Below are 111128 nucleotides of genomic sequence, written 5' to 3' on the forward strand. Positions count from 1 at the left end.
GAACAGCGCGTGGAGGAAACGCTGCACCGCCTGCACCTGGACAAGGACGCCATTGTCGGTTCGCTCTCGGGCGGCACCAAGAAGCGTGTGGCGCTGGCCCAGGCACTGGTGGCCAAGCCTGATGTGCTGCTACTCGACGAGCCAACCAATCACCTGGACCTCGATTCGATCGCCTGGCTGGAGGAACTGCTGGTCAATTTCAATGGCAGCATCATCACCATCACCCATGACCGGGCCTTTCTGGATCAGGTGGCGAACGTCATCGTTGAACTCGATCGCGGCAAGTTGCGCAGCTACCCAGGCAATTTTGCCCAGTACCTGATCCAGAAGGAAGACCAGATGGCGCAGGAAGCCGTCATCTTCGCCAAGGCGGACAAGCTGCTGGCGCAAGAGGAAGTGTGGATTCGCAAAGGCGTCGAGGCACGCCGCACGCGCAGTACCGCCCGCATCGTGCGGCTTGACGCGCTGCGTGAAAACCGCTCAGCGCGACGCGAAGCGGTCGGCCGCGTCAACCTGGACGTTTCCAGCGGCGACAAAAGTGGCAAGATCGTGGCCGAACTTACCGATGTGTCAAAAAGCTTTGGCCATCCGGGCGCTGAAAAGATCATCGTCAACAAATTCAGCGGCACGCTGCTGCGCGGCGACAAGGTCGGCCTGCTCGGTCCGAACGGCGCGGGCAAGACCACGCTGCTCAAGCTTATCCTGGGGGAACTGCTGCCCGATGTGACCACCCCGCCCGGCAAGATCCGCCAGGGTGCGAATCTGCAGGTGGCCTACTTTGACCAGATGCGCGACGCACTGGACCTGGACGCCACGCTCGAAGACTTCATCAGCCCAGGGAGCGAATGGGTCGAGATCAACGGCCAGAAAAAGCACGTCAAGAGCTATTTGACCGACTTTTTGTTCAGCCCCGAGCGCGCCCGCTCCCCCGTTCGCAGTTTGAGCGGCGGCGAACGCAACCGGCTGCTGCTGGCGCGCCTATTTGCGCGGCCTGCCAACGTGCTGGTGCTCGACGAGCCGACCAACGACCTGGACATCGACACCTTGGAACTGCTCGAAGACCTGCTGCAAAACTACGAAGGCACGGTTTTCCTGGTCAGCCATGACCGCCGTTTCCTGGACAATGTCGTGACCAGCACCATCGCCTACGAAGGCACGCGCGAGAACCCCGGCTTCTGGCGCGAATATGAAGGCGGCGTGACCGACTGGATCACCCAATCGAAGCGCGCGGCGCAAATCACCGGCAGCAATAAAACTACAACCGCCGCTTCCAGTGCCAAAAACAAGGACAAAAACAGTGCCGAGCCTAATAAGGACGAGCGCGAGCAGCTATCAAAAAAGAAACTGAGCTACAAGGAGCAGCGTGAACTCGACGGCTTGCCGGCGCTGATCCAGCAACTCGAATCGCAGCAAAAGGCGATTGGGCAGGAACTCTACGACGGCACGCTTTACACCAGCAATGCCAAGCGGGCGGCCGAACTCACGGCGCGCAACAGCAAAATCGAGGAAGAACTCATGGACGCCCTGCAACGCTGGGAAGCGCTGTCGTCCTGAGCACTTTTTAACGTGGCTTCCCGCCTTTTGCTCTTTGTGCAGGCGGTGGTGCCACACCGCTGCGGCATACCCTGATCTCAGGCTCGCCACCTACAAAAAGTAGAGGCCAAAACGCGCCTTGCGGAGGGCTTGAAAAGCGCGGCCTTACGCTAGAGTAGCCAGCATCATGCAAACTACAGTCGCGGTTGGCCCCAGCCTTTTTTCCCTCTTGCAGGCACGCCGGCCTGGCGGCATTCCTCAATGGCTGGGCCTGGTATTTTTCAGCGTCTGGATGGCCGGATGCGCTGCGCTGCCAAGCCAGGTGGACCGCCCGGTGTCAACGGCGCTGGCCAACCCAATGCAAACCCGGCTAGGCCAGCTGGTGCAGGCACGCGCCGCCCAAGCCGGCACGCGCAACGACTCCGGCTTCGCGCTCGTCGGTAATGCCGAACTGGCCTTTACCAGCCGCATGACGTTGATCAAGGCGGCGCAAAAAACGCTGGACATCCAGTACTACGCGATCTTTGCCGATGAAACGACTGAGCACATGTTCAAGGCCCTGCGCGAAGCGGCCGGTCGTGGCGTTCGCATCCGCATCCTGCTCGACGACTTCAACACCTCGGGCAAGAACGCGCAGGTGCTAAAGCTGGCGTTTGAAAAGAATATTGAACTGCGGCTGTTCAATCCCCTGCCCGGCGGACGCGGGTCCATGGTGCTGCGCATCGTGAGCAACCTCAAGGACGTGGCGCGCATGCAGCGGCGCATGCACAACAAGATTTTTGTTGCCGACAATGCAGTCGCCATCACTGGCGGGCGCAACCTGGGCGAGACCTATTTCGGCCAGAGCGAAGGCACCAACTTCGTTGACATCGATGTGCTGGCAGCGGGCCGCATCGCGCGCGACCTGTCGCGCAGCTTTGACCAGTACTGGAACAACCTGCTGGCCTATCCGGTGCAGTCGCTGATGAGCGAGGAGGAAATCGACGCGCTCAAGCCAAACCCAGCAACAGCCAGCCCGGACGCAACCTCCAGCACCCAGCAGCCGGCGGGTGACGCAGCCGTGGTAACGCTGGCCAAAACCCTTTTCGCAGAGGCCGATGCCCCCAACGCCCTGCCCGACTCGACCGACCTGAGCCTGTTGACCTGGACCTGGGCGCCGTCGGTGATGCTGGTTGACCAGCCCTCGAAGATTGCCGCCAATGCCGATGAAGTGGCAGAAGCGCAGGAAACGGCGGTCGATGGCCTGCTGCAGCTCATGTCGCAGGCCAAAACCGACCTGCTCATCGTCTCGCCCTACTTTGTGCCGGGTGAACGCATGATGGCGCAGTTTGCCGACATCCGGCAACGCGGCGTGCGCGTTCGGGTGCTGACCAACTCGCTGGCCTCCAACGACGCGCCCGCCGCGCATGTCGGCTACGCCCGCTACCGTGAAGCGCTGCTGGCCATGGGCGTTGAGCTTTATGAAATGCGTGCCGAGCAGCAAGGCAACGTCATGAGCTTCGGATCGGGTGTGGGCTCGAAGGGGAATTCCATCGGCAGCTCGCGCGCCAGCCTGCATGCCAAGGTGGTGGTGATGGACGGCCGCCTGCTGGTGGTGGGTTCGATGAACCTGGACCTGCGCTCGAAACTGCAAAACAGCGAGGTCGCCATCGTCATTCGCAACCGCACGCTGTCGCAGGAGACCACGCGCATGATCGAGCCGGCGCTGGCCGGCGGTGCTTACCGCGTGGAACTGGTCGACAGGGAACTGGTGTGGCGCGCGCCGCAGGGCTCGGGGCTGAAGGATTCGACGACCGAGCCCGACGCCAGCCTGACGCTGAAGCTGTTGCTCAAGCTGTTCGGGCCGCTGGCTCCGGATGAGATGCTGTAACACCAGCAAGAAAGAAATTTCAGAAGATCTCACATCTTTTGGCCTGAAGTCCATTGCAGTCGGGCGGAATCAGCTCTCTAATTCATAGCAATTGAATACGGCTTAAGACAGCCCTGACTGGCGACTTGGGATGAAGCATCGAGAAATCTGCCACGGGTTTGTACTGGCCAGACAGACTTATTGATTGATCAGGACCTTGTACGTCACCTCCACCTGTGCACTGGGAGTCAATGAGCCGGTGAAGGTCCACTGCAAATTTCCCGATGCGCCCAAGGCGGGTTGCGTGCTAACGCTGCACGCGGTCAAGCTGGCCGGTAAGACGGCCGGGCAGGTCGCCGAAAGGTACGTGGTGAAGGCCGGGGTGGCGTCGTTGATGGTCAGGGCCGACGAGGACTCGCTGCCATTGTTGAGCGCCGCCAAGGTGTACTGCAAGGTTTCGCCTGGTTTGGCGCTGACGTTCAGCCCGGCGAGACCACCCTGCGTGACGTTGCTGACCCGTTTGCTTAGGGTCATCTCGCTGGGCCTGCCGACGGTGGTGACATCCATGGCGGTGAGTGTGCTGGACAGCGCCGGACTGGCGCCGGTGTAACTGAACGCGGCGCTGAGCGCCGTGGCATTTTCCGCACCGATCGCCGCAGCAGCCGGCACAAATTGCTTGACGATGAGGCAAAGCGTTGCATCGGCCACAACCGTAAGGGACGCCGTGATTTGCACGGCGGCCGTATCGAGCGCACCGGTACAGTTCGTATCCTTGTACAGCACCTGGGTCCAGGGCAATCCGGAGGGCGTCGCCGTATTGGCCAGGGAAAACGTTACCTGTCCGCCGCTACCGGCCTTGAAAGTGTGGGCGTAAAACACGACCGTGCCGGGTTGCGCCATTTGGGTACCGTGGGGTGCCAGGATATTGGGCGGCACCAGGCCAAAATTCACCCCGGTATAGGTTTGGCCAGCCACAGCGGGAGTCGTGTAGGTGACATTGGGCCGACTGTAGGTGCCGCTAGCCGTGCTGGTGGTGCCGGGCAAGCCCCCGGCGGACAAATAGGCGCCGGGCACAACGGGCGCGATGGTGACCGTGCCGCTGGCAGAAGAAGGCAGCCACAGCGTGTAACTTCCATCGCCCGCCGTACTGGAACTGACGCCGCTCATTCCGGTCGCGCTGGCGTTGACGATCACGCTGGCAAGACCCGCTTCACTGCCGTCCTTCACGCCATTATTGGCACTGCCGCCTGAGCCGATGCCGGTGTCGGCGAATACGGTGCCGCTGAGCCTGGAGCCGTTGAAGAGGCCGAAGTTGCGCGCTGAGGGCGGCGCGCCAATGACGCTGAGCTGGATCACACCACTTGCGTTCTGTGTGCCGATCCAGTTTGCAGGAACAGCAGGGGTGATGTCGGCCAGGTTGCTGTTGTCATCCAGGACCAGGCAGTAGTTGCCTTGCGCAATGCCTGCCAAGCTGTAGGCGCCGGTGCTTGCCGCAACGGCTGCTGCCGCCGTGGCAGGACCCGAGCACGCGCTGCCTGACGATGGGGTCAGCTTGACAAAAAGGCCGGTCTCGCCGGTTCCTGTCTCACCGCTGTCCAGGCTGGCGTTGTGGTTGGCGTCGCCGTACACCGTGCCGCTGACCGTGGTGCTCACTGCACTGGTCACGGGCGCTGCACAACCGGCGCTGGGGGTGTTGGCTGCCGTGCAGGTTGCGGGCACAGGTGGATTGGTGCCTCCGGCGTGGTCAACGACGGCGCGATTGGTCACGCTCAGGTTGCTGGTCGGCAGCACGGTAATCTGCAGCGCAGAGGTGCCACCGCTGGCCGCAATGGTGCCGCTGAAGTTGCAGGTTACCAGGGTGCCGTCGGCATTGGCCGCAGTGGTGCAGGTCCAGCCGGTGCCGCTGCTGCTCACATAGGAAAGGTTGGCGGGCAATTGGTCCAGCACGCGTGCAGCGTATGCGGGCGTGCTGGTCGTGGTAGTTACCGTGAGGGTGTAGACGCTGTTGCCGCCCACCGCCAGCGTCGGACTGGGTTGGGATTTGGCGAGGTTCAGTGTGGGGTAGAGCGGGGTGATGGTGACGGAACCGTTGCCACCGGAATTTCCATTGGTCGGCACACTCGCCGTAGAAGTGGAAGCGCCACCCGCACCGCCCGCTGCCCCGGTGACCACAAAACTCGTCACTTGAGACGTGTCGCGACATGAGCTGCCGCCGCCAGCCTGCAGCGTGTTGTTGGAGGTGCTGTTGTCTAGAAGAACCGCTCCCCCGGCGCCCCTAGGACAGCCGCCACCGCCGCCACCGCCGCCGCCGCCGTCGTTTAAATTTGTTGTTCCAGCGGCGCCCGCAGCGCCTGGCAGCGCGCCAATGGGCGTGGCCGGGGCGTTGAGGCCGGCTCTGCCCGCCACATTCCATCCAGCGCCTTGCCCGCCGCCGCCGCCGCCCGCGATCACCAGCGGGACATTGGCGACCGTGGCCACCACACTGGCGGCGCCACCGCCGGCGCCGCCGCCTGAATAGCCACCGGATCCGGGCTGCCCCCCAGCGCCTCCCGCAAATCCTGCGGCACCACCGGCGAGCCCGCCTGCTCCGGCAGCATTGGTGTAGTTGTAGGTTCCCTGCGAGGTGTTCCCGGACCGCCCCCCTTGCCCCACATAAATATTGAGCACAGTGCCGGGCGCAGCGTAATAGGTACCCGTGGCCCGTGCGCCGGCCCCGCCCGTCCCGCCCAGGCCGTTCAGATCGTTTCCGCCGCTACCACCGCCTGCCCCGGCAGCCTGGATTTGCACGCCGCCCGCTCCAACAGGAACGGTGTAGGTTTGTAGCGCGCCGGTGTAGGTCAACGTGGTTTGTGCCTCAACCGCTGGGGAAAGCAGGGCCAGTAAAGGCAAGGACAGCCTGGCCAGTACTGCCGCCATGCCTGACTGGCGGCGAGTGCGCAAGGCACAAAGCCCGAGAAGCCTCTTGAAAGAAATCATGGCGTTCATGGTTTGCTGATCACCGGCCCGGTGGCCGGGGTGCTCGCTGAATATCCCAACAGGCTCTCATCAAACTTGAACCGCAGCCGCAGGTACGCGCCGCGCTGGGTATTGGCTTCACCGGCCAGATCGGCGGCGCTGAAGCCCCTGGCGTTGTAGCCGAACGAAAGCCACAGGTTTTTCCAGACCAGATAGCCGGCTTCGATACCGACAGCGGTTTTTGCGGCGCCGTTGCCCCACATGCGGTAGGCCTGCAGGCCGATATCCAGACGTTCGGTCATGTCCCAGGTGGAACGCCCGCCCACCAGCTGGGTGAAGGAGCGGCTTTCAAGGGTGCCAGCCCGGTCCGTGACCCACCGTGCCGCGTAGCGGCCGGTCATCTGCCAGTGGTGTCTGGGCTGGATGTTCACATGGGTGGAAGCCAGCCAGGACGATTCGTCGCGGTTCAAGCCTGCGCCCAGGGTGCTGTCCAAGTCACGCTTGAACTGAATGCGGCCCAGCGCATTCCACACGTCGGTTTCAACAGGCCGGTAGGAAAGACCGGACTGCGCAGTGACCAGCTTGCGTTCTCCGCCGCTTGCCGCCAGGTTGGTCTGTTTGCTGTACAAGGCGCGGTTGAGCGCCGTCCAGTCGGCATCGAGCTTGTTGGCCAGGGCGGCGGTGAGCAGCCAGCTGCGCGAGGCGGTGGAGGTTTGCCATTGCACCTGGCCGGAACCCTTCCAGTCGGCGGCAGCGGTGTAGTCGCCGCCCAGCGTCACGGCGCTGGAGTCGTCCCTGGCCACGCCTGCCAGGGGCTTGATGCGCTGCACGCTGCCGGTGACACCCAATCCGTTCTCCAGGCGCCAGAGGCGGCGCAAGCCGACCGAAGCTTCGCTGTTGCGCCCATTGAGGCTGTAGCCCATACGGTATTCATTAAAAACTTGCGTGCTGTCCGAAAGCTCGGTGTTGATACCGGCCACCGTGGTGTATTGCGATACCGACGGATTGAGGTTGTAGGGGCCATTCAGGCTGTTGATAAAGTCGTGGCGCAGGTACAGCTTGGTCGTGGGGTTAACCGCATAGTTGCCGCCAAATCCAATCTCGCGCCCACCGCTCCCGTCGATGGCGTATTCTGCCAGGGCGAAGACATCGGCCTGCGGCACATTGGGCACGGGCACCGTCAGCTTGACGCGCGCGCTGGTGAAACCGGTCTGCGCGGATGAGGCGGCAAGCGCGGCAGGGCTTGGCACCACGGCCACCGAAGTGCCGGGCAGCGGCAAGGCCGTCAGCGCCGCATTGGCATTGACGCGGCTGTAACGCAGGCCGGCTTCAACCCTGGAGTTGCCCGGCAGACTGTGCTCCAGCTTGATTTCTGCACCGGTCTGTTCGGCGCCGGTGACGCTGTTCGAGGTTTTCAGGGCCTCCACCACGAGCCGGTTTTTTTCATCCAGCGGAATACCGGCCTTGGCGCCATATTCCGACTGGCCCGCCGATTGCGGGCTGTTGGCGTTATAGAAACCCGCGTCCGTGCGTGCCCCCCAGGCACGGGCCTGCAGTTGCGGGTCATCGTGGCGGATTTCCACGCGCCGGCCGGAGCCGCTGCCCTTGAGGTCGGTACGGCTGCGGGCGATTTCCGCAGTGGCAGTTGTCTTGTCGCCCAGCCGGGCAGTCATGTTGACACCGGCCAGGCTCTGCTGGTTGACCGGGTCGGCGTCGCGAATGACCGTGGCGCCCAGGGCGAGGTTCGGCGCCAGTTGAACCCTGGCATCAACGCCGGCCACCGAGTGTTTCGGTCCGCCAGAATCGACCGAATAGCTCACCCGGATGAAGACCGGATTGAGATCGGAGTCCACGCTGGGCACGGGGCTCTTGAGCAGCAACTGGCCGGAGTAAGGCTCCAATTCATAGTCGCTGAAGGCGGCCAGCGCCACATCCTTGACAATGACCGACGGCTGGTTGCGGTCGCGCGTGAGGATGTCTACCTGCTGGCTGTTGACCACGCCGTTGACATTCAGCCGGAATGGCCCGGACGTGCCATTGGCGCGGAACACTTCGACCAGCTGCGTGGTGGATGTGCGGCTGGCAAAACCTTCGACGGTATAGGCGCCTTCCTGGACGCGCGCCTTGACGCCGTTCAGAGCCCGTGCATATTGGGTCAACTGACGCGCTGGATTGTCGTTTTGGGTGGAGTAGTCGCCCAGCAGCGCATAGCTGGTGCCGTTTTGCACCATGACATAGAGTTTTCCGGTGGACTGGGCATCAAAACCCCGCGCTGACGAATCGCCATACACCGGATAGAACTGGTTGGGCTGGATGTCGCGAAACAGCGCGGTATCCGACGCTTTGTCCGAATCGTAGGCCAGGGTCAGCAATGTGGAGCCCAGCACCTTGCCCTTCAGGAACAGCGCGGCGCGCGCAGCCACGTCGCCCTTGCCATTGTCAAAGCTGCGCGAGGCGCTGCGGATCTGCCGCTCGAACACGTCGCCACTTTGAGTCGGCTGCAGGCCCGAGGGCGACAGGTTGCGCAGGTTGATGGTTCCCTCCATCAGGCCGACAGCCATCATGGGCCGCAGATTGGGCAGGAATTCGATTTGCGCCACGTTGGTGACGGTACCGGCAGCCGCTTTGAATTCGGCTTTGCCGGGCTGCGCTGGCGGCAGCAGCAAAAAGCGCGCTTCGCCGCCTTCGATGAACACCTGGACACCGGGCTGGTGCGGATCAAGATCAGGCGTCTGCCACTGGCCCAGGCTGGACTGCAGGCTGACCTGGGTGCGGACGGTAACAGGCAGGTCTTGCGCATCGCGCAAGCGAAGGGTGACAGACACCGGCGTGGCGCTGTCCGCCACAGGCTGTCGCAGCGCGTCGATCAGGATTTTTGCGAGCACACCGGGCGCCAGCACGGTGATTCGCTCTTGGCCACGCAGATTTCCGAATGGGTCCAAGGCCCGCACATTCAGGGTGTTGCGCCCTGGCTTGAGGTTGATACCGATGTATTCCCAGGCGAGGATGCCGTTTTTTTCCAGGCTGCTCTTCTTGCCGACCTGGCTGGCGGGCACTGGCTGGTCGTTCACAACAAGTTCAAAAGTGCCGCCTAGAGGCCCTTTCACGCGAATCCTGGTCTGGTCACTGGTTAACACCTGGTCATTGCGCAAGTTGATGAAACCCACTTCCGGCCCCAGCGCGGGCAAGAGGTTTTCCAGCGGCTCCATGACCTGGCTGGATTCATCGGGCACTGACGTGGCAGCCGGATTTTGCACGGCGGCGGGCAGTGCCTTGCCTGGTGTGAAAAGCGGCTGGGGCAAGCCCTGCGCATTCGGGGCGTAAGAACCGCCCAAGTCACCGACTGCACCCAGCACACCGGCAGCAGGAACGGTCAATGCCGTGGCGCGGGGCTGGTTCATGCCGGGCAGCTTTTTTTCAGAATTTGCGCTGTCATTGGCCTGCAAGGCACCGGGCAGGCCCAGGGTCCCGCTGGACGGCAAGGTGCGCCCATCGACGGTCGCTGAAGGGTTGGCGGACGAAAGCAGAACCCTCGCAGCCTGCACGATTTCGCTGGGAGCGATCAGCGCCTTGCTGCGCGCCGCGATCTGGTCGCGAATGCCGGTGGTGCATTCGGCGATGGCGAAATCCGCCTTGTGCAATTCACCATTGGTCAGGTCAACAAACCGGCTTGCCGGATCCAGCGCATTGCGGTTGTTCAGCACTTCGAGCGTGGCGCCCGCCGGTAGCGTGGTGCGGTCGATCTTGACCACATGGGTACGCGGGCTCAGGCCGTACAGGCTGTACTTGCCTTCTTCATCGGTGACGGAATAGGTACCGTCTTCCAGGTAGAGGCGCACGCCGGGAATGCCAGGCTCGCCTGCATCCTGGATACCGTTCTGGCGGCAGTCGGCAAACACCTTGCCGATCAGGTAGGCCTTCTCCGAGAACACGCCGCCAATGACCTGAACGCGAGCGCTGGAGCTGTTGGACTGCACGCTGCCGCTGACCGCCTGCGCCGTGTTCACCCCATTGCCGGACTGGCTGCCAGCGCCAACACGCAGGCGGTAGCGCAAGACTGGCTGTGCGCTCACGGCAACATTGCCCAAAGCAAACTGCAAATTCGGGCCAGCTCCGCCCAAAGGATCAGCAAGCGGTGCGCCATTGAGCCGGGCCGAGCCCTTCACATAAGCGAAACCAGCTGGCAGGCTGTCGTTGACCACCGTGCCCGGCAGCGCCACGGCGGTGAGGTTGTTGAACTTGATCGAATAATCGATAAAGTCACCAACTTCCGCCGTGGTCTTGTTGGCCGTTTTCTGAATGAACAACTCACCGGTCGCACCCGGATCAACAGGCACATCGAAATACACCAGTTGTCTAGTTGCAGCATTGACGGTGAAGACATTGCCATATGAGCCTTGCGCATCAATCTGATGTCCTGGCAGCTGAGACAGCGGGGGAAGACTGGACGGAAAGGTGTAACCCACCAGCGTGCTGATCCGCAGTTGGTAGGTGCTGTCGAGGACGATGGGGAAAATGAAATAACCGTCAGCCCCCGTCACCACCTGGCTGGGCGCCGCGGAGAGGTCAACCTGAAATGCCGTGGCCGGACCGCCCGGATTGCCGCCATTGCCCGTACCGGCCACGTCAATCAGCTGGACGGTCACGCCAGCGACGGGTTTGCCGGTGCGGCTGTCATACACCACACCGCTGGGGTCGATCAGCAAGGTGGTGGTCGCCGAAGCCGAGATGCCGCCACAGGAGGTGGTGGTGGCGGTCAGCACATCGTCACGCAGCACCTCCAGGATGCCGTTGCCCGAAGCAACGATCCGCAAAGCCGCATTGGCGGTCGGCACATTGGGCAGGATGCGGAACAAGCCGGTATTGGGTCCGGTTTCCCCGCCGGTATAGGTTTCCGTATCGCCGGTGAGCTGGCTCACCAGCGTGATGGGCACGCTGTTGATCTGGGCTGGATTGGTATTGCAGGCCGCAGCATCCGCCTGCACGAACAGGGGATTTCCAACCGTGTTCTGGAGCGATGGCGTGGTGAAAGTCGATCCGGTAAAAAAGCCGATGCCCACCGGATGCTCGGGCAGTGACAGCAGCACCGTATTGCTGGCCGTGCTCAGCGGGGCAGCCTGCTCAATCCAGTCTGCATAGGCGATGCCCTTGATCGCGCCAGCCGCGTTCGCATTGGTGGTCATGGAAAACTCACCCTGCAAGCTGCCCCCCCGGGGCAGGCTGGCAAGCCCCCATGCCACGGCATCCACGTCTGCAGCGGCGGGCACTGTGCTCACGTAGCTGTTGGCGGGCGCGCCCAACACATGGTAGAGGGTTTGCGCCCCCGAAATTGACGAAGCTTGGGCCGCAGCAAATGTCACATTGGCCGGAACGGGGATGCGCAGCACAAACAGGCTGGCTGGCTGACCGTTCAAGCTGACGCTGACAGGGGCTGCCGTCGCACTGCTGTTATTCGATGCCGTAGTGGTGAAGCTGAACGTGTTTTTTGGCAGCGTGCTTGAAGCGGAGGCCGCCAGCGTCACCTGGACCGCAGCGCCGCTGGTCAGCGTGACCGTATCGGTGTTTTTGGCCGTGGCGCCTTGCAACTGACTGACCGCAGCGATGAGCAGCTGCGCAGTCTGTCCGGGCGCGCTGATGATGGGTGCTTGCGCCGTTAGCAGCAAATTCGCGCGTGCCCCCGGCGCCAGGGAAACAGGGGCGCCAGCAGGAATGACGGGCTCGCCCGCATCGGCCTGGCCGTTGCCATTGAGATCGTGCACCACCTGCACGCTGACAGGAATGAAAGCGCCGCCCGGCGCAACACTGGCGGTGACGCGATAGGCGGTCAAGGCATTGCCGGTGTTCGTCAGCACATGGCTGAGGGTGAACGGCATGCCGCTGGCGACCAGGGCCGTCTGGTCAGTCGTCAGGGTCAGGGCTTCGAGCGCGCTGACGGTGGTATCGACCGTATTGGATTTCAGCGACACCGGCAGTCCGGAAACCAGGTCCACATAAGTGCCCGATCCCGTGTTCCTGATGACAGTGCCAGCAGGCACGGGCGCAGCTTGCCCAACTCCCGCCCACAGCAGCAGAAAAAGCCATAACAGCTTAAATAGCAGGCGTTGAAGCATATGTGGGCTTGTGCGTACCGGTGGAACTGCGGGCAGGCGCTTTTCGCAGGCCGCTGTCAGGGCGGGCTGTGAAAAGCGGAGGAGGGCTTTCGCCCTCCTCCGCCAGAAGTTCAGACCTTGATTACTGGTCGAGCTTCACGCTAAAGGTCAGCACGGCGGTCTGTGCCGACAGGAGCGTGCCGATACTCGCACTGATCGCGCCCGTAGCGGTTGCTACTGGAGTAATCGTTGCGGGAATAGCAGCAGCAGCGCCGATCTTCACAGTGGCAGTCGTGTTGATCGTCGTGAAGGTCGGGGTCAAGTCAGACACGACAACGGAAGTGGCGTCGATAGAACCCACGTTGGTCGCGGTGATTCGGTAAAACACGCATTCGCCGGGCTTGGCCGACAGGGTGCCGGTGCCATAGGCTCCTGGAGTACTACAGTTGGTAGCCAGAGCTTGCTCCTTGACCAGGGTCAGGTTGCCGGCGATCACCGTCGTGCTGTCCACAGCCACTGTCGGTGCAGGCGCCGTGATGGTGTAGCCGCCGCCGGTGGGGCCATTCGTGGTGGTCACCGTGATGGTGGTTGCATTCACGGTTCCTGGAACCGCACCGCTTGGTGCAATCACCTTGTCGAAAATGGTCACGGACTGGCCGGGTGCCAGACCGCCAGGCAGAACAGCACTCAGGCTTCCGATGATCAAGGGATCAGCGCCATCCAGAGCACCATTGCCCGCGTCGAAGTAAAGCGTCGAAGTGAAGCCCGACTGGTTGTTGGCAGTCGCCAGCACGAGGGCACTTACCGTACCGTTGCCTTCAAGCACGTTGCCGTTGTTGGTCAGCGTGTGGCTGTACACATACGAGCCGCCCGGGAAGGTTTGACCTGCGCCGTTCGGTGTGATGGTGATGGAGCGCACGGCATTGACCGTCACGGCATCGCGAATGATATCGACCACACCAGAAGTGGGCGACTGGGCGCGGAAATACAGGTCGCTGGTGCCTGCTGCAGAGCCTGCAGGAACCGTCACCACGGCGCAAACCGTCACAGAACCCGGCACACCAAGTACGGCGGCAGGTACGTTACCCGTGTTGGTGATGCTTGCACCCGTGCTTAAACAGGCATTTCCAACGCTTGCCTTGAAGGTCACCGTCCAGCCTGCAGGCAGGGCCAAAGTAGTGAAATTAAACGCATTGTTGGCCGTCAGGTTGTAGGTGTCAGGCGATGGGCCGGTATTGTTGGTCACGAGCGTGAAGGTCGTTGTCGTGCCTGGATTTGTGCTGTTGGTGGCCTTTGCCGTATCACCAACCAGTCCTGGACCCACACCAGCCACACCGGTGCCGCCAATAGCAGCATTGTTGGTCAAATCGACTGCGGCATTCGCAACGGTCGTGAGCGTGTCCGTGGCATCTGCAAACACGGCAGGATTAAACACCGAGGTTGCAGTCTTGGTGATGTTGAACGGCGCACCCGTGCCGGTGGCATTCGGTGGCAGTGTTGCCTTTAAAACTACTTTGTAAGGTACGCCAACAGCCAGCGGGCCGGTATCGATGATGCCGTCGCCATTGGTGTCAACCAGCGGGGTCAGGCCGTCCGTCTTGAACAATTGGAAGGTGGTGCCGGCGGGGAAGTTGTTGGTAGCGCCCAGCGTGATGTTGAAGGTATCAACACCTGTACCTTTATTGGTCACCAAGTTGTCGAAGGGGACCGTACTGCCAGGATTTGCGGTGGCTATAGCTGTCGGGCCGACCAAGGTCACGGCTGCGGTTTGCAGCACGGTGAACGGAACAGTATTGGAAGTTCCGCTAACCGTCGCAGCGCCGTTGTTATACGAAGTCGTCGCGGTATTGTTCAGCACGCCTGGTGCCACACCCGCATTTACCACCACCTGGAAGCTGATGGTGCCCGACTGGCCTGCCGTCACTTGCGCCAGGGTTGCCACAAAGGTCTGGCCGGTGATGGAAGAAACCAGCGTGTTGGGCGAAGTGCCAACCGAGCCGATTGCGTTGGCGGTGCCAGTCACGCTCCAGCGTGCCGTGCCAGCCTGGAAGGTCATGCCGGCAGGAATCACGTCGGTGATCGCCACGTTGGTGGCCGTGCTGTTACCCGTGTTCGTGTAGGTCAGGGTGTAGGTAGGCAGGGTTCCTGGCAAGCCGTTCGATACGCTGATGCCCTTGGTCAAAGTCACCACCGCATTGGTGGTCACCGTGGTGACGTCGGTATTGAAAGCCGTCACCGCTGGGGTGAATGTGCTCGTTCCCGTCACCGTGATCGTGTTGGTCTGCGTTGCAGTCGCCGTATTTGGCAGGGTGCCAACCGCGATCAGCTTGAGCGAAGCGCCCGCAGCCAAGGGGCCGGTAGACGTGATGGCCGGGCCGGTGGGCGTGCCGCTGCCGTTGTCAGCAAAAAACTGCACGCCGATCATGCTGAAACCGCCAGCATTGCTGTGAGTCAGGTTGAACGTGTCCGTGCCGTTACCCGTGTTGGTCAGGGTATGCGGGTAATAGACCACGCTGCCTGGAGTGGCAGTCTGGGCGCCATTGGCCGTCAGGGTCATGCTGGTCACTTGCGTCACCGTAGTGCTAACGGGATTGGAAGTAATCGTACGCAAAACTCCCGATAAGTCTGAATAGCTCGCCGAGGCCTGGTTGGTGATGGAAGCGCCGGCAGCCGGCGCCGCAGCGTGCGCCGCCATGCCGGTCAGCGCCAGCAACACGGCAACAAACAAACCCGCTAACCAGCGAGCAAAGAAATGGGGTAGCCGCAACATCTGCGGACTGGGAGGGATGGCGTACATGAAAAGGGTTCTCCTGATTCCAAAAAAGGACAAATAAACAACGGACAACAAGGCATTGAAGCGGCTAGTGCCGAGCCGCCCGGCTCAGCGCTGGCGCAGACAACACCGCCGGATCTTCAGGGCTTGGCGCTGGAAACGGCTACCGGCGAATCAATCCGCACGCGCAAACTGACAACCGTGCTGCTGCCAGCGGCCAACGTACCGATTTCCCAGCGCAGGGCGCGGTATTCGGCCAGCGGAACGGATTCCTTGCGCTCGCTGCCGTCAAGCTGCCTGACCATGCGAGTCAGCGGCATGGGAGCAAAACGGGCGCCGTCGGTGGACGCCTGCGCCTGTGCGGGCTGGGCGCTTGTGGCCATCAGGGTGGCTCCGACAGGGACAGGCACGGTGGCCTGAAGCTGGTTGACCGCTGCTGTACCGGCGTTGCGGTAGGTGCCGGTGTATTCGATCACCTCGCCCGGCTTGCTTTGGGTCGCAGGTTTTAAAACCGCCTTGCCCTCCACCATTTCCACGCGCTGGGCGCTGAGTTTGGACGTGACCGCAGGGCTTTGAGCCAGGACGGTCTGACCCAGAACCAGGCTGGCGGCAAAAAAATAAAGATTTAGGAGGGGTCTCATCGCTCAATATCCATTTGTTACATGTCAATCTCTGGCGGTGGCGCCTGAATTCGGCGTTTCAAACATCAGTTGTTACTGTTTTTGTCGCATTCCGAGAGATTAAGTAACTTTATGTTAAAAAAACCAAAATATATCGCACAAAGAACCTTGGAGATACAAAAAAACCACTAAAAAAGTACTACCTTCGTGACAAATCACCCGTTTAATTCTTTTAAACGGACAGTTTTATGTTTCAGTTACTTCTAGCAACAAGTCGTGGCACGGAAATCAACGACGGGCAGACAGGTGGTTGGGGGGTGATATTTTTGGAACCCGTGCGGGCGCGAAACGGCCCAGCGAAGACGCTCGCAAACAAAAAAAACAGCAATTCTCGGGAATCGCAAACCCGTTTATTATTGAACCGCAGCGGATGTCAAGCGATATTATTTTGATAGCAAAGTATCATTACGAATAATGAAGTTTATGCAAAAATATTGATTGCTTTGGATCTACTCAAGGCCCTTAAATAGCCCCCTTGTTCTCCTTGTCATTGCGGATCGGATCCGCAATCCACCGTACCCAGGCACGGCCTGATTTGCAGGCAATCAGGGGCTTCAACGCACGCTTAACGCTGGCAAGATGGATTCCGGGTCGCGCCCGAAATGACAAGGCGCATCTTCATTTCCAGCCAAATGAGTTTAGTAGTTACATCGGTTACGTCTAAAGCGAAAAATCACTCGTTTTGGTTAGCGCACCTTGTCCCGCAAGCGCGCAAACACGGCCCAGAATGCAGCCTCCTGCGTGGTGGCGAAGTTGATGCGCATCAGCGTGCACGGCGCGCGCACGGCGTGAAACAGCGCGCCGTGCGCCAGCAGGTAGCCCTCGTCGAGCATGCGCTGGGCCAGCAGTTCGGTGTCCACGCCGGTGTCGACCCAGCCGAACAGGCCCGCCGGTTCGGCCGCGAAGCTGCAGCCGTGCGCCAGCGCGAGCTTGACGCTGCGCCCGCGCGCCTGGTCGAGCCGGCTGCGGATGCCTTCGGCGTGGCGGCGCAGCTGGCCCTGGTCGATGCACCAGGCCAGCGCTTTTTCAAACAGTGCCGGGGTGGTCAGCGTGGCGAGCAGCTTGGTGTTGAGCAGGCGCTCGACCAGATTCGGCGGCGCGGCCAGGAAGCCGACGCGCCAGCCGGGCGCCAGGATCTTGGAAAAGCCGCTGACGTACAGGGTGCGTTGCAGGCCGTCGAGCGCGCACAGCCGCGTGGCGTGGTCGGGCGCCAGGTGGCTGTAGGTGTCGTCTTCGGCGATGTGGAAGTCGTGCTGGCTGGCCAGCTGCAGCAGGCGGTGCGCGCTGCCCGGCGTGAGGCAGTAGCCGGTCGGGTTGTGGAACACGCTGACGCTGACAAACAGCTTGGGGGCATGCAGCGCGCAGTACTGCGCCATGATGTCCAGGTCAGGGCCGTCAGCGCGTCGCGGCACGGGCAGAATGCGCATGCCCAGCGCATGGAGCCGGGCAAACTCCACCGCCCAGCCGGGTTCTTCCACCATCACGCAGTCGCCGGGGCGCAGCAGCGTGCGGCTGATGATGTCCAGCGCATGGGTGGCGCCCAGGGTGGTGATGATCTGGCCGGGCGCGGCAGGCACATTGAGCGCGCCCAGCCGTTGCGACAGCGAGCGGCGCAGCCCACTGTCGCCCATAGGTTCGCCGTATTGCAGCGAAAAATCCAGCAGCGCACGCGTGCTGGCGACTTTGCGCACCGCCGCCGGCATGAAGCGGGTCTCCAGCCAGTCGGGCGGGAACACGCCCATGCCGGGCTGGGGCTGGGCACTGACCGGGTGGAACATGCCGCGAATCAGCACGGTGGCATCGACCTGCGTATTCGCTATTTTTTTAGTAGCTACTTGCGCATGACTGGCGGGCGCAAAAGCCATTTTTGATGCCGAATCTCGGACGAAGAAGCCGCGGTTCCTGCGCGCCTCGACCAGTCCCTGCGCCTGCAACTGGTCATAAGCGGCCACCACGGTGGACACGCTTACGCCGTGCTGCCCGGCGCACAGCCGCACCGAGGGCAGGCGCGCACCGGGCGCCAGCAGGCGGCTGCGAATACGTTCGGCAAAGCGGGTGCTGAGTTGCTCGGCCAGGGATTGCGACGGGGTTTTCATCAACATGGCATGACCTTGAAGCGCTTTGCACCAGCAGGTGTGCTGCCAAAACGGGCAATACAGTTTGGCTGCTGGCGCGCTTAACTGTACTGGTGGTGTGCTGCTTTGAACTGTAAAGTCATGCCCATGAACTGGCAAGAATTTACCGCGCTACTTGTCCTGGCCACGGCCATGAGCTTCACGCCCGGCCCCAACACCACGCTCTCGACGGCGCTGGCGGCCAACCACGGCTTGCGGCGCGCGCTGCCGTTTGTGTGCGCCGTGCCGGTGGGCTGGGGTGTGCTGCTGGCGGTCTGCACATTGGGCCTGGGGGCATTGGTGGTGGCGCTGCCGCTGCTGAGCTGGACCATCAAGCTCGTCGGCGTGGCCTATCTGCTGTGGCTGGCATCGAAAATAGCGCGCTCGCGCCAGTTGAGCCAGGCCGACGCGGCCCGCCTCAACGTGACCTTCTGGCAGGGCGCGGCGCTGCAGTTTGTCAACATCAAGGCCTGGATGCTGGCGCTGGCGATTGTGAGCGGCTGGATTGCCGGGCGCGACGACCCCGCCATGCGCTTTGCCGTGGTGCTGCCGGTCATGCTGGCCTATGCCTTTGCCAGCAACTTGAGTTATGCGCTGGCGGGTTCGCTGCTACGCGACTGGCTGGCCGGGCCTTTCGGCACCGGCCACCGGCTGCGCTGGTTTAACCGTGTGATGGCGCTGGTGCTGGTGATCACGGCCGTCTGGATGCTCTTTATATGAACCACATGAACAACACCTCGCAAATCAACAAGGGCCTCTGGCTGGGCCTGCTCGGTATTGTGATTTTCTCGCTCACCCTGCCCATGACGCGCCTGGCCGTGGGCACGGACTCTGCGCCGCAAATGTCGAGCCTCTTCATTGCCATGGGCCGGGCCGTGGTGGCCGCCGCGTTGTCGGCGCTGTTTTTGCTCGCCGCGCGCGCCCCCCTGCCGCAGCGTCGGCACTGGTGGCCGCTGGCGATCACGGCGGGCGGCGTGGTGTTCGGTTTTCCGCTGTTCACCTCGATCGCCATGCGCCATGTGGAGGCGGTGCATGCCAGCGTGATCGTCGGCGTGCTGCCGCTGGCCACGGCCGCCGTCGGCGCGCTGCTGCACCGCCAGCGTCCGTCCATGGGTTTCTGGTGGTGCGCCGCCCTGGGCAGTGCGCTGGTGGTGGTGTTTGCCATACTGCGCTCGGGCAGCGGCGCCAGCGGCCTTGCCATCAGCCTGGCCGACCTGCTGTTGCTGGCCGCCATGCTGTGCGCCGCCGTCGGTTATGGCTACGGTGCGCGGCTGTCGCAGCAGATGCGCGCCGAGCATGTGATTTGCTGGGCGCTGGTGATGGCGCTGCCGCTGACCTTGCCGCTGGCGGTCAGCAGCTGGCCGGTGGTGCCGCTCAAGGCTGCGGCCTGGTGGGGCTTTGCCTATGTGGCGGTGTTTTCGATGTGGCTGGGCTTTTTTGCCTGGTACCGGGGCCTGGCACTGGGCGGCACGGTGCGCGTCAGCCAGGTGCAACTGGTGCAGCCGTTTTTGTCCATGCTGGCTGCCGTGCCGCTGCTGGGCGAGCGCCTGGACGCGGTGACGGTGGGCTTTGGCCTGGCCGTGATTGCGACGGTGTTTGTCGGCAAGAAAATGCCCGTGACGTCCCGTCCTTTGGGCAACTTGCCGTGACGGGTCTGCGCGCTGTGGTCCGGCTGGTATCTGACAATGCACAACCAACAGGAGATTGCACCATGAAATGGACCCAGGCGCGACGCGCGCAAAAAATGAATCCCTCGGTGATCCGCGAGATTTTGAAGGTCACCGAAAAGCCCGGCATCATCAGCTTTGCCGGCGGCCTGCCCTCGCCCAGGACCTTTCCGGTCAGCGCCTTCAGTGCCGCCTGCGAAAAGGTGCTGCGCGAAGACGGCCATGCCGCGCTGCAATATTCAGCCAGCGAAGGCTATGCGCGGCTGCGCGAGATGGTGGCCGCGATGCTGCCGTGGAACGTGGACCCGGCGCTGGTCCTGATCACCACCGGCTCGCAGCAGGGGCTGGACCTGATCGCCAAGGTGCTGATTGACGAGGGCAGCCGCGTGCTGGTGGAAACGCCGACCTACCTGGGTGCGCTGCAAGCCTTCACGCCGATGGAGCCCGAGATTGTCAGCGTGGCCTGCAACGACGGTGGCGTGGACCTGGCGGATCTGGCCACCAAGGCGGCCGGCGCGCGCTTCTTTTACGTGCTGCCCAATTTCCAGAACCCGACAGGCCGCACCATGCCCGAGGAGCGCCGCGCCGCCCTGAGCCAGGAGGCCGCGCGCCTGGGCCTGCCGCTGGTCGAGGACAACCCCTACGGCGACCTGTGGTTTGACACGCCGCCGCCGCTGCCGCTGACGGCGCGCAACCCCGAGGGCTGTGTCTACCTGGGCTCGTTCTCCAAGGTGCTGGCGCCCGGGCTGCGGCTGGGCTTCATGGTGGTGCCCGCATCCATCTTCCCCAAGCTGCTGCAGGCCAAGCAGGCCGCCGACCTGCACAGCCCCGGCTTCAACCAGCGCCTGGTGGCCGAGGTGATGAAGGACGGCTTCCTGGACCGCCATGTGCCGACCATTCGCGCCCTGTACAAATCGCAGCTGGGCGCCATGCTGGCCGCCATGGCGCGCGAGATGCCCGAAGGCGTCGAATGGAACACGCCGGCCGGCGGCATGTTCCTGTGGGTGCGCCTGCCCGAAGGCATGAATGCGATTGAACTGCTGCCCAAAGCCGTCGAGCGCAACGTAGCGTTTGTGCCGGGCTGGGCGTTTTATGCCGACCAGCCTGATGCGCGCACGCTGCGGCTGTCATTTGTCACGTCCAGCGTGGCGCAGATCGACATTGGCATTGCCGCGCTGGCTACAGCCATTCGGGAAATGCGCGCGGCGGCCAGCAGCGCCCCGCCGCTTGAAGCACTGCCCCTGATTTGAAACCCGGAACTCTGGCCGTGCGCACGGCAGGAAAGCAACCCATGACACCTCGTCCCTTCCGGCAAGTTGACGTTTTCACGTCCGTTCCCTACCTGGGCAACCCGCTGGCGGTCGTGCTTGATGGCAGTGGACTCGATGACGCGGCGATGCAGCGCTTTGCCCGCTGGACGAACCTGTCAGAAACCACTTTTCTGCTGTCGCCAGCCCATGCATCGGCCGACTACCGGGTGCGCATTTTCACGCCCGGCGGCGAGTTGCCCTTTGCCGGCCATCCGACGCTGGGCAGCTGCCACGCCTGGCTGCAGGCGGGTGGCCAGCCCAAGGACGCGGACCTGATCGTGCAGGAATGCCCGGTGGGCCTGGTCAACATCCGGCGTGAAAGCGGAACGCAGCATCTGGCCTTTGCTGCGCCGCCGCTGCAGCGCACGGCGCCCGGCGCCGAACTGCTGGCGCAGGTGGTCCAGGCACTCGGGCTGCAAGCCGGGCAGGTGCTTGCGGCGCAACTGCTGGACAACGGACCGGTGTGGCTGGGCCTGCTGCTGGGCAGCGTGGAGTCCGTGCTGCAGCTGGCGCCTGACCACTTGGCGCTTGAAAAACTCGGGGTGAAGGTCGGCGTTGCAGGCATTTATCCGCCCGAGGAAGCGCCTTTGCTGATCGCCCGGGCCAACCGTGAAGCGCGCGCGTTCGACCTTGATGACACCGGAAAGCACGGCACCCCGGCCGCGCCTGATCTGGAAGTGCGCGCTTTCGCCGCCGCCATCGGCATTGCCGAAGACCCGGTCACCGGCAGCCTCAATGCCAGCCTGGCGCAATGGCTGATGGCCGAAGGCCGCATGCCACTGCGCTACCTGGCCTCGCAAGGGGCTTGCCTGGGGCGTGCCGGCCAGGTCCATGTCAAGCAGGATGCGCAGGGCCAGGTCTGGGTCGGCGGCGAGTCGGTGACCTGCGTCGAAGGCCTGGTCATGCTCGGCGCCAGCCTGCGCTGACAACGGCGCCCCTGCCGGTCCGGCGGCTGCGCTGGGTAACCAGAAACAGCGCCGGAATTTGCCTTGGCCCTGAGCGCTGCAAGGTGGCGGCCTAATGGCCAGGCTGCCAGCCTAGAATCCCGGAGAGCGTGACGCGCGCAATTTAGCCTTTCTCTTAATCACGGGCAGGACCTTGCAACAACACCTTCCCCGGCCAACGATGGACTCCCAGGATGATCCCGAAAACTTTGACCAGCCCCCCTCTGCCCGGAAATGCGCCGGGCGCCGAGTTGTTGCTGCTGGAAGAAGGTGCGCGGTACGCCTTGCTGCAGCGCTTGATACCGGTTCTTCAGCACCAGATGATGGGCAATTTCCAGTCGATGGACATGATTGCCGTCATGATGGACCGGCGTCTTCAGTCGGCCAGCCCGGACCTGGACAGCATGCGCCAGGACTGCGATCTGCTGGGCAGCGTGTCGCAGTCGGCCATCAAGTCCGTCATCAACCTGCTGACGTGGGTTCGTCCAAATCCGGCGGCCACCCAGGCTTTTGACGCCGGCGTGGAAGAATGCGCCACGCTGCTGCTCAACGAGTTCAAGCTCAAGAGTTTTGTCATTGCCAATGAGGTGTCGCAGATCCCTGCGGAGTTTTCCAGCCGGGGGCTTCGCAGCGTCGTCAGCGCGGCGCTTGTCTGCCTGAGCGACCAGTCGGCGGCGCCGGCCACGCTCACGCTGCGTGCCCAGGTGTTTTCCGACCACATCGACCTGTCGATTGACCTGCACCTTGACGAACAGCAACAGCCAAGACCACTGATTGTGAACGGCTGCCGGCTTTTGAACTGGCGGGACCTGGAACTGCTGGCGGGCGCCGAAGCCGTCGGGCTCGCGCGCAGCGACAGCGGAGCGCGGCTGACCTTCGATCTTCCTTCTCAAAGTCAAGGATTTCCCGCCGACCGCGAAGCCAGACGCTGAACCATTCCTGCGGGCCAACCGCGTGGCGCAGCTCTGGACGAATATTCAACCGATAAAATTCAAATTGAAATTGATAAATTTGATTTAATAAAGTAGAGTCAAGCGGTGGAAAGCACCCAAATTTCGTAAATCGCGGATCTAAGCCGATATTTTTGTAATAAAGTTGCTCCTCCGCGTCTTACTGACAGGTGCCTTGGGCTGTTTCCTGAAAAGCACGTCCTGCCTTGCGTTCAAAGGAAAACAATGGCTTTACGTGTGTTTCTGGTTGAAGACAGCGCTGCCCAATGCGCCTACCTGACGCAAATCCTGACGGCGGAAGCAAAGGTTGTGGTTGTCGGCATAGCCGCCACGGAACCCCAGGCGGTCAGCTGGCTTGACCGCAACCCCGACCAGTGGGACATCGCCCTGGTCGATCTTTTCCTGAGCGAGGGAACCGGTGTCGGCGTGATCAGCCATTGCCAGAACCGGCGGCCCGAGCAGAGCATTCTTGTGATGACCAACCATGCGCGCAACGACCACCTGCTGCACCACTGCGAACGGCTGGGCGTTGATGCCGTTTACCACAAGGCGACCGAACTCGACAGCCTGGTCGATTACTGCAAGTCGATGGCCGCCAGAATGACCCAGATCGCGGCCTAGTGTCGCGTCACGCGACACTAGGCCAGCGCGTCCCCCGGGCGACAAGAGCGCATCGGCCACCTGGTCAAAATTCCTTTCATGGGAACACTTTATTTGGTACGCCACGGCCAGGCTTCGTTTGGCGCCGATGACTACGACGTGCTCAGTCCGCTCGGGCACCGGCAGAGCGTTCGGCTGGGCGAGTACTTCAGGGGCAAGGGATTGCGCTTCGAGGCCGCGCTGACCGGCACGCTGAACCGCCAGGTCCAGACTTTTTCCGGCATCTGCGAAGGCATGGGCGTGGCCTTTGCCAGCAGCTCCCAGGCAGACTCGCCGCTGGATGGCCCGCTGGCGGCGGGCGCCCTGCCGCACCGGCTCTGGCCCGGCCTCAATGAATACGACAGCGCCGCCGTGATTGGCGCGATTCATCCCTATCCGCTGGCCAGGCCCGACACGCCCGAGTTGTACCGGCATCACTTTCGCCTGCTCAAGGACGGCCTGGCGCAATGGATGGCCGGCGTGGTCAGCCCGCGCGGCATGCTGGATTACAACGGCTTTGTCGCCGGCATCACCGGGGCGCTGGAACATGTGCGCACGCACTATCGGGGCGACGTGCTGCTGGTGTCCAGCGGCGGGCCGATTGCGACGGCGGTGGGCCATGTGCTGGGCACCAGCCCGGAGGCCATGATCGAATTGAACCTGGGCATCCGCAACTGCTCGGTCACCGAATTTTCCTTCAGCCCCAGACGTCACCGGCTGCAGACCTTCAACACGCTGCCGCACCTGGATGCGCCCGAATATTCGGGCTGGGTGACCTACGCTTGACCCGGCCGACTGCCGGTTTGCGGTCGCGTTCGATACCAGCCAGTTCAGCTTCCAGCAGAAATTTACTACTATTTCGATAGCTGTACACGCAAGCCCAGCTTGCGCAAATGTCACTTTTCATCACTATTTCTAGCCGTAAAGCCGTTTTTCGTCTTCACCGCGCTGCCGTGCCGCTGACACGCCAGACCGTGTTGCCGACATCGTCGGCCACCAGCAGTGCGCCGCGCTTGTCGATGGCCACGCCGACGGGTCGGCCATGGGCTTTTTCATCGGCGCTTAAAAAGCCGGTCAGCACATCGACCGGCAGGCCAGACGGCTGGCCATTGGCAAACGGCACGAACACCACCTTGTAGCCGCTCAGCGGCTTGCGGTTCCACGAGCCATGCAGGCCGACGAAGGCACCGCTGGCCAGCGCCGGCGTCAAGCCATTGCCTTCGGCAAAAGCCAGGCCCAGCGGCGCCACATGCGAGCCCAGCGCATAGTCGGGCCGGGTGGCCTGGGCAACCAGGTCGGGCCGGGGCGGCTTGACGCGCGCATCGACGTTCTGGCCGTAGTAGCTGTACGGCCAGCCGTAGAAGGCGCCGTCCTTCACCGACGTGAGGTAGTCGGGCACCAGGTCGCTGCCGATCTCGTCGCGTTCGTTCACCACCGTCCACAAGGCGCCCGTTCCCGGCGCCCAGCCCATGCCGTTGGGGTTGCGCAGGCCGGTGGCAAACGGGCGCTTTTCGCCGGTCTGCAGATTGACCTCCCAGATCACAGCACGTCCGGCTTCGGCCTCGATGCCGTTTTCGCCGACATTGCTGTTGGAGCCGACCGTTGCGTAGAGCTTGCTGCCGTCCGGGCTGGCGATGATGTTCTTGGTCCAGTGGTGGTTGATCGGCCCGCCAGGCAAGTCGGTCACCGGCACGGCCGCCGCAGTGATCCGGGTCTGGCCGGTTTCATACGCAAACCGCACGATGGCGTCGGCATTGGCCACATACAGGTTGGCGCCGACCAGGGCCATGCCGAAAGGCGAATGCAGGCCTTCGAGGAACACCGAACGGGTTTCGGCCACGCCGTCGCCGTCTGCATCGCGCAGCAGCGTGATGCGGTCGGCGCTGGGCACGCCGGCGCCAGCCCTTTTCATTACCACGCCCATGGCCCAGCCCCGCAGGCTGAAGCTTTTGTCCTTCGGGGCCGGCTTGTTGCTTTCAGCCACCAGCACGTCGCCGTTCGGGAGAACGTAAACCCAGCGCGGATGGTCCAGGCCCCTGGCCAGCGCCGTCACGGCCAGTCCGGCCATGGCCGTCGGCATGGTGCCGTCGGGCCAGCCCTGCGCGGGTGCGATCTTGACGGTCGGAATCAGGCTCGTTGTCGGCTCGGGCAAGACCGGCGTGGCGCCCATGCCCTGCGCCGGGTCCAGCTTGGCGGTGTCCGCGCAGGCAGCCAGACCGCCCAGCAGGCCCAGAAACAAGGCGCCAGCGAGCCACCGGCGGGTATCAAAACTGCCTGATGGCATGAAAACTCCTTTTAAAAGCAATGGGACGCCGGCCGCATCGCACGGCAAAACCCTTGTCGCTACTTTGTCTGCAGCCTGCGCCAGCGCTTATCGGCGGGCGGCGCGGTCGGTTGTCAGCTATTAACCCTGCCCACAGGTTGACAGCCTCAGCCCGGCAGCGAAGGCAGGTCAGCTATTTTCAGCGTCCGCAGCACAAAGCGTGCGGCAACTATCAAAAAGCCGTGGCGCTCTGCAGCGTATCGGGCGGCAACTGGTCAATTTCAAGCAGCAGTTGCGCCAGGCTGCGCCCCATCGCTGACAGCAGCGCATGGCCTTTTTCGGCCGTGGCCGCCAGCGCATTGCCGACCGCGCCGTGCGGGTTGTAGTCCTGCATCTGCCAGCCCAGCTTGGCGCTGCGGCCGTCGCCCAGGATGCTGAACTTCTCCGCCCGGTCCTGCGAGGTCGAATAAAAATCCTGCGCCTTCGCCATATCGACCTGGCCGGGCTTGAGCGCCAGCATCATCGAAGTTTCGATCTCGCCGGCATGGATGCCAAAGCGGTGCTCGTGCGCGCTGAACCGCGCCGCCACCGAGTGGCCGCGCTCATCAACCAGCGGCAGGTTAAATGAGTTAACGCTGTACACCAGCATGCCAAAGCGGCTGCGCAGGTCGCGCGCCACCACATCGAGCAAACCAACCTGGCCGCCGTGCGAATTGAGCAGCACGAGTTTTTTCACGCCCGTGGCGGCCACCGACTCGGCCAGCTCGGTCCAGAGCCGCAAGATGGTTTCGGCCTTGAGCGTCAGCGTGCCGGCAAAGCGCGTGTGTTCTAGGCTGAAGCCGACGCACTGCGTGGGCAAAAACAGCACCGGCAGGCTGGCGGGCAGGTGCGGCAGCGCGCTGGCAATCACGCCATCGACCAGCGTGGCATCGACATTGAGCGGCAAATGCGGGCCATGCTGCTCGATGGCGGCGACCGGCAGCACCGCGATGCAGCGGGCCAGGTCCAGGCGCGCAAAGTCGGTCGTTTTCAGGTCGGCCCACAGACGGGGGAAGGAAGGAGCGGTGGTCGCGGCAAGTGTCATGCGCGTATTTTCAGCGACTCCAGCCATTCGTGGGTCCGGCCCGGCCGCAAGCATCACGCAGCGCGCCGAACTACTTGACCAGCAGCACCGGCACGGGCGACTGGTGCAGCACCCGCTGGGCCACCGAACCCAGCAGCATGTTGCCCACCGCCCCCATGCCGCGCGTGCCCATCACGATCTGGTCAACCTGCCGGTCCTTGGCGGCCCGAACGATCTCATTGGCAATGACGCCATAGGCCCGGGCGGGCTCGACCACCGTGAGCCCGGCGGCCCGGGCTTGCGCCATGGCCTTGGCTAGAATGGCGTTTTGCTGAATGACCTGCTCGTCCTCGATTTTCTGGATGGTGGCGGCGGTGTAGCTGCCGTAAAAAAGGGGTTCGGGACTGACGCACAGCAAGGTAGCCTCCAGGTCGAGCGACGAGCCGGCCATGCTACCAACCGCCTCGATGGCCCGGTTGGCATGCTCGGAACCGTCCACTGCAATCAGAATCTTCAACATACCGTGCTCCCGTAGTGCGCGAAAACCGCATGAAAATATTAGCGCCGATACGCCGCCGCCCGATTGACAAATCGCAAGCGGCACGGCAACCGGGTCGCGCAAGCGCGCGGGCCGTTGTCAGGCAACGTTCTTGCGGAAGGTTTCAACGCCGCTTTTGAGCTTCTCAAGCGAACTGCTGAAGGACGCTTTCCCCTGATTCCAGGACTCCACCGTGGCGGCTTTCAGCTCGGCCAGGCGCTGCTCCGCCACACCGAGATTGGCTTCGAGTTTTTGCACCTCCTCGCCCAGCTTGGCCTTGGCCTGGGCGCCGGAAGCCTCGGCTTTTTTCCTGAATTCGGCAATCGTCACCTTCAGGTCGTCCAGCTCTTTTTGCGCGGCCTGTGCAAAGGCCGTGCGTTCGCCCTCCGGGGGACTGGCCTGGCCTGACGTTGCGGGGGCTTTTTGAAGTTCCGGCATGGGAGGCTTGATCTTGTCGCAGGCAACCGACGCGACGGCCACGGCAAGGACCAGGCCCACGACTGACAAGGATTTTTTCATGATGGATTCCTTTTTTCGGGATGACGATGTCAAGCTGAAATCTAGCCCCGGCCCGGCCGGAACCCTTGAGAAACATCAACCGCGCGCGAGTCAGCGCCAGGAATTGCGCTTCAGGCCGCTGCCGCAGCCTTCTGGATGGCGTCGCGGTGCGATTGCTGGCTGACATGCCGGCCCTGCCGCTCGGACCGGGGCTTGGCGGCGCCCGCCGGCAGGGCGCTGCGCTCGGCGGCCAGCAGATCGGCCAGGCAATGCGGACGGCCGCGCGCACCGCTGGCGCGGTAATCGGCCAGCAGCGCGGCGCGCACGGCGTCAGCGTCCAGACCACGCGCTTGCGTCAGGTGATCAAACAGCAGGTCCACCAGCTTTTCCAGCGCAAACTCATGCGTTTTGCCGGTCGTTTGCCACAGCCAGTCGCAAAAGGCCAAAAAATGATGGAAGGCCGAACCCGCCACGTCGGGACTGTTTCTGAGCAGCAGACGCAGCGCCGCCGAAAACCGGCCCGAGTTGGCGACCATTTCCCAGTAGCGCGCAAAGCGCCCGATGCGCTGCATCGTGGCGAAGTCGATGGTTGAAGTCTGCAGGATGGTGTACGGCGTCTGCGGGTCGTAGGCCATCGCGAAATCCAGCGTGTGCCGCGTGATCGGCGTGCCGCGCAGGCGCTTCAAGATGCCGAACTGGATTTCATGCGGCGCGAGTTCATGCAGGCGGTCAAAGCCATCGGCAAAGCTTTGCAGCGTCTCGCCCGGCAGGCCAAAAATCAGGTCGGCATGCACATGCGCCTGGCTTTCGTTCACCAGCCAGCGCAGGTTGTCGGCGGTCTTGAGGTTGTCCTGCCTGCGCGAGATACGCTGCTGGACTTGCGGGTTAAAGCTCTGCACGCCGACCTCAAACTGCAGCGAGCCCGCCGGAAACTGCACGATCAGCGCCTTGAGCCGGTCCGGCAAACTGTCGGGAACGACCTCGAAATGCACGAACAGGTCGGGCGCCATCCGGTCGAGAAAGAACTGCAAAATCCGCACCGAAAAATCAACCTTCAAGTTGAAGGTGCGGTCGACGAACTTGAAGTTACGCGCGCCGCGCCGGTAGAGCAGATCCATCTCGGCCATGAAGCGGTCCAGCTCGAACGCCCAGGCGGTCTTGTCGAGCGAACTCAGGCAAAACTCGCACTTGAACGGGCAGCCGCGCGAGGCTTCGACATACAGCAGGCGCCTGGCCAAATCCTCGTCGGTGTATTCGCCGTAGGGCAAGGCCAGCGCATCCAGCGGCGGCTGCTCGCCGGCAATCACCTTCATCAGCGGCTGCGGGCCATCGAGCAGCGCGCGGCACAGCTTGGGAAAGCTCACGTCGCCCCAGCCGGTCACCACATGGTCGGCCAGCCGGCAAATCTCCTGTTCGCCGGTTTCAAAGCTGACCTCCGGCCCGCCGAGCACGACCTTGATGTCGGGCCGCAGGGTTTTCAGCAGGCGCACGACCTGCGTGGTCTCGACCACGTTCCAGATGTAAATGCCCAGCCCGATGATGCGGGGCTCAAGCGCCAGCAGGCTTTCGACGATCTGCACCGGCCGCTGCCCAATGGTGAATTCGCGCAGTTGCGTCACAGCGCGCAGGCCCACGCCGCCGTGCAGGTCCAGGTTCGCCAGCAGGCAGCGCAGGCCGAGCGAGGCGTGGATGTATTTGGCGTTGAGCGTGGCCAGGACGATGGCGGGCGCTGGAGGAGGATGCATGGCGGCATTATCGGACGCTGCATCTGCAAGCGTTTTCGGGCAGGCATGTTTGCGCTGTTCTTGCCGCCCGAGCATCTGGCGCTCGGGCGGCGAAACAAAGCAGGCTTGACGTCAGCTGCGGCGACGGCGTCGAGGCTGCCCGCCGCGCAAAATGGAGTGAAAACGTAAGATCAAGCTTGCATCACAGGAATTTCAATGTACATACCCCGTCATTTTGAAGAATCGCGCCAAGAGGTTCTGCATGCCTTGATGGCTGCCAACCCCTTGGGGACACTCATCACGCACGGCAAGGATGGGCTGGACGCCAATCATCTGCCTTTCGAACTGGACGCCAAAGTGGGCGCGAAGGGTCTGCTGCGTGCGCATGTGGCGCGCAACAACCCGGTCTGGCAGTCCATCGGCAGCGGTGAGAAGGTGCTGGTCGTGTTTCGCGCGGAAGACGCCTACATCTCGCCGAACTGGTATCCCAGCAAAGAAGAGACCGGCAAGCATGTTCCGACCTGGAATTACCAAGTGGTGCATGCCCATGGAAACATCACCTTTCGCGACGACGAAAAGTATGTGCGTGGCCTGGTTGCACGGCTGACGCGCAAGCATGAGGCCCATGAGCCCAAGCCTTGGAAAATGGGCGATGCGCCTCCAGACTACATAGACACGATGCTCAAATCCATTGTGGGCCTTGAAATCGATATCACTGGCTTGGCCGGAAAATTCAAGCTGAGTCAGAACCGGGAGGTACCTGACCGAATAAACGCTGGTATGGTTTTGCAGGGCAAGGGAAGCAGCGTTTTAGGGCAAGCGATGCTTGACGCCAATCAAATCATTTAACAAGCCATTGCACCTTGATTCAAGAGCAAGCCCGGCATGCTGAAGGCTTGACAAGCCATCATCAGCAGACCATGCCCCATCCCGCACTGAAACACTCCGCCACATGAGTCGGGGCCAAATCACAAACATCACCGGCGATTCCTTCTTTGCCTGGGACGGCGACGTGCTGGTGGTCAACATCCTGGGCAAACCCAGCGCCGGCAAGGACGCCATCGGCAAACCCAAGGGCACGCAGCTCAAGGTCAGCGTGACGGCCGCGCCGCTGGCGGGCAAGGCGACCGACCACATGGTGCGTTTCCTGGCGCCGCTGTTTGGCGTGGCGGTGGCCGACATCGAAGTCGTGTTCGGGCAGGAAAACGTCAACAAGCAGTTGCGCATCCGGGCGCCGAAAAAACTGCCGGCGGTGTTTGCATCGCCGGGCGGCGATTGAAGGCGCAGGAAAGGCTGACGCACAATCGGGCCTGCCGGACGCTCCCGGAACTAATGACGGCACCGCATCTCAGACCCTCACCATGAATTTCAACCGTTTCCTGTCAGCTATTTTTTTAATAGCTGCTTGCGCAATACCCATCAGCGCAAATGCCCAAAATAGCTTGATAAAGTCGTCGCTGGCCGGTCCAGTCGTGACCACCGATCAGGTTCGCGCCGAACTGCTGGCCTGGGCGCCCGAGGGCGTTGAAGCCGGCAAGCCGGTCTGGCTGGGCCTGCAGCTGGCGCATCAGCCAGCGTGGCACACCTACTGGAAAAATTCCGGCGACTCGGGCCTGCCGACGATGCTTGAATGGCAGCTGCCGGCCGGCATCACGGCGGGCGAGATCGCCTGGCCGACGCCGAAAAAAATCCCCATCGGCACGCTGGCGAACTACGGCTACGAGCACACCGTGCTGCTGCCGGTGCCACTCACCGTCGCGCCCGGCTTCAATGCGCCACAGCTCGACGTGAAGCTCAAGGCCAGCTGGCTGGTCTGCCGCCTGGAATGCATCCCGCAGGAAGGCGAGTTCACGCTGAGCCTGCCGGCCCGGGGCTCGACGGCGGCCAGCGGCACCTTGTTTCAAGCCGCGTTTGACGCCGCGCCCAAGCCATTGCCCACGGGCGCCAGCCAGATTGAAATCAGCGACAAGGTGCTGAAGGTGTCGCTGGCCGGCCTGCCCGCCACGCTGCAGGGCAAAACGCTGGTGTTGTTTCCCGAGACCAGCGGCGTGGTCGAGCCTGCCGGCGCCTGGGAACAAGCCTGGGAAGGCGCGTTGTGGACGGCGCAGCTGCCGCTCTCCAGCCAGCGCACCGGCAGCCCAGCGCGCCTGCCGCTGGTCGTGGCTTATAACGACACCGCCTGGCGCATCGACGCGCCGGTCAGGGGCGACTGGCCTGCCGTAGCGGCGGTGGCCGTGGTGTCGCCGGCGCTGGAAGCAGCGCTCAAGGCTGCGGCGGCAACACCGCCGGAAGGCTTGACTGCCGCGTCCTCGCGCTCCAGCCAGCCGCCGCTTGGCCTGCTGGCCGCCTTGCTCGGGGCGCTGCTCGGCGGGCTGATCCTGAATTTGATGCCCTGCGTGTTCCCGGTGCTGGCGATCAAGGTGGTGGGTTTTGTCAATGAGAAAAGCCGGGCCGCGCGATTGAGCTCGGGGCTGGCCTACACGGCGGGCGTGGTGCTGTCCTTCCTGGCGCTGGGCGCGCTGCTGCTGGGCCTGCGCGCCACAGGCGAGCAGCTGGGCTGGGGTTTCCAGCTGCAAAACCCGGCGGTGGTGGCCGCGCTGGCGGCGCTGTTCACGCTGCTGGGGCTGAACCTGGCGGGGTTGTTTGACTTTGGCGGCATCCTGCCCGGCCGCGTCGTCAATTTGCAGGCGAAGAACCCCAGCCTGAATGCCTTCCTGTCGGGCGTGATGGCCACGGCGATTGCATCGCCCTGCACCGCGCCGTTCATGGGCGCGTCGCTGGGCTATGCCGTCGGCCTGCCGGCGGCGCAGGCGCTGGCAGTGTTCGGCGCCATCGGCATCGGCATGGCGCTGCCCTACCTGGCGGCCAGCGCGCTGCCCGGCGTGGCGCGCGTCCTGCCCCGGCCCGGCGCGTGGATGGTGACGTTCAAGCAGTTGATGGCGTTTCCGATGTTTGCCACCGTCGCCTGGCTGGTCTGGGTGCTGGGCCAGCAAAGCGGCATCGACGGAGCGGGCGCGCTGCTGGCGCTGCTGGTGCTGCTGGCGCTGGCGGTCTGGTCGTTCAGCCTGCGCGGCACGGCGCGCCGCGCAATTGCTACGTTTTCAGTAGCGCTCTGCGCTTTGGGAATATGGGCTATCGGCCCGAACATCGTCAAACCGGTCAGCACGCCCGTGGCCGCCGCCTCGGCGCGCTGGCAGGACTGGCAGCCCGGCCGCGTCGAGCAGCTGACGGCGCAGGGCCAGAGCGTGTTTGTCGATTTCACCGCCGCCTGGTGCGTGACCTGCCAGTACAACAAGAAAACCACGCTGGCCGATGCCGCCGTGCTGGCCGACATGGACGCCAAGAACGTCGCCCTGCTGCGCGCCGACTGGACGCGCCGCGACCCGGCGGTGACAAAGGCGCTGGCCGAACTCGGCCGCAGCGGCGTGCCGGTCTACGTGTTTTACAAGCCCGGCCGCGCGCCGGTGGTATTGTCCGAAATCTTGTCCGTGAGCGATGTCAGGGCCGAACTGGCCAGGCTGTGATGAATCCATGCCTGAGCAAGCCTCTCGAAAACCCTGCCCTCCACAACCACCAGGAACCCAACCATGAAGTCCCGTGCCACCCCCGAACGCATTGCCCGCATTCTCAACGACTGCCGCACCATTGCCGTCGTCGGCCTGTCGCCCAAGCCGCATCGGGCCAGCTTTGACGTGTCGCGCTACATGCAGGCGGCCGGCTACCGCATCATTCCGGTCAACCCGAACGCCACCGAAGTGCTGGGCGAAAAGGCCTATGCCACGCTGCGGGAAGCGGCGCTGCACGAAAAAATCGACCTGGTGAACTGCTTTCGCAACAGCGAAGACATCCCGCCCGTGGTCGCCGACGCCATCGCCATCGGGGCCCGCGCGGTCTGGATGCAGCTCGGCGTGGCGCATGCCGAGGCCGCCGCCACGGCCGAGGCCGCCGGCCTGCTGGTGGTGCAGGACCACTGCATCAAGATTGACCACCGGGTGCTGCTGTCCAGCGGGCTGATCCAACCCCAGGCGCAGCCAGTCAGGCCATCGCCCTGAAGCCGGCTGGCCAGACGCGCCTGCGTGCGCCACGCGGCGCTGCCCGTTTTGTAGCCTTGCTGCCGACAGCGCTGGTGCTGCTGCTGGCGGGCTGCGCCGCTCCGGCGTCCATTGAGCGCGGAGAAACCATGGTGGCGCCGATGCGGCCGACCGAGCTGGCCCAGTCAGACGTGAACCGCATGGCGACGCTGGCCATGCGCGACAACCTGGACAGCCTGCTGCGCATTGCTGACAAGCTGTACCGGCGCAATCCGGTCGAATGGCGAAAAACCGGCGCAGCCAGTCGCGAAGCCGCTCTGGCGCAGCTTCGCATTTCGCTGGAAAGCCCGGTGCCGTGGCCCGAACTGCAGGGCCGGCGCGACATTGCCGCGCTGTCGCTGGCGCTGCATCCTGATTTCACCGGCGACCGGGTTGCCGCCTTTATCGCGGCCAGCGCCGACATGCTGGTGACCGCGCATGGCGGCCGAACGCGCCTGTACCTGGTGGACGGCCTGGACAACCAGCATGTCTACAACGCGGCGCGCAACATCGAGATCGCCGTTTGGCTGCTGTCAAGCCGGCGCAATGCCGCAGGCCAGCCGCTGCTGCTGGCCGACGACATCTCCGGCCTGGAGCGCAACCTGAGCTTCGAGCGTGAATTCGGCAAGATCATCGGCCGGCTCGACCTGCTGGCCGAGGTGGCAACCGAGAAATACCGCCGCGCGGTGATCAGCTATGTGCAGAACTTCGTCGGCGGGACGTTTTTGCAGTTCTTGCCGGTGCGGTGACGGGGATGCCTGGCGTTTAACGTGAAAACAACCGCGTCGCAGGCTGCGTGTTGATTGTCAGGTTAGACAGATTGGGGCCAATTGATTTGCACTTTTCGGCTGTTGGCAAGACAGTCGCGCAGGTACAGGTTGATGAGGCTCTGATACGGCACACCGGCCTCATCAGCCATGCCCTTGAAATACTGCACAACGTCTTCTGACAGTCGCATCGTGACGGGCTTCTTGAGCTTGGATGCGTAGGGATTTTTGCGGGACTTAAGTTTGGACAGGTCGTATTCTGCTTTCATGTGTGTACACCTCGATAAAACGCGCTTTCACGCTTGGTTGCTTTGCGTGCCGAGATAATGCGAACAGTTGCACCGTGATCTCGTTCGAAATGACAGACGATGAGCAGCTTTGCCCTGGAACTCATGCCAAGCATCAGGAAGCGATCTTCGCCGGATGAATGGTCATCATCGAAAAACTGAACGCCGAACTCGTCGAAAAAAATTGACTTGGCTTCTTCAAAAGATATTTGATGCTTTTTGAGATTGGCAGCGGTTTTGGGCTCATCCCATTCAAACTTGATCATACGTACATTGTATTTATGGCATTCGCCAAGTCAAATTGCAAAGCTGGTCGAAATCGTCACTGAGAAGTACGGCCGCGCGGTGATCGGCTATGTGCAGAACTTTGTCGGCGGGACGTTTTTGCCGGTGCGGTGATGGGGATGCCTGGCGTTACCGTCAAATTCACCCGTGGCATGTGGCCGTCGGAATGAAAAGACAAGTCAAATTGTTTATTGAACCGAACTGAGTCGTTCAGCCATGCGTGTCTGCCAGCCCGGTCCAGTGGCCTTCCAGCGCTCGATCACATCGGCAGGCAACCGGATGGAAAGTAGCTTGCGCGGATTGCTTGCGACGGGACGGCCACCCCGGTTGACCTGACCACGCGCAAGCATGGCATCGTCCAGTTCGGGCAAATCGTCGTATTCGTCCTCTTTGACGACATGCGCATCGACCCGCGCCAGATCAGATTTCAAGGAGCGGGGCAATGCGGACTTTTTCGCGTTCATTGGCTTTCCTCATGCTGAAGACGTGACGATCCGCGCCACGCGGCGTGTATCCGATGACGACCATCCGCCCAGCCAACAGGCCGAAACAGATGATTCGCTGCTCGCCATAGTCCTTGCGGGTGTCTTCCATTTCAAGGGTGACTCCCTCAAAAACCATTTCGGCATCCGCAAAATCCAGGCCTCGCTCTGCCAAAGCTTTGTCTCGCTTCAGTGGATCGAAGGTGATGACCATAGCGTTATTGTAGCTACAACAACCAAATCTCTGTAACCATTGCCCGCCTGCTGAAATTGAACGCTGAAGCCAACCTGAGCTTTGAGCGCGAATTCGGCAAGGTCATCGGCCGGCTCGACCTGCTGGCCGAAGTGGCGACCGAAAAATACCGCCGCACGGTGATCAGCTATGTGCAGAATTTCGTGGGTGGACGTTTTTTTCGGTGCGGTGAGGTGGATATCGGCTGTCAACCACTAAACATAAAAACTCAACTATTTAGCGGTCTATCTGATGGCAGAGTTGGGCATCATTCTGCCAATTTCGACGCGTATAGTTGGAAAATGGCGGTTTTTTCCCCGTTAAGAAGCCAGATACCCAGATCAAACGCAACCACCTTGCTGTTTAGATGCGCTTGAATTAACGGAACAATCAACTCCCAGTCCCAAAAACTTGTATCTCGGACAACGAGCGCAGTATTAATGCCATACGTCTTATTCAACTTCTTGCCGATTCGGTCAAGCAGGACTGGCAATGCGTTGCCTTGTAAAGAATTAATTCGAACCGGTGCTTTGCCTGCGCGAACTGCTTCATTCTCTTGTTTCAGTTTTTCAATTGAGAGATTATTACTTCGACCAAGGAGCGCGGCAATATTGCTTGGACGATCCTCGGTCAGAGTGATTTCCAAATTGAACTTGCATCCATCGCTATCAGAAGCGAATATGTCTGGAACCTCTTCCGGTCCAGCAACGCGGTTTACTACGTAGGTGGTGGCATGCTGAGCGTTGTACAAAGCAAAGAAAGCTTCGGCTGTTGCCAATTCGATTTTCTGGGTCTCGGAGTGCTCGGACGTATTCATGATGTTTATCATCACAATGTAGTAACTTCATCTGAAAAAAATACCATTTATCGTTCCCCCTTATTTAATAGTTCGCCACATTAAAAATAGCAAAAAACCGGCAATTTCCAGCAATCACCTCAATGCAGTTTCAAGACAAATCTTGACCAAAAGTTGTAAGTTTAATATTGCCAATAGCAGAGCTTAATCACTTTTTCTGTGCCAACACCTCCAAGGAACAAGCCCTTGGACACCATGGATGAAGCTATAGATGGCAGTTCCGTAAACTTGCGAAAGTCCGGCACGATGACGGCTATCCGACAGCCAGCGCGCCGACAATACGCCCTTTCCCAGCCCCAACTCATTCAAAACGCCCATGCCCCAGAACCACCTGCCCAAGGTCAAGAGCCAGTACGAAGCCATGCCCTACCCGCCGTGCAATCCGCAGGACGAGCACCAGCGCCTAATGATGACGTGGCTGGAAGACCTGCCGATGATCAACCACTACTGTTTTGCCGGCAAACAGTCCTTCTGCAAGGGATTTCGGGCGCTGGTGGCTGGCGGCGGCACGGGCGATGCGACGATCTTTCTGGCTGAGCAGCTGCGCGGCACGGATGCCGAGATCGTCCACCTCGACATGAGCCATGCCAGCATCGTGCTGGCGCAGGAACGTGCCAAGATTCGCGGCCTGACCAACATCACCTGGGTGCATTACTCGCTGCTGAGCCTGCCGGCGCTCGGCCTGGGCAAGTTCGACTACATCAACTGCAGCGGCGTGCTGCACCACCTGGCCGACCCCGACCTGGGCCTGCGGGTGCTGCTGAGCGCCCTGAAGCCGGACGGCGCCATCGGCCTGATGGTGTATGGCACGATCGGCCGCACGGGCGTGTACCAGATGCAGTCGCTAATGCGCATGGTCAACCAGAGCGGCACCGGCCAGGAGCTGGACGACCCGCGCAAGATCGCCAACACCCGCGACCTGCTCGGCAGCCTGCCGGCCAGCAACTGGTTCAAGGCCAGCGAATCGCTGTTCAACGACCACAAGATCGGCGACGCCGGCATTTACGACCTGCTGCTGCATTCACAGGACCGCTCCTACAGCGTGGGCGAGCTGTTCGACTGGCTAAGCGAGCAGCACGGCAAACACCTGAGCTTCAGCGACGTGCAGCGCGGCCGCTCGCCGTATCTGCCGCACATGGTGCTGGGCAGCAAGCCGCCCGCCATGGCCACCGAGTTGCGCCAGCTGCCGCTGCGCCGGCAGTACGAGATGGCCGAGCTGATGATCGGCAACCTCATCACCCATTCGCTTTACCTGACGCGGGACGCGGCCTGCACCGCGCCGTATGGCGATGCGGCCTACATTCCATTTTTCTATCACGAGCCGCTGACCGGCGAAATCGCGGCGCAGGTCTTTGGCAGCAGCAAGGGCCAGCCCTTCCGGCTCACGCACCAGCATTCGGGCGTGTCGTTGATGGTCAATCCGGGAAAGTACGGCGCCAAAATCCTGGGCCTGATCGACGGGCAGAAAAGTTTTGCTGAAATCTTTGACCAGTTTCGCGCCGGCTGGCACGGCCAGGCGGCTGCGCCCGACAATGCCGCGCTGTTTGCCGACTTTGCAGAGTCCTACGACACGCTCAATGCGCTGGAACGCCTGCTGCTCAGGCATCCGGACGCGACTGCAAGCGTTTAAGCGCTCTTGCGCAATGGCAGCGGTCGTTTCAAGCTATCAATAATGAAGCAATGGCGGCCGGGCCGCCAAGCGCCATCAACGCCTGAGCCAAGCAAAGCGCCTGGATCAAGGCGCCGCGCTGCCGCGAAGGGCTTGAGCGTCGAAATAACGCGCATAAATTCCGTTGGTGGTGCCACCGCCAGGACGCACCTGGGAAGTCACCAGCACGAATCCGCCCAGCGATGTCCCACTCACGGCAGGCTGGACACCGCTTGCTGCGACCCTGCCTGGGGCGCCAGCGGGCGCACCGTCAGCGCCGTAGCGTCGGGCCTGGGACTCGGTGACGAACAAGGCAGGAACAGGACCAGGACTCGACCCCTCGGACCAGGCAACCACGAATCCGCCATCGTCGAGTGCGGCGACCGCTGGAGATTCCACAGGACGTGGGCATGGGAAAAAGCTTCCTTGTCTCGTACAGGTGGGCCGCGGCCCGAGCACAGGATTAACCACGCTGGGAGCGGCCAGTGCAGCGCCATCGGCGCGGAAAGACTGAACCGCGATCACAGGAACCATCTCGCTCCGGGCGAGGACATAAGCCACGGCATACCCGCCGTCCGCCAGGCCGGAAACGGCGGGAAAGCTGGCACCGAGAAGATCGCCAAAAGTGTCTGGCGTGAGCAGGGTTTCCGAACCGATGGGCGAATTGTTGGCGCCATAGCGCTGCGCATAGATGGCGGAGCCCGCGAAGCTGCCCTGCCCGGAGCTGACCCAGGTGACCAGATAGCCTCCATCAGCCAGGGCTGCAACCGCCGGGCTGGTGCGAATGGCCAGGTTAAGCGAATCGGTAAAGGTGTTCACCCGCTTTTCAGGTCCGCACGGGCATGCAACGCCCTGAGCGTCAAAGCGCCGCGCATAGATGTCGAGGCTTGTATCGGCGGTGCGCGGCGCTGCCCATGTCACCACATAGCCGCCGTCGGCTAAACCTGCCGCGGCAACAGTGGAGAAAAGGTAGCTGCTCAAGGTGATGCTGTTGATCTGCTGCACAGCGCGAACCGCAACGCCATTGGCATCGAAGCGCTGCGCAAGGAGGTTGTGGTCATCGCCGCCGCCATTGCTTTGGCGCACCGGCCACACCAGCAAATAGCCCCCGTCGTCCAGCGCGGCGAGCGCCGGTTTGCTTATGAACACCGCGTCCGGCGCAATGCAGGTTTCCTGGCCGAGCGCTTGGCCATCGCCGCCATAGCGCTGCGTGCACACGCCCCGCGCGCTCGGTGGCACGACGACGCCGGAGAACAGGTCTGTATTGGAAATCCATGCAACCACGTGGCCGCCACTTTTTAGCCGGGCGATGCTGGAATTTTGATCTATCCCCAGCACTGTCGTGTTGACCCTGAATTCCGTGCTGCCGGGCGCTGTCGCCGGCTGCTGAACTTGTGTTTGCGCTGGAGCAGGCGTCTGTGCAGGAGCAGCCGTCGGTGACTGTCCTGCGACCGGCAGTTGCGCGGCAGCCTGTGCCGAGGAGGAGGAAGTTGCCAGCGCGGTGGTTGCAGGCGCAGAGTCGCCCCCACCACAGGCGGTCAGCCAAAAGGCGGCCAGCACACTTGCCAACGCGGCGCGCCAGCCAGGCTTTCGCATGGGAAAATTTGTAGTCACGGAGGCCTTTCTGCGGTAATTTCAGCAGTCGTTTCAATTAAGAAATTTCCTCCGAATTTTTGACTCGGTGAAGCGCGCGCGCGGTACGACAAAGTCGCTTTGACAGCTAGGGGGATTCCACAAACTGGCTGTTGTTGCGAAATTCACCTGAATTTCCGATTGAACAGGGGTCTGTGCCAGGAATAAAAATCAATTGACCGCAGCGTTGTGCGCTAAAACTTAGAAGCGTCTGACTTTTGCCTCATGCAAGGCAGAACTGAAAAACCTCTGCATCGACAGCACGGTGGTTAGCCAGCCATTTCCATGGAAATGCCGGCCTTCGCATCGGTTCTGCCGTGGCTACGTTGCTACGTCTACGAAGCCTGGGAGGTGCTTGGCGACCTTGCCGTGCTCCAGCAGAAAGACCAGCTCCTTGACGATGCCGTACATCACCGCCCGGTCGCGCGTCGGGTGGTCGGCAAAATGCACGGTGGTGCTGCCGATGTGCACCAGGCCGCCCGGCCCCGGCCCGTGCTCGTAGCTGATGGCCAGGCCGTGCTCGGTCATCAGCGGTCCGCAGGCGCGCCAGTCGCGCGTCCACTTCGGCAGTGCCTGGTTGCCCGCCCAGAGCGTCCCGGCGCTTTCATAGCATTCCTCGATGTGCTGGTAGCCAAGCAGCTGCGCCAGTTGGCGCTCCCGGGCGATGCAGCTGCGAAAATACTCCTGATCACTGATGTGCATGACAGTTTCCTTTTTGGACAAGAACCAATCCACCGCGCCATCGTAAATCCTAAACGGCCGCTCAGCCACCCCCATCAACCCCGACACCTGAGACAATTCACCCCATGTTCGCACCCCTTCAAAACGACACCTTTCTGCGTGCCTGCCTGCGTCAGGCGACCCCCCACACCCCCGTCTGGCTGATGCGCCAGGCCGGCCGCTACCTGCCCGAATACAAGGCCACGCGCGCCCAGGCCGGCAGCTTCATGGGGCTGGCGACCAACACCGACTACGCGACCGAGGTCACGCTGCAGCCGCTGGAGCGCTTTCCGCTGGACGCCGCCATTTTGTTCAGCGACATCCTGACCGTGCCCGACGCGATGGGCCTGGGCCTGTCGTTTGCGCTCGGCGAAGGCCCGAAGTTCGCCACGCCCATCCGCGACGAAGCGGCAGTGGCGAAGCTCGAAGTGCCCGACATGAACAAGCTGCGCTACGTGTTCGACGCCGTCACGTCGATCCGCAAGGCGCTCAATGGCCGCGTGCCGCTGATCGGCTTTTCGGGCAGCCCCTGGACGCTGGCCTGCTATATGGTCGAAGGCGCAGGATCAAGCGACTACCGCCTGGTCAAGACCATGCTGTACCAGCGCCCCGACCTGATGCACAAAATCCTGGCGATCAACGCCGACGCGGTAGCGCTCTACCTGAACGCGCAGATCGAAGCCGGCGCGCAGGCGGTGATGATTTTCGACAGCTGGGGTGGCGTGCTGGCCGACGCGGCTTTCCACACCTTCAGCCTGGCCTATACCGCCCGGGTTCTCGCCCAGCTCAAGCGCGAGCACAACGGCGTCATCATTCCGCGCCTGGTGTTCACCAAAGGCGGCGGCCAGTGGTTGGAGGCCATGAAGCAGCTCGACTGCGAAGTGCTGGGTCTGGACTGGACCGTGAACCTGGCCGGGGCCCGCGCGCTGGTCGGCGAGAACGGCCCGAACGCCAAGGCGCTGCAGGGCAACCTGGACCCGAACGTGCTGTTTGCCAGCCCGGCGCAAATCGAGGCCGAAGTGGCCGCCGTGCTGAACAGCTTCGGCGCGCCGCATACCGATTTGACGCAGACTGGACCGACGCAGATCTTCAACCTGGGCCACGGCATCAGCCAGTTCACGCCGCCCGAAAACGTCGAAGTGCTGGTTCGCGCGGTGCATGCGCAATCGCGCAGCCTGCGCGCCCAAAAAGCCTGAAAGCCCTTTGGCCGCTTGCGGATGGGCTGAAAAAGGGCGCGCCCAACGCCCTTTACCACAAAAAAATAGCATCGCTCCACCGACTTATGCACAAATCCTGTGGTACAGCTTTTTAAGGTCCAGCTTCAGCCAGGCACCGTACTATCAAACCCATAGCATACGTAAGTTGTTGATTTATATAGAAACTTTAAATTGCCTTTTTCCCGGGCAGTCTAAGGAAAGCCTTGATTTACAAGGCTTGGCAGCCTCTTGCAACAAGCTATCAACAAAGTTATCCACAGAAAATCTGGACAACTCCAAAACAGTGAAAAATCAAGGACTTAGCGGTTGCCACGGATGGGCTGTCGCCGCAGTGCGTTATTTCGGTCGTCGGCTATGAGCCACTGGCTGCAGATAGTCGTGGCCACGCCGGCGCACAGCGCCATCGCCGGACCGCTGACCTACCGCAGCGCCGTGCCGCTGGCCGCCGGCACTTTGGTGCGCGTTCCGTTTGGCCGGCGCGAGGTGCTGGGCGTGGTCTGGGGCGTGCTGCCCAATTGCGGCGACATGCCGGAGGAAAACATCCGCGACATTGCCGGCACGCTGGACGGACTCGCGCCGCTGACCGCCACCTGGCGCAAGCTGGTGGCCTTCACCGCCGGCTACTACCAGCGTTCGCTCGGCGAGGTGGCGCTGGCCGCCCTGCCGCCGCAGCTGCGCGACCTCACGACCGTGCAGCTGGCGCGCCGGCTCAAGCGGCCGGCAAGCATCACTGACGGCACGCCGGATACTACTGAATTAATAGCACTCAGTGCACAGCAAGCAAGCGCAATAGCCCAATTTGATGCTGAAACCAGCGAAAGGCAGCGGCCCGCGCTGTTGTTCGGCGCCACCGGCAGCGGCAAGACCGAGGTGTACCTGCGCGCCGCCGCCAAAGTATTGGCGCAAGACCCCGAGGCGCAGGTGCTGGTGATGGTGCCCGAGATCAACCTCACGCCGCAACTGCAGGCTAGATTTGAAGCGCGCTTTGCCCACCTGGGCCGGGACCGCGTCGTGCCGATGCACAGCGGCCTGACACCTGCCCAGCGGCTCAAGGGCTGGCTGGCCGCGCACTCAGGCCAGGCGCGGCTGGTGCTGGGCACGCGCATGGCGGTGTTCGCGTCAATGCCGAACCTGCGCCTCTTGGTGGTCGATGAAGAACACGATCCGAGCTACAAGCAGCAGGAAGGCGCACGCTATTCGGCGCGCGACCTGGCGGTGTACCGCGCCCGGCTGGAAACCAGCGACAGCGGCCATCCGCACGGCGCCTGCCGCGTGCTGCTGGGCTCGGCCACACCGTCGCTCGAAAGCTGGCAGGCGACGATCACAGGCCGCTACCAGCGGCTGGACATGGACGAAAGGATTGGTGCCCCCACGCTCCCCGCTGCGCGTGGTTCGCTGCCCTTGCAGGGCGCCACGCCGCCAGAGGCGGCGCATCTGCAGGCTGTCCAAGCCCGCGCAGGCGGACTTGGAGCCGCAGCCTGCAGCCCCGAGGGGGCCGCCCCGCCTGCGGTCTGGCAAAGCCAGCCCCGCGGCCGGAACTTGGCTGAAGAGGGGTCCAGCCTCGCTGCCGGGCAGTTGCCCACAGTCCGGCGGGTGGACATGAACCACCAACCCCGGCACTGCGTCATCGCCCCGCCGCTGCTGGCGGCCATTGGCGAGCGCGTGGCGCGCGGCGAGCAGTCGATGATTTTTTTGAACCGGCGCGGCTATGCGCCGGTGCTGGCCTGCCTGGACTGCGACTGGAAAAGCGACTGTCCGCACTGCAGCGCCTACCGCGTGTTCCACAAGATCGACCGCACGCTGCGCTGCCACCACTGCGGCTTCACCGAGCGCGTGCCGCGCGCCTGCCCGAGTTGCGGCAACGTGGACATCGCCCCGGTCGGGCGCGGCACCGAGCGGCTGGAGGAGCACTTGGCCGAATTGCTGGCGAACGTGCGGCGGCCCGACGGCGACCCGGTGCGCATTGCCCGCATCGACGCCGACAGCACGCGGCTCAAGGGCGCGCTCGAATCGCAGCTGGCCCGCGTGCACGCCGGTGAGGTCGATGTGCTGGTCGGCACGCAGATGATCGCCAAGGGCCACGACTTTCGCCACATCACGCTGGTGGCGGCGGTGAACCCCGACGGCGCGCTGTTTTCCAGCGACTTTCGCGCGCCCGAGCGATTGTTCAGCCTGTTGATGCAGGCCGCGGGCCGCGCCGGCCGCGATGCCAGGCACAGCGCCGCCAGCGAAATGTGGGTGCAGACCTTCCACCCCGATCACCCGCTGTTTGAAGCCCTGAAGCGGCACGACTACCCGGCCTTTGCCACCCGGGAACTGGCTGAGCGGCAAGCGGCCGGCTTGGCGCCCTTCGGCTTTTCAGCGCTCATCCGGGCCGACGCCAAGACCCAGGACGTCGCCCAGGGCTTCTTGAACGCCGCTGCCCATGCCGCGCAGCTGCAGCAACTGCCCGGCCATGAACACGTCACGCCCTACCCGGCCGTTCCGATGACGATCCAGCGCGTGGCCGATGTCGAGCGCGCCCAGATGCTGGTCGAAAGCGCGTCGCGCAAGGCGCTGCAGGGCTTTCTGGCCGCCTGGCAGCCGGTGCTGTTTGAAACGCGCCGGCAGGCGGAATTCAAAAGCCTGGTGCGCTGGGCGATTGACGTTGATCCGATCGCGATTTGAGGCCAGCCCCTGCGCTTGCCTGCGCTGCGCTATTCGCTGGTTTGCCGGCACAGCCCGGTCTTGACGGCATTGGCCAGAAACTGCTTTTCATAGTGGCGGTTGCGGCGTCCGGCCTTGGCATCGGCGCGCTTGCCGTTGCGTTTGTCGACCACGATTTCCGACAGCCGGCTCAGGTCTTCGGCCATTTTGAAGTCATTGGGCGAGTTTCTTCGGGTCATGCCATTCCGTTTCTAAATCAATCCGATATGTCGTTGCTTTGCGTTGCCGTGCTGCAGCACTGTCTGCAGCTTCGCGTCTAATCTCGGATTGATTTAGAAACGGAATCAGTGGCCGCGTCAATTTCAAACCGCGCGCGCCAGTGTCACTGCCAGCGCCGAGCCCCGGCCGACTGCCGTGCACCAGCCCGCCAGCAGTGCGCCGGGGGGACGCGCGAGATGCGCCTGGGCTTCGTCGCGATGGGCCGCTTCGTCGCGCTGGCAGTCGATCAGGATCTGCCGCAGCGCTGCATGCCCGGCCTGCCCCGCGAGTGCGTCAATTTGATGCGCGTAGTGCTGCACAACAAACGATTCCACGGCGGCAATGGTGGCAAACACCGCCCGGCGCCCACAGAGGGCCGGCAGGGCGCCCGTGGCAAAACCGGCGATGCGCCAGGCGACAAGCAGCCAGCTGCGGCGCAGCGGCGGCAGCAGGGCTGACATTTTCTGGAGGTGCTGCAACTCGGTGTGCAAATGGCTCTTGGCAAACGCCCGCACGATTTCATCGCTCGTCACGCAAAGCATGCCCCGGTAAATCCAGACCGCGCCGGTTTCGCCGGCATGATCAGAGCGCAGGTCCGCCACCAGGCCAGAGGGCAGATGCGAGGTGTCGCCTGCCCGCACCAGCCGCTGGATACCGGGCCGAACGCGCAGGAATCCACGGTAGAGCTGCTCAAGCACCGGTGTGACACCGGGCAGCATGGCGAAACGCGCCAGCCAGCGCCACCCCGGCATCACCCGCCAGAGCGCCACGAACGCGGCCGCGCCGCTGAGCAGCGACCCGTCTTGCCGGCGAACATGAAAACGCGCCAGGTAACGGGCGCGGTCCTCAGGCGTGAGCGCGGCCGATGCCTCGCTGACGTCCAGCCAGGCCACCGGCTGCGCCGGTTCGAGCGCCTGGTAGACGCCGACCTCGCGCCGGCACAGCGGGCAGGCGCCGTCGAACAGCACGGTGAGCGATTCGCAAGCAGGCGCTTGAACGCTTTCGGGCGTGGTGGGCAGGTTCATGCCGCGCCCAGGCTTTTGACCAGAATCCAGACAAACACGGCCAGTTGCAGCACGTTGAGCGTCACGCTCAGGGTGTGCAGCTGTTTGAACAGGCGGCCCTGGTGGTTGTCGCGTGCCCGGTTCACCTGCGGCGTCAGCCAGAAACGGCTCAGGAAAAACACCAGCGCCACCGCCACCAGGCTGCCCTGCACCAGGAGCGCACCGGCCAGCGCTGCAGCGACGGCCGTGCTCAAGCCGAGAAACAGATAGTATTTTGGGAAAAACGAGCGCACATAGGCGCTTGCCCATTCCTGGGGCAGTACGACAAAAATGGTGGGCGCCACGGCCACCGTAAAAAACAGCATGATGCCTACGTTAGCTGCGACGATCAGGTCGCTGAGATGCGTCAGCATGGGCCGAGTCCTTTGGGAAAAGAGAAATCAATCAAGCGGGGGACTGTGCGATGCGGCGCCGCGCCCTGCGGCGGCTCGCCGTGCGCGCCGACAGGAAACCGCCCCCCTCAGGCCGCGCTCTTGCGCAGGACCGAATCGCAGGAATGCAACTGGAACACCGAGTTCGGCCCGCGCGGGAAGACTGGAGACGGCAGCGGCCTGAGGCCAAAGCGTGGCTTGACCACGGGAAGCGCAAGGTCGCTGGAGGCTGCGGCGCTCACCAGATCATGCAGGTTTTCTGAATTGAAGGCCTTTTTGCAGGCTTCGTGGAAGTCAACGGCAAAATCGTCGCCTGCGGATCCGCTGCGCGGCTTGGGCGGCGATGCCTCAAAAAATTTCACCACATCCAGAACGGTGAAGTTTTTCAGGTCGCCTTCCACCTGGTAACCGCCTCCGGGTCCCTTGAAGGAGCAGACGAGGCGGTGCTCGCGCAGCACCCGCAAAATGCTTTCCAGACCGGCAAGCGACACGCTCAGCGCCTGCGCCACTTCCCGGGCAGGAATCGGCTGGCGGGCTCCTTTTGCGGCGATGTACACCAGCGACTCGACTGCAACCCGCGTTCTTTTTGGGATCAACATGATTGGCCTTCAGTTTTTTGAGTAGATATTGATGCGTAGCTTAACGCCAAATCTACACAATTAAAACAATTCAGCAGATAAAAGTCGAAACAAATCAAATTTTTAAGTTATAAACGGTTAAATCTACTCAAACAGCTATGCAAAAAACTACTCAAAATGACCCCGCACTGATCGACACGCTTTTTCGCATCGGAGCGGTTGCAAAAATGACAGGCATCCCCGTTTCCACCCTTCGGATATGGGAAGTCAGGCACCATGCCTTTTCCCCCTCGAAAACCGCTGGAAAGCACCGGCTCTACAGCCAGGAGGATGTGCACAAGGCAGACCTGCTGAAGCAACTCAGCCGGCAAGGGCATGCCATCAGCGCGATGGCACCGCTGCAGGCGGCGGCACTGGAGGAGATGCTTGAGCCACAAGAGACCTTGACGCGCCCGCCGGCGGCACAAAAGCAGGCTGCCGGCACGGCCTCGCTGGCGGTGATTGGCGCCGGCATCGCGGACCGCATCGGCTCGAAAAAATTCACCCGCCAGTTTCTGGGCGCTACCTTGCGGGTGACCGACCGTTTTTCTGACCTGGCGCAGGCATGCACCGCCGATTTCCAGGAAAAGCCCCAGATCCTGCTGGTCCGGGTCAACACCCTGCAAGACAGCATTCGCAGCGCAATCCAGGCGCTGGTCCTGAAGCAGGGGGTGGTGCATACGGTGGTGGTGTACGGCTTTGCGCAGGAAGCGGTCGTGGCAGCGATGCGGGCAGCGGGCATTCTGGTTCGGCGCGAGCCGGTTTCAGACTACGAATTGTCAGACCTGATCAGTTCGGCACTGCTGGTCGATACGGCCAAGAGCGTGGGCGGGGTTCATGCCGATTCGCTGATCCCGCCGCGCAAATACTCCGATGACACGCTGTCGCGCGTGGCGGGTATTTCAACCGACATGCTGTGCGAGTGCCCCAGGCATGTCGCCGAACTGATCGCGCAGCTGGTGAGCTTTGAGCAATACAGCCAGGAGTGCCTGAACAAAAACGAGGAAGACGCGCATCTGCATGCTTACCTGCATGCCATTTCAGGCTCTGCCCGCGCGCTTTTTGAACGCGGGCTGGAAATGGTGGCCAGGCACGAAAACATCACGCTGGTGTCCGACATCGCCCCCCCGGCGGGCGAATTGGTTGAACAGCCGGACGTACAGGACGATGGATCGCCGCACCCGATGACCACTTGAAGAGCGCTCTCAAGCCCTTTTCAGCGATCACATCGCCGACAGCCCCGCATGCGCTGGCGGGCGGGTTCGAGCGTCGTCTATCGACCCGTGGACCCGAGTGATCCGGCCCGTTCTTCCAGGTCCTGCGCCTGCGCGTCCCTGCCGGTCAGCCGGTAGAGCGCCGCCAGATTCGTGAGTACCGAGGCCAGCAGGGGAAGATTCGGCCGGGCTGATTTTTCCAGGATGCCGAGGGCGCGCTGGTAAAGCAGCTCGGCCTTTTCGTGCTGTTCCTGGATTTCGTAAAGCGTCGCAAGATGGTCCAGGCTGATGGCCGCCAGCGGATGATCGGGGCCATAGACCTTTTCGCGAATTGCCAGCGCACGGGCGCTCAGGATGCTGTGCAGCGCTGCCAGGTGGTTCAGGCTGGTGCTCACGAAAAAATGGTCGGGCCCGTCATTTTTTTCAGCGAATTCCAGCGCCTGCTCGGCCAGCAACAACGCGCGCTCGCAGTGCCCCTGGCGATAAAGTTCTCGAACCTGGGCGTTGAGGGCGTTCCACTGCGTGTCCTGCGCCTGGGCTCCGGCAGGAACGCCGGTCGCCAGCAAAAGCCAGACCAGGCTGAAAAACAGGACGATGCGTCCTTTCACGATGCTCACTCCTGTTGAGTTTCACGGTTCACTGCTTTGCGCAGGCGACAACTGACTTTCAGCTACAGGAATAAATGGACCACCCAGGATGATCTGGCGCAAGCTGGTGAAGAATCGAAGGCCAGGCAAACGCAGCGGCAAAATGCGTGTCGCACGGCATCCTTTACACGGGCGGTCCACCTTTGCGGCCCAGCGTAAAAAAGAACGAAGCCCCCTGGTTTGGCAGGCTTTCGGCCCACACGCGGCCTGCGTGGCGGTCGATGACGCGCCTGACGGTGGCCAGCCCGATGCCGGTTCCCGAAAACTCCTCCGGCGAATGCAGGCGCTCGAAGGTACCAAACAGCTTGGGGGCAAAAGCCATGTCGAATCCCGCGCCGTTGTCCCTGACATAAAAGACGGTGTTGCCGTCAGCATCCGGCTCGCTGCCGACCTGAATGCGCGCCAGCGGCTCCCGGGACGTGAACTTCCAGGCATTGTCCAGGAGGTTTTTCAGGAGGAGCGACAACAGGCGGGCGTCCCCCCGCGCGCTCAGGCCGTCCTGGATCTGCAACTCTGCCTGGCGCTCCGGCTCGCGCTCCCGGTGGTCGTGTCCTATGCGCCTGGCAATTTCCGAAAGATCGACAGGCTCTGACTCGATCTGCTTGCGCGTCACCTGGGCAAGGGTCAGCAGGCCTTCAATCAGATCGCCCATGAACTTGACGCTGACCCCGATGCGGTTCAGGTAATGCTTGCCTTTCGCGCTCACCTGGTCACCATCGATTTTCACCACCAGCTGACTGAAGGCATGAATGGTGTTCAGGGGCGAGCGCAGGTCATGCGACACCGAATAGGCAAACGATTCCAGTTCCCGGTTCGCTATCTCAAGCTCAAAGGTACGCAGCAGCACCCGCGCTTCGAGACCGGTGTTCAGGCTGAGGATTTCCTGCTGCTGCTGCCGGCGCTCGGTGATGTCGCGCTCGACCGCCACCCAATGGGTGAACTTGCCGGACCTGTCGGCGATGGGCGCTATGTCTGTTTCCAGCCAGCGCTGCCTGCCGTCCTTGGTGTAGATCACAATTTCCGCGCGCACCGGCTCCCACCTGGCCATGGCGGCGCGAATCCGGTCCAGCTCAGGCCGCTGGGTGTTGGGCCCCCAAAGAAGCCGGAAGGTGTGGCCCAGCGCTTCGGCGCGGCTGTAGCCGGTCTGGCGCTCGAAGGCATCGTTCACGAAAACGATGCGCGGGCCGCCTTGTTCCAGGGCTACGGCTTCGGTGATGATGACGATGTCGTTCAGGCGCGACACCGCCGTCTGCAGCAGCCGCAGTTGCGCCTGTTCTTCGCGCCGCTGGGTGATGTCCTGAAAGTAAACCGCCAGCCCATCTTCCGTGGGGTAGACATGAAAATGAATGCACAGGTTCAGCGGCGGGTAAAAAACTTCAAACCGTGTCGTGCGCTGCTCGTGGAGGGCCAGGCGGCATTCGCGCTCCATGCGCGTGCCCAGGGACTCGGGAAACGCCTGCCACAAGATTTTCCCCAGAACCTCTTCGCGCCGGCGCTGAAGCATGCGCTCGGCCTGGCCGTTGACAAAGGTGAACTTCCAGTCCTTGTCGATCAGGCAAAAGCCGTCGGTGATGCTTTCCAGCGTGGCGGTGAGCTGAGCCTCCAGCGCCAGCGTGCGGTTCTCCGCCTCCTTTTGCTCCGAAATGTCCTGGAACGCGCCCTGGAGGCGAACGATTTTTCCGCTGGCATCGCGCACCGCCTCGCCGATGGAACGCACCCAGATGCGCCGCCCCTTGGCCGTGTGCTTGGGCAGCACAAATTCGTAGGGAACGCCGTTTTCGGCGCAATCTTGCACATGGCGGGCCACCAGCGGCCGATGCTCGGGGAAAAAGTAGCCGATGCCCTCGTCCAGCGTGGGCGTGTAGCCCGGCGCGACATCGTGGATCAGGCAGTTCTCGTCCGACCAGGTCAGCGTGCGCTCGGGCAGGTCGATCGTCCAGCCGCCCAGGCGCGCCACCCTGCCGGCAATCCGGCCCATGTAGAGGTTTTTGTCCAGCAGCTCGGCGCGCTGCTTGAGTTCGTCAATATCGGTCAGCGTGCCCACCCAGCCAACGAGGCGGCCTGCCGCATCGCGCTGCGGGACGGTGCGGCCCAGCATCCAGCGGTAGAGGCCGTCGGCGCGGCGCAGCCGGCACTCCACCTCGCAGGCTTCGTTGCTGGCGCGCGCCTGAGTCCATTGCGCGGCAACCCGCGCGCGGTCATCGGGATGGATGAACCGGCTCCAGCCGTGTGCCAGGCTGCCCTGCAGCGACGCGCCGGAATAGTCAAGCCAGCGCTGGTTGAAGAAGGTGTGCAGGCCGTCAGGCTGCATCATCCAGACGATCTGCGGCAAGGCATCGGCCAGCAGGCGAAACGCCGCGTTGTCGGGGTGTGAAGCGCCCACCACAGGCGGGCCGCCAGCGGGCTCCCGGACCGTGCCTGACTGAGGATTCAGTTCGCTGCCTGCAATACTCACGCGCTCTCCTTGGTTGCGTTCTGGCGGAATCTCCGGATGCACCGGCACGGCTCAAATGGCTTGCGGGCTGGCAGCGGATTCGGCAAGCAGTATTGTGGACCACAATCATCGCGCGCAACCCTTTCCACAAGCTTGCGCGTGTCCGGCAAAGAACCCCTGATTCTGGCAAGCCCATTGGCTGGCCAGACCGGGCACGGGCGGTTAAATTGCGGATTTGGCCAACGAAGGGAGACCGTCATGCCCAGCCCCATCGACACGCGCGATGCCTGCCCGCCAGGCCAGCGCCGAACCTTGCTTGTCACTGGCGCCGCCGTTCTGGCCGCAGCGATGGCGCCCGCCGGCTTCGGCCCGGCGCGGGCGCAGGCCCGCCCGCTCCAGCCGACGCCCAGCCAGACCGAAGGGCCGTTCTACCCGCTGGCCCTGCCCGCCGACAGCGACTTTGACCTGCTGCGCAGCGGCAACGCCAGCTACGTGCGCGGCCAGCCGGCCTGGGTCGAAGGCACGGTAGCAGACACGGCAGGCAAGCCGGTGTCGGGCGCTGTGGTGGAAATCTGGCAGTGCGACCAGGCGGGCCACTACCACCACCCGGGCGACGGCGGCCAGGCCGACCCGGCTTTCCAGGGCTTTGGCCGCGTGACCGTGGGCAGCGACGGACGCTACCGCTTTCGCACGCTGCGGCCGGCGCCCTACGGCGGGCGCACGCCGCACATCCATGTCAAGGTGCGGCTGGGGCGGCGCGAACTGCTGACCACCCAGCTCTACGTGGCGGGTGATCCGGGCAATGAACGCGACTTTCTCTGGCAGCGGCTGAACGCGCCAGGCCGCGCCGCGCTCACCGTGCCGTTCGCGGCCAGCGCCGACGGCCTGCGGGCGCGCTTTCCCATCGTCGTGCAGGCCTGAAACCCCGCCCCGGCGCCAGCCCATTTTGCGGGCCGCCGCTCTGGCCGGGCGCCGGGCGTTAAGCTGCCCGCCATGGATTCACTGACGCAAATCGCGCTCGGCTCGGCCGTCACCGTGGCCGTCATGGGCCGGCGCACCGCCGTCTGGAAGGCCGCGCTCTGGGGCGCTGTGGCCGGCACACTGCCCGACCTGGATGCCTTCATCAACCACGGCAACGCCATTTTGAACATGACGCGCCACCGGGCCGAAAGCCATTCACTGCTGTATGTGACGCTGGCGGCGCCGCTGCTGGCCTGGGGCGTGAGCCGGCTGCACGGCGAGCCGGCGCTGCTGCGGCGCTGGTGGCTGGCGCTGTGGCTGGCGCTTGTCACGCATCCGCTGCTCGACGCCCTGACGGTGTACGGCACGCAACTGCTCCAGCCGTTCAGCGACCATCCTTTTGCCGTGGGCAGCATCTTCATCATCGACCCGCTCTATACCGTGCCACTGATTGCGGGCGTGGTGGCGGCGCTGAGGATCAAGAGCCAGCGCGGCCTGCGCTGGAACGCCGCCGGCCTGGTGCTGAGCACGCTCTACCTGGGCTGGAGCGTCGGCGCGCAGCAGCAGGCAACGCAGGTCGCGCGCACCTCGCTTGCGGCGCAAGGCATTGCCACGAGCGGGCTGCTGGTCACGCCCGCGCCGTTCAACACGCTGCTCTGGCGGCTGGTGGCGACCACGCCCACGCAATACCTGGAAGGGCATTATTCGCTGCTCGACGACTCCCCGCGCATCCGCTGGAGCGCGCACGACCGGGGCGCAGCGCTCATGGACCGGCACGGCCACGAGCCGTCCGTCGCCCGTATCGCGGCCTTCAGCCACGGCTTTTACCGACTGTCGAAGTCTGGCGGCCACCTGTTTGTGACGGACCTGCGCATGGGCCAGGAACCGGCCTACACCTTTCATTTCAATCTTGGACCGCCTGCCGCATTGGCCGGGCAGGCGCTCGCGCCGATGCTGCAAAGCCAGCGGCCCGACCTGGCCACGGCGCTGCCTTGGCTGTGGCGCCGCATGTGGGGCGAGGCGCCGGCGCCGCACTGACAGCCGGCCCAAGAATCGTGGTTCCACAGCCACTGATCCACAAGTGCGCATCCAGAGGGCGAGGAAGAAGAAATGGCACAGCCGGCAAGTCAGCAGCCGACAGCGCAGCGCAAGCCAGCCAAGCAGATCAAGCAGATCAAGCAGATCAAGCAGAGCGTGAAGCTGTTGGCGAACGAGCGGTCGAACCAGCCAGTCACAGGCATTGGCTACTGGCTGCCGATCAAAGAACCCAGGGCCCAGCGCAGCGATGGCCCGTCAGAGCGCTCAGCTCTAACCCGCTCCCGACCCCAAAGGCAACTTTCTTTGGTGACTTTCTTTTTTGCCCGAAAAGAAAGTTACCCCCCGCCGGGAAGGCGCTCACCCCTAAAACCACAGAAGAACCCGCCAAGCCAAAGCCAAACAACGCAGCGATCAAATCGGAAACGTCAGAAATTATAAAAATTTAAGAGAAAAAGGTCACTTACGCATAGTGGACGGGCGCAAGCCGCTATTTAATTCGTAGCATCCAAACACAACGAATTTACCCTGACGGCCCATCATTGCATTCAGGGACCCAGCAGTTTTTACTACTGAATTTATAGCTGCTTGCGCATACCAGCCGTTCGCAAAAGGCATATTTGATGCTAAAAATTCGTTGCTTGGTCAAAACAAACGCGCTCTGGCGAATCGCCAAACACCATGCGCGGGCGGCGGCGAGCCCGGGCGTCGACCAGTCCGGCGCAGGTTTCAGTTCGTCAGTGCGCCGGCTTCAAACCAGCGTTTGAGTAAAGCGCGTTCGTCCTCGGTGATCTGCGTGGCATTGTTCATGGGCATCAGCCTGAGCACGACGGACTGCTGGTAAACCGCCTGGGCATGCTGCTTGAGCAGTTCGGGCGTGTTCAGGGCAATGCCCTTGTTTTGCACCTGGGCGTTGTGGCACAGGGCGCAGCGCTGGTCGATCACGGACTTGACTTCGGCAAAATTCACCGGCTTGCCAGCGGCGGTCATGGCAGCGGCCGAAGGCGGCGGCGGCGCCAGCCAGATGGCCACGCCAAGCATCAGCACGGTGCCGATGACCGCATGCTCCCAGGGCGCGCGCTTGCCTTGCACGCCCGCCTTGTGACGCGCCACGAAACTGTGGCGGATCAGCGCACCGGCCAGCATCAGCAGCACCAGCACCGCCCAGTTCGACGGGCCCGAATACAGCCAGCCGTAGTGGTTCGACAGCATCGCAATCAGCACCGGCAGCGTGAAATAGGTGTTGTGCACGCTGCGCTGCTTGGCGCGCCAGCCATGGACCGGATCGACCGGCTGGCCGGCCTTGAGCTGCGCCACCACCTTGCGCTGGCCGGGGATGATCCAGACGAACACATTGGCGCTCATGGTGGTGGCCAGCATGGCGCCGACCAGCAGGAAGGCGGCGCGCCCGGCAAACAGCTGGCAGGCCAGCCAGCTGGCAAAAACGACAAACGCCAGCAGGCCCGCGCCGACGATCAGGTCACCGTTTTTCTTCTGGCCAAAAGCGCGGCAAATCGTGTCGTACACCAACCAGCCCGCCACCAGAAAGCCCAGCGCCGCGCCAATCGCCGCGCCGCCCGACCAGTCGTAAACGCTTTTGTCCACCAGGAAGGTCGCGGCATTGAACAGGTAGAGCACGGTGAACAGGGCAAAGCCGGTCAGCCAGGTCGAGTAGGCCTCCCAGTAGAACCAGTGCAGGTTTTCCGGCATCTGTTTGGGCGCGACCATGTATTTTTGCGGATGATAAAAACCGCCGCCGTGCACCGCCCACAACTCGCCATCGACGCCCTTGCCGACCAGCTCGGGGTCCACCGGCTTGGTCAGGCTGCTGTCGAGAAAAACAAAGTAGAACGACGAACCAATCCACGCAATCGCGGTGATGACATGCGCCCAGCGCAGCAGTAAATTGGCCCACTCCAGGGCATAGGGCAGGTAAGCGCTCATCATGAGCCGCGGTAGGTCGAGTAGGTCCACGGGCTGACGAGCAGCGGCACATGGTAGTGGCCTTCGGCATCGGCCATGCCGAAATCGACCGGCACGGCGTCGATGAAGGCCGGCTCGGGCAGCGCCACGCCCCGCGCCCGGAAATACGCGCCGACCTCGAACAGCAGCCGGTAGCGGCCTGCCGCCATGCTGGCCGCATCGAGCAGCGGCCCACCGTCGCTGCGCCCATCCTGGTTCAGGACAACTTCCTTGAGCGTTGCGATCTGGGCGCCGTCGATGCGCTGCAGCGTGACTTTCATGCCGGCCGCCGGGCAGCCGTGCATGGTGTCGAGAACGTGGGTGCTGAGGTGGCCCATGAAAAAACTTTCCGTTGGTTGAGCAGGCCGCTCCGGCCTGCTTTGTGCTTACTGCCTTGTCGGGCCATCCCGGGCCGCCGGCTGGTGTTTTACGATGCTACTGTAGCGACAGTCTGTGCCCCTCATGCATAAACCGTTCCCGCCGTCCCCTTCATGACCTTTTTTGAAAATCAGTGACGCCCCATGCCCTCCCACTATCCGCGCGACCTGGCCGGCTACGGCCGCAACCCGCCCTACGCCAACTGGCCCGGCCGCGCCCGCATTGCGGTGCAGTTCGTGCTGAACTACGAGGAAGGCGGCGAGAACTCGGTGCTGCATGGCGATGCCGGCAGCGAGCAGTTTTTGTCCGAGATGGCTAATCCGCCCGCCTACGCCGAGCGCCACCTGAGCATGGAAGGCATCTACGACTACGGCGCGCGCGCCGGGGTGTGGCGGCTGCTGCGCGAGTTTGAAAAGCGCTGCCTGCCGCTAACCATCTTCGGCGTCGGCATGGCGCTGGAGCGCTGCCCCGAGGTGACAGCGGCGTTCCGGGAACTCGGGCATGAAATTGCCTGCCACGGCTGGCGCTGGATCAACTACCAAGGGATTGACGAGGCCACCGAGCGCGAACACATGGCGCTAGGCGTGGCAGCGATTGAGCGCCTGACCGGCGAGCGGCCGCTGGGCTGGTACACCGGCCGCGACAGCCCGAACACGCGCCGGCTGGTGGCCGATTACGGCGGCTTCGAATACGACAGCGACTACTACGGCGACGACCTGCCGTTCTGGCTGAATGTCGAGAAAACCGACGGCTCGCTGGCGCCGCAACTGGTCGTTCCCTACACGCTGGACACCAACGACATGCGCTTTGCGCTGCCGCAGGGCTTTTCGCAGGGTGACGATTTTTTCACCTACCTGCGCGACAGCTTCGACGTGCTGTATGCCGAGGGCGAGGAACGGCCGGCGATGCTGAGCATCGGCATGCACTGCCGCATCCTGGGTCGCCCCGGCCGCCTGCGCGCGCTGCAGCGCTTCCTGGACCATATCGAGCAGCACGACCGCGTCTGGGTGACGCGGCGCATCGACATTGCGCGCCACTGGAAAGCGGCGCATCCCTTCAACCTTGAGACGGCCTTCGTCTGGCCCGCTTCCAAATGATCAACCTGAACCAGCTCAACGCCGCCTCGCAGGCCGAATTCACGCAATGGCTGGACGGCACCTACGAACATTCGCCGTGGATTGCCGCTCAAGCCTGGGCGCAGCGGCCCTTTAAAAGCCTGGCCCAGCTCAAGCTGGCGCTGGCCGAGGTGGTGCGCAATGCCGACCGGACAGCGCAGCTGGCCCTGATCCGCGCCCACCCGGAACTCGCCGGCAAGGCCATGGTCAGCCAGACGCTGACGGCTGAATCGACGAACGAGCAAGGCAAGGCCGGCCTGACCGGCTGCACGCCCGAAGAATTCGCCCGCATCCAGCAGCTCAATACCGACTACAACGCCAAGTTCGGTTTTCCGTTCATCCTGGCGGTGCGCGGCCCGCGCGGTCTGGGGCTGCCCAGGACCGAGATCATCGACACCTTCGCCCGCCGCCTGGACAACCACCCCGACTTCGAACTGGCCGAGTCGCTGCGCAACATCCACCGCATCGCGGAGATCCGGCTCAATGACAAGTTCGGCCATGTTCCGGCGCTGGGCAACCAGGTCTGGGACTGGGCCGAACAGCTTAGCTCCCACAGCGATCCGGGCTATGCCGAGCGCGGCGAACTGACCGTGACCTACCTGCTTGATGCGCACCGCGCCTGCGCCCGCCAGCTGGAGGGCTGGATGCGGAACGACTGCGGCTTTGACGACGTGAAAATCGACGCCGTGGGCAATGTCGTCGGCATTTACCACGGCAGCGACCCGCAGGCCAGGCGGCTGCTGACCGGCTCGCACTACGACACGGTGCGCAACGGCGGCAAGTACGACGGCCGCCTGGGCATCCTCGTGCCCATGGCCTGCGTGCGCGAGCTGCACCGCCAGGGCCGGCGGCTGCCGTTTGGCATCGAGGTGGTCGGTTTTTCCGAGGAAGAAGGCCAGCGCTACAAGGCGACCTTCCTCGGCTCGGGCGCGCTGACCGGCCATTTTGATCCGGCCTGGCTGGAGCAGCAGGACGCCGACGGCATCACGATGCAGGACGCCATGGCGCACGCCGGCCTGTCGATTGACGATATTTCGAAACTGAAGCGGGACCCCGCGACATACCTCGGCTTTGTCGAGGTCCACATCGAGCAAGGGCCGGTGCTCAACGAGGCCGATCTGCCGCTGGGCGTCGTCACCTCGATCAATGGCGGCGTGCGTTTCCTGGGTGAAATCATCGGCATGGCCAGCCACGCCGGCACCACGCCGATGGGCCGGCGCCGCGATGCGGCCACGGCGGCAGCCGAACTCGCCCTTTATCTCGAAAAACGCGGCAGCAGCGTGCCTGATCTGGTCGCCACCATGGGTCAGCTGGAAGTTCCCAACGGCTCCATCAATGTGGTGCCCGGGCGCTGCAAATTCAGCCTGGACATGCGCGCCACCACCGACGACGTGCGCGACGCCTGCACCGGCGATGTACTCGCTGAACTGCAGCGAATCTGCGAGCGGCGCGGCCTGCACTACAAGCTCGAAGAAACCATGCGCGCCGCCGCCGCGCCCAGCGCAACCGAATGGCAGCGACGCTGGGAAGTCGCGGTCGCATCGCTCGGCTTGCCGGTTCACCGCATGCCCAGCGGGGCCGGCCACGACGCGATGAAACTGCACGAAATCATGCCGCAGGCGATGCTCTTCGTGCGCGGGCTCAATGCCGGCATCAGCCACAACCCGCTCGAAGCCATCACCAGCGACGATGCCGATCTGTGCGTGCGCGCTTTCCAGAACCTGCTTGACCCACTTGCCACGGAAAATCCATGACTCTTGAGAATCACAACGCTGCCCTCGACACCTGGATCGACGACCATTTCGACGAGGAAGTGCAATTCCTGCAGCAGCTGGTGCGCGTGCCCACCGACACGCCGCCGGGCAACAATGCGCCGCACGCCGAGCGCACCGCCGCGCTGCTGGAAGCTTTCGGTTTTGAGGTGGAAAAGTTCCCGGTCCCGGCCCAGGCTGTGAAGGACTACGGCCTGGAATCGCTGACCAACCTGGTCGTTCGCCGCCAATATGGTGAAGGCCCGACGATTGCCCTGAATGCCCATGGCGACGTGGTGCCGCCGGGCGACGGCTGGACGCACGACCCCTACGGCGCCGAGATCGTCGATGGCAAGCTCTACGGCCGCGCCTCGGCGGTCAGCAAAAGCGACTTCGCCACCTACACCTTCGCCGTCCGCGCGCTCGAAGCCTTGGGCCTGCAGCTTCAGGGCGGCATCGAGCTGCTGTTCACCTACGACGAGGAATTCGGCGGCGAACTCGGCCCCGGCTGGCTGCTTCAACACAAGCTCAGCCGGCCCGACCTTTTGATTGCCGCCGGCTTCAGCTACCAGGTCATCACCGCGCACAACGGCTGCCTGCAAATGGAAGTCACGGTTCACGGCAAGATGGCGCATGCGGCGATTCCCGACACCGGCATCGACGCGCTGCAGGGCGCCAATGCCATCCTCACGGCGCTGTACCGGCAGAACCCGCTTTATCAATCCATCACCTCGCAGGTCGAGGGCATCACGCACCCTTACCTCAACGTCGGCCGCATTGAGGGCGGCACCAACACCAACGTCGTGCCCGGCAAGGTGGTGTTCAAGCTGGACCGCCGCATGATTCCCGAGGAAAACCCGGTGGAGGTCGAGGCCGAGGTGCGCCGCGTGATGCTTGACGCCGCCGCGTCCATGCCCGGCATCACGGTCGAGATCAAACGCCTGCTGATGGCCGACGCCTGGAAGCCCGACAACCGCAACGCGGCGCTGGTGCAGGCGCTGCAACAGCACGGCGAAGCGGTGTTTGGCGAGCCGATTCCCACCTCGGGCACGCCGCTGTACACCGATGTGCGGCTGTTTGCTGCGGCCGGCATTCCGGCCGCGATTTACGGCGCCGGGCCGCGCACGGTGTTTGAAAGCAACGCCAAGCGCGCCGACGAGCACCTGGTGCTGCAAGACCTGCGCCGGGCGACAAAGGTGGTAGCCCGCACGCTGCTGGAGTTGCTGCGCTAGGGGCCATGTTCAGCCAGCGAACGCTTTTTTAGCATCAAATAGGCCTCTAGCGCCATACTGGCGGGCGCAAGCAGCTATTGATTCAGTAGCAAAAATACCGCTTTCCCTTGACACCAGCCAACTCACCGCCGCCGAAAAGCTGAAGAATGCCAGCACGGTCAAGGTAAAACGCTCCAGCGGCAGGCCCAGCGCGATGGCGCCCAGCCCCACGGCGCCGACCAGCAGCGGGTGAACCACCAGTTTTATAAGCACTATTGGCACGTAGCGCCCGGCTGGTATGCGTGAGCTGCTATTCATTTGAGATCGCGCCAGCAAGCCGCGACAGCGCGATGCACAGCGACGAGGTGACCAGCAGGATGTTCGGCACAGCGCATATGGTCACTGGTCGGGCTGGCTTTCAGGTGACTGGCTATGATGGCCGCTGCTTTGCCTTGTCTCACGGCCTTTGTCCGGCGCCGCCAGCGCCGGTGCCCATTTCCCCGACGGTTGCCCGCATGTCCTCACCCTCCCCCGCTTCCCCTGTCGCCCACGGCCTGAACCTCGCCCAGCAGGAAGCCGTCAACTACCTGCACGGCCCTTGCCTGGTGCTGGCCGGCGCCGGTTCGGGCAAGACGCGGGTCATCACGCACAAGATCGGCCGGCTGATCCAGATGGGCATGCGGCCCGATCAGATTGCCGCCATCACCTTCACCAACAAGGCCGCCGCCGAGATGCGCGAGCGCGCCAAGAGCCTGATCGGCAAGCAGGCCAAGGGCGTGCTGATCTGCACCTTTCATGCGCTAGGCGTGCGCATGCTGCGCCAGGACGGGGCGGTGCTGGGCCTGAAGCCGCAGTTTTCGATCCTCGACAGCGACGACGTGACCAGCATTTTGAAAGACGCGGGCGGCAGCACCGATGTGGCCACGGCGCGCCAGTGGCAGTGGACCATCAGCGCCTGGAAAAGCCAGGGACTCAATGCCGCCCAGGCCGAAGCCCAGGCCAGCGGCGACGAGGAACGGCTAGTGGCGCGGGTCATGGGCCACTATGAAGAACGCCTGGCCGCCTACCAGAGCGTCGATTTTGATGACCTGATCGGCCTGCCGCTCAAGCTTCTGAAGGAGCACGAAGCGGTGCGCGCCAAGTGGCAGGGCGCGCTCGGCCATGTGCTGGTCGATGAATACCAGGACACCAACGCGACGCAGTACGAGGTGCTCAAACTGCTGGTCGGCGCGCGCGGCCGCTTCACGGCAGTCGGCGACGATGACCAGTCGATCTACGGCTGGCGCGGCGCGACGCTGGACAACCTGAAAAAGCTGCCGCAGGACTTCCCGACGCTGAAAGTCGTCAAGCTGGAGCAGAACTACCGCTCGACCAGCGCGATCCTGCGCGCCGCCAACAACGTCATTGGTCCGAACCCCAAGCTGTTCCCCAAGACATTGTTCAGCGAACTCGGCGAAGGCGAGCCGGTGCGGGTCGTCGATTGCGACAGCGAGGAGCACGAGGCCGAGCGCGTGGTGGCGCGCATCCACAGCCTGCGCGCCGAAGGCACTTTGCAGCCCGAGGGCCAGCAGTACCGCGAATGGAAGGATTTTTGCGTGCTGTACCGGGCCAACCACATGGCCAAGCCGTTCGAAAAAGCCTTTCGCAAGGCGAACATTCCGTACAAGGTGTCGGGCGGCCAGAGCTTTTTCGACCGCGCCGAAATCAAGGACCTGTGCAGCTGGATGGTGCTGCTGGTCAACAACGACAACAACCAGGCCTTCATCCGGTCGGTGACGACGCCCAAGCGCGGCATCGGCCACACCACGCTGGCGGCGCTGGGCACGTTTGGCGACACCTACAAGCTCAGCCTGTTCGAGTCGCTGTTCAGCAACTCGCTGGCCTCCGTGCTGCCGGCCAAGGCGGTCGGTTCGCTGCAGGAATTCGGCCGCTACCTCAACGACCTCGAATACCGCGCCAAGCGCACCGTGGGCGCTGAGGACGCGCGTGTGTTCCTGACCGACTGGCTCAAGGAAATCGACTACGAAAAGCATCTCTATGACGGCGAGGACAGCGAAAAGGTGGCGGCCGCGCGCTGGAGCAACGTGATGGACTTTTGCGACTGGATGTCGCAGCGCTGCGGCGGGCAGATTGACGACGCCTCGGGCGCGACGGTCGAAAAGCCCACCAAGACCATGCTGGAGGTGGTGCAGACGATTGCCCTGCTGTCCACCATCAGCGAGCGCGAAGGCGACCAGAACGTCGTCACGCTCTCGACGCTGCACGCCTCCAAGGGACTGGAGTGGCCGCATGTGGTGCTGGCCGGCGTGAATGAGGGACTACTGCCCTTCAAGCTCGGAGACGACGACGGCAGTAACACCGAAAGCATCGCACTGCGCCTGCAGGAGGAGCGCCGGCTGATGTATGTCGGCATCACGCGCGCCCAGCGCACGCTGGCGGTGAACTGGCTGCGCAAGCGCAAGAAAGGCCGCGACCTGATTGCCGGCGTGCCCAGCCGCTTCATCGCCGAAATGGCGCTGGACAAGGCGACCATCAAGGAAGACCCGCGTGAAAAGCTCAAGGCCCTGCGCGCTGAATTTGCCAAAAAAGCGGCTGATGGCCTGGCGGCGGCAGCAGCTGCCAGGGCGGCTCATGAAGGCCGATAGGGGGCCGGGTCATTGCGGTTTGCCGCCTTGCCGAACTTCAGGATTCAGGTTTCCGATACCATCGCCGGCTTGGCGCTGACCGCTCGCGAACAGCAAAGATTCCCTTTTTGGCAGCGCTTGCCTTGCGCATCCGACCCCGTCCCTGAACGACCCATGAATTTCCGACTCACCTTACTTGCTCCATTTTTAATAGCGCTTGGTGCCCTTGCATCCTGCGCCAGTGCCCAAAACAGGCATGAAAGCGGGTGCGTGCCGGCGCAGCGCATGAAAGCAGGCCAGTTGCACGGTCGCTGGGCGGTTGCGTTTGCCAATCCGCCAGCCGGACTGCCCGCCCAGGCTACCCTGCTGCTCAAGCGCCATGCCGAATTTTCGGAAAGCCTGGCGGGCACGGTCAGCCGGTCGCTCGGCAGCGCGGCCGGCACGCCTGCCATCGCCGGTCATTCCGCCCAGGCGGCACTGGCCGGCGATCTGGACGAAGGCATTTTGCTGCTCGACGAATCGTCTGACCATGTCAGCATCACCGGCACCTGGAACGGCGAAATGAAGGCCGGTTCGTGCGGCACCGTGTACCAGGGCTACTGGAAAGACACCAGCCGCAGCGCCGTACCCGATGCGCCCGACATTCCCTTCACCTTGACCAAACTCCCTTGATTGCAGGACTCGCTCGCTTGCCCGAGGCTGCCCCCACCATGACATTCAAACTCTTGCCATTGAATCGCCTTTTGCTGACCGCCGGCCTGCTCATGGGCGGCTCGGCACAGGCCCAGACACCGCCAGCCGCACCGCTGCTTCCCGCCAACCGCCCCTCCAGCCTGGGCTGGCAGGCATGCCAGGCCATCAAGGACAATGCCGGCGCCCAGCTGGCGTGTTTTCAGCGATGGGCCGAATCGCAGCTGCCAGCCAACACGCCGCCAGCGTCGATGACCAGCGCACCGGCCGATCCGGCCACCGGCGCGCCCGCCACCCAGATTCTGCTGCTGCCATCGCTCAACACCGAGGCGCCCGACGGCAAGCCCATCGGCTGCCGCAATACCCAGTATTCCGAACTTTCCAGGTTCTGGGAACTTCAGCGCGGCACCGATTGCGACACCTTTGCCGTTCGCGGCTACCGGCCCATGTCGCTCGCATTCGTCATGTCCGGCGGCGTCCATCCCCCGCCGCTGATAGGCGCAGGCACGCCACCGGACTACAAGCATGCCGAAACCAAGATCCAGCTGTCGGTGCGCACCAAGGTGGCCAAAGGCCTGTTCAAGAGCGGCGATGCCGACGCGGACGACCACGATTCGCTGTGGTTTGGCTACAGCCAGCAAAGCTACTGGCAGCTGTTCAGCGGCAACATCTCGCGGCCGTTTCGCACCACCGACCATGAACCAGAAATCATTTATATCTACCCTCACCAGATCGCCCTGCCCGGCGGCTGGGACTACCGGCTCTCGGGCGTCGGACTGGTGCATCAGTCCAATGGCCAGTCGGAGCAGCTGTCGCGCAGCTGGAACCGTGCCTACCTGATGGGTGCTGCGGAAAAAGTTCTAGGTCCCGAGTCCAGCCTGCTTCTGCAGGGCCGAATCTGGGACCGCCTGCGCGAGTCGGCGGCCGATGACGAAAACCCTGGCATTGAAAACTTCATCGGCCGGGCCGAACTCAATGCCATCTGGCAGATCAACAAGGCCAACACGCTGGGCGTCACGCTGCGGCACTCGCTGCGCAGTGAAGCGCGGGGCTCGACCCGGATCGACTGGATGATGGCGCCGGCAGCATCGCCAAACTACACCGGCCTGCGCTACCACGTGCAGCTGTTCAACGGCTATGGCGACAGCCTGCTGGACTACAACAAAAGACGCAATGTACTGAGCGTGGGCCTGAGCCTGGTTGACTGGTGAAACAGCGCCGAGAGATTCCTTAAACGCTATATTTTTAGTAGCAATAAATCGTTTACCGGATTGCGCAGGCGACCTTTTTCATAATAAAAATCTCCCTTGGTCTGGTGCAGCGGACCTGCCCGGTCGCCGCAGGCCGCACCGATCCAGACAAGGCTGCGTGCTTTAAGCTAAGTGGATGATTTCATTCGCTTTACGGCAGCCAGCCGGTTTTTCGTGGTTCTGTCATGGTTGAAATAGACGCCTTTGCGCTGGGCGCGCTCATCATCGGCCTGCTGCTGATTGCCATGACGATGGGCAGCTCCTTTCTCTCCCGGTTACCGCTGAACGCGGCCATGCTCTACCTGGGCGTCGGCGTGGCGGTCGGCCCGTTGGGCCTGGGATTGCTCCAGCTCGATGCCCTGGAAAACAAGGTGATGCTGGAGCGCTTGACAGAAATCGCCGTGCTCATCTCCCTGTTCACCGCTGGAATGAAGCTCGAACTGCCGCTGCGCGACCGGCGCTGGCGAATTCCGGTGCAACTGGCCACTGTTTCCATGATCGTGACCGTGGCGGCTGTCGCGGCACTTGGCGTGTATGGACTCGGCCTGTCGTTGGGCGCTGCTGTGCTGCTGGGGGCCATTCTGGCGCCGACCGATCCAGTGCTGGCTTCGGATGTCCAGGTTTCCAATGCCGGTGACCGCGACCGCCTGCGCTTTGGCCTGACCGGGGAAGGCGCGCTGAACGACGGCACGGCGTTTCCTTTTGTCATGCTGGGCCTGGGCCTGCTCGGTGTGCATGAGCTGGGCGAAGCCGGCTGGCGCTGGTGGACGGTCGATGTGCTTTGGTCGGTCGCTGGTGGCCTGGGACTGGGCTATTTACTGGGAACACTGGTAGGCCGCGCCATCATCTACTTGCGCATGCGCCACCGGGAAGCGTTGCGGTCTGACGAATTCATTGCGCTCGGCTTGATCGCGCTGGCTTATGGCGCTGCCCTGCTTTGCCATACCTACGGTTTTCTGGCGGTGTTCGCCGCCGGCATGGCATTGCGCCGTATCGACGAAGGCTCGTCCCCTGCACCGGCTGCGCAGGCCGGAGCCCAGGACACCACCTCCGAACTGAGCCCTGACGAGCAGGCAGCCTCGGGCGCCGAAGCGCCCGCCAACATGATGAATGCCGTGCAGCGATTCAACAGCCAGCTGGAAAGTTTTGTCGAGGTCGGAATCGTGCTGGCCGTTGGCGTGTTGCTGGCGACCGTTGAATTTGAACGCGACGTGCTGTGGTTTGTGCCAGTGCTTTTCCTGCTGGTGCGGCCGCTAGCGGTTTACGCAGGATTGCTCGGCACGCAGGTCAGCGGATCACAACGCAATTTGATGAGCTGGTTTGGCATACGCGGCATTGGCTCGCTGTATTACCTGCTCTATGCCATCAACCACGACATCGAGCCGGCGCTGGCAGAGCGCCTGCTGTCGGTCACGCTGGCTGTGGTGGTTGCGTCCATCGTCGTGCATGGTATTTCAGTGACGCCGCTGATGCATCACTACGAAACGCGCAAGGCCACCAAAAAGAAGCAACGGATGGAGTCGATGAAATAAAATCCGGAAAACAAAAAGCCTACTTGAAGTAGGCTTTTTGTACTGGTTTTTACAACCAGGTGTTGGTTGCGCGGGCAAGATTTGAACTTACGACCTTTGGGTTATGAGCCCAACGAGCTACCAGGCTGCTCCACCGCGCGGTATTTTATTATTATAGCTTACTTTGCAGCTGCTTCGTCTTTAATTTCTTCCGAAACATCAGGACGATCAACCAGTTCAACCAAAGCCATAGGCGCATTGTCACCCACGCGGAAACCCATCTTCAAAATGCGGGTGTAGCCGCCCGGACGGGTCTGGTAGCGCGGGCCGAGTTCGGCAAACAGCTTGACGACCATGTCGCGGTCACGAAGGCGGTCAAATGCCAGGCGCTTGTTGGCCAGGGTAGGCGTTTTGGCCAGGGTGATCATGGGCTCGACCACGCGGCGCAGTTCTTTGGCCTTTGGCAGCGTGGTCTTGATGGCTTCGTGCTGGAGCAGCGAATTCATCATGTTGCGCAGCATCGCAAGACGGTGCTCGCTGGTGCGGTTAAGTTTACGTAGTCCGTGTCCGTGTCGCATAGTGCTTCCTTTATGTAATATCAAAGCAGCCGTATCAGGTACTGCCCGTGCACTTTCTTGTCCGAAAACAAGAGTTTTAAATCAAATCAGCGCTTGTCGAGGCCGGCAGGTGGCCAGCTTTCAAGACGCATTCCCAGTGTCAGGCCACGGGAGGCCAGTACTTCCTTGATCTCGTTCAGAGATTTTCGGCCCAGATTGGGAGTCTTCAGCAGCTCATTTTCGGTGCGCTGGATCAGATCGCCAATGTAGTAGATATTTTCTGCCTTCAGGCAGTTGGCAGAACGCACCGTGAGCTCCAACTCATCGACCGGACGCAGCAAAATCGGGTCGAACTGCTGCGAACTGCGAGGTGCAGGATCATTGATGATGGCACCGAGCTCATTGCCTTCCAGCTGCGCAAACACCGCCAGCTGTTCGACCAGGATCTTGGCCGATGCACGCACAGCGTCTTCTGCGGAAACGGCGCCATTGGTCTCAATTTCCAGAACCAGCTTGTCCAGGTCGGTACGCTGCTCGACGCGGGCGCTTTCAACGGTGTAGCTGACGCGCTTGACCGGAGAAAAAGAAGCGTCAAGCACAATGCGACCGATCGACTTTGGCGACTCGTCGCCATAGCGGCGAACATTGCCAGGCACATAGCCGCGGCCATTTTCGACCTTGATCTGCATGTCGATCTTGCCGCCGTGCGACAAGTTCATGATCACATGGTCAGGGTTGACAATTTCCACGTCATGAGGCGTCTGGATGTCGGCTGCCGTGATCGGACCTTCGCCATCCTTGCGCAGGCTCAGCGTGACTTCGTCGCGGTTGTGCAGCTTGAAGACCACGCCCTTGAGATTCAGCAGGATGTTGACGACGTCTTCTTGGACACCGTCAATCGAAGAATACTCATGCAGGACACCGGCGATGGTGACTTCAGTTGCGGCATGGCCCACCATGGATGACAACAGCACACGACGCAGCGCGTTGCCCAGCGTGTGGCCATAACCACGCTCGAAAGGCTCCAGAGTCACCTTGGCACGGTTGGTGCCAAGCTGCTCAACATTGATAGTTTTTGGTTTTAACAAATTTGTCTGCATGCAGTCTTCCTCTCAATACCCTCGGCTCGTTACACCGATAAGGCTGGCGAAGCACACCTGGCGGCACGGCAAGCGTGTCGCCAGGAACGGAAAATTAACGTGAATACAACTCGACAATCAACGATTCGTTGACATCGGCAGCAAATTCATCACGATCAGGCACTTTCTTGAAGGTGCCTTCACCCTTGTCAGCATTGACATCTACCCAAGCTGGCAAGCCGACCTGCTTGGCAAGTTCGAGCGCCTCGGCAATGCGGGTCTGCTTCTTGGACTTGTCGCGCACGGCAATCACGTCACCAGCCTTGACCATGTACGACGGAATGTTGACCGACTGGCCGTTGACCGTCATGGCCTTGTGGGAAACCAGCTGACGCGCTTCAGCGCGGGTCGATCCGAAACCCATGCGGTACACCACATTGTCCAGACGAGATTCCAGCACCGACAGCAAGTTCGCGCCCGTGTTGCCACGGCGGCGATCGGCTTCTTCAAAGTAACGGCGGAACTGCTTTTCCAGCACGCCATACATGCGCTTGACCTTCTGCTTTTCACGCAGTTGCAGACCGTAGTCGGAAGTGCGGGTGCCTGAAGTGCGGCCATGCTGACCTGGCTTGGAGTCGAATTTGGCCTTGTCGCTGATCGAGCGACGGGCGCTCTTCAGGAAAAGGTCGGTGCCTTCACGGCGGGAAAGTTTGGCCTTGGGGCCTAGGTAACGTGCCACTTGAATATCCTTTTGTCATCTGCTGCAATTTCTGCAGGAGCCTTCGGCGTGAGCCTGATGGCGGTGGGCTTGGTGAAAATGCTGACGCCCGGCCGATTGCTGAGCAAGCGGCCGGGCGGAACAGCACAAATTAAATGCGGCGGCGCTTTTGCGGGCGGCAGCCGTTGTGCGGAACCGGTGTCACGTCAGCAATCGAATTGATCCGAATACCAAGCGCGCCGAGCGCACGAACAGAAGATTCGCGTCCAGGACCAGGTCCCTTGATTTCAACATCAAGGTTCTTGATGCCCTGCTCGATGGCTGCACGACCGGCCACTTCCGAAGCAACCTGTGCAGCGAAAGGTGTCGACTTGCGCGAGCCCTTGAAGCCCTGGCCACCTGACGATGCCCATGACAAGGCATTGCCTTGGCGATCGGTGATCGTGATGATGGTGTTGTTGAAAGACGCGTGAACGTGGGCAATGCCATCGGCCACGTTCTTGCGAACTTTCTTGCGAACGCGCTGGGCAGCGCTGTTATTGGGTGATTTTGCCATGACGACCTCTTAATTATTTCTTCAAAGACTGAGCAGCCTTACGCGGCCCCTTGCGGGTACGGGCGTTCGTCCGGGTACGCTGGCCACGCATGGGCAAGCCACGACGATGGCGGAAACCGCGGTAGCAGCCGATGTCCATCAGGCGTTTGATGTTCATCGTGGTTTCACGACGCAAATCACCTTCAATGGTGAACTGAGCAATGTGATCCCGGATTTTTTCCAGGTCACCGTCGGTCAGGTCTTTGATTTTCTTGGCGTAATCAATCTCGCAGGCTTCGCAAATTTTGCGAGCGCGCGTGCGACCGATGCCAAAGATTGCAGTCAAACCGATTTCGGCGTGCTTCTGCGGCGGAATGTTGATACCAGCGATACGTGCCATGTGCGTCCTCTAAATCTCTTAAAAATCAGCCTTGACGCTGTTTGTGGCGTGGGTCTGTACAGATCACGCGGACAACGCCCTTGCGACGGATGACCTTGCAGTTGCGGCAAATTTTCTTGACCGAAGCTGAAACTCTCATTTTCTTCTCCTAAACTTTTACTCTGTGCTTACTTGGAACGGAACACGCTAGGTGCTTGCGATAAATCATCGAGCCAGCCAAGACATCACGTCTTGAAGTTAGCCTTTTTCAGCAACGACTCATACTGCTGCGACATCATGTAGTTCTGAACCTGGGCCATGAAATCCATGGTGACTACAACAATAATCATCAACGACGTTCCACCGAAATAAAACGGCACGTTGTACTTCAAAATCAAAAACTCGGGCAGCAGGCATACAAAGGTGATGTAAACCGCGCCAGCCAATGTCAGCCTAACCAGAATCTTGTCAATGTAGCGAGCGGTCTGATCGCCAGGACGGATACCAGGAATGAACGCACCACTCTTTTTCAGGTTGTCTGCGGTTTCACGGCTGTTAAATACCAGGGCCGTGTAAAAGAAACAGAAAAAGATGATCGCGCTTGCATACAACAACACGTAAACAGGCTGGCCTGGAGTCAGCGTACTGGCAATGTCTTTCAACCAGCGCATGCTTTCGCCTGTGCTGAACCAGCCCACCACCGTTGCAGGCAACAAAATGATCGAGGAAGCAAAAATTGGAGGGATCACGCCCGCCATGTTCAGCTTCAACGGAAGATGCGAAGACTGTCCGCCATAAACCTTGTTGCCAACCTGCCTGCGAGCGTAGTTCACAAGAATCTTGCGTTGGCCCCGCTCGACAAATACCACAAAGTAGGTGACCGCCACCACCACCGCCACAATCACGATCGCAATCAAGATACTCATGGCACCGGTACGAACCAGTTCCAGCAGTCCGCCCAGGGCACTGGGCAAACCAGCGGCGATGCCCGCGAAAATCAAGATCGAGATGCCGTTGCCCAAGCCACGCTCGGTGATCTGCTCACCCAGCCACATCAGGAACATGGTTCCTGCTGTCAGGCTGAACACCGCCGTCATCCGAAACCCGAAACCCGGATCGAGAACCAAGCCAGGCGAGCTTTCGAGCGCCACCGCAATGCCCATCGACTGGAACAGGGCGAGCCCAAGTGTTCCGTAGCGCGTGTACTGCGTGATCTTGCGCCTGCCGGCTTCGCCTTCCTTTTTCATCTGCTCGAATGTGGGAACCACATAGGTGAGCAGTTGCATGATGATGGAAGCCGAGATATACGGCATGATGCCCAAAGCAAACACCGTGAATCTTGACAGGGCGCCGCCGGAGAACATATTGAACAGGTTCAATATGCCGCCCTGCTGGCCCTTGAACAGTTCTTTCAATTGACCGGGGTCAATCCCTGGAACCGGGATGTGCGCACCGACACGGTACACGACCAGCGCCAGCAGCAAAAACACAAGCCTGTTGCGCAAGTCGCCGAACTTGCCGGTTTTTGCTATGTTGACTGAGTTGGTTGCCACTGATTGGTTCCGTCAAGTGTTAAGCGATGGAGCCGCCAGCGGCTTCAATCAGGGTCTTGGCGCTTGCCGAGGCAGAAACGCCGGTCAGCTTAACCGCTTTTGACAGCGTTCCAGTGTTGATGACCTTGACGTTCTTGATCTTGTGGCCCACCAAGCCAGCAGACTTCAAGGTCAGCAGGTCCACTTCGGCTAGGCCGAGCTGTTCCAGTGCTGCTAGGGTCACTTCAGCATTGAACTGGAGCAGGTGCGACTTGAAACCGCGCTTGGGCAGGCGACGCTGCATAGGCATCTGACCGCCTTCGAAGCCAACCTTGTGGTAGCCGCCCGAACGGGATTTTTGTCCCTTGTGGCCGCGACCAGCTGTTTTACCCAAGCCAGAGCCGATGCCGCGACCGACACGCCGTTTGGCATGCTTGGCGCCTTCGCTAGGCTTGATTGTGTTTAATTCCATGATGAGTCCTTAAGCCGTCGAGGAAAAAGCTTGGCCGCTAGGCAGCCAGGCCTGTCCCGCAAAGCCTCAAATAATTTTGACCAGATAACTGATCTTGTTGATCATGCCGCGCACTGCGGGCGTGTCCTGCAATTCGCTGACGCTGTTGACGCCGCGCAGGCCCAGACCGCGCACGGTGGCACGATGGGATTCCTGGGTGCCAATCGGGCTGCGAACCAGTTTGACTTTTACTTTGGTTTCTTGGGTCATTTCACTGTCCGCCTTAGCCGAAGATTTCTTCGACTGATTTGCCACGCTTGGCCGCGATGTCGGAGGCCGTGGTGGAATTTTTCAATGCGTCCATGGTGGCGCGCACCATGTTGTACGGGTTGCTCGAACCATGGCTCTTGGCTACGATGTCGGTGATACCCATGACTTCGAACACTGCGCGCATCGGGCCGCCAGCAATGATGCCGGTACCTTTGGGAGCCGGCGCCATCATGACGTTGGCGGCACCGTGGTGACCGAAAACATTGTGGTGCAGCGTGCCGTTCTTCAATGACACCTTGGTCATGTTGCGGCGCGCTTCTTCCATGGCTTTTTGCACGGCTGCTGGCACTTCTTTCGACTTGCCCTTGCCCATGCCGACGCGACCATCACCGTCACCGACCACCGTGAGTGCGGCAAAACCGAGAATACGGCCACCCTTCACCACTTTGGTCACGCGGTTGATCGCGATCATTTTTTCCTTCAGACCATCGTCTGGAGCGTCGTTTTGCGATTTAGCTTGAAACTTAGCCATACTTGATTCCAGTCTGCTTAGAACTGCAAACCAGCTTCGCGAGCCGCATCAGCCAGCGCTTTGACGCGGCCATGGTACGCAAAACCGGCGCGATCGAACGCCACTTTTTCTACACCCGCTGCTTTTGCCTTTTCGGCAATACGCTTGCCAATGGCTTGCGCAGCAGCAACATTTCCACCCTTGCCCGAGCCGCCAATTTCATTGCGCACTTCCACTTCAGCCGTGGAAGCAGACGCCAGAACCTTGGTGCCGTCGCCAGAAATAACACTGGCGTAAATATGCAGATTGGTGCGATTCACGGACAGACGCGCAACGCCTTGATTGGCAATGCGAATACGGGTCTGGCGTGAACGACGAAGGCGCTGCTCTTTTTTGGTCAACATGATGCAGCTCCTTATTTCTTCTTGGTTTCTTTGATCGTGATTTTTTCATCCGAATAACGGATGCCCTTGCCTTTGTAAGGCTCGGGAGGACGGACTGCGCGCACTTCAGCGGCAATCTGGCCTACACGTTGGCGATCAGAACCCTTGATGACCACTTCGGTGGGCGTCGGGGTGGTGACCGTGATGCCCGCAGGCATCGCCATGACCACAGGATGGGAATAGCCCACCGTGAGGTTCAGCTTGTCGCCCTGCGCCTGGGCCTTGAAGCCCACGCCGACCAGGTTCAGCTTTTTCTGAAAACCTGTCGTGACACCGACCACCATGTTGTTCACGAGCTGACGCATCGTGCCGCTCATGGCATTGGCTTCACGGGAATCATTGGCTGGTACAAAAGTCAGCTTGCCGTCTTCACTCTTGATAACAACATGGGCGTTTTGTGTCAGCGCCAGGGTACCCAAGGCACCCTTGACATTGATCTGGTCTTCTTTGATCGCGATGTCCACACCCTGGGGGATGGAAACCGGCATTTTTGCTACACGAGACATTTCAGTTACTCCTCAATGCCGCCGTTAGGCCACGTAGCACAACACTTCGCCACCGGTGCCGGTAGCGCGTGCTTTGCGATCAGTCATGACGCCCTGGGGCGTCGTGACAATTGCCACACCCAGGCCGTTCATGACCTGGGGAATGGCGCCATGGCCTTTGTACACACGCAGGCCGGGGCGGCTGACGCGCTCGATGCGCTCAATCACGGGCTTGCCTGCATAGTATTTCAGGGCGATTTCCAGCTGGGGCTTGCCATCGTTGGGCTTGACGGAGAAGCCATCAATGTAGCCCTCATCCTTCAAAACCTGTGCAATGGCGACTTTGACTTTTGACGACGGCACCAGCACAACGGCTTTTTCAACCATTTGTGCATTGCGGATGCGTGTCAGCATGTCGGCGATAGGATCACTCATACTCATCTGGGGTTCTCCTATTGCTTACCAGCTTGCCTTGGTGATACCAGGGATATCACCAGCAAAAGCCAACTCGCGGATCTTGGCGCGAGCCAGGCCGAATTGACGGAACGTGCCACGCGGACGACCGGTGATCGCGCAGCGGTTGCGCTGGCGCGTCGGGTTCGCGTTGCGGGGCAACTTTTGCAGCTCTTGACGAGCCAGGGCGCGCTCGTCGTCGGTGCGCTTGAAGTCATTGGCGATTGCCTTGAATTCAGCGTGCTTCTTGGCGAACTTGGCGACGAGCTTGTCGCGCTTCAGTTCACGTTGCAGTAGGGCTTGTTTTGCCATCTTGCGCCTTCAGTTCTTGAACGGAAAACGGAAGGCGGTGAGGAGGGCTTTGCACTCTTCATCGGTCTTGGCCGTTGTGGTAATGCTGATATTGAGACCGCGCAAGGCATCAACCTTGTCGTACTCGATTTCAGGGAAAATGATCTGCTCTTTCACGCCGATGTTGTAGTTGCCGCGGCCATCAAAGGCACGACCAGAAATACCGCGAAAGTCACGGACGCGGGGTAAAGCCACGGTCACGAAACGGTCGAGAAATTCATACATCTGCACGCCGCGCAGCGTGACCATGCAGCCAATCGGCAGGTCTTCGCGGATCTTGAATCCGGCGATAGCCTTCTTGGCCTTGGTGACCACGGGCTTTTGGCCAGCAATCTTGGCCATGTCGGCCACAGCGTTGTCCATGACCTTCTTGTCGGCGACCGCCTCGCTCACACCCATGTTGAGCGTGATCTTGGTGATGCGCGGCACCTGCATGGGTGTCGTGTAGCCGAATTTTTCAATCAGGGCTGGCGCGATTTTCTCGCGGTATTGATCTTGCAAGCGTGCCATGTTTATGCAGCCTTAATTTCTTCGCCGCTGGACTTGAAGACGCGCGTTTTCTTGCCGTCAGCCAACAACTTGATACCAACACGATCCGCCTTGCCCGAAGCCGCATTGAAAATGGCGACGTTGGACTGGTGAATCGGCATGCTTTTTTCAACAATGCCACCTGTGGTGCCCTTGAGCGGATTGGGCTTGGTGTGTTTTTTCACCAGGTTGATCCCGTCCACCAGCACATAGCTGTCATCGACGCGCTGCGTAATCGTCCCGCGCTTGCCTTTGTCGCGACCGGTGATCACGATGATCTCGTCGCCTTTGCGAATTTTGTTCATTGCCTCGGGTCCTTACAGAACTTCAGGAGCCAGCGACACGATCTTCATGAACTTTTCAGTGCGCAGCTCGCGCGTCACTGGTCCAAAGATACGGGTGCCGATAGGCTCCAGCTTGGCATTGAGCAGCACTGCTGCATTGCCGTCGAATTTGACGAGCGAGCCATCACCGCGGCGGATGCCCTTGGCGGTGCGAACGACCACAGCACTGTAAACCTCGCCTTTTTTGACGCGGCCACGTGGAGCGGCTTCTTTGATGCTCACCTTGATGACGTCACCAACGCTGGCGTACCGGCGCTTGGATCCGCCCAGCACCTTGATGCACATCACGGACTTGGCACCCGTGTTGTCAGCAACATCGAGTTTGGATTGCGTTTGAATCATTTAAATTGGTTCCCAACTTGCACCGGCATTGGCAGATTGCTGTATGCAAACCACCTGCCAATCAGTCTTGGGCCCGTCGTCCACACTGCAAACCACTTGCAATGCTTCCGCTGGGCAGAAGTTCCTCGCCTTTTAGAGCGAAGCCCACGATTATCACGAAAGTAAAAGCCAGTGTCAACAATGTTTGTAAAAATAATCCTGTCGGACGGTATTTGATGCCCGGTTGAAATCCTCCGTCATTCTTGCGCGCGGCAGAACCATCGGGCCAGAATCGGGTCAGACAAAGAAATTCAGGATCAAATTAGCCGTTTGCGCACTACCAAACTGCACAAGTAGCTATCAAAAACATAGTGTCCGGACAAAGCAATGCCGCGCAGCTTGCAGGGCAGGCTGTGGCATTCAACCAACGCGGACGCCCTCAAACCGGGGTCGGCACCGTCAGGTATTGGTCGCACAGCGTCAAAAACGAGGGCAGTTGCGCGTCGATGCCGTTCTCCTGCTGGAGCAGCGCGGCCACGGCCGGCGCCAGGGTGCGCGCCAGTGCCGCATCCAGAAACAGCAGGCGCGAGCGCCGTGCCAGCACATCTTCCACGGTCCGTGCATATTCGTAGCGCGCGGCAAAGCGCACCATGGCTTCACTCAGGCCGCCGCCCAGTTCCTGGTCTGCGCCGCGCATGGCCTGGACCGCGCCCGCCTCGCTGCCGTACAGGTGCAGCCCGGGTGGGCTGCTGATCGGCACGCTGGAGCCTTGCGCCCCGACCAGCTGGAGATGGTCGGTCGCCAGCCCGGTGCGCGCCGGCAGCAGTCCGGCGGCAAAGCATTTTTCGAGCACGTCGCCGGCCATGGCGCGGTAGGTCGTCCATTTGCCGCCGGTCACCGTGACCAGGCCGCTCTTGCTGACCAGCACGGTGTGCTCGCGTGACAGGGACTTGGTGCGCTCGGCATCGTCATCGGCCGGCTTGACCAGCGGCCGCAGACCGACCCAGAGGCTCTTGATATCGGCCAGACCAGGGGCGCGGCTCAAGTAGCGGGCCGACTCGCGCAGGATGAAGTCGACCTCCTCCCGAAACGCCAGCGGTTCGCGCGCCAGGTCGCGGCGCGGCGTGTCGGTGGTGCCCAGGATGGTCTTGCCCAGCCAGGGCACGGCAAACAGCACCCGGCCATCGGCTGTCTTGGGGATCAGCAGGGCGTGGTCGGTCGGCAGGAACTCGCGGTCCACCACGATGTGTACGCCCTGGCTGGGGGCGACCATCGGCTTGGCGTCGCGGCCCGTCGCCTGGCCATCCTGCAAACGCAGGCGGTCCACCCAGACCCCGGTGGCATTGACCACGCAACTGGCATGCAACTCATGGGTGTGGCCCGTTTCCCGGTCCTTCACCCACAGGCCGGTGACCTTGCCGTCTTCATGGATCAGCCGGGTGGCGGCGCAGTAATTGACCAGCAGCGCGCCGTGCCGGGCGGCCGTGCGCGCCAGCGCCAGCGCCAGCCGCGCATCGTCGAACTGGCCGTCCCAGTACTTGACGCCGCCCTTGAGGCCTTTCGGCTGCAGCGTGGGCAGGCGCGCCAGGGTGTCGGCGCGGTTCAGGAATTCGGTATCGCCCAGCCCGTCCTTGCCCGCCAGGGCGTCGTACAGCTTGAGCCCGACGCCATAGAAAGGCGACTCCCAGAATTTGTAGGACGGCATGACAAAAGGCAGCGGCTGCGCCAAGTGCGGCGCAATGGCCAGCAGCGTCGAGCGCTCATGCAGGGCTTCGCGCACCAGCGAGATATTGCCCTGCGCCAGATAGCGCACGCCGCCGTGCACCAGCTTGGTGGCGCGCGACGAGGTGCCCTTGGCAAAGTCGTGCGACTCGACCAGCACGACCGAAAATCCGCGTGCCGCCGCATCCAGCGCCACGCCCAGACCAGTGGCGCCGCCGCCAATCACGGCGACATCGTAATGACGCGGTTCGGCCAGCCGGCTCAGCAGGTCCTTGCGCCGCGTGGGGGCAGGTAACACCGGCTCAAACATCATGAACTTCAATTCCCGTTTCCATAAAACCTGTTGTCCTGATTTGCTTGAACCTTGCACACGGGCTGTCTTGCGCGTTGGCGCGCGCCGAAATGAACAGGGCGAAATCACACGCACCTTCCTTCACAGCAGTGAAGGCACCTGCTAGTTATTGCTACTTAATTTATAGCTGCTTGCGCATACTGTAACTGCGCAAAAGGCATATTTAATGTTGAAAACCTGTTTTCTGGTTAAAACGGTTGCGCGCTGGCGCTACCCAGGAGCTGCTGCGGCGCCTGAAGCAGTCAGGCTTGGCGAAAAAAAACGGGCCGCATGAAGGAAACACCTCATGCGGCCACGGGGCAGCTTAGCGAACCTTGCCGTCTTTCCAGGCTTGCAACATCTTGTCGTAGTTGATGGTTTCGCCTTTGGGCTTCTCGTTGGCCAGCTTGGCCCACGGCGCATGGTCGTTGCTCAGCATCTTGGCCGGGTCGCCCTTGGCCGCGAGCTTGGGCGCGCAATGGGCCATGCCTGCGCGCTCCAGGCGGCCCATCACGTTGTCCATTTCTTCGGCGAGATTGTCCATGGCCTTTTGCGGCGTCTTTTCGCCGGTGACGGCTTCGGCGACATTCTTCCACCACAGCTGCGCCAGCTTGGGATAGTCGGGAACGTTGGTGCCGGTCGGCGTCCAGGCAACGCGCGCCGGGCTGCGGTAGAACTCGACCAGGCCGCCGTACTTGTTGGCGTTTTTCGTGAAATAGTCCGAACGAATGTCGCTGTCGCGGATGAACGTCAGCCCGTTAATTGACTTTTTGAGCGATGTCGTCTTCGCGGTGACGAACTGCGCATACAGCCAGGCCGCGGCTACCTTGTTGGGGTCGTGATTCTTGAAGAAGGTCCAGGAGCCGACGTCCTGGTAGCCGTTTTGCATGCCCTGCTTCCAGTACGGCCCGTTCGGCCCGGGGGCCATGCGCCACTTGGGCGATCCGTCGGCATTGACCACCGGCAGACCGGGCTTGGTCATGTCGGCCGTGAAGGCGGTGTACCAGAAGATCTGCTGCGCGATCTGGCCCTGCGCCGGCACGGGGCCGGATTCGCCAAAGGTCATGCCCATGGCTTCCTTGGGCGCATATTTTTTCATCCAGTCGATGTACTTGGTCAGCGCATAGACGGCGGCCGGCGAGTTGGTCGCGCCGCCGCGCGCCACCGACGCGCCCACGGGCGTGCATTTGTCGGCCGCCACCTTGATGCCCCACTCATCGACCGGCATGCCGTTGGGAATGCCCTTGTCGGCGGTTCCCGCCATCGACAGCCAGGCGTCGGTGAAGCGCCAGCCCAGCGACGGGTCTTTCTTGCCGTAGTCCATGTGGCCGTAGATCGGCTTGCCGTCGATGGTCTTGACGTCGTTGGTGAAGAATTCGGCGATGTCCTCGTAGGCGCTCCAGTTCAGCGGCACGCCGAGGTCGTAGCCGAATTTGGCCTTGAACTTGTCCTGCAAATCCTTGCGCGCGAACAGGTCGGCGCGAAACCAGTACAGGTTGGCGAACTGCTGGTCGGGCAACTGGTAGAGCTGGCCGTCGGGCGCGGTGGTGAAGCTGGTGCCGATGAAGTCCTTCAGGTCCAGGTCGGGGTTGGTGAACTCCTTGCCCGCCCCTTTCATGTACTCGGTGAGCGACATGATCTTGCCGTAGCGGTAATGCGTGCCGATCAGGTCAGAGTCTGAAATCCAGCCGTCGTAGATCGATTTGCCCGACTGCATCGAGGTCTGCAGTTTTTCCACCACGTCGCCCTCCTGGATCAGGTCGTGCTTGACCTTGATGCCGGTGATTTCCTCGAAAGCCCTGGCCAGGGTTTTGGATTCGTATTCGTGGGTCGTGATGGTTTCGGAAACCACCGAGATTTCCTTGACGCCCTTGGCCTGCAGCTTCTTGGCCGCGTCGATGAACCACTTCATCTCGGCCTGCTGCTTGTCTTTGGTCAGGGTCGAGGGCTGGAACTCGCTGTCAATCCATTTCTTGGCGGCCGCCTCGTCCGCCCTGCCAGGGCCTGCCATCAAGCCCGCAACTGCCAGTGCCAAAGCCGTGTAACGCATCTTCATGACTTGTCTCCTCATTGGTTCGCTCCCCGTGAATGAAGGCTTTTCGGCTCCGGGAAGGATGAGCCGGTTTGCTCTTTTAAAAAAAAACAGTTTTCGTTTAACCCTTGCGCATGATCACGGCCAGCAAGGCCATCGACAGCACGAAGCTGATCCAGATGGACGGGTCGCCTTCCAGCCCCAGCCATTCGGCCAGCTTGCCGCTGATGCCGACAAACGCCAGGTTCAGATAAGCCGCGCTCAGCAGGCCGATGAACAGCCGGTCGCCGCGCGTGGTGGCTAGTGGCAAAAAGCCGCGCCGCAAACGGGTGGGCGACTTCAGTTCCCAGACCGTCATGCCAACGAGCATCAGCACGATGCAGCTGAAAAATACCGCCACCGGCGTGGTCCAGGCCATCCACTCGAACATGGTGTTTTCCTTTCAGACCCGGCCCATCGCGAAACCCTTGGCGATGTAGTTGCGGACAAACCAGATCACGATGGCCCCGGGCACGATGGTCAGCACCCCGGCAGCGGCCAGCGTCGCCCAGTCCATGCCCGACGCCGACACGGTTCGCGTCATGGTGGCGACGATGGGCTTGGCATTGACGCTGGTCAGCGTGCGCGCCAGCAGCAGTTCGACCCAGCTGAACATGAAACAGAAAAACGCCGCCACGCCTACGCCGGCCTTGATCAGCGGTAAAAATATCCGCACAAAAAAGCGCGGAAACGAGTAGCCGTCGATATACGCGGTCTCGTCGATCTCGCGCGGAATGCCGCTCATGAAGCCTTCCAGAATCCACACGGCCAGCGGCACATTGAACAGCAGGTGCGCCAGCGCCACGGCAATGTGCGTGTCCATCAGGCCGACCGTGGTGTAGAGCTGAAAAAAAGGCAGCAAAAAGACGGCGGGCGGCGTCATGCGGTTGGTCAGCAGCCAGAAAAACACATGCTTGTCGCCTATGAAGCTGTAGCGCGAGAATGCATAGGCGGCCGGCAGCGCCACCGACACCGAGATCACCGTGTTGATCGCCACATAGATCAGGCTGTTGATGTAGCCCGAATACCAGGACGGATCGGTGAAGATCGTTTTGTAGTTGTCCCAGGTGAAATGCTGCGGGAAAAACGAAAAGCTCGACAGGATTTCGCTGTTTGTCTTAAAGCTCATGTTGACCATCCAGTAGATGGGCAGCAACGCGAACACGATGTAGGCTATGAGGAACAAGGTCCGCGCCTGGAATTTCGGCCTATTCATGACCGCCCTCTTTCTCCTGGGTGCCAACGCGCTGCATCCAGTTGTACAAGATGAAGCACAGCAGCAAGATGATCAGGAAATAGATCAGCGAAAACGCCGCCGCAGGCCCCAGGTCGAACTGGCCCACCGCTTTTTGCGTCAGGTACTGCGACAAAAACGTCGTGGCATTGCCCGGCCCGCCGCCGGTCAGCACAAAGGGCTCGGTGTAGATCATGAAGCTGTCCATGAAGCGCAGCAGCACGGCGATCATCAGGACCCCGCGCATCTTGGGCAGCTGGATGTAGCGCAGCACGGCCAGCTTGCTCGCGCCGTCGATCTGCGCGGCCTGGTAGTAGGCATCGGGAATCGAGCGCAGCCCGGCGTAGCACAGCAGCGCCACCAGCGGCGTCCAGTGCCAGACATCCATCAACAGCACCGTCGCCCAGGCATGCGCGGCGTTGCCGGTGTAGCTGTAGTCGAAACCCATCTTTTGCAGCATCACGCCCAGCAGGCCGATGTCGGTGCGGCCATAAATCTGCCAGATGGTGCCGACCACGTTCCAGGGAATCAAGAGCGACAGGGCGACGAGCACCAGCACCAGCGACGCCCGCCAGCCCTGCGCGGGCATCGACAGCGCCAGCGCAATCCCCAGCGGCACCTCGACCGCCAGCACGGCCAGCGAAAACGTCAGCTGCCGCCACAGCGCGGCATGCAGGTCTTCGTCGCGCATCACGGCGGCGAACCATTCGGTGCCGACAAACACCCGCCGCTCGGGCGAGATGATGTCCTGCACCGAATAATTGACCACCGTCATCAGCGGCAAGATGGCCGAAAACGCGACGCAGACGATGACCGGCAGGACCAGCAGCCAGGCCTTCTGGTTGACGGGTTTGGTGGTGGTGCTCATGCGTCCACCAGTTCTTCATGGCGGTAAAAACAGGTGTGCGGCCCGATGACGCGCAGCCAGACGTTCTGCCCGGCCACGGGCACGCTGGCCTCGGGCGGGAGCCGCACCTTGACGGTGTTGGCGTCCACGGTGGCGGTCAGCATGAAGTGGGTGCCGATGTCCTGCACCATCGTCACAGTGAAGGGCAATGCGGCCGGGTCGCCCTCTGTGCTTTGCGCCACATATTCAGGCCGAACGCCCAGCTTGAGATCGCCTTCAGGCAGCAATCGGCCCGAAGGCAGTGCCAGGGCATGCCCGGCCACACGCAGCACGCCATTGGCCAGAATGGCCGGTAGAAAATTCATGCCGGGCGAGCCGATGAAATGGCCGACGAAGGTGTGGCGCGGACGCTCGAACAGCGCATCGGCCGAGCCTGTCTGCACCGCGCGGCCACGCGTCATCACCACGACTTCCTCGGCGAAGGTCAGCGCCTCGACCTGGTCGTGCGTGACGTAGATCAGGGTGAGCTTGAGTTCATGGTGAATCTGCTTGAGCTTGCGCCGCAGCTGCCATTTCAGCAGCGGGTCGATCACCGTCAGCGGTTCGTCGAACAGCACCGCCGACACGTCGGAGCGGACCAGCCCCCGGCCCAGCGATATCTTTTGCTTGGCGTCGGCCGCCAAGCCGGCGGCGCGCTGGTTGAGCTGGCCGCTCATGTCGAGCATCTCGGCAATCTCGCCGACGCGCTTCTTGATCTGATCCTCGGGAACCTTGCGGTTGCGCAGCGGAAAGGCCAGGTTTTGCGCCACAGTCATGGTGTCGTAGATCACCGGAAACTGGAACACCTGCGCGATGTTGCGCTGCTGCGGCGTGGCGCGGGTCATGTCAACGCCGTCGAACCGGACGCTGCCCTGCGAAGGCGCGACCAGCCCTGAAATGATGTTGAGCAGCGTCGTCTTGCCGCAACCCGAAGGCCCGAGCAGCGCGTAGGCGCCGCCGTCGCGAAACGTCATCTGCAGGGGCAGCAGCGCATAGTCGGCGTCCTCGCGCGGATGGGGCCGGTAGGCATGGGCCAGGTCGAGTTCAATGCACGCCATGCGCAGCGCCCTCCTGTTGTATTTGTCGCACCTGTCCGGCTGGCCCGACTTGCCGCAGCGGCGCGACCAGCAGCGCGCCGGCTGCGTCGAACAGATAAACCTGCGCCGGGGCCAGGTAGAGCGTGAGCGGCGCACCCAGGTCGAAGTGGTGCACGCCTGTCAGCTGGGCCACCAGTTCGCCGACCGCCGTCGCGACGTGGACATAGGTGCTGGAGCCGGAAATCTCGGCCAGCTCGACCCTGCCAGGCAGCGCCGCATCGCCCGGCCGTGCGGTGACGCGCAGAGAACTGCCGCGAATGCCTGCGGTCAAAGCGGCCAGGCGTGTGGCCGGCGCTGCAGGCAGTTCCATAGCCAACGCCGGCCCCTGTACCAGCTGCACGCCATGGGCCGCCGGCAGCGCGGCGACCAGGTTCATCGGCGGGTCGCTGAACGCGCGGGCGACGCGCAGCGACACGGGATGGTGGAACACCTGCGCCGTCGGCCCGTACTGCAGCAATTCGCCGGCGTCCAGCACGGCGGTGTGGCCGCCCAGCAGCAAGGCTTCGCCCGGCTCGGTGGTGGCGTAGACCACGGTCGAGTCGCCGGCCGCGAACAGCTGCGTCAGTTCTTCGCGCAATTCCTCGCGCAGCTTGTAGTCCAGGTTCACCAGCGGCTCGTCGAGCAGCATCAGTGGCGCGCCCTTGGCCAGCGCCCGCGCCAGCGCCACGCGCTGCTGCTGGCCGCCCGACAGCTCGGCCGGGTAGCGGTCCAGAAACATCTCGATGTGCAGCCGCGCCGCCAGGCTGCGCACCTTGGCGTCGATATCCTTTTCGCCGCGCAGCCTGAGCGGCGAGCCAATGTTGTCGGCCACCTTCAGCGACGGGTAGTTGATGAACTGCTGATACACCATGGCGACGTTGCGCTCGCGAACGGCGGTCCCGGTCACGTCCACGCCATCGACCAGTACCCGGCCCTGCGTCGGCACGTCGAGCCCGGCCATGATGCGCATCAGGCTGGTCTTGCCGGCCTGCGTGGCGCCCAGCAGCACGGTGACTTCACCGGGAGGCGGCGCCAGGCTGATGCCATGGAGCCACTGCTCGGGCCCGACCTTCTTGCCAATGTGCTCAAGCGCCAGCTGCATCATTCGGCTCCGGCTTGGCGGTGCGGCAAGGCAGCCGGCCGCATTGAATGCGGGCGTGCAGCCATTCCTGGAAGTTGAACAGTGAACAAACAGAACACTCCTTGCGCAGCGTTTTCGCCCCGCGAATATTTTCCATTCTGTTCTTTTGACAATGTTTTTATCTAATTGTTTTCCCTTATTCTTTTCCTTTTGCTTCGCTATAAAGTCAGCCCATGCGCCAACCTCCTGGCCTTCCCGCCGCCCCATGAACGCCAATCCCCGGCAAATCAAGCTGCTCGACATGGTCCGCACGCACGGATCGGCGTCCGTCGAGCAGCTCGCCGACCAGCTCGGCGTCACGCTGCAGACGGTGCGGCGCGATGTCCAGCGGCTGGCAGAAACCGGCTTGCTCACGCGCTTTCACGGCGGCGTGCGGGTTCCCGGCTCCACCGTTGAAAACCTGGCACACCAGCAGCGCGAAAGCCTGAACGCCGAAGGCAAGGCGCGCATCGCCCGCGCCGTGGCCAGGCGTGTGCCCAACGGCTGCTCGCTGATCCTCAACATCGGCACCACCACCGAGGCGATTGCCAGGGCGCTGCTGCACCACAAGCGGCTGCGCGTGATCACCAACAACCTCAATGTGGCGGCCATTTTGTGCGGCAACACCGACTGCGAGGTGATCGTGGCCGGCGGCGTCGTGCGCCCCCGGGACCGCGGCATCGTGGGCGAGGCGGCGCTCGATTTCATCCGCCAGTTCAAGGTGGACATCGCGCTGATCGGCATTTCAGGCATCGAGCCCGACGGCTCGCTGCGCGATTTTGATTACCGCGAGGTCAGGGTGGCGCAGACCATCATCGCGCAGGCCAGGGAAGTCTGGCTGGCGGCCGACAGCAGCAAGTTCAACCGGCCCGCCATGGTCGAGCTGGCGACCCTTTCGCAAATCGACTGGCTGTTCACCGACCAGGCGCCGCCCGAGCCCTTTCCGGCGCTGCTGGAAAAAGCCGGCGTCAGCTGCGACATCGCCCACGGCTGAACCCTGTACTGCACCCGGCAACACTCCATTTCTGACCAACCCCACCATGACCTATCTGCTCGCCCTCGACCAGGGCACCTCCAGTTCGCGCAGCATCGTGTTTGACGAACAAGGCCGCATCGTGGCGCAGGCGCAGCAGGAGCTGCCGCAAATCTTCCCCCGGCCCGGCTGGGTCGAGCACGACCCGATGGAAATCTGGCGCGGCCAGCTGGCCACGGCCCGGCAGGCGCTGGCCAGCGCGGAGCTGAAGGCGAGCGACATCGGCGCGCTGGGCATCACCAACCAGCGCGAAACCACGGTGCTCTGGAACCGCCGCACCGGCCAGCCGGTGCATTACGCCATCGTCTGGCAGGACCGGCGCGCCGAAGCGACCTGCGCGCAGCTGCGCGAGCAAGGCTTTGAGGCGCTGATCCAGTCCCGCACCGGGCTGCTGATCGATGCCTATTTTTCCGGCACCAAGCTCAAGTGGCTGCTCGACCACGTGCCTGGCGCGCGCGCGCAGGCCGAACGCGGCGAACTCGCCTTTGGCACCATCGACAGCTGGCTGGTCTGGCAGCTGACCGGCGGCGCCGTGCATGCCACCGATGTCAGCAATGCGTCGCGCACCATGCTGTTCAATGTGCGGACCAACCAGTGGGACGCCGAACTGCTGGGCCTGCTCGGCATTCCCGCGTCGCTGATGCCGGAGGTCAAGCCGTCGAGTGCGCATTACGGCGAGGTGCGGCCCGAACTGCTGGGCCACGCCGTGCCGATCGGCGGCGTCGCCGGCGACCAGCAAAGCGCGCTGTTCGGCCAGGCCTGCTTCAAGGCCGGACTGGCCAAGAACACCTACGGCACCGGCTGCTTTTTGCTGATGCATACCGGCACGCAATTCCAGACGTCGAAGAACGGCCTGCTGACCACCAGCGCCGCGCAGACCACTGCTCAAGCAGAATTCGCGCTTGAAGGCAGCGTGTTTGTCGGCGGCGCGGTGGTGCAGTGGCTGCGCGACGGCCTCAACGCCATCCGGGGCAGCGCCGAAGTCGAGGCGCTGGCGCAAAGCGTTCCCGACTCGGGCGGCGTGATGATGGTGCCGGCCTTCACCGGTCTGGGCGCGCCCTACTGGAAGCCCGACGCGCGCGGCACCATCACCGGCCTGACACGCGGAACGACCGTGGCGCACATCGCGCGCGCGGCGCTCGAAAGCATCGCCTACCAAAGCGCCGCGCTGCTGCTCGCCATGAGCCGCGATGCGGTGGCCGCTGGCGCCGCGCCGCTCGCCGAGTTGCGCGTCGATGGCGGCGCCTGCATCAACGACCTGCTGATGCAGTTCCAGGCCGACCTGCTGGGCATTCCGGTGATCCGCCCGGCCGTGACCGAAACCACGGCGCTGGGCGCGGCCTGGCTGGCGGGCCTGTCCAGCGGCGTTTACCGCAGCGTCGAGGAGCTGTCCGGCTTGTGGCGTGCCGAACGCACTTTCATTCCAACACTGGGTGCCGAACGCGCCGCCGGCCTGATGGCGCAGTGGGAGCATGCGGTGCGGCAGACGGTGCAGACTTGAAGCCTGCGCCTGCGCCAGGGCCGTGGGGGACAATTCAGGACCCAGACGCGCATTCCGATACCCTTCCTGGCCCAACAGCCAACACATCACCATGACTTTCCAGACTCCCGACAGCAGCCACGAACACATCGCCTTCATCGGCGGCGGCAACATGGCCAGCGCCATCATTGGCGGCCTGCTCAAGCGCGGCCTTCCGGCCGGGCAAATCCAGGTGATCGAACCGTTTTCCGAGCAGCGCGCCCGGCTCGCGCAGCAGTTCCAGGTCGAGGTCAGCGAAGCGCCCGGCGCGTCGCTGAACCGTGCGGCAATGGTCGTCTGGGCCGTCAAGCCGCAGACCTTCCGGGACGCCGCCGAACAAAGCCGCGCCCATGTCGGGCACGCGCTGCACCTGAGCGTGGCCGCAGGCATCCGCTCCGACACCATCGCCGGCTGGCTGGGCACCGAACGCGTGGTGCGCGCCATGCCCAACACGCCAGCGCTGATCGGCCAGGGCATGAGCGCCCTCTTCGCCCGGCCCGCTGCCACTGCTGCCGACCGGCAGGCCGTGGAACGCGTGGTGCAGACCATGGGCGCGTATTTGTGGCTGGACCAGGAAGCGCAGCTCGACGCCGTAACCGCCCTGTCAGGCTCAGGCCCGGCCTACGTTTTTTACTTCATCGAAGCCATGATCCAGGCCGGCACCGAGATGGGACTGAGCCGCGAACAGGCGCACAAATTGGCAGTCGGCACTTTTGTCGGCGCCTCGGCGCTGGCCCAGGAGGCTACCGAGCCGCCCGAGGTGCTGCGCGCCCGCGTCACGTCCAAAGGCGGAACCACCTACGCGGCGCTGACGTCCATGGAGCAAAGCGGCATCAAGGCGCAGTTCATCCAGGCGATGCAGGCCGCCCGCCAGCGCGCCAGCGAAATGGGCGACGAATTCGGTGCCAGCTGAGCGCGCATATTGAGCAAAAAATAGCCTTTTTGCGCATATAGCGCGGGCGCAAGCAGCTATCAATAAAATAGCAATTAGCGCACCGCGTAAGACAGGGCAACCCCGGCGAATACCGTGAAGCCGAGCCAGTGGTTCAGGCGAAAGGCCTTGAAGCAGTCGTCGCGCTCGCGCTTGCGGATCAGCCAGCCGTGCCACAGCGCCTGCAGCAACGCTAGGCCAATAGCTATCATAAAAATAGCTGACTGCGCCCGCCCCATAAGCGCAAAAGCCCATATTGTTATAAAAATCAGGTAACTGAGCATGACGCCGGCCACATCGAAGCGGCCTAGCGTGATGGCCGAGGTTTTCATGCCGATCTTCAAGTCGTCGTCGCGGTCGACCATGGCGTATTCGGTGTCGTAGGCAATCACCCAAAACAGGTTCCCGAGCACCAGCACCCAGGCCAGCAGCGGAACGCGCGACTGCACGGCAGCAAACGCCATCGGAATGCCGAAGCTGAAGGCCACGCCCAGCACCGCCTGCGGCATGGCCACAAAGCGCTTGGCAAACGGGTAAATCAGCGTGACGGCCAGCGCGGCGAACGACCAGGCGATGGTGGCGGCATTGGTCGTCAGCACCAGGCCGAACGCCAGCAGCGCCAGCACCGCGCCCAGCGCCAGCGCTTCCTTGCTAGAGAGCGCGCCGCTGGTCACCGGCCGCAGCGCCGTGCGCTTGACGTGACGGTCAAAATCCCGGTCGGCCACGTCGTTGACGCAGCAGCCCGCGCTGCGCATCAGGAACGTTCCCAGCGTGAAGACGATAGTCAAATGCCAGCCCGGAAAACCGTGCGACGCCACCCACAGCGCCGACAGCGTCGGCCACAGCAGCAGCAGCCAGCCCGCCGGACGGTTCCAGCGGATCAACTGCAGGTACAAAGCCCCCACGCTTTTCACTTCGTGCAATGCGCTGCCCCCCGCGGGGGCTGCTGCGCCTGCGGCCCGGCGAAGCCGGTTCCGCGGCCCCTGCTTGCAAGCAGTTGCTACGATTGCTGTTGCTTCCACGCTTGTTTGGGGCGGCCTGGCGCGGGGCACGTCAGCTCTCATTTTTCACTTACTCCTCCAGCAACGAGCGCAGCATCCACGCGGTTTGCTCATGCACCGTCATGCGCTGCGTCAGCAGGTCGGCGGTCGGCTCGTCGCTGGCCTTGTCGGCCATGGGGAACAGTTCGCGCGCGGTGCGGGCGACGGCTTCGTGGCCCTGCACCAGGATGCGCACCATTTCCATCGCCTTGGGCGGCGTGACCGGCGCATCGGGCACCGTCGCCAGCTTGCTGAATTGCGCGTAAGAGCCGGGCGCCGGATGGCCGAGTGCGCGGATGCGTTCAGCCACCGGGTCCACCGCGTTCCAGAGTTCGGTGTACTGCGCCATGAACATGACATGCAGGGTGTTGAACATCGGCCCGGTCACGTTCCAGTGGAAGTTGTGGGTCGTCAGGTACAGCGTGTAGGTGTCGGCCAGCAGCCGGCTCAGGCCCTGGGCAATCGCGGCACGGTCTTTTTCGCTGATGCCGATGTTGATCGCCGGAGCGCCTCGAACCGCTGCGCTGGCAATGGTTTTAGCGGGAGATTTGGCCATAATGTTTTCCTTTAAAAGTGAATTGGAGATGGATAACCATACGCAATGAGCATCGACGCTGCAACAGTCAAAAACTATGCAGGCAATAGGCGCTGAAGGGTGCGCGTCCCTTCAGGACAGCCGGATGACGCCCGGCAGTTCGCAGGCATAAATCGCATTGCGCAGCGCGGCAATCGCTTCATAGCGGGTAAAACTGCGGCGCCAGGCCAGCACCACGCGCCGCGTCGGCACATGGCCTTCGAACGGCAGGTAGCGGATGTAGGACGGCTGCTCCGGGGACGTGTCCTGGCCGCTGAGCGCCAGCGCCGCCTTAGGCACGCCCAGGCGCGGCACCAGCGTGATGCCCATGCCGGCGGCGACCATGTGCTTGATGGTTTCCAGAGACGAACCCTCGAAACTCTTGTTGATGCCCTCGGCGCTGCTCGAAAACCGCGCGAATTCGGGGCAGACCTCCAGCACATGGTCGCGAAAGCAGTGGCCGGTCCCCAGCAGCAGCAGGGTTTCCTTCTTCAGCTCCTCGGCCGTCACGCTGGTGCGGGCGGCCAGCGGGTGGCTACTCGGCACGGCGGCCATGAAAGGCTCGTCATACAGCGGCGCAATCGCCAGGTTGGTGTCGGGAAACGGCTCGGCCAGGATGGCGCAGTCGATCTCGCCGGTGCGCAGTTCTTCGAGCAGCTTGACGGTGAAGTTTTCCTGCAGCATCAGCGGCATCTGCGGCGTTTTCTCGATGATCTGGCGCACCAGGTCGGGCAGCAGGTAAGGCCCAATCGTATAGATCACGCCCAGGCGCAGGCTGCCGGCCAGCGGGTCTTTGCCGCGCCGGGCGATTTCGCGGATGCTGTCGGCCTGTTCCAGCACGCTTTGCGCCTGGCGAACGATTTCCTCGCCCAGCGGCGTGACGGTGATTTCGTTGGCATTGCGCTCGAACAGCTTGACCTGGAGTTCCTCTTCCAGCTTCTTGATCGCCACGCTGAGCGTGGGCTGCGAGACATGGCAGGCCTCGGCGCCCCGGCCGAAGTGCCTTTCGCGGGCCACGGCAACTATGTATTTGAGTTCGGTCAGCGTCATGGGTCTATTGTGCGGCTTTCAATCGGAGGCATTTGCATGAAAAGCGGACGGCAGTCTTTTCCAACATCAAAGCCTTTCGATTCAAAGCCTTTCCGCGGCAACTATTCAAGCTTTTTATCCTCGCTCTTGGCTTCCTTCATGGCTTCCGGCTCCAGTTCCTCGGCAGCGCGATTGAACCAGATGAACGCGCCCCAGCCGGCCAGCAAAATCGCGACCGAGATCACGATGCTGGCCGCATACGGCAGCTGCGACAGGTCGTCATGCAGCGCCTTGAAGGTGGCGACCAGGCCTTCCACCGCCAGCGCGATCACGATGACCACGAGAAAACGCGACAGGTAGCGCCGCACCCGCGTCGGGGCGCTGACCTGTGCCTCGCGGATGACCTCTTCCTCGACAATGGTCTGGGCGATCTGCAGCGCCACCACCGCCACGGCAATCAGGCCGATGGCCTCGATGATGCCCTGTGCCGCGCCGACATCCAGGCCGCTGGCCAGCGCGTGCCAGCCGGAATTCGCCGCGATGGCGATCAAGACCAGCGAAGCGCAGACGAACAGCAAGGCGATCAGGGCGTGAAGGGAAGCAAAAAAGCGGATGAGGATTTTCATGGAGAGATGGTAGCCGTAGCGGGACAGTGGCCGGCACTGACGGCAGCGAATGGCCATTGACGCATGCGTTTATCCAGTACCCACCCCCGCCCCCTCAGGTCTTCAAAAACTCCGCCTTCCCCCCCAGCCAACGCAGCACATGCCGCTCGGCCAGGTCAGGATGCCGGTCCAGGATCAGCGGCTCCAGGTCGCGCCGGCTGTTTTCCACCGATGGCGCGTGATGCGCAAGATACGGCGGTTCGCGACGCCAGTTTCGGTGGCGTTACATCTTGCTTCGGTGCCGATCATTTGCGTGGCGGTGGATCTTTCCCCTGCAAGCGAGCGGCTGGCTGCAATCCTTTGCGGGTCGCTCCAGCGCATGGTGATGGCCCAGCCGGATGCGCGTATTGCTTGTGTCAACATCTTGAAGACCGCCCGGCTCGGGATCGATCAGGCCACGGACGAGGCGAACAATAACCTGCATGTGGTGCGGCGTGTGGCGCTGAGGGCCTGGGCCGCGGGAATCGATCTGCCGGAGGACCGGTTGACCTGTGCCGTGCTGGAGGAGCCTGAGCCGGGGCCGGTGATCATTGGCTATGCCACGGCGAACCACGTCAGCCATATCGTGTTAGGCGCAGGCGCCCATTCGACAGCGCGCTGCCACTTGGGATCTTTTTCAACGCAGGTGGTGGCCGAGGCGATTGTTCGGTGACCGTGGTCCGGGTGCCCGAACGGCGCGAGAGTGTGGCGCAGGCGCGAATTTTGGCCGGATGCTGCCGCAACACTCAGCCTTGCCAGCCCATTTCCGTACAAGCATTTCTCGGTCAAATGCGTCACTTTTGAAAGCTTCGCCTCGGACAGTCAGTTATTTATTAGGGGCTTACCCTGCTATTGACGTGATGGCTCGAAGTCTGCAATTTTGGCGTAAGAAACCTCCTACACAGTCGCGCCAACAGAGCCAAAAGGCAACCACGGGTGGTGTGTGTTGCACTGGATCGACGTGCCGGCATCCAAGGCAGTCGAGGTTCGGGTTTGGGCAAAAAAGGGGCAGAGCAGCAAGTAGTGGGAAGCCTGTGACACCACATCGCCTCCGGGCCGTGCGCCCGGAGCAAGAGAAGCAATTCAGAGGCTAACTTCTGAAAATAACCGTCCGGCCAAATTGCCAGACACACATGGAGCAAGAAAAATGGCAATAGCCAACACGATGACGAATGTGCGGGAGCGATCCCGTCCAATGACCCGCGAAGAGAAGAAGGTGATCATGGCCTCCTCGGCGGGTACCATTTTCGAATGGTACGACTTCTACCTTTACGGTGCACTGGCCGCGATCATCGGGGCGCAGTTTTTCACAGCCTTCCCTGAAAACACACGGAACGTGTTTGCGCTTCTTGCCTTTGCCGCAGGCTTCATCGTGCGTCCGTTCGGCGCGCTGGTATTCGGGATGCTGGGCGACATGATCGGCCGTAAGTACACCTTCCTGATGACCATCGTCATCATGGGCGTATCGACCTTCTTGGTTGGCGTGCTGCCGAACTACGAGAGCATCGGTGTGGCCGCTCCCATCATCCTGATCGCCTTGCGGATGGCGCAAGGTTTGGCTCTGGGTGGCGAATATGGCGGTGCGGCGATCTATGTGGCCGAACACGCACCGGCCAATCAGCGCGGCTATTTCACCGCCTTCATCCAGACCACGGCGACGCTGGGCCTGCTGCTGTCGCTGATCGTGATCCTGTCGGTGCAAGGCTACGTCAACGGCGCCTATCCGGATGTCGCCCTGATGAAGGATGGCGTTGCGGTACTGTCGGCTGACGGCAGCCCGACCATGGTCAAGGCGTTCAACGCCTGGGGCTGGCGTGTCCCGTTCATCGGCTCGATCTTCCTGCTGATGATATCGCTCTATATCCGCCTGCAGATGAATGAGAGCCCCGCCTTCAAGAAGATGAAGGAAGAGGGTCGCACCTCCAAAGCACCGTTGAGTGAAGCGTTCGGCAACTGGAAAAATGGCAAGATTGCGGTCATTGCTCTGTTTGGCCTGGTCGCCGGTCAGGCCGTGGTCTGGTATACCGGTCAGTTCTACGCATTGTTTTTCATGCAAAACGTGATCAAGATCGACAGCTTCACCGCCAACGTCATGGTGGCTTGGTCGCTGATCCTGGGTACCGGGGGTTTCCTGTTCTTTGGATCGTTGTCTGACCGCATCGGCCGCAAGCCGATCATCCTGGCGGGCTGCCTGCTGGCCGCCGCCACCTTCCTGCCCGTGTTCGGCTTTTTGACCAAGACGGCCAATCCAGCCATTTATGCTGCACACCAGACCCCGGTCTCGGTGAAGGTAGCGGCACAAGACTGCTCGTTCCAGTTCAACCCAACCGGAACGGTTAAGTTCACGTCGTCTTGCGACATCGCCAAGGCGCAGCTCGCGCGGACTTCGGTCAATTACGAAACTGTTGAAGGAGCCGCACCGGGCACCTTGGCCATGGTAAAGGTTGGAGAAACAGAGATCCAGTCGTATGACGCAGGCAAACTGACCGGCGACGATCTGAAAAAGGCGAAGACAACCTTTGACGGCAGTTTGAACGCCGCGCTGAAGAAGGCGGGTTACCCACTGGTGCCAGCCGACAACACGACCATCGCGAAGGCGCAGAACTTTGTCGACATTTTCACGACACAGAAGATAACAATCATTCTTATCTTGACCTACCTGGTCCTGCTGGTGACGATGGTCTACGGCCCGATCGCGGCGATGTTGGTCGAAATGTTCCCGACCCGCATCCGTTACTCCGGCCTGTCGTTGCCTTATCACATCGGTAACGGCTGGTTTGGCGGCCTGATGCCAGCGACCGCTTTTGCGATCTCTGCCCAGACCGGCAACATCTACTCGGGCTTGTGGTACGCGATCGTGATTGCGGTCATGACGGTGGTGATCGGCACGCTGTTCGTGCCGGGTGGCACCCACAAGAAGGATATCTTCGCCGGCGACAGCGGTAAGTAAATCCAACTGCCGGACCGGGGCTTTCGGGTCCCTGGTCCGGCCTTTTTTGCGATACGGCCATCAGCCCCAAGGGGCCAGACTGGTCTGTTTCCTGCAAAACCGGCGCAGCGCACTGCACCGGTTTTGCAGGGAGCAGGAAAGGGCAAGCGAGATGCCCGCGTCCGCAACTCAACAGATCCACATCATTGAAACGTATCAATTTCGGCTTTCGTCATGGCCAGAATTGCATGGGGGAAGAAGTTGTTCATATTCCGATACAAGCCATCTCCAATGCCGTAGCTGCCGAGCAGCTGCGCTACGTGCAGGCGGAAATATTTTCATTGCGATTTGCGTTGAGCTTGGAGCAGACCGCTGAAGTAACCGGACTGTCCATCGGTTGGGCCAGCAAGCAGCTCGCCAATTCCTTCACCGAAAGGCCGCACGCGATAGCACCATACCAGCGCGTGGGGGCGGCGCAGACAAAACTTCACACTGGAAGAAGAGGCTGCTGCATTCAAGCCGTGTCTGGAGCAATTCCGCGAGGGAGGCAACATTGTGGTCGGTCAACTCAAGCATCACCTTGATGATACGCTGTGACGGTCGTCTGTTTACACGCTGCTGCAGCGCCATGATTAGCGGAAGTTGGCCCCGGACAAGTGCCATCCAAAAAGTGATACTGTGGCTCAGGAAAAGTGGAAAAAAAGCCTCTCGGAACGCTCCACGGCCTCTACAAAGAATCGAGAGGCGAACCCATCCGGCTGATGTTTCCAGACAAGGCACGCTTCGGGCGCGTTAACGATGTGAGCCGCTGCTGGGCGCCAAAGCCTTGTCGCCCCTTGTGTCTGGCCATGCTTACCCTGGGGTACACCCATGCCCATGCATCATGCCAGCTAGCCACTCACCTGCATGCACGCACGATGGATGCCTCGACCCAGGATCAGCCAGTGGATGTCAGCGGCGTAGCCGTGCGACCAGCGCCGCAATGGGAAGGACCAGTCCCAATATGATCAGGTTCGAGATCAGCCCAGCAAGAATGGCATTGCTGAGGCTTGCCGCGCCGCTTGGCATGGTGGTGGGCAGGATCACGGCTACGAACACCACACCCAAGGCTAAAGGCAGGGCGCGCCCGGTCACAGCGGATGTTCTGATCATCGTGACCACAAGGGCGATGATAAGACCGATGCGAAACAGGTCGGTCAGTTGCGAAAGTACAAGGTCGATCACGGCAGGGTCTCCTTTGCCTCATGTACCAAAGATTGAAGTGAAGATAGTTTAGGCGTTTTCCCGCTTCTTGGACACGAGCAACGAGGTGGGCATCTACGTAGGTATGAGAATTATGTTTTTGTTCGCCGTGTTCGACGGCATGAAAGGCATCACATACACCCAGATCGCTCAGTACTTCGTGCTGACTGTGGCTTACACCGTGCCGGCCGTGTTTCCAACATGCAGAGGCTGCGATAAATGAAATCCTCGTCCTTCTCACCAACGCGTACGACGAGGCTGTTCGCATTCTCATCAATGAACTCGGCTACTCTCAACGTCGCAAAACAACTGATGTCATGTTTGCGAGATTCGTTGACCTTCGACGTGAGCCTGATTTCTCTGCCAAGTCTGACTTCCACAAGCTGGTGGAGCTAAAAAAACTGGGCAAACGCCGAAACAATCTTGTTCACTCGAAATATGCATCTTGGACTAACGTCCATGGAGCCGCAGGTCTCATTCGCCAGAACTCCAAGCTGCGCGCCAGCAAAGGCAGTCGTGAAGAAGATGAAGAAGAGCTTTTACCTGAAGGTCTTAACGCAGATATCGAGTGTCTTTTCACTACCCTCCGGGCGATTGAACCATTTCTCCTCAAGATAATTGATTGGCTTTATCCTGTTGAGTAGGCCTACACCTCCCGCCTCAAGCCTTCAAAAACTCCGCCTTCCCCCCCAGCCAGCGCAGCACATGCCGCTCCGCCAGATCGGGATACTGGTCCAGCATCAGCGGCGCCACCTCGCGCGCCCAGGCCAGCAAACCCGCATCGGTCTGCAGATCGGCAAAGCGCAGCAGCGCCGCGCCTGACTGACGCGCGCCCAGGAACTCGCCCGGCCCGCGAATCTCCAGGTCGCGGCGGGCAATCTCAAAACCGTCATTGGTCTCGGCCATCGCTTTCAGCCGCGCCCGCGCCACCTCGCCCAACCGGGGCGCGTCGCCGGTCGAATACAGCAGCACGCAGGCCGACGCCGCCGCGCCGCGCCCAACCCGGCCGCGCAGCTGGTGCAGCTGGCTCAGGCCAAAGCGCTCGGCATGCTCGATCACCATCAGCGACGCATTCGGCACATCGACGCCAACCTCGATCACTGTGGTGCTGACCAGCACCGCCATCACGCCGTCGGTGAACAGGCTCATCACGGCTTTTTTCTCGGCCGGCGGCATGCGTGAATGCAGCAGGCCGACCATCACGTCGGGCAGCGCCTCGCTCAGCGCCGCATGCGTCTGCGTGGCGTTGACCAGGTCGATGGACTCGCTTTCCTCGATTAGCGGGCAGACCCAGTAGATCTGCCGGCCTTCGGCAATCTGCGCCTGGATGCGGGCGATGACCTCGTCGCGCCGGGCGTCGTTGACGACCTTGGTGACGATGGGCGTGCGGCCGGGCGGCAGTTCGTCGAGCGTGGACACGTCGAGGTCGGCGTAGTAGCTCATCGCCAGCGTGCGCGGAATCGGCGTGGCGGTCATCATCAACAGGTGCGGCTCCTGCCCGTCCCCGGTCATCTTGCTGCGCAGGGCGAGGCGCTGGGCGACGCCGAAACGGTGCTGCTCGTCGATGATGGCCAGCGCCAGGTTCTTGAAAATCACCTTGTCCTGGATCACCGCATGGGTGCCGATGACCAGGCCCGCCTCGCCGCTTTCGATCAGCGCCAGCATCTCGCGCCGCTCTTTCGTTTTCTGGCTGCCGCTAAGGCGGGCCGTCTTGATGCCCAGAGGTTCGAGCCAGCTGATGAGTTTGCTGAAATGCTGCTCGGCCAGGATTTCGGTCGGCGCCATCAGCGCGCACTGCCAGCCAGCGTCGATGCAGCGGGCCGCCGCGAGCGCCGCCACCACGGTTTTTCCGGCGCCCACGTCGCCTTGCAGCAGGCGGTGCATGGGAATGCTCTTTTTCAGGTCGGCCTCGATCTCCAGGCCAACCCGCTGCTGTGCGGCCGTCAGGCGAAACGGCAGGCGCTCCAGCAGTTGCTCCTGCAGCGTGCAATGCGTGCCGCGCATCGCCGGGCCGTTCAAGGCCGGCGCGCGCATGGCCGCGCGCACGCGCCGGGCCTGAAGCTGAGAGATTTGCTGGGCCAGCAACTCCTCGACCTTGAGCCGCTGCCAGGCCGGGTGGCTGCGGTCTTCCAGCGTTTGCAGCGCCACATCGGGCGTCGGATGATGCAAAAACTGTAGCGCCTCACGTAGGCTGAACAAGCGCAAAGGCAGGTTTTTGCTTAAAAATTCCGGGGAAATCGTCTCCCGCAGGTCGGCGCGCCCTAATCCGCTGAGCACCGCCTTGCGCAAATACACCTGCGGCAGGCCGGCCGAGGTCGGGTACACCGGCGTCAGCGCGCCCGGCAGTTCGCCGCCCGCCAGCTTGAAGTGCGGATGCATCATCTCGCGGCCCAGAAAGCCGCCGCGCAGTTCGCCGCGCACACGAACCCTGGCGCCGACGCTGAGTGTTTTCTGGTGCGACGGGTAAAAATTGAGGAAGCGCAGCAGGCAGGTGTCGCTGCCGTCATCGACCGTGACCAGCAACTGGCGCCGTGAGCGGATCAGCACTTCGCTGTGCATGACCTCGCCCTCGATCTGCACCACCTCGCCGTCGCGGGCGTCGGCCAGGCGCACGATGCGGGTTTCGTCCTCATAGCGCAGCGGCAGGTGCAGCGCCAGGTCAATGTCGCGGCGCAGGCCGAGCTTTTCCATGGCTTTTTGCGCCGGGGATTTTTTGGGAGTGGCTGAGGGGACAGAAGGAGCGGCAGCCGGGCTGGATGACAGATTCATGTCGTGATTTTGCGACATTCTGGGGTGATTTTGCGGGCTGTCTTAAACAACAAGCTGACCCATGGCCGTTATTGCTGGTGCTTGATCGAAGCGGCCAGCGCCAAGGCCGTGACGACATCGCGCACTGTCTTGCGACTTTCCTGGGGCAGCGTCATGTAGCGCGCCAGCATCTCACGATCCTGCATGGTCAGCACCGACATATCAGTTCCTGAATCCTGCGTCTTGAAGGTTGGCGCCAAGGTGCCATAGCGCAACTCGTCCGGGCTCACATGCAACCAGTCGGCCAACACCCGTAATTTGTCTTGCGTGGGAATGGACTTGGCAAGAAGCCAGTTGCGGGCCGTGTTGGGCGTGATGCTTTTGCCCCAATAACGCAGGTTGAATTCATTGGCTAAGCCTGAAGGCGAAGGCCGCATGCCAATGCCTTTCAGCGCTAGACGCAGCCGCTCGGCAAACGCTTGGGTTTCAATGAACTGTGATGCTTTGGACATGCCCCAAAAAGTAGGGGGATTGCCCTAACAGAAACTAGGCCGTGTTCGGAAAGTTTGATGTGCTGAAGTTGTGCGACCTGAAGGAAAAGCTTCAGATGAACGCTGGCATGCTCCTTGAGCGCTAAAGCAGTGATTTAATCCCCTGTTTTGGCCAGCAGAATGACTGAAGAACGCCACACCTTCACTGATGCGCAATGGCAGCGTATCGAGCCGTCAATGCCGCCTTGCAAAGGCCGTCCCGGCGGGGCGTACAGGACGTTTTTCGACGCCCTGCTGTGGATAACCCGCACGGGCGCGCCCTGGCGTGACTTGCCCGAGCGGCTGGGCTCATGGAACGTGGTGTACCAGCGCTATGCGTATTGGTGCAAAAAAGGGTACTTCGAGCGCCTTTTTCAGGGCGTGCAGCAGCCCGACATGGAGGAAGTGATGGTGGATTCAACCTGCTGCCGGGCACACCAATCCTCGGCAGGGGCGAGGAAAACCAACGGCCCGCAGGCCATCGGCATAACGCGCGGCGGGCGCAACACCAAAATCCACGCCGTGTGCGACGCGCTGGGCAACCCGCTGCGCTTTGTGCTGACCGCAGGCCAGCGTCACGACTCCAAACCCGTTCCCGAACTGCTGGGTGGGCTGCAGGCCAAGGCGCTTTTGGCTGACAAAGCATACGACTCGGACAAACATGTCCAGGCTGCACAAAGTCAATGCATGGAGGTCATCATCGCCTGCCGGGTCAACCGCAAAAAGAACCCGCGCGTCTTGGACGAGCACCGCTACAAAGCTCGCCACCTGGTGGAAAACCTTTTCCAGCGCATGAAGGTTTTTCGCCGCGTGGCCATCCGCTATGACAAGCTCGACGTCACGTTTCTGGGCTTCGTGCACATCGCCGGCACCATGAAATGGCTCCATTGACTTTTCGAACACGGCCTAGGCAAAATTTTTCCCACTCCACCATTACTACAGGACAAACATGCTGAACACGCTTGATGCCAACGCCCTTGACCGCCTGCCATCGTTGAAAAAATCCGACAGGATGCCGGTGATGTTCATAGGTCATGGCAGTCCTATGAATGCCATTGGCGACAACGAATACCGGAGAAGCTGGCAGGCCCTGGGCACCCGATTCGGCACAGAACTGCCCCGGCCGCAGCTGGTCCTGTGCATTTCGGCCCATTGGCTGACGCAAGGCTGGTGGCTAACCGCCATGGCGCAACCCAAGACCATTCATGACTTCGGCGGATTTCCGCAGGAACTGTTTGACCAGCAATATCCCGCGCCCGGCGATCCGCACGCGGCGAGCGCGATCAGCCTGCTGGTCAGGCAGCGTGCGTCGGCGCCTCTGGGGCTGGATACCGGTGAATGGGGGCTGGACCACGGCGCCTGGTCGGTGCTGGGGCCGATGTTTCCCGACGCCGAAATTCCGGTGATCCAGCTCAGCATGGACTATGACCGCGCGCCTGAAGACCATTACGCCTTGGCCAAACAGCTCAAGGCCCTGCGCGACCGGGGCGTGCTGATCTTGGCCAGCGGCAACATCGTGCACAACCTGGCTCAGATGCAGCGCGGTGCCGGCGGCAACCAGGCTTATGACTGGGCGCTGGAGTTCGACCAGACGATAGGCGGACAGGTTCAGCAGGGCAATCTCGATGCCTTGCAAAATTTCCAGAAGCTCGGTTCGCTGGCGAAGATTGCCCACCCGACCCATGAGCATTATTTGCCCTTGCTGTATGCCGCCGGCGCGGTGGATGCGCGCGAGCCGATGCGGTTTTTCAACACCAGCTTTCAGGGCGGCTCCATCTCGATGCGTTCGATGGTCTGGGGTTAAATAATTTTGCTATTGAAATAGTAGCTAGCTATGCAACAGTTGATCCTTTTTACCGCATCATTTCTCCTCATCTACCCTATTCGTCAGAGTGGCGCTGTCGCGCTGGCGGCGATCCATGAGCAATGGCGCGCATGGATATCAACTGGAAAGCGGGCACAAAAAAAGCCGCTGAATCGCGGCTTTTAAGAGAAATCGGTGCGAAACCGTTTATTGGACGTGCTTGCCGATCAGGCCAGCCATTTCGAACATGGATACTTGCGGTTTGCCGAAAACAGCCAGCAGTTTTTTGTCCGCATTGATCATGCGCTTGTTCGCCTGGTCCTGCAGGTTGTGGGCCTTGATGTAGACCCACAGCTTGCTGACAATTTCAGTGCGCGGCAAAGGCTTGTCGCCGACCACGGCAGACAATTCCGGGCTCAGGGTCAGCGCTTTCATGAAGGCTGGATTCGGTGTGCGCTTCTTGGCTGGCGCGGCATCTTTCTTTGCCGCCGGCTTGGCCGTTGCAGTCGTTTTGGCAGGCGCCGCTTTTTTTGCAGCGACAGTTTTTTCTGGTGCCGCTTTTTTTGCTGGCGCTTTTGTTGCAGTTGCCATAATTGATTCCTTCTTGACAGTTGACGGATCGCCACAGGAAGAACGACTTCGCTATGGCTTAGCGCATGCTACTGGAGAAAATCCTGTTTGAACGCGGGAAAACACTTTATTTCCGGCCTCATGTCGAAGATTTACCTCCGAAAATCAAAAAATCAATGCCAGGGTGTCGATCTGCAGCGAATGCGGTGGCGCAGATGCCCGGCAAATACTTCAACATCTGCCTGAAAGTGAACCTGCAATGACCCGTGCTCCTTCCCCTGCATTCGCGACCTGCGATCTTTGCGATGTCCATAAAAACGACTTTTCGGGTCAATTCCGGGTCATACCGCCCGTGTTCAGAGACTTCGGCGGCATCGCCAGGTTCAGCGGGCCGGTGTCAACGGTCAAATGCTTTGAAGACAATTCACTGGTCAAGGCTGCAGTGGACTCGCTCGGCGAAGGCAGGGTGCTGGTGGTCGATGGCGGCGCATCGCTGCGCCGCGCGCTGGTCGGTGGAAATTTGGGCGCTGCGGCCGCCAGAAATGGCTGGGCCGGCGTTGTGGTGGACGGCTGCGTGCGCGATGTCAGCGAACTTGCACAGTGCAGCACCGGTATACGCGCGCTGGCCGCCATGCCGCTGCCCACTGAAAAAAAGCAGGAAGGGCAACGCGATGTTGCGGTTCAGGTTCAGGGAGTATGGGTCTATCCGGGCGACTGGCTGTACGCGGATGAAGACGGCATCGTCGTGATGGCGTCTCCGCTTAAGGCATGAAGGGCGCAACCGGCAAGCTTAGCTGCTCAGCCCTTTGTAGAGCATGTAAGCTGCCAGCACATACAGAATGCTGGCGAATACCCGCTTGAGCTTGCCAACCGGAATATTGTGCGCCGTCCTGGCGCCCAGCGGTGCGGTCAGGAAACTGCAGGTGGCAACCACGGCCAGCGCCGGCAGCCAGATATAGCCAAGGGAGCCTTCCGGCAAATTCTGCACGGTTTGCCCGCTGATGGCGTAGCCCAGCACATTGGCCACGGCAATTGGAAAACCCAGCGCCGCGGAGGTGGCGACGGCGTTGTGGATGGGAATATTGCACCAGGTCATGAACGGCACGCTGATGAATCCGCCGCCTGCTCCTACCAGTCCGGACAGGAAGCCGATGAATCCGCCTGCCGCCAACTGGCCGCCGGTGCCGGGCATCTGGCGCGTGGGCTTGGGTTTTTTGTCCAGAAACATCTGGGTGGCGGAAAAGCTCACGAACAGGCCAAAGAAAATCGCCAGGTAGGACCCCTTGAGCAGGGCAAACACGCCCAGGCTGCCGATGATGCTGCCCACCACAATGCCCGGTGCCAAGCGCGTGACGATGTCCCACCGCACGGCGCCGCGCTTGTGGTGCGCACGCACGCTGGACAGGGAGGTGAAGATGATGGTGGCCATGGACGTGGCGATGGCCATTTTCACTGACAGATCGGCGGAGACTCCGCGATTGGCCAGGATGATGGTGATGAACGGCACCATCAGCATGCCGCCGCCGATGCCCAGCAGGCCAGCGAGAAAGCCGGTGCCCACACCGAGCACGGCCAGTTCAACGATGAGCAGGGGTTCGAGCATCATGAGCGGCAGCGGCGGGGCATCAGGGCGGCCGCCGCGTTCGGGTTGGAACGGCGGTGCCCGAAGCGAAAGGAAGAAAAATAAGGTGTCTGCGAATGCCACCGGACCGTCATCCTGAACCGGGGTTCAGGTGGGCGAGGGCAGTCAGGCTTCGGGTTCGTCTGACGCGAGACGATCACACCTGTCTGACAATTTACCAAGCCCGAGCTCGTGGAGCATTGGTTCAAGGAAATATAAAGCCCGGCGCGCACCGCAGACCAATCAATTGTAGGCCCATACGACGGATCGGTTTCCCGGCGAAAGTCCAAAAGGGTCAAGCCGTGAAATTCTGGCTGGCCAGCGCGGCGTCGAGTTTTTGAAGCAACAACTGCAGCTGTGCCCTGGACGCTTCTCTGGCGCCATCGGCGGCATCGGCCTTCGGGTCCGGCGTCTGCAGGGCAGGTTCTGGCGGTGCTGGCGGTGCTGACGCAGGCTCAAGCAACTGGTAGGCCAGATTCAGCGCCGCCAGGACGGCAATCCGGTCGCGGGCCTTTACCTTGCCAGCATCGCGGATCTTGCACATGGCCGAGTCCACCGTTTCAACCGCTTCGAGCAGACGGGTTTCGCTGTTTTCCGGGCAGCCCAGCATGTAGTTCTGACCCATGATCTGTACTTCTAGCTGTTTCATCGCGCAGGGTCCACAAAGGGGTTGACAACGGAGTCGGTGGTTTCGGGCAGGCGCTCGATCAGTGCATCCACGCGGGCGCGAGCAGCGCTGAGCCGGGACCTGAGCGAATCCCGCTCATGCGCCAGGGCAGTGACCTGTTCGCCCAGCTGAGCGTTGATGCGCTGCAATTCCTCGTAACGCAGCAAAAGCTGCTCTACGCGTTCGGTAATTTGGTCGATGGGATCGATGGGGTGTTGGTTCAGCATGGCACTTTAGATTGTAGGGGGCAGGCGTATTTTGCCGCGTAGAATCCCCGCTGTTGGTGCTCGCCGCATGGTTCACATGCTGCAGTTCAACGGGAAGCAGGGGGAAGTCAACGCCATTCGCGCCGAATCAAACCGGCCCGCAAGCGCGAAGGCCTCTAACCTGCGCTGCCCCCGCAACGGTAAACGGACGAATGCAGCGCCCTGAGCAAGTCAGGGCCGCATTCAGTTTTCATCATGAGTCACTGAGCGTTTTGAACACGCGCTTGGGAAGGCGATGAAAGCAGTTCCGTCAGCCCGGATACCGGCCAACGAAGTGAATGCGCACGTCTTTTTTTAAAGAACCGGCGCGTTCGTAACGCTCATGCACTGGCGGGGAAGCCGGTGAGAGCTTTTTTGTTGATAGTTTGAATCATGAAAATTTGTATTTCCAACGTGCGCCTGGCTGCGCTGCCACTGGCTTTGGCTGCTGCATTCCCGTCTTTTTCACAAACGCAAACAGCGCCGCAACTCAGGGAAACCGTCGTCACGGCCAGCCGCGTAGAGCAGGACTTGCAGTCCGCGCCGTTTTCGGCAGTTGTGTTGACCCGTGCGCAAATCCTGGCCTCTGGCGCAAGCGATGCCAATGACGCCATTCGTCGCCTGGTCGGGATTCCATCGCGTACCGACCTGCGGGGCGGTCGCAACTATTCCCTCGACCTGCTGGGTTTTGGGGCAACGGCCAACCAGAATGTGGTGGTCATCGTCGATGGCGTGCGCATCTCTGAAAATGAACTGGTCAATTCACGCTTGAGTGCGATTTCGCCCGAGATGATCGAATCGATTGAAATCATCCGTGGCGGCGCTAGTGTGCAGTGGGGCGAGGGCGCCAGCGCCGGGCTAATCAATGTCGTGCTCAAGCGCGGCGCCAAAACCGGGCTGTCGGGTTCTGCCAGTGTTCAGGCTGAAAGCTTTTCCGGCCGCGATTTGCGCGCCCAGCTTCAGGGTGGCAACGGCAGCACCGGCTTCGACATCAACGTGCGCCACCGCGAGACCGACGGCTACCGCGAGAACAGCGAAAACAAGCAAGATACAGCTTCGATTGGCGTCAATGGTCGTGCCGGCGATTTCGGTTTTCGCGCACGCGTGAGCACGGAAGAAGAGAAAAGCCGTTTCCCCGGCGGTCTGACCTTTGCCCAGTTCGCGACCAACCCGAGGCAGAGCGTCACGCCCGATGATTTTGGCGACTACGCCGAAACACGCGTCAGCGCTGGTTTTGACTACAAGCTCGATGCCTGGACCCTAGCCCTTGACCTCGGGCAGCGAAATCGCCAGAGCACGGGCTTTTTTGTCGGCAGCAGCTACAACGCGAAAACCAAGAGTGACTCCAGCCAGGTGTCGCCAAAAGCCACTTATGCCGGCCGCTTGGGCTCCAGCGCGCTGACGGCGGTGGTGGGCATGGACTTCAACCACTGGAATTACAACACCGTTGATAATTTTGGCCAAAATGAAAATGCCAGCCAGAAAAACCGCGCGGCCTATCTGATGGGCGATGTGCTGCTGGCGTCAAGCACGCGCCTGAGCGCTGGCGTGCGCCACGAAAAAGTCAACAAGACCGCCACGGATGCCGTGAATTTCGTCAACTACGACCGGCCCGACAGCCTCAAGGCCTGGGATGTAGGGGTCAACCAGGCGCTTTCTGGAGAATTCAATCTCTATGCCCGCGCGGCCCAGGCTTACCGCTTGCCCAATGTGGATGAAAACCGCTTCCTGTTCGCAGCCCTGCAGCCGCAGATCACGCGCGACATTGAAATGGGCCTGAAGTGGCAGTCTGCCGCCACAAGCAGTGCGGGCATGCGCGTATTCCGCCAGAAGGCAAGGAATGAGATTGCCTATGACCCCACGGTCTTTAGCAACATCAACCTCGACCCGACGCGCCGAACCGGCATTGAGGTGAACGGCCAGATGGCATTGGCGAACAACCTTACGCTGAATGGCTCGCTGCAAACCGTGGACGCAAAGTTTTCCGAAGGCCCGAACGCGGGCAAGAAAATCCCGCTGGTGTCAAAGAACTCGGCCGCGCTGCGGCTGGACTGGCAAGTCGATGCGCGCCAGCGAGTAGGCGTGGGCGCGCAGTATCTGGGCAAGGCGCGCTTTGGCAATGACAATGCCAACGCCTGCACCCGCATGATTCCTGCCAGCACGCTGCTGGACGCGCGCTACAGCTGGAAGCTGGACCGTGTTGAGGTGTCTCTGGCAGCCGACAACCTGACGGATCGCAAAAGCTACAGCCAAGCCTTCAATTGCGTCACCGGCGGCATCTATCCAGATCCGGGGCGCATCATCCGCGCTTCTGTCAAATACGCTTTTTGACAGGAAACTGAGGACCAGTCCGTATTTGAAGGAAGACCATGACTGAACACACCAGCAACTGGCGCGCATTGGCTGCCAGCCATGACAGCAGCGACTACGGCCCGCAGCGCATCGTCTGCCTGACCGAAGAACCCACCGAATGGCTGTACCTGCTGGGCCAGGAGCGGCGCATCGTCGGCATTTCGGGCTACACCGTGCGCCCGCCGCGTGCGCGCGAGGAAAAGCCCAAGGTCAGCGCCTACCTGAGCGCCAAGATCGACAAGATCGTCGAGTTGCGTCCGGATTGCGTGATCGGCTTTTCCGACCTGCAGGCCGACATCGCGGCGCAGCTGATTCGCCATGGCATCCAGGTCACCATCTTCAACCAGCGCAGCGTGGCCGAGATTTTCTCGATGATGTACCAGTTGGCCGCCATGGTCGGGCAGGCCGGGCGCGGTTTGGCGCTGATCCACGGCATGCAGCAGCGGCTGCTGGAAATCGAGCAGGCAGCAGCCAGCCTCAAGCGCCGGCCACGCGTGTTCTTCGAGGAATGGCACGACCCGCACATCAGCTGCATTGCCTGGGTGTCCGAGCTGGTCGGCATTGCCGGCGGCGACGACTGCTTTCCCGAACTGGCGAAAGAGCCCATGGGCAAGGGCCGCATCATTGCCGACGGACTGGACATCGTACGGCGCGCGCCCGACATCATTTTCGGTTCCTGGTGTGGCAAGAAGTTCAGGCCCGAACTGGTCGCCGCGCGGCCGGGCTGGGAAGATGTGCCGGCTGTCAAAAACCATCAGCTGTTCGAGATCAAGTCGTCAGAAATTTTGCAGCCTGGCCCGGCCGCGCTGACCGATGGCATCGAGAAGCTGCACAAGTTCATCATGGACTGGGGCCGCCAGCATGGTTGAAGCACTGGCGATTGCCCGCAGCGAGCTGATCCTGGGCGGCCAGAAAAGCGGCAAGTCGCGCCGTGCCGAGATGCTGGCCCGCAGCTGGCTGGCCCAGTCGCCCGCGCACAGCGCCGTGCTGATCGCCACCGCCCAGCCCTTGGACGAGGAAATGCGCGAACGCATCGCACGCCATCAGGCCGACCGCGCCGAGCGCGTGCCGGGCATGCGAACGGTGGAGGAGCCCGTGCGGCTGGCCGAAACGCTGACTGGTTGCAGCCAGCCGCACACGCTGGTCGTGGTGGACTGCCTGACCTTGTGGCTGACCAATCTGCTGATGCCGGCCGATGAATTCAAGGAAAAACAGGCTGTAGCGCATGACCAACGTGCGCAAGCAGCTATGCTTTTAAGAGCGATTGAAGCAGCCCCCGGCCCGCTCGTGCTGGTCGGCAACGAAATCGGCCTGGGCGTGATTCCGCTCGGGCGCGAGACGCGGGCGTTTGTCGACGCGCTCGGGCGGCTCAACCAGGATGTGGCGCAGGCATGCGAACGCGTCACCCTGATGGCGGCCGGGCTGCCGCTGCTACTCAAAGGCCAGGCATGAAGGCATTCGCTGCTTTACTGATCGCCTGCGTCACGGCGGTGCTGCCCGCCCACGCCCTACAAATCACCGACGACCGGGGCGTCGCCGTGACCTTCGCGCAAAGCCCGCAGCGCATCGTCAGTGTGCTGCCGTCGCTGACCGAGGGCGTGTGCGCGCTGGAGCAGTGCCATCGCATCGTCGGCGTGGACCGCTATTCCAACCACCCGGCCAGCATCAAGGCGCTGCCGGTGGTCGGCGGCGGGCTGGACCCGAACATCGAGGCCATCGTCACGCTCAAACCCGACGTGGTGCTGCTGGCCGTGTCCTCGCGCGCCAGCGAGCGCCTGGAGTCGCTGGGCATCAAGGTGCTGGCGCTCGAACCCAAGAACCATGCCGACGTGCGCCGCGTGCTGAAAAAACTCGGTGCGCTGCTCGATATTCCCGATGCCGTGGGCGCGGACCGGCTCTGGCGCGTGATTGACGCCAGCGTCGAGGCCGCCGCGCAGTCGCTGCCGCCCAAGGCGAAAAACGCGCGGGTGTACTTCGAAGTCAGCCGCGGGCCGTATGCCGCCGGCGAGTCGTCCTTCATTGGCGAAACCCTGGCGCGGTTGGGTGTGAAGAACATCATCCCTGCGTCGTTGGGGCCGTTTCCGCGCATCAACCCGGAGTTCGTGGTGCTCGCCAACCCGGACCTGATCATGGTCGGCAACCGCAGCATGGAGCCGATGGCGTCCTACCCCGGCTGGTCAAGCATCAAGGCCGTGAAGGAGCAGCGCATCTGCGTGTACAGCGCCGAGGAGTCCGACGTGGTGGTGCGCCCCGGCCCGCGCATGGCCGAGGCGGCGCGCATCATGGCCCGATGCATCGCGCGCAAGGCCGGGGCCGGATGAGTCCGTCTTTCACGCTGCAGCACCGCAAAGCCTTCTGGCTGGCGCTGGGACTGCTGGCGGCGTCCGTGGGCTTGCTGGGGCTGGGCGTCAGCGTTGGCAGCACCGGTTTTGACAGTGTGCTGAACCTGCGGCAAGACCCGCAGGCGCTGCTGATCGTCTCCGAAATCCGCCTGCCGCGCACGCTGGGCGCCTGGCTGGCCGGCGCGCTGCTGGGGCTGGCCGGCGCGGTGGCGCAAGGGCTGTTTCGCAACCCGCTGGCCGACCCGTACTTGCTGGGCAGCGCCTCGGGCGCGTCGCTGGGCGTGGCGCTGGCGATGGCGCTGTTTGGCATTTCGCCGCTGGCGACGCACTGGCTGGCGCGCATCGGGCTGACCGGCGCGGCTTTTGTCGGCGCGGTGCTGGCGGTGCTCTTGACGCTGTTGCTGGCCAAGGGCGTGCAGCACACGCTGCGGCTGCTGCTGGCCGGCGTGGTCGTCGGCGTGGTGCTGGGGGCGATCACTTCCCTGGTGCTGCTGCTTCAGCCAGAGATCATGCAGGCCATGCAGTCCTTCATGCTGGGCAGCACCGGCTTTGTCGGCTGGACCGCCTGCGCCATCATGGCGGCCGTCTTCGTGGTGATGATGCTGGCGGCGTGGATGATGGGCCATGCGCTCGACGGCCTGGCGCTGGGCGAAGCCACCGCGCACAGCCTGGGCCTGCCGCTGGTGCAGATGCGCGCGGCGCTGGTGGCGGTGCTGGCGCTGGCCACCGGAACGGCGGTGGCGCAAACGGGGCTGATCGCCTTTGTCGGCCTGGCCGCGCCGCACCTGGTGCGTTCGGTCGTCAAGACCACGCACGGCCGGCTGATCGGCCTGGCCAGCCTGATGGGCGCGGTGCTGCTCACGGCCGCCGACATCCTGGCCCGGGGGCTGGTGGCGCCGCAGGAACTGCCCGTCGGCGTGCTCACCGCCGTGCTGGGCGGCACTTATTTACTGTGGCTGATGCACCGGCAGACAGGGAAAGGCAACGGACTATGACCTTGAATCCTCCTCGGTTTGCTATGCAGTTCATAGCTATAGATGCCCGCCAGATAAGCGTAAAGCTCGGAAATAATGAAGTTTTGCACGATATTTCGCTGGCGCTGCCGCGCGCCCGCTGGACCAGCGTCGTCGGCCCCAACGGCGCGGGCAAATCAACGCTGCTCAAGGTGCTGGCCGGGCTGCTGCCGCACAGCGGCGAGGTCGCCTTGCTCGGCCAGCCAATGGCCAAAATGCGCGGGCGCGACCGGGCGCGGCAATTGTCGTGGCTGGGCCAGAACGAAAGCTCGGCCGACGACCTGACCGCCTACGACGTGGCCATGCTCGGCCGCCTGCCTCACCAGCCCTGGCTGGCGCCGCCGAGCAGCGCCGATCATGCCGCCGTCGAGCGTGCCTTGCGCGCCACCCAGGCCTGGGACTGGCGCGGCCGGCCGCTGGGCCAGCTCTCGGGCGGCGAACGCCAGCGCGTGCTGCTGGCGCGCGCGCTGGCGGTCGAGGCCGAGGTGCTGCTGATGGACGAGCCGCTGGCCAACCTCGATCCGCCGCACCAGACCGACTGGCTGCTGATGGTTCGCCATTTGGTCGCCAGCGGCAAGACCGTGGTCAGCGTGCTGCATGAAATCTCGTTCGCGCTGCAGGCCGACGAACTGGTGGTGATGGACCAGGGCAGGGTGACGCACCAGGGCGCTTGCGTTGACGCCGCCACGCACCGCGCGCTTGAAGGCGTGTTCGAGCACCGCATTGCCGTGCATCACCTGGCCGGGCAGTGGCTGGCCGTGCCCCGGATTTGAAAACCGACCTATGAGAGATCACCATGCAGATGGAAACGCCGCCCGCCGCCAAGCCCTACGACAAGCCCGAGGGTGAACGCCGCGGCCTGCTGATCGTCAACACCGGCGACGGCAAGGGCAAAAGCACCGCCGCCTTCGGCCTGGCCCTGCGCGCCCACGGCCGCCACCATGTGCATGGCAAAGCCGTCAAGATTTTTCAGTTCATGAAAGTGCCCAGCGCCCGCTTTGGCGAGCACCGCATGTTCGAGCAGCTGGGTATTCCGATTGAAGGGCTGGGCGACGGCTTTAGCTGGAAAAGCCAGGATATTGAACACTCCGCCCAGCTCGCCCGCGACGGCTGGGAAAAGGCCAAGGCCGCCATTCTGAGCGGCGAGAACTTCATGGTCGTGCTCGACGAGCTGACCTACCCGCTGATCTACGGCTGGATGCCGCTCGATGACGTGCTGCACACGCTCAATAGCCGGCCGAAGGATGTGCATGTCGTCATCACCGGCCGGCGCTGCCCGCCCGAGCTCGTCAACCTGGCCGACACCGTGACCGAGATGACCAAAATCAAGCACGCCTTCAACGCGGGCATTCCGGCCCAGCGCGGCATTGAAGACTGACGCCGTGCGCCAGATTCCGCCAGACCATGCCTTCAGCCCGCCCGAGCGCCAGGCGGTGTACCGGGCCATTCACGAGCGGCGGGACATGCGCCACTTCAGCGGCGGCACGGTCGCCGACGACCTGCTGCAGCGCCTGCTGTCGGCCGCGCATCATGCGCCCAGCGTCGGCTTCATGCAGCCGTGGCGCTTTATCCGTATCCGCAGCCGGCCGCTGCGTGAAGGCGTGCATGCGCTGGTCGAGCAGGAGCGGGTGCTGACCGCGCAAGCCTTGGGCGAGCGCGAGGACGAGTTCATGAAGCTAAAAGTGCAGGGCGTGCTCGACGCCGCCGAGCTGCTCGTCGTGGCCCTGCCGCCGGGGCGCGAGGCGCATGTGTTTGGCCGCCGCACGCTGCCCGAGATGGATCTGGCGTCTGCCGCCTGTGCGATTCAAAACCTCTGGCTGGCCGCGCGCGCCGAAGGGCTGGGCATGGGCTGGGTGTCGATCTTTTGCCCGGTGAAGCTGGGCGCGTTGCTGAACCTGCCTGAGGGCAGCAAGCCGATTGCCATCCTGTGCCTGGGGCCTGTCCACGCTTTTTACGACCAGCCCATGCTGCAGGCCGAAAACTGGGCGCGCCGCGCCGCGCTGGCCGACATGGTGTTTGAAGACGGCTGGGGCCAGCCCGCTGCGGCGCCTGGTCCGGCTTCGGATTTCTGACGTGGGATGCCGCTGGCTTTGGCGCTCGTCATGCCCGTGGCGCTGCTGCTGGCGCTGTGGATCGACCGCTGCTGGGGCGAGCCGCCGCTGGCGGTGCATCCGGTGGTCTGGATCGGGCATTACCTCAAGGCCTGCGGAAATTTCACCGTGCGCTGCCCGCCTGCGCTGGCATTTCTGCTGGGCGCGCTGGCTTGGGTAGCCGGTGCGTTGCTGGTCGGGGCGCTGGCCTGGGCGCTGCAGGCCCTGGCCTTGTGGCAGCTGGCGCGGTTTATCGCGCAACCGCAGCCTGCTGGCGCACTGGCTGCCGCGGCGCTGGTCGCCGCCATGGCCTGGCTGCTCAAGGCCATGCTGTCCTGGCGCATGCTGACGGACGAAGTCGGCGCGGTCGAGGCGGCGCTACGCCAGTCGCTGCCGGCTGGGCGAGAGCGCCTGTCCTGGCTGGTCAGCCGTGACACGGCGAATCTGAGCGAAAGCCAGGTGCGCGAAAGCGCCATCGAAACGCTCGCCGAAAATCTTAATGACTCGGTGGTCGCGCCGATTTTCTGGTTCGTGCTGCTGGGCCTGCCGGGCGCGGCCATTTACCGCTTTGCCAACACTGCCGATGCGATGTGGGGCTACCGGGGAACCTACCGGGGCCAGCACTGGGAATGGGCCGGCAAATGGGCGGCCCGCGCCGACGATGCGCTGTCGTGGCTGCCCGCGCGGCTCACGGCCGGGCTGCTGATGGGCGTGACGGGGCAAGTCCAGTTCGGCGCATTGCGGCGTGAAGCGGCCCGCACGCCTTCGCCCAACAGCGGCTGGCCGATGGCGGCGATGGCCATGGCGCTCGGTGTCAGCCTGGGCAAGCCCGGTGTTTACACGCTGAACGCCACAGGGTGCGCGCCACGGGCCGGCGATGTGCCGCTGGCACAAAAATATGCATCAAAACTGGTGTTGGCGCTTGTCCTGTGTGTGCTGACAGCTATTATTTTAGTAGCATGGATGATGTGATGATGAACGCTTTCCAGCCGCAAGGCACGCGCATCCATGGCGGGCCTGACCGCCACGGCGCGGCGCTGCATGACTTTTCCACCAACAGCAACGCCTGCGCGCCATGCCCGGCGGCGCTGGCAGCCGTGCAGCAGGCTGACGCCAGCCAATATCCCGACGCCAGCTATACCGCCCTGCGCGGGCAGCTGGCCGATTTCCATGGCGTGGATGCGGCGCGCATCGTGCTGGCCGGCAGCGCCAGCGAGTTCATTTTCCGCATCACCGCGCTGGCGGCACAAACCGCGTCAACCGCGCCAACGGCCGGCGAGGGTGG

The 111128-nt window shown here is 62.2% G+C and carries 113 protein-coding genes, 1 tRNA gene, 1 other RNA gene and 1 riboswitch (2 of these 116 cut by a window edge); of the genes, 50 read left to right on the plus strand and 65 right to left on the minus strand.

The window, feature by feature from the left end; all coding sequences use genetic code 11:
- Together ACP7AD_RS07000 and ACP7AD_RS07005 are read left to right on the plus strand one after the other, a co-directional pair.
- Positions 1–1554, plus strand: the 3' portion of a protein-coding gene (locus tag ACP7AD_RS07000; RefSeq protein WP_426147830.1) for an ATP-binding cassette domain-containing protein. Its footprint begins 375 nt before the window's first position; 1554 of the gene's 1929 nt are visible here — the last part of the coding sequence; its start codon lies beyond the left edge, outside the window; its stop codon occupies positions 1552–1554.
- A 166-nt stretch (positions 1555–1720) separates the two neighbouring features.
- Entirely contained in the window at positions 1721–3403 is a 1683-nt protein-coding gene (locus ACP7AD_RS07005; RefSeq protein WP_426147831.1) for a phospholipase D-like domain-containing protein, read from the plus strand.
- A gap of 177 nt (positions 3404–3580) precedes the next feature.
- Here the strand turns inward: ACP7AD_RS07005 and ACP7AD_RS07010 are convergent, their stop codons facing one another.
- The 5 genes from ACP7AD_RS07010 to ACP7AD_RS07030 all read right to left on the minus strand — a co-directional run bounded on the left by ACP7AD_RS07010 (position 3581) and on the right by ACP7AD_RS07030 (position 17981).
- Positions 3581–6271 carry a hypothetical protein gene (locus tag ACP7AD_RS07010; RefSeq protein ID WP_426147832.1) on the minus strand — a complete coding sequence of 897 codons (2691 nt, stop codon included), beginning with the start codon at positions 6269–6271 and terminating at the stop codon, positions 3581–3583.
- A gap of 92 nt (positions 6272–6363) precedes the next feature.
- Positions 6364–12372, minus strand: coding sequence for an SdrD B-like domain-containing protein (locus tag ACP7AD_RS07015; protein ID WP_426147833.1), 6009 nt, complete (start codon positions 12370–12372; stop codon positions 6364–6366).
- 196 nt (positions 12373–12568) lie between these two features.
- Positions 12569–15223: a beta strand repeat-containing protein gene (locus ACP7AD_RS07020; RefSeq protein WP_426147834.1), complete on the minus strand. Its 2655-nt coding sequence runs from the start codon at positions 15221–15223 to the stop codon at positions 12569–12571.
- A gap of 116 nt (positions 15224–15339) precedes the next feature.
- Complete coding sequence (locus tag ACP7AD_RS07025) at positions 15340–15840, minus strand: hypothetical protein (RefSeq protein WP_426147835.1); 501 nt, start codon at positions 15838–15840, stop codon at positions 15340–15342.
- A gap of 725 nt (positions 15841–16565) precedes the next feature.
- The gene (locus ACP7AD_RS07030; protein WP_426147836.1) at positions 16566–17981 is read right to left on the minus strand and encodes a PLP-dependent aminotransferase family protein; all 1416 of its coding nucleotides are present in this window, start codon (positions 17979–17981) and stop codon (positions 16566–16568) included.
- Between the two features lie 120 nt (positions 17982–18101).
- Between ACP7AD_RS07030 and ACP7AD_RS07035 the strand changes: the two genes are divergently transcribed.
- The 7 genes from ACP7AD_RS07035 to ACP7AD_RS07065 all read left to right on the plus strand — a co-directional run bounded on the left by ACP7AD_RS07035 (position 18102) and on the right by ACP7AD_RS07065 (position 24289).
- Positions 18102–18713: a LysE family translocator gene (locus ACP7AD_RS07035; protein WP_426147837.1), complete on the plus strand. Its 612-nt coding sequence runs from the start codon at positions 18102–18104 to the stop codon at positions 18711–18713.
- A 5-nt stretch (positions 18714–18718) separates the two neighbouring features.
- A complete protein-coding gene (locus ACP7AD_RS07040; RefSeq protein ID WP_426147903.1) occupies positions 18719–19642 on the plus strand; it encodes a DMT family transporter in 924 nt (307 codons plus the stop codon).
- 62 nt (positions 19643–19704) lie between these two features.
- Positions 19705–20910 carry a PLP-dependent aminotransferase family protein gene (locus ACP7AD_RS07045; RefSeq protein WP_426147838.1) on the plus strand — a complete coding sequence of 402 codons (1206 nt, stop codon included), beginning with the start codon at positions 19705–19707 and terminating at the stop codon, positions 20908–20910.
- A 41-nt stretch (positions 20911–20951) separates the two neighbouring features.
- The gene (locus ACP7AD_RS07050; RefSeq protein WP_426147839.1) at positions 20952–21896 is read left to right on the plus strand and encodes a PhzF family phenazine biosynthesis protein; all 945 of its coding nucleotides are present in this window, start codon (positions 20952–20954) and stop codon (positions 21894–21896) included.
- 212 nt (positions 21897–22108) lie between these two features.
- Entirely contained in the window at positions 22109–22846 is a 738-nt protein-coding gene (locus ACP7AD_RS07055; RefSeq protein ID WP_426147840.1) for a hypothetical protein, read from the plus strand.
- A 243-nt stretch (positions 22847–23089) separates the two neighbouring features.
- Positions 23090–23485, plus strand: coding sequence for a response regulator (locus ACP7AD_RS07060; protein ID WP_426147841.1), 396 nt, complete (start codon positions 23090–23092; stop codon positions 23483–23485).
- 78 nt (positions 23486–23563) lie between these two features.
- Positions 23564–24289, plus strand: a complete 726-nt coding sequence (locus ACP7AD_RS07065) for a histidine phosphatase family protein (RefSeq protein ID WP_426147842.1) — start codon at positions 23564–23566, stop codon at positions 24287–24289.
- Between the two features lie 154 nt (positions 24290–24443).
- Here the strand turns inward: ACP7AD_RS07065 and ACP7AD_RS07070 are convergent, their stop codons facing one another.
- From ACP7AD_RS07070 to ACP7AD_RS07090, 5 genes are all read right to left on the minus strand, one after another.
- A complete protein-coding gene (locus tag ACP7AD_RS07070) occupies positions 24444–25787 on the minus strand; it encodes a PQQ-dependent sugar dehydrogenase (RefSeq protein ID WP_426147843.1) in 1344 nt (447 codons plus the stop codon).
- 211 nt (positions 25788–25998) lie between these two features.
- The gene (locus tag ACP7AD_RS07075; protein WP_426147844.1) at positions 25999–26850 is read right to left on the minus strand and encodes a creatininase family protein; all 852 of its coding nucleotides are present in this window, start codon (positions 26848–26850) and stop codon (positions 25999–26001) included.
- A gap of 70 nt (positions 26851–26920) precedes the next feature.
- Complete coding sequence (locus ACP7AD_RS07080; RefSeq protein ID WP_426147845.1) at positions 26921–27349, minus strand: universal stress protein; 429 nt, start codon at positions 27347–27349, stop codon at positions 26921–26923.
- Positions 27350–27466: 117 nt separating this feature from the next.
- The gene (locus ACP7AD_RS07085; protein ID WP_426147846.1) at positions 27467–27886 is read right to left on the minus strand and encodes a hypothetical protein; all 420 of its coding nucleotides are present in this window, start codon (positions 27884–27886) and stop codon (positions 27467–27469) included.
- A 110-nt stretch (positions 27887–27996) separates the two neighbouring features.
- Positions 27997–29610: a DUF4080 domain-containing protein gene (locus tag ACP7AD_RS07090; protein ID WP_426147847.1), complete on the minus strand. Its 1614-nt coding sequence runs from the start codon at positions 29608–29610 to the stop codon at positions 27997–27999.
- A 195-nt stretch (positions 29611–29805) separates the two neighbouring features.
- Between ACP7AD_RS07090 and ACP7AD_RS07095 the strand changes: the two genes are divergently transcribed.
- The 5 genes from ACP7AD_RS07095 to ACP7AD_RS07115 all read left to right on the plus strand — a co-directional run bounded on the left by ACP7AD_RS07095 (position 29806) and on the right by ACP7AD_RS07115 (position 34408).
- A complete protein-coding gene (locus ACP7AD_RS07095; RefSeq protein ID WP_426147848.1) occupies positions 29806–30438 on the plus strand; it encodes an FMN-binding negative transcriptional regulator in 633 nt (210 codons plus the stop codon).
- A 103-nt stretch (positions 30439–30541) separates the two neighbouring features.
- On the plus strand, positions 30542–30868 hold the full coding sequence (locus ACP7AD_RS07100; RefSeq protein WP_426147849.1) for a DUF167 domain-containing protein: 327 nt from the start codon (positions 30542–30544) through the stop codon (positions 30866–30868).
- A gap of 82 nt (positions 30869–30950) precedes the next feature.
- Positions 30951–33113 (plus strand): protein-disulfide reductase DsbD family protein, encoded by a 2163-nt coding sequence (locus ACP7AD_RS07105; protein WP_426147850.1) that lies wholly within the window; start codon positions 30951–30953, stop codon positions 33111–33113.
- Between the two features lie 63 nt (positions 33114–33176).
- Complete coding sequence (locus ACP7AD_RS07110) at positions 33177–33641, plus strand: CoA-binding protein (protein ID WP_426147851.1); 465 nt, start codon at positions 33177–33179, stop codon at positions 33639–33641.
- A gap of 56 nt (positions 33642–33697) precedes the next feature.
- Positions 33698–34408, plus strand: coding sequence for a hypothetical protein (locus ACP7AD_RS07115; RefSeq protein WP_426147852.1), 711 nt, complete (start codon positions 33698–33700; stop codon positions 34406–34408).
- Positions 34409–34470: 62 nt separating this feature from the next.
- Here the strand turns inward: ACP7AD_RS07115 and ACP7AD_RS07120 are convergent, their stop codons facing one another.
- The 6 genes from ACP7AD_RS07120 to ACP7AD_RS07145 form a co-directional block, all read right to left on the minus strand.
- Positions 34471–34695 (minus strand): BrnA antitoxin family protein, encoded by a 225-nt coding sequence (locus ACP7AD_RS07120; protein WP_426147853.1) that lies wholly within the window; start codon positions 34693–34695, stop codon positions 34471–34473.
- Complete coding sequence (locus ACP7AD_RS07125) at positions 34692–34979, minus strand: BrnT family toxin (protein ID WP_426147854.1); 288 nt, start codon at positions 34977–34979, stop codon at positions 34692–34694. Before ACP7AD_RS07125 ends, ACP7AD_RS07120 begins: the two co-directional genes overlap by 4 nt.
- 207 nt (positions 34980–35186) lie before the next feature.
- Complete coding sequence (locus tag ACP7AD_RS07130; RefSeq protein WP_426147855.1) at positions 35187–35429, minus strand: BrnA antitoxin family protein; 243 nt, start codon at positions 35427–35429, stop codon at positions 35187–35189.
- Complete coding sequence (locus ACP7AD_RS07135; RefSeq protein ID WP_426147856.1) at positions 35419–35694, minus strand: BrnT family toxin; 276 nt, start codon at positions 35692–35694, stop codon at positions 35419–35421. The genes ACP7AD_RS07130 and ACP7AD_RS07135 overlap by 11 nt, the downstream gene beginning before the upstream one ends.
- Positions 35670–35924, minus strand: a complete 255-nt coding sequence (locus tag ACP7AD_RS07140) for a hypothetical protein (protein ID WP_426147908.1) — start codon at positions 35922–35924, stop codon at positions 35670–35672. The genes ACP7AD_RS07135 and ACP7AD_RS07140 overlap by 25 nt, the downstream gene beginning before the upstream one ends.
- A gap of 56 nt (positions 35925–35980) precedes the next feature.
- The gene (locus ACP7AD_RS07145) at positions 35981–36529 is read right to left on the minus strand and encodes a hypothetical protein (protein WP_426147909.1); all 549 of its coding nucleotides are present in this window, start codon (positions 36527–36529) and stop codon (positions 35981–35983) included.
- Positions 36530–36884: 355 nt separating this feature from the next.
- Here ACP7AD_RS07145 and ACP7AD_RS07150 point away from each other — a divergent pair, with 355 nt between their 5' ends.
- Entirely contained in the window at positions 36885–38198 is a 1314-nt protein-coding gene (locus ACP7AD_RS07150) for a class I SAM-dependent methyltransferase (RefSeq protein ID WP_426147857.1), read from the plus strand.
- 105 nt (positions 38199–38303) lie between these two features.
- Here the strand turns inward: ACP7AD_RS07150 and ACP7AD_RS07155 are convergent, their stop codons facing one another.
- Together ACP7AD_RS07155 and ACP7AD_RS07160 are read right to left on the minus strand one after the other, a co-directional pair.
- Complete coding sequence (locus ACP7AD_RS07155) at positions 38304–39812, minus strand: hypothetical protein (protein WP_426166057.1); 1509 nt, start codon at positions 39810–39812, stop codon at positions 38304–38306.
- Positions 39813–40169: 357 nt separating this feature from the next.
- Complete coding sequence (locus tag ACP7AD_RS07160; RefSeq protein ID WP_426147859.1) at positions 40170–40550, minus strand: aminoacyl-tRNA synthetase; 381 nt, start codon at positions 40548–40550, stop codon at positions 40170–40172.
- Between the two features lie 104 nt (positions 40551–40654).
- Between ACP7AD_RS07160 and hemE the strand changes: the two genes are divergently transcribed.
- Together hemE and priA are read left to right on the plus strand one after the other, a co-directional pair.
- Complete coding sequence (gene hemE, locus ACP7AD_RS07165; RefSeq protein WP_426147860.1) at positions 40655–41764, plus strand: uroporphyrinogen decarboxylase; 1110 nt, start codon at positions 40655–40657, stop codon at positions 41762–41764.
- Between the two features lie 375 nt (positions 41765–42139).
- A complete protein-coding gene (gene priA, locus ACP7AD_RS07170) occupies positions 42140–44452 on the plus strand; it encodes a replication restart helicase PriA (RefSeq protein ID WP_426147861.1) in 2313 nt (770 codons plus the stop codon).
- Between the two features lie 29 nt (positions 44453–44481).
- Here priA and ACP7AD_RS07175 read toward each other — a convergent pair whose 3' ends face one another.
- The 4 genes from ACP7AD_RS07175 to ACP7AD_RS07190 all read right to left on the minus strand — a co-directional run bounded on the left by ACP7AD_RS07175 (position 44482) and on the right by ACP7AD_RS07190 (position 46723).
- Positions 44482–44670 carry a hypothetical protein gene (locus ACP7AD_RS07175; RefSeq protein WP_426147862.1) on the minus strand — a complete coding sequence of 63 codons (189 nt, stop codon included), beginning with the start codon at positions 44668–44670 and terminating at the stop codon, positions 44482–44484.
- A 123-nt stretch (positions 44671–44793) separates the two neighbouring features.
- Positions 44794–45714 carry a demethoxyubiquinone hydroxylase family protein gene (locus ACP7AD_RS07180; RefSeq protein WP_426147863.1) on the minus strand — a complete coding sequence of 307 codons (921 nt, stop codon included), beginning with the start codon at positions 45712–45714 and terminating at the stop codon, positions 44794–44796.
- Entirely contained in the window at positions 45711–46106 is a 396-nt protein-coding gene (locus tag ACP7AD_RS07185; protein ID WP_426147864.1) for a DUF4149 domain-containing protein, read from the minus strand. Before ACP7AD_RS07185 ends, ACP7AD_RS07180 begins: the two co-directional genes overlap by 4 nt.
- Positions 46107–46213: 107 nt before the next feature.
- Complete coding sequence (locus tag ACP7AD_RS07190; protein ID WP_426147865.1) at positions 46214–46723, minus strand: Rrf2 family transcriptional regulator; 510 nt, start codon at positions 46721–46723, stop codon at positions 46214–46216.
- Positions 46724–46860: 137 nt separating this feature from the next.
- On the opposite strand from ACP7AD_RS07190, the gene ACP7AD_RS07195 reads away from it, so the two are divergent.
- Positions 46861–47937, plus strand: a complete 1077-nt coding sequence (locus ACP7AD_RS07195) for a MerR family transcriptional regulator (RefSeq protein ID WP_426147866.1) — start codon at positions 46861–46863, stop codon at positions 47935–47937.
- A gap of 77 nt (positions 47938–48014) precedes the next feature.
- Here the strand turns inward: ACP7AD_RS07195 and ACP7AD_RS07200 are convergent, their stop codons facing one another.
- Positions 48015–48563 carry a tetratricopeptide repeat protein gene (locus ACP7AD_RS07200; RefSeq protein ID WP_426147867.1) on the minus strand — a complete coding sequence of 183 codons (549 nt, stop codon included), beginning with the start codon at positions 48561–48563 and terminating at the stop codon, positions 48015–48017.
- A gap of 163 nt (positions 48564–48726) precedes the next feature.
- Complete coding sequence (locus ACP7AD_RS07205) at positions 48727–51057, minus strand: PAS domain-containing sensor histidine kinase (RefSeq protein ID WP_426147868.1); 2331 nt, start codon at positions 51055–51057, stop codon at positions 48727–48729.
- A gap of 327 nt (positions 51058–51384) precedes the next feature.
- On the opposite strand from ACP7AD_RS07205, the gene ACP7AD_RS07210 reads away from it, so the two are divergent.
- The 3 genes from ACP7AD_RS07210 (at position 51385) to ACP7AD_RS07220 (ending at position 53472) form a co-directional block, all read left to right on the plus strand.
- On the plus strand, positions 51385–51957 hold the full coding sequence (locus ACP7AD_RS07210; RefSeq protein ID WP_426147904.1) for an intradiol ring-cleavage dioxygenase: 573 nt from the start codon (positions 51385–51387) through the stop codon (positions 51955–51957).
- A 72-nt stretch (positions 51958–52029) separates the two neighbouring features.
- Positions 52030–53034, plus strand: a complete 1005-nt coding sequence (locus ACP7AD_RS07215) for a metal-dependent hydrolase (RefSeq protein WP_426147869.1) — start codon at positions 52030–52032, stop codon at positions 53032–53034.
- A gap of 72 nt (positions 53035–53106) precedes the next feature.
- Positions 53107–53472, plus strand: a complete 366-nt coding sequence (locus ACP7AD_RS07220) for a hypothetical protein (protein WP_426147870.1) — start codon at positions 53107–53109, stop codon at positions 53470–53472.
- Between the two features lie 288 nt (positions 53473–53760).
- Here ACP7AD_RS07220 and ACP7AD_RS07225 read toward each other — a convergent pair whose 3' ends face one another.
- Both ACP7AD_RS07225 and uraH read right to left on the minus strand, forming a co-directional pair.
- Entirely contained in the window at positions 53761–54978 is a 1218-nt protein-coding gene (locus ACP7AD_RS07225) for a urate hydroxylase PuuD (protein WP_426147871.1), read from the minus strand.
- The gene (gene uraH / locus ACP7AD_RS07230) at positions 54975–55331 is read right to left on the minus strand and encodes a hydroxyisourate hydrolase (RefSeq protein ID WP_426147872.1); all 357 of its coding nucleotides are present in this window, start codon (positions 55329–55331) and stop codon (positions 54975–54977) included. Before uraH ends, ACP7AD_RS07225 begins: the two co-directional genes overlap by 4 nt.
- Positions 55332–55514: 183 nt before the next feature.
- Between uraH and puuE the strand changes: the two genes are divergently transcribed.
- From puuE to ACP7AD_RS07245, 3 genes are read left to right on the plus strand one after another with little or no spacing between them, the layout of a single operon-like run.
- Entirely contained in the window at positions 55515–56468 is a 954-nt protein-coding gene (puuE, locus tag ACP7AD_RS07235; RefSeq protein WP_426147873.1) for an allantoinase PuuE, read from the plus strand.
- Complete coding sequence (uraD, locus tag ACP7AD_RS07240; protein WP_426147874.1) at positions 56465–58240, plus strand: 2-oxo-4-hydroxy-4-carboxy-5-ureidoimidazoline decarboxylase; 1776 nt, start codon at positions 56465–56467, stop codon at positions 58238–58240. The genes puuE and uraD overlap by 4 nt, the downstream gene beginning before the upstream one ends.
- Positions 58237–59469, plus strand: a complete 1233-nt coding sequence (locus ACP7AD_RS07245) for a M20 family metallopeptidase (RefSeq protein WP_426147875.1) — start codon at positions 58237–58239, stop codon at positions 59467–59469. Before uraD ends, ACP7AD_RS07245 begins: the two co-directional genes overlap by 4 nt.
- Positions 59470–59478: 9 nt before the next feature.
- On the opposite strand, the gene ACP7AD_RS07250 is transcribed toward ACP7AD_RS07245, so the two are convergent.
- The gene (locus ACP7AD_RS07250) at positions 59479–59766 is read right to left on the minus strand and encodes a hypothetical protein (protein WP_426147876.1); all 288 of its coding nucleotides are present in this window, start codon (positions 59764–59766) and stop codon (positions 59479–59481) included.
- Between the two features lie 197 nt (positions 59767–59963).
- Between ACP7AD_RS07250 and ACP7AD_RS07255 the strand changes: the two genes are divergently transcribed.
- From ACP7AD_RS07255 to ACP7AD_RS07270, 4 genes are all read left to right on the plus strand, one after another.
- Complete coding sequence (locus ACP7AD_RS07255) at positions 59964–62093, plus strand: ATP-dependent helicase (protein WP_426147877.1); 2130 nt, start codon at positions 59964–59966, stop codon at positions 62091–62093.
- A gap of 264 nt (positions 62094–62357) precedes the next feature.
- Positions 62358–62744: a hypothetical protein gene (locus ACP7AD_RS07260; RefSeq protein ID WP_426147878.1), complete on the plus strand. Its 387-nt coding sequence runs from the start codon at positions 62358–62360 to the stop codon at positions 62742–62744.
- A gap of 38 nt (positions 62745–62782) precedes the next feature.
- Positions 62783–63973, plus strand: coding sequence for a phospholipase A (locus tag ACP7AD_RS07265; RefSeq protein WP_426147879.1), 1191 nt, complete (start codon positions 62783–62785; stop codon positions 63971–63973).
- A gap of 224 nt (positions 63974–64197) precedes the next feature.
- On the plus strand, positions 64198–65544 hold the full coding sequence (locus ACP7AD_RS07270; protein ID WP_426147880.1) for a cation:proton antiporter: 1347 nt from the start codon (positions 64198–64200) through the stop codon (positions 65542–65544).
- A gap of 63 nt (positions 65545–65607) precedes the next feature.
- Here the strand turns inward: ACP7AD_RS07270 and ACP7AD_RS07275 are convergent.
- From ACP7AD_RS07275 to ACP7AD_RS07400, 26 genes are all read right to left on the minus strand, one after another.
- Positions 65608–65684: transfer RNA gene (locus tag ACP7AD_RS07275), tRNA-Met, on the minus strand.
- Positions 65685–65702: 18 nt separating this feature from the next.
- On the minus strand, positions 65703–66101 hold the full coding sequence (rplQ, locus tag ACP7AD_RS07280; protein ID WP_029526385.1) for a 50S ribosomal protein L17: 399 nt from the start codon (positions 66099–66101) through the stop codon (positions 65703–65705).
- Positions 66102–66187: 86 nt separating this feature from the next.
- The gene (locus tag ACP7AD_RS07285) at positions 66188–67180 is read right to left on the minus strand and encodes a DNA-directed RNA polymerase subunit alpha (RefSeq protein ID WP_029526387.1); all 993 of its coding nucleotides are present in this window, start codon (positions 67178–67180) and stop codon (positions 66188–66190) included.
- A gap of 94 nt (positions 67181–67274) precedes the next feature.
- Positions 67275–67898 (minus strand): 30S ribosomal protein S4, encoded by a 624-nt coding sequence (gene rpsD, locus ACP7AD_RS07290; RefSeq protein WP_036806691.1) that lies wholly within the window; start codon positions 67896–67898, stop codon positions 67275–67277.
- 130 nt (positions 67899–68028) lie between these two features.
- Positions 68029–68433, minus strand: coding sequence for a 30S ribosomal protein S11 (rpsK, locus tag ACP7AD_RS07295; RefSeq protein WP_011799771.1), 405 nt, complete (start codon positions 68431–68433; stop codon positions 68029–68031).
- A gap of 13 nt (positions 68434–68446) precedes the next feature.
- The gene (rpsM, locus tag ACP7AD_RS07300) at positions 68447–68812 is read right to left on the minus strand and encodes a 30S ribosomal protein S13 (protein WP_029526390.1); all 366 of its coding nucleotides are present in this window, start codon (positions 68810–68812) and stop codon (positions 68447–68449) included.
- Positions 68813–68837: 25 nt separating this feature from the next.
- Positions 68838–68951: a 50S ribosomal protein L36 gene (gene rpmJ / locus ACP7AD_RS07305; protein ID WP_028820150.1), complete on the minus strand. Its 114-nt coding sequence runs from the start codon at positions 68949–68951 to the stop codon at positions 68838–68840.
- 85 nt (positions 68952–69036) lie between these two features.
- Complete coding sequence (secY, locus tag ACP7AD_RS07310) at positions 69037–70344, minus strand: preprotein translocase subunit SecY (RefSeq protein ID WP_426147881.1); 1308 nt, start codon at positions 70342–70344, stop codon at positions 69037–69039.
- Positions 70345–70363: 19 nt separating this feature from the next.
- Positions 70364–70795 carry a 50S ribosomal protein L15 gene (rplO, locus tag ACP7AD_RS07315; RefSeq protein WP_426147882.1) on the minus strand — a complete coding sequence of 144 codons (432 nt, stop codon included), beginning with the start codon at positions 70793–70795 and terminating at the stop codon, positions 70364–70366.
- A gap of 66 nt (positions 70796–70861) precedes the next feature.
- Positions 70862–71044: a 50S ribosomal protein L30 gene (rpmD, locus tag ACP7AD_RS07320; RefSeq protein WP_029526393.1), complete on the minus strand. Its 183-nt coding sequence runs from the start codon at positions 71042–71044 to the stop codon at positions 70862–70864.
- A 13-nt stretch (positions 71045–71057) separates the two neighbouring features.
- Positions 71058–71576 (minus strand): 30S ribosomal protein S5, encoded by a 519-nt coding sequence (gene rpsE, locus ACP7AD_RS07325; protein WP_011799766.1) that lies wholly within the window; start codon positions 71574–71576, stop codon positions 71058–71060.
- Between the two features lie 17 nt (positions 71577–71593).
- Entirely contained in the window at positions 71594–71959 is a 366-nt protein-coding gene (gene rplR, locus ACP7AD_RS07330; protein WP_011799765.1) for a 50S ribosomal protein L18, read from the minus strand.
- 11 nt (positions 71960–71970) lie between these two features.
- Entirely contained in the window at positions 71971–72504 is a 534-nt protein-coding gene (rplF, locus tag ACP7AD_RS07335; protein WP_426147883.1) for a 50S ribosomal protein L6, read from the minus strand.
- A gap of 24 nt (positions 72505–72528) precedes the next feature.
- Positions 72529–72924, minus strand: a complete 396-nt coding sequence (rpsH, locus tag ACP7AD_RS07340; protein ID WP_029526395.1) for a 30S ribosomal protein S8 — start codon at positions 72922–72924, stop codon at positions 72529–72531.
- Between the two features lie 18 nt (positions 72925–72942).
- On the minus strand, positions 72943–73248 hold the full coding sequence (rpsN, locus tag ACP7AD_RS07345) for a 30S ribosomal protein S14 (protein WP_029526396.1): 306 nt from the start codon (positions 73246–73248) through the stop codon (positions 72943–72945).
- Positions 73249–73257: 9 nt separating this feature from the next.
- Positions 73258–73797, minus strand: a complete 540-nt coding sequence (gene rplE / locus ACP7AD_RS07350; protein WP_011799761.1) for a 50S ribosomal protein L5 — start codon at positions 73795–73797, stop codon at positions 73258–73260.
- A 2-nt stretch (positions 73798–73799) separates the two neighbouring features.
- Positions 73800–74120, minus strand: a complete 321-nt coding sequence (gene rplX, locus ACP7AD_RS07355; protein WP_029526398.1) for a 50S ribosomal protein L24 — start codon at positions 74118–74120, stop codon at positions 73800–73802.
- A gap of 12 nt (positions 74121–74132) precedes the next feature.
- Positions 74133–74501 (minus strand): 50S ribosomal protein L14, encoded by a 369-nt coding sequence (rplN, locus tag ACP7AD_RS07360; RefSeq protein ID WP_007869247.1) that lies wholly within the window; start codon positions 74499–74501, stop codon positions 74133–74135.
- Between the two features lie 418 nt (positions 74502–74919).
- Complete coding sequence (locus ACP7AD_RS07365) at positions 74920–76512, minus strand: FAD-dependent oxidoreductase (protein WP_426147905.1); 1593 nt, start codon at positions 76510–76512, stop codon at positions 74920–74922.
- A 346-nt stretch (positions 76513–76858) separates the two neighbouring features.
- Positions 76859–78589, minus strand: a complete 1731-nt coding sequence (locus ACP7AD_RS07370) for an ABC transporter substrate-binding protein (RefSeq protein WP_426147884.1) — start codon at positions 78587–78589, stop codon at positions 76859–76861.
- Positions 78590–78686: 97 nt separating this feature from the next.
- Positions 78687–78995 (minus strand): DUF2160 domain-containing protein, encoded by a 309-nt coding sequence (locus ACP7AD_RS07375; protein WP_426147885.1) that lies wholly within the window; start codon positions 78993–78995, stop codon positions 78687–78689.
- A gap of 12 nt (positions 78996–79007) precedes the next feature.
- Positions 79008–79820, minus strand: a complete 813-nt coding sequence (locus tag ACP7AD_RS07380) for a carbohydrate ABC transporter permease (RefSeq protein ID WP_426147886.1) — start codon at positions 79818–79820, stop codon at positions 79008–79010.
- Positions 79813–80706, minus strand: coding sequence for a carbohydrate ABC transporter permease (locus ACP7AD_RS07385; protein WP_426147887.1), 894 nt, complete (start codon positions 80704–80706; stop codon positions 79813–79815). The genes ACP7AD_RS07380 and ACP7AD_RS07385 overlap by 8 nt, the downstream gene beginning before the upstream one ends.
- Positions 80703–81782: an ABC transporter ATP-binding protein gene (locus ACP7AD_RS07390; RefSeq protein ID WP_029526406.1), complete on the minus strand. Its 1080-nt coding sequence runs from the start codon at positions 81780–81782 to the stop codon at positions 80703–80705. The genes ACP7AD_RS07385 and ACP7AD_RS07390 overlap by 4 nt, the downstream gene beginning before the upstream one ends.
- Complete coding sequence (locus ACP7AD_RS07395) at positions 81769–82902, minus strand: ABC transporter ATP-binding protein (RefSeq protein ID WP_426147888.1); 1134 nt, start codon at positions 82900–82902, stop codon at positions 81769–81771. The genes ACP7AD_RS07390 and ACP7AD_RS07395 overlap by 14 nt, the downstream gene beginning before the upstream one ends.
- Entirely contained in the window at positions 82886–83038 is a 153-nt protein-coding gene (locus ACP7AD_RS07400) for a hypothetical protein (protein WP_426147889.1), read from the minus strand. The genes ACP7AD_RS07395 and ACP7AD_RS07400 overlap by 17 nt, the downstream gene beginning before the upstream one ends.
- A 108-nt stretch (positions 83039–83146) precedes the next feature.
- Here ACP7AD_RS07400 and ACP7AD_RS07405 point away from each other — a divergent pair, with 108 nt between their 5' ends.
- From ACP7AD_RS07405 to proC, 3 genes are all read left to right on the plus strand, one after another.
- A complete protein-coding gene (locus ACP7AD_RS07405; protein ID WP_426147890.1) occupies positions 83147–83914 on the plus strand; it encodes a DeoR/GlpR family DNA-binding transcription regulator in 768 nt (255 codons plus the stop codon).
- A gap of 46 nt (positions 83915–83960) precedes the next feature.
- Positions 83961–85454 (plus strand): glycerol kinase GlpK, encoded by a 1494-nt coding sequence (gene glpK / locus ACP7AD_RS07410; RefSeq protein ID WP_426147891.1) that lies wholly within the window; start codon positions 83961–83963, stop codon positions 85452–85454.
- Positions 85455–85545: 91 nt separating this feature from the next.
- Positions 85546–86385, plus strand: a complete 840-nt coding sequence (gene proC, locus ACP7AD_RS07415; RefSeq protein ID WP_426147892.1) for a pyrroline-5-carboxylate reductase — start codon at positions 85546–85548, stop codon at positions 86383–86385.
- A 74-nt stretch (positions 86386–86459) separates the two neighbouring features.
- On the opposite strand, the gene ubiA is transcribed toward proC, so the two are convergent.
- From ubiA to ACP7AD_RS07435, 4 genes are all read right to left on the minus strand, one after another.
- Positions 86460–87317, minus strand: a complete 858-nt coding sequence (gene ubiA / locus ACP7AD_RS07420) for a 4-hydroxybenzoate octaprenyltransferase (RefSeq protein WP_426147906.1) — start codon at positions 87315–87317, stop codon at positions 86460–86462.
- Positions 87318–87474: 157 nt separating this feature from the next.
- On the minus strand, positions 87475–87999 hold the full coding sequence (locus ACP7AD_RS07425; protein ID WP_426147893.1) for a Dps family protein: 525 nt from the start codon (positions 87997–87999) through the stop codon (positions 87475–87477).
- Positions 88000–88110: 111 nt separating this feature from the next.
- Positions 88111–89067, minus strand: a complete 957-nt coding sequence (locus ACP7AD_RS07430) for a LysR substrate-binding domain-containing protein (protein ID WP_426147894.1) — start codon at positions 89065–89067, stop codon at positions 88111–88113.
- A gap of 101 nt (positions 89068–89168) precedes the next feature.
- Entirely contained in the window at positions 89169–89672 is a 504-nt protein-coding gene (locus ACP7AD_RS07435) for a hypothetical protein (RefSeq protein WP_426147895.1), read from the minus strand.
- Between the two features lie 139 nt (positions 89673–89811).
- Here ACP7AD_RS07435 and ACP7AD_RS07440 point away from each other — a divergent pair, with 139 nt between their 5' ends.
- From ACP7AD_RS07440 to ACP7AD_RS07450, 3 genes are all read left to right on the plus strand, one after another.
- Positions 89812–90363 (plus strand): universal stress protein, encoded by a 552-nt coding sequence (locus ACP7AD_RS07440; protein WP_426147896.1) that lies wholly within the window; start codon positions 89812–89814, stop codon positions 90361–90363.
- 522 nt (positions 90364–90885) lie between these two features.
- Positions 90886–92640, plus strand: a complete 1755-nt coding sequence (locus tag ACP7AD_RS07445) for an MFS transporter (protein WP_426147907.1) — start codon at positions 90886–90888, stop codon at positions 92638–92640.
- A gap of 185 nt (positions 92641–92825) precedes the next feature.
- A complete protein-coding gene (locus tag ACP7AD_RS07450) occupies positions 92826–93203 on the plus strand; it encodes a hypothetical protein (protein WP_426147897.1) in 378 nt (125 codons plus the stop codon).
- 367 nt (positions 93204–93570) lie between these two features.
- Here the strand turns inward: ACP7AD_RS07450 and ACP7AD_RS07455 are convergent, their stop codons facing one another.
- The gene (locus tag ACP7AD_RS07455) at positions 93571–93843 is read right to left on the minus strand and encodes a hypothetical protein (RefSeq protein WP_426147898.1); all 273 of its coding nucleotides are present in this window, start codon (positions 93841–93843) and stop codon (positions 93571–93573) included.
- Between the two features lie 335 nt (positions 93844–94178).
- Here ACP7AD_RS07455 and ACP7AD_RS07460 point away from each other — a divergent pair, with 335 nt between their 5' ends.
- Positions 94179–94505: a hypothetical protein gene (locus ACP7AD_RS07460; protein WP_426147899.1), complete on the plus strand. Its 327-nt coding sequence runs from the start codon at positions 94179–94181 to the stop codon at positions 94503–94505.
- A 16-nt stretch (positions 94506–94521) separates the two neighbouring features.
- Here the strand turns inward: ACP7AD_RS07460 and recG are convergent, their stop codons facing one another.
- Both recG and ACP7AD_RS07470 read right to left on the minus strand, forming a co-directional pair.
- Positions 94522–96630: an ATP-dependent DNA helicase RecG gene (gene recG, locus ACP7AD_RS07465; RefSeq protein ID WP_426147900.1), complete on the minus strand. Its 2109-nt coding sequence runs from the start codon at positions 96628–96630 to the stop codon at positions 94522–94524.
- Positions 96631–96698: 68 nt separating this feature from the next.
- Entirely contained in the window at positions 96699–97121 is a 423-nt protein-coding gene (locus ACP7AD_RS07470; RefSeq protein WP_426147901.1) for a hypothetical protein, read from the minus strand.
- A gap of 159 nt (positions 97122–97280) precedes the next feature.
- On the opposite strand from ACP7AD_RS07470, the gene ACP7AD_RS07475 reads away from it, so the two are divergent.
- Genes ACP7AD_RS07475 through ACP7AD_RS07485 form a run of 3 tightly spaced genes read left to right on the plus strand, consistent with a single transcriptional unit; the run spans position 97281 to position 99129 of the window.
- Entirely contained in the window at positions 97281–98030 is a 750-nt protein-coding gene (locus ACP7AD_RS07475; RefSeq protein WP_426166060.1) for an IS5 family transposase, read from the plus strand.
- A gap of 58 nt (positions 98031–98088) precedes the next feature.
- Positions 98089–98943 carry a 4,5-DOPA dioxygenase extradiol gene (gene ygiD, locus ACP7AD_RS07480; protein ID WP_426148163.1) on the plus strand — a complete coding sequence of 285 codons (855 nt, stop codon included), beginning with the start codon at positions 98089–98091 and terminating at the stop codon, positions 98941–98943.
- Positions 98944–98973: 30 nt separating this feature from the next.
- Positions 98974–99129 carry a hypothetical protein gene (locus tag ACP7AD_RS07485; RefSeq protein WP_426148164.1) on the plus strand — a complete coding sequence of 52 codons (156 nt, stop codon included), beginning with the start codon at positions 98974–98976 and terminating at the stop codon, positions 99127–99129.
- A gap of 21 nt (positions 99130–99150) precedes the next feature.
- On the opposite strand, the gene ACP7AD_RS07490 is transcribed toward ACP7AD_RS07485, so the two are convergent.
- Complete coding sequence (locus ACP7AD_RS07490; protein WP_426148165.1) at positions 99151–99534, minus strand: SWIB/MDM2 domain-containing protein; 384 nt, start codon at positions 99532–99534, stop codon at positions 99151–99153.
- Between the two features lie 65 nt (positions 99535–99599).
- Here ACP7AD_RS07490 and ACP7AD_RS07495 point away from each other — a divergent pair, with 65 nt between their 5' ends.
- Together ACP7AD_RS07495 and rraA are read left to right on the plus strand one after the other, a co-directional pair.
- A complete protein-coding gene (locus ACP7AD_RS07495) occupies positions 99600–99776 on the plus strand; it encodes a hypothetical protein (RefSeq protein WP_426148166.1) in 177 nt (58 codons plus the stop codon).
- Positions 99773–100285 (plus strand): ribonuclease E activity regulator RraA, encoded by a 513-nt coding sequence (gene rraA / locus ACP7AD_RS07500; RefSeq protein WP_426148167.1) that lies wholly within the window; start codon positions 99773–99775, stop codon positions 100283–100285. The genes ACP7AD_RS07495 and rraA overlap by 4 nt, the downstream gene beginning before the upstream one ends.
- Before the next feature lie 18 nt (positions 100286–100303).
- Here rraA and ACP7AD_RS07505 read toward each other — a convergent pair whose 3' ends face one another.
- From ACP7AD_RS07505 to ACP7AD_RS07520, 4 genes are all read right to left on the minus strand, one after another.
- Complete coding sequence (locus ACP7AD_RS07505) at positions 100304–101119, minus strand: sulfite exporter TauE/SafE family protein (protein ID WP_426148168.1); 816 nt, start codon at positions 101117–101119, stop codon at positions 100304–100306.
- A gap of 79 nt (positions 101120–101198) precedes the next feature.
- Positions 101199–101378: non-coding RNA, 6S RNA (gene ssrS / locus ACP7AD_RS07510), on the minus strand.
- 51 nt (positions 101379–101429) lie between these two features.
- Positions 101430–101783, minus strand: a complete 354-nt coding sequence (locus ACP7AD_RS07515; protein ID WP_426148169.1) for a cell division protein ZapA — start codon at positions 101781–101783, stop codon at positions 101430–101432.
- Positions 101780–102028, minus strand: coding sequence for a DUF904 domain-containing protein (locus tag ACP7AD_RS07520; protein WP_426148170.1), 249 nt, complete (start codon positions 102026–102028; stop codon positions 101780–101782). Before ACP7AD_RS07520 ends, ACP7AD_RS07515 begins: the two co-directional genes overlap by 4 nt.
- Positions 102029–102065: 37 nt before the next feature.
- A riboswitch (cobalamin riboswitch) is annotated at positions 102066–102352 on the plus strand.
- A gap of 87 nt (positions 102353–102439) precedes the next feature.
- On the opposite strand from ACP7AD_RS07520, the gene ACP7AD_RS07525 reads away from it, so the two are divergent.
- The 10 genes in view from ACP7AD_RS07525 to ACP7AD_RS07570 are tightly spaced (at most 38 nt apart) and all read left to right on the plus strand, a layout consistent with a single transcriptional unit that may run on beyond the window.
- The gene (locus ACP7AD_RS07525) at positions 102440–104377 is read left to right on the plus strand and encodes a TonB-dependent receptor (protein ID WP_426148171.1); all 1938 of its coding nucleotides are present in this window, start codon (positions 102440–102442) and stop codon (positions 104375–104377) included.
- Positions 104378–104415: 38 nt separating this feature from the next.
- Complete coding sequence (locus tag ACP7AD_RS07530; protein WP_426148172.1) at positions 104416–105267, plus strand: cobalamin-binding protein; 852 nt, start codon at positions 104416–104418, stop codon at positions 105265–105267.
- Positions 105260–105850 carry a bifunctional adenosylcobinamide kinase/adenosylcobinamide-phosphate guanylyltransferase gene (gene cobU / locus ACP7AD_RS07535; protein WP_426148173.1) on the plus strand — a complete coding sequence of 197 codons (591 nt, stop codon included), beginning with the start codon at positions 105260–105262 and terminating at the stop codon, positions 105848–105850. Before ACP7AD_RS07530 ends, cobU begins: the two co-directional genes overlap by 8 nt.
- Positions 105847–106719, plus strand: a complete 873-nt coding sequence (locus tag ACP7AD_RS07540) for an ABC transporter substrate-binding protein (RefSeq protein WP_426148174.1) — start codon at positions 105847–105849, stop codon at positions 106717–106719. Before cobU ends, ACP7AD_RS07540 begins: the two co-directional genes overlap by 4 nt.
- Positions 106716–107735: a FecCD family ABC transporter permease gene (locus ACP7AD_RS07545; protein ID WP_426148175.1), complete on the plus strand. Its 1020-nt coding sequence runs from the start codon at positions 106716–106718 to the stop codon at positions 107733–107735. The genes ACP7AD_RS07540 and ACP7AD_RS07545 overlap by 4 nt, the downstream gene beginning before the upstream one ends.
- A 23-nt stretch (positions 107736–107758) precedes the next feature.
- Positions 107759–108526, plus strand: coding sequence for an ABC transporter ATP-binding protein (locus ACP7AD_RS07550; RefSeq protein WP_426148231.1), 768 nt, complete (start codon positions 107759–107761; stop codon positions 108524–108526).
- A gap of 23 nt (positions 108527–108549) precedes the next feature.
- A complete protein-coding gene (gene cobO / locus ACP7AD_RS07555; protein ID WP_426148176.1) occupies positions 108550–109131 on the plus strand; it encodes a cob(I)yrinic acid a,c-diamide adenosyltransferase in 582 nt (193 codons plus the stop codon).
- A complete protein-coding gene (gene bluB / locus ACP7AD_RS07560; protein ID WP_426166063.1) occupies positions 109121–109825 on the plus strand; it encodes a 5,6-dimethylbenzimidazole synthase in 705 nt (234 codons plus the stop codon). Before cobO ends, bluB begins: the two co-directional genes overlap by 11 nt.
- Before the next feature lie 6 nt (positions 109826–109831).
- Positions 109832–110815: an adenosylcobinamide-phosphate synthase CbiB gene (cbiB, locus tag ACP7AD_RS07565; protein WP_426148178.1), complete on the plus strand. Its 984-nt coding sequence runs from the start codon at positions 109832–109834 to the stop codon at positions 110813–110815.
- On the plus strand, positions 110815–111128 hold the start of the coding sequence (locus ACP7AD_RS07570; RefSeq protein ID WP_426148179.1) for an aminotransferase class I/II-fold pyridoxal phosphate-dependent enzyme. It continues 757 nt past the right edge of the window; only the first 314 of its 1071 coding nucleotides appear in the window; the start codon lies at positions 110815–110817; its stop codon lies off the right edge, out of view. Before cbiB ends, ACP7AD_RS07570 begins: the two co-directional genes overlap by 1 nt.

It is taken from the genome of Polaromonas sp. DSP2-3-2b2 (assembly GCF_049895905.1).
GTDB lineage: Bacteria > Pseudomonadota > Gammaproteobacteria > Burkholderiales > Burkholderiaceae_C > Polaromonas.

Bases quoted from the DNA above. Each gene is read 5' to 3' on its own strand.
- ACP7AD_RS07430 (WP_426147894.1), bottom strand. From the start codon at position 89,067: ATGACGCTGACCGAACTCAAATACATAGTTGCCGTGGCCCGCGAAAGG.
- ACP7AD_RS07515 (WP_426148169.1), bottom strand. From the start codon at position 101,783: ATGAAACAGCTAGAAGTACAGATCATGGGTCAGAACTACATGCTGGGC.
- glpK (WP_426147891.1), top strand. From the start codon at position 83,961: ATGACCTATCTGCTCGCCCTCGACCAGGGCACCTCCAGTTCGCGCAGC.
- ACP7AD_RS07035 (WP_426147837.1), top strand. From the start codon at position 18,102: ATGAACTGGCAAGAATTTACCGCGCTACTTGTCCTGGCCACGGCCATG.
- rpsK (WP_011799771.1), bottom strand. From the start codon at position 68,433: ATGGCAAAATCACCCAATAACAGCGCTGCCCAGCGCGTTCGCAAGAAA.
- ACP7AD_RS07505 (WP_426148168.1), bottom strand. From the start codon at position 101,119: ATGATGCTCGAACCCCTGCTCATCGTTGAACTGGCCGTGCTCGGTGTG.
- rpsM (WP_029526390.1), bottom strand. From the start codon at position 68,812: ATGGCACGTATCGCTGGTATCAACATTCCGCCGCAGAAGCACGCCGAA.
- ACP7AD_RS07530 (WP_426148172.1), top strand. From the start codon at position 104,416: ATGACTGAACACACCAGCAACTGGCGCGCATTGGCTGCCAGCCATGAC.
- ACP7AD_RS07395 (WP_426147888.1), bottom strand. From the start codon at position 82,902: ATGCAGCTGGCGCTTGAGCACATTGGCAAGAAGGTCGGGCCCGAGCAG.
- ACP7AD_RS07135 (WP_426147856.1), bottom strand. From the start codon at position 35,694: ATGGTCATCACCTTCGATCCACTGAAGCGAGACAAAGCTTTGGCAGAG.
- ACP7AD_RS07125 (WP_426147854.1), bottom strand. From the start codon at position 34,979: ATGATCAAGTTTGAATGGGATGAGCCCAAAACCGCTGCCAATCTCAAA.
- cobU (WP_426148173.1), top strand. From the start codon at position 105,260: ATGGTTGAAGCACTGGCGATTGCCCGCAGCGAGCTGATCCTGGGCGGC.
- ACP7AD_RS07245 (WP_426147875.1), top strand. From the start codon at position 58,237: ATGACTCTTGAGAATCACAACGCTGCCCTCGACACCTGGATCGACGAC.
- ACP7AD_RS07460 (WP_426147899.1), top strand. From the start codon at position 94,179: ATGTTTGCGAGATTCGTTGACCTTCGACGTGAGCCTGATTTCTCTGCC.
- ACP7AD_RS07150 (WP_426147857.1), top strand. From the start codon at position 36,885: ATGCCCCAGAACCACCTGCCCAAGGTCAAGAGCCAGTACGAAGCCATG.
- ACP7AD_RS07250 (WP_426147876.1), bottom strand. From the start codon at position 59,766: ATGAATAGCAGCTCACGCATACCAGCCGGGCGCTACGTGCCAATAGTG.
- uraD (WP_426147874.1), top strand. From the start codon at position 56,465: ATGATCAACCTGAACCAGCTCAACGCCGCCTCGCAGGCCGAATTCACG.
- priA (WP_426147861.1), top strand. From the start codon at position 42,140: ATGAGCCACTGGCTGCAGATAGTCGTGGCCACGCCGGCGCACAGCGCC.
- rpsH (WP_029526395.1), bottom strand. From the start codon at position 72,924: ATGAGTATGAGTGATCCTATCGCCGACATGCTGACACGCATCCGCAAT.
- ACP7AD_RS07375 (WP_426147885.1), bottom strand. From the start codon at position 78,995: ATGTTCGAGTGGATGGCCTGGACCACGCCGGTGGCGGTATTTTTCAGC.
- rplF (WP_426147883.1), bottom strand. From the start codon at position 72,504: ATGTCTCGTGTAGCAAAAATGCCGGTTTCCATCCCCCAGGGTGTGGAC.
- ACP7AD_RS07440 (WP_426147896.1), top strand. From the start codon at position 89,812: ATGCCGCTCGGCCAGGTCAGGATGCCGGTCCAGGATCAGCGGCTCCAG.
- cobO (WP_426148176.1), top strand. From the start codon at position 108,550: ATGCAGATGGAAACGCCGCCCGCCGCCAAGCCCTACGACAAGCCCGAG.
- rplQ (WP_029526385.1), bottom strand. From the start codon at position 66,101: ATGCGACACGGACACGGACTACGTAAACTTAACCGCACCAGCGAGCAC.
- ACP7AD_RS07005 (WP_426147831.1), top strand. From the start codon at position 1,721: ATGCAAACTACAGTCGCGGTTGGCCCCAGCCTTTTTTCCCTCTTGCAG.
- ACP7AD_RS07445 (WP_426147907.1), top strand. From the start codon at position 90,886: ATGACCCGCGAAGAGAAGAAGGTGATCATGGCCTCCTCGGCGGGTACC.
- ACP7AD_RS07085 (WP_426147846.1), bottom strand. From the start codon at position 27,886: ATGAAAAAATCCTTGTCAGTCGTGGGCCTGGTCCTTGCCGTGGCCGTC.
- ACP7AD_RS07365 (WP_426147905.1), bottom strand. From the start codon at position 76,512: ATGTTTGAGCCGGTGTTACCTGCCCCCACGCGGCGCAAGGACCTGCTG.
- rplN (WP_007869247.1), bottom strand. From the start codon at position 74,501: ATGATTCAAACGCAATCCAAACTCGATGTTGCTGACAACACGGGTGCC.
- ACP7AD_RS07030 (WP_426147836.1), bottom strand. From the start codon at position 17,981: ATGTTGATGAAAACCCCGTCGCAATCCCTGGCCGAGCAACTCAGCACC.
- rplR (WP_011799765.1), bottom strand. From the start codon at position 71,959: ATGTTGACCAAAAAAGAGCAGCGCCTTCGTCGTTCACGCCAGACCCGT.
- ACP7AD_RS07550 (WP_426148231.1), top strand. From the start codon at position 107,759: ATGCAGTTCATAGCTATAGATGCCCGCCAGATAAGCGTAAAGCTCGGA.
- ACP7AD_RS07040 (WP_426147903.1), top strand. From the start codon at position 18,719: ATGAACAACACCTCGCAAATCAACAAGGGCCTCTGGCTGGGCCTGCTC.
- ACP7AD_RS07110 (WP_426147851.1), top strand. From the start codon at position 33,177: ATGAAGTCCCGTGCCACCCCCGAACGCATTGCCCGCATTCTCAACGAC.
- ACP7AD_RS07405 (WP_426147890.1), top strand. From the start codon at position 83,147: ATGAACGCCAATCCCCGGCAAATCAAGCTGCTCGACATGGTCCGCACG.
- ACP7AD_RS07380 (WP_426147886.1), bottom strand. From the start codon at position 79,820: ATGAATAGGCCGAAATTCCAGGCGCGGACCTTGTTCCTCATAGCCTAC.
- puuE (WP_426147873.1), top strand. From the start codon at position 55,515: ATGCCCTCCCACTATCCGCGCGACCTGGCCGGCTACGGCCGCAACCCG.
- rplO (WP_426147882.1), bottom strand. From the start codon at position 70,795: ATGGAATTAAACACAATCAAGCCTAGCGAAGGCGCCAAGCATGCCAAA.
- ACP7AD_RS07435 (WP_426147895.1), bottom strand. From the start codon at position 89,672: ATGAAAATCCTCATCCGCTTTTTTGCTTCCCTTCACGCCCTGATCGCC.
- uraH (WP_426147872.1), bottom strand. From the start codon at position 55,331: ATGGGCCACCTCAGCACCCACGTTCTCGACACCATGCACGGCTGCCCG.
- ACP7AD_RS07045 (WP_426147838.1), top strand. From the start codon at position 19,705: ATGAAATGGACCCAGGCGCGACGCGCGCAAAAAATGAATCCCTCGGTG.
- ACP7AD_RS07105 (WP_426147850.1), top strand. From the start codon at position 30,951: ATGAATTTCAACCGTTTCCTGTCAGCTATTTTTTTAATAGCTGCTTGC.
- ACP7AD_RS07065 (WP_426147842.1), top strand. From the start codon at position 23,564: ATGGGAACACTTTATTTGGTACGCCACGGCCAGGCTTCGTTTGGCGCC.
- ACP7AD_RS07490 (WP_426148165.1), bottom strand. From the start codon at position 99,534: ATGGCAACTGCAACAAAAGCGCCAGCAAAAAAAGCGGCACCAGAAAAA.
- ACP7AD_RS07180 (WP_426147863.1), bottom strand. From the start codon at position 45,714: ATGAACCTGCCCACCACGCCCGAAAGCGTTCAAGCGCCTGCTTGCGAA.
- ACP7AD_RS07155 (WP_426166057.1), bottom strand. From the start codon at position 39,812: ATGCGAAAGCCTGGCTGGCGCGCCGCGTTGGCAAGTGTGCTGGCCGCC.
- proC (WP_426147892.1), top strand. From the start codon at position 85,546: ATGACTTTCCAGACTCCCGACAGCAGCCACGAACACATCGCCTTCATC.
- ACP7AD_RS07370 (WP_426147884.1), bottom strand. From the start codon at position 78,589: ATGAAGATGCGTTACACGGCTTTGGCACTGGCAGTTGCGGGCTTGATG.
- ACP7AD_RS07210 (WP_426147904.1), top strand. From the start codon at position 51,385: ATGGCGCCCGCCGGCTTCGGCCCGGCGCGGGCGCAGGCCCGCCCGCTC.
- ACP7AD_RS07060 (WP_426147841.1), top strand. From the start codon at position 23,090: ATGGCTTTACGTGTGTTTCTGGTTGAAGACAGCGCTGCCCAATGCGCC.
- ACP7AD_RS07475 (WP_426166060.1), top strand. From the start codon at position 97,281: ATGACTGAAGAACGCCACACCTTCACTGATGCGCAATGGCAGCGTATC.
- ACP7AD_RS07265 (WP_426147879.1), top strand. From the start codon at position 62,783: ATGACATTCAAACTCTTGCCATTGAATCGCCTTTTGCTGACCGCCGGC.
- ACP7AD_RS07520 (WP_426148170.1), bottom strand. From the start codon at position 102,028: ATGCTGAACCAACACCCCATCGATCCCATCGACCAAATTACCGAACGC.
- rpmD (WP_029526393.1), bottom strand. From the start codon at position 71,044: ATGACCCAAGAAACCAAAGTAAAAGTCAAACTGGTTCGCAGCCCGATT.
- ACP7AD_RS07195 (WP_426147866.1), top strand. From the start codon at position 46,861: ATGCAAAAAACTACTCAAAATGACCCCGCACTGATCGACACGCTTTTT.
- ACP7AD_RS07055 (WP_426147840.1), top strand. From the start codon at position 22,109: ATGATCCCGAAAACTTTGACCAGCCCCCCTCTGCCCGGAAATGCGCCG.
- rraA (WP_426148167.1), top strand. From the start codon at position 99,773: ATGACCCGTGCTCCTTCCCCTGCATTCGCGACCTGCGATCTTTGCGAT.
- ACP7AD_RS07080 (WP_426147845.1), bottom strand. From the start codon at position 27,349: ATGTTGAAGATTCTGATTGCAGTGGACGGTTCCGAGCATGCCAACCGG.
- cbiB (WP_426148178.1), top strand. From the start codon at position 109,832: ATGCCGCTGGCTTTGGCGCTCGTCATGCCCGTGGCGCTGCTGCTGGCG.
- recG (WP_426147900.1), bottom strand. From the start codon at position 96,630: ATGAATCTGTCATCCAGCCCGGCTGCCGCTCCTTCTGTCCCCTCAGCC.
- ACP7AD_RS07120 (WP_426147853.1), bottom strand. From the start codon at position 34,695: ATGAAAGCAGAATACGACCTGTCCAAACTTAAGTCCCGCAAAAATCCC.
- ACP7AD_RS07525 (WP_426148171.1), top strand. From the start codon at position 102,440: ATGAAAATTTGTATTTCCAACGTGCGCCTGGCTGCGCTGCCACTGGCT.
- ACP7AD_RS07215 (WP_426147869.1), top strand. From the start codon at position 52,030: ATGGATTCACTGACGCAAATCGCGCTCGGCTCGGCCGTCACCGTGGCC.
- ACP7AD_RS07160 (WP_426147859.1), bottom strand. From the start codon at position 40,550: ATGCACATCAGTGATCAGGAGTATTTTCGCAGCTGCATCGCCCGGGAG.
- ACP7AD_RS07220 (WP_426147870.1), top strand. From the start codon at position 53,107: ATGGCACAGCCGGCAAGTCAGCAGCCGACAGCGCAGCGCAAGCCAGCC.
- ACP7AD_RS07175 (WP_426147862.1), bottom strand. From the start codon at position 44,670: ATGACCCGAAGAAACTCGCCCAATGACTTCAAAATGGCCGAAGACCTG.
- ACP7AD_RS07385 (WP_426147887.1), bottom strand. From the start codon at position 80,706: ATGAGCACCACCACCAAACCCGTCAACCAGAAGGCCTGGCTGCTGGTC.
- ACP7AD_RS07495 (WP_426148166.1), top strand. From the start codon at position 99,600: ATGCTACTGGAGAAAATCCTGTTTGAACGCGGGAAAACACTTTATTTC.
- ACP7AD_RS07025 (WP_426147835.1), bottom strand. From the start codon at position 15,840: ATGAGACCCCTCCTAAATCTTTATTTTTTTGCCGCCAGCCTGGTTCTG.
- ACP7AD_RS07185 (WP_426147864.1), bottom strand. From the start codon at position 46,106: ATGCTGACGCATCTCAGCGACCTGATCGTCGCAGCTAACGTAGGCATC.
- ACP7AD_RS07390 (WP_029526406.1), bottom strand. From the start codon at position 81,782: ATGGCGTGCATTGAACTCGACCTGGCCCATGCCTACCGGCCCCATCCG.
- ACP7AD_RS07095 (WP_426147848.1), top strand. From the start codon at position 29,806: ATGTACATACCCCGTCATTTTGAAGAATCGCGCCAAGAGGTTCTGCAT.
- ACP7AD_RS07100 (WP_426147849.1), top strand. From the start codon at position 30,542: ATGAGTCGGGGCCAAATCACAAACATCACCGGCGATTCCTTCTTTGCC.
- rpsN (WP_029526396.1), bottom strand. From the start codon at position 73,248: ATGGCAAAACAAGCCCTACTGCAACGTGAACTGAAGCGCGACAAGCTC.
- ACP7AD_RS07545 (WP_426148175.1), top strand. From the start codon at position 106,716: ATGAGTCCGTCTTTCACGCTGCAGCACCGCAAAGCCTTCTGGCTGGCG.
- ACP7AD_RS07145 (WP_426147909.1), bottom strand. From the start codon at position 36,529: ATGAATACGTCCGAGCACTCCGAGACCCAGAAAATCGAATTGGCAACA.
- ACP7AD_RS07070 (WP_426147843.1), bottom strand. From the start codon at position 25,787: ATGCCATCAGGCAGTTTTGATACCCGCCGGTGGCTCGCTGGCGCCTTG.
- ACP7AD_RS07270 (WP_426147880.1), top strand. From the start codon at position 64,198: ATGGTTGAAATAGACGCCTTTGCGCTGGGCGCGCTCATCATCGGCCTG.
- rplE (WP_011799761.1), bottom strand. From the start codon at position 73,797: ATGGCACGCTTGCAAGATCAATACCGCGAGAAAATCGCGCCAGCCCTG.
- ACP7AD_RS07400 (WP_426147889.1), bottom strand. From the start codon at position 83,038: ATGGAAAATATTCGCGGGGCGAAAACGCTGCGCAAGGAGTGTTCTGTT.
- rplX (WP_029526398.1), bottom strand. From the start codon at position 74,120: ATGAACAAAATTCGCAAAGGCGACGAGATCATCGTGATCACCGGTCGC.
- ACP7AD_RS07485 (WP_426148164.1), top strand. From the start codon at position 98,974: ATGCAACAGTTGATCCTTTTTACCGCATCATTTCTCCTCATCTACCCT.
- hemE (WP_426147860.1), top strand. From the start codon at position 40,655: ATGTTCGCACCCCTTCAAAACGACACCTTTCTGCGTGCCTGCCTGCGT.
- ACP7AD_RS07425 (WP_426147893.1), bottom strand. From the start codon at position 87,999: ATGGCCAAATCTCCCGCTAAAACCATTGCCAGCGCAGCGGTTCGAGGC.
- ACP7AD_RS07540 (WP_426148174.1), top strand. From the start codon at position 105,847: ATGAAGGCATTCGCTGCTTTACTGATCGCCTGCGTCACGGCGGTGCTG.
- ACP7AD_RS07020 (WP_426147834.1), bottom strand. From the start codon at position 15,223: ATGTACGCCATCCCTCCCAGTCCGCAGATGTTGCGGCTACCCCATTTC.
- rpsE (WP_011799766.1), bottom strand. From the start codon at position 71,576: ATGGCTAAGTTTCAAGCTAAATCGCAAAACGACGCTCCAGACGATGGT.
- ACP7AD_RS07285 (WP_029526387.1), bottom strand. From the start codon at position 67,180: ATGCAGACAAATTTGTTAAAACCAAAAACTATCAATGTTGAGCAGCTT.
- ACP7AD_RS07075 (WP_426147844.1), bottom strand. From the start codon at position 26,850: ATGACACTTGCCGCGACCACCGCTCCTTCCTTCCCCCGTCTGTGGGCC.
- ACP7AD_RS07260 (WP_426147878.1), top strand. From the start codon at position 62,358: ATGAAAGCAGGCCAGTTGCACGGTCGCTGGGCGGTTGCGTTTGCCAAT.
- ACP7AD_RS07225 (WP_426147871.1), bottom strand. From the start codon at position 54,978: ATGATGAGCGCTTACCTGCCCTATGCCCTGGAGTGGGCCAATTTACTG.
- rpmJ (WP_028820150.1), bottom strand. From the start codon at position 68,951: ATGAGAGTTTCAGCTTCGGTCAAGAAAATTTGCCGCAACTGCAAGGTC.
- ygiD (WP_426148163.1), top strand. From the start codon at position 98,089: ATGCTGAACACGCTTGATGCCAACGCCCTTGACCGCCTGCCATCGTTG.
- ACP7AD_RS07050 (WP_426147839.1), top strand. From the start codon at position 20,952: ATGACACCTCGTCCCTTCCGGCAAGTTGACGTTTTCACGTCCGTTCCC.
- ACP7AD_RS07190 (WP_426147865.1), bottom strand. From the start codon at position 46,723: ATGTTGATCCCAAAAAGAACGCGGGTTGCAGTCGAGTCGCTGGTGTAC.
- ACP7AD_RS07090 (WP_426147847.1), bottom strand. From the start codon at position 29,610: ATGCATCCTCCTCCAGCGCCCGCCATCGTCCTGGCCACGCTCAACGCC.
- ACP7AD_RS07470 (WP_426147901.1), bottom strand. From the start codon at position 97,121: ATGTCCAAAGCATCACAGTTCATTGAAACCCAAGCGTTTGCCGAGCGG.
- ACP7AD_RS07255 (WP_426147877.1), top strand. From the start codon at position 59,964: ATGTCCTCACCCTCCCCCGCTTCCCCTGTCGCCCACGGCCTGAACCTC.